Annotated in this window: 101 protein-coding genes, 3 tRNA genes and 3 pseudogenes (2 of these 107 cut by a window edge); 49 read left to right on the forward strand and 58 right to left on the reverse strand. The window is 51.3% G+C overall.

The annotated features are described in order from the left end of the window. Both ilvB and miaA read right to left on the reverse strand, forming a co-directional pair. Positions 1 to 995, reverse strand: partial view of a biosynthetic-type acetolactate synthase large subunit gene (gene ilvB, locus FKW31_RS14700; RefSeq protein WP_193562091.1) — the 5' portion only. Its footprint begins 856 nt before the window's first position; only the first 995 of its 1851 coding nucleotides appear in the window; it begins with the start codon at positions 993 to 995; its stop codon lies beyond the left edge, outside the window. A gap of 14 nt (positions 996 to 1009) precedes the next feature. Next, positions 1010 to 2002 carry a tRNA (adenosine(37)-N6)-dimethylallyltransferase MiaA gene (miaA, locus tag FKW31_RS14705; RefSeq protein WP_304466177.1) on the reverse strand — a complete coding sequence of 331 codons (993 nt, stop codon included), beginning with the start codon at positions 2000 to 2002 and terminating at the stop codon, positions 1010 to 1012. A 51-nt stretch (positions 2003 to 2053) separates the two neighbouring features. On the opposite strand from miaA, the gene serB reads away from it, so the two are divergent. Beyond that, positions 2054 to 2944, forward strand: coding sequence for a phosphoserine phosphatase SerB (gene serB / locus FKW31_RS14710; protein WP_039892069.1), 891 nt, complete (start codon positions 2054 to 2056; stop codon positions 2942 to 2944). 41 nt (positions 2945 to 2985) lie between these two features. Next, positions 2986 to 3180, forward strand: coding sequence for a hypothetical protein (locus tag FKW31_RS14715; protein ID WP_150178934.1), 195 nt, complete (start codon positions 2986 to 2988; stop codon positions 3178 to 3180). A gap of 25 nt (positions 3181 to 3205) precedes the next feature. Here the strand turns inward: FKW31_RS14715 and FKW31_RS14720 are convergent, their stop codons facing one another. Beyond that, positions 3206 to 4237, reverse strand: a complete 1032-nt coding sequence (locus FKW31_RS14720; protein ID WP_089179355.1) for a mitochondrial fission ELM1 family protein — start codon at positions 4235 to 4237, stop codon at positions 3206 to 3208. A gap of 129 nt (positions 4238 to 4366) precedes the next feature. On the opposite strand from FKW31_RS14720, the gene FKW31_RS14725 reads away from it, so the two are divergent. Further along, the gene (locus FKW31_RS14725; protein WP_150178935.1) at positions 4367 to 5569 is read left to right on the forward strand and encodes a DEAD/DEAH box helicase; all 1203 of its coding nucleotides are present in this window, start codon (positions 4367 to 4369) and stop codon (positions 5567 to 5569) included. Here FKW31_RS14725 and FKW31_RS14730 read toward each other — a convergent pair. After that, positions 5520 to 6635 carry a glycosyltransferase gene (locus FKW31_RS14730; RefSeq protein WP_150178936.1) on the reverse strand — a complete coding sequence of 372 codons (1116 nt, stop codon included), beginning with the start codon at positions 6633 to 6635 and terminating at the stop codon, positions 5520 to 5522. The two genes, FKW31_RS14725 and FKW31_RS14730, sit on opposite strands and share 50 nt — an antisense overlap. A gap of 15 nt (positions 6636 to 6650) precedes the next feature. After that, entirely contained in the window at positions 6651 to 7859 is a 1209-nt protein-coding gene (locus FKW31_RS14735; protein WP_089179358.1) for a glycosyltransferase family 4 protein, read from the reverse strand. 164 nt (positions 7860 to 8023) lie between these two features. Here FKW31_RS14735 and FKW31_RS14740 point away from each other — a divergent pair, with 164 nt between their 5' ends. Then, positions 8024 to 9082: a succinylglutamate desuccinylase/aspartoacylase family protein gene (locus FKW31_RS14740; RefSeq protein ID WP_238332870.1), complete on the forward strand. Its 1059-nt coding sequence runs from the start codon at positions 8024 to 8026 to the stop codon at positions 9080 to 9082. A gap of 39 nt (positions 9083 to 9121) precedes the next feature. On the opposite strand, the gene glyA is transcribed toward FKW31_RS14740, so the two are convergent. Next, the gene (glyA, locus tag FKW31_RS14745) at positions 9122 to 10414 is read right to left on the reverse strand and encodes a serine hydroxymethyltransferase (RefSeq protein ID WP_006117459.1); all 1293 of its coding nucleotides are present in this window, start codon (positions 10412 to 10414) and stop codon (positions 9122 to 9124) included. A gap of 180 nt (positions 10415 to 10594) precedes the next feature. Here glyA and FKW31_RS14750 point away from each other — a divergent pair, with 180 nt between their 5' ends. The 3 genes from FKW31_RS14750 to FKW31_RS14760 all read left to right on the forward strand — a co-directional run bounded on the left by FKW31_RS14750 (position 10595) and on the right by FKW31_RS14760 (position 14045). Further along, complete coding sequence (locus FKW31_RS14750; RefSeq protein WP_006117460.1) at positions 10595 to 12076, forward strand: amino acid permease; 1482 nt, start codon at positions 10595 to 10597, stop codon at positions 12074 to 12076. Positions 12077 to 12192: 116 nt separating this feature from the next. Next, on the forward strand, positions 12193 to 13197 hold the full coding sequence (gene hemB / locus FKW31_RS14755) for a porphobilinogen synthase (protein ID WP_006117461.1): 1005 nt from the start codon (positions 12193 to 12195) through the stop codon (positions 13195 to 13197). A 74-nt stretch (positions 13198 to 13271) separates the two neighbouring features. Continuing rightward, complete coding sequence (locus tag FKW31_RS14760; RefSeq protein ID WP_150178937.1) at positions 13272 to 14045, forward strand: arginyltransferase; 774 nt, start codon at positions 13272 to 13274, stop codon at positions 14043 to 14045. Between the two features lie 10 nt (positions 14046 to 14055). Here FKW31_RS14760 and parC read toward each other — a convergent pair whose 3' ends face one another. The 9 genes from parC to dnaE form a co-directional block, all read right to left on the reverse strand. Then, positions 14056 to 16263 (reverse strand): DNA topoisomerase IV subunit A, encoded by a 2208-nt coding sequence (parC, locus tag FKW31_RS14765; RefSeq protein WP_089179359.1) that lies wholly within the window; start codon positions 16261 to 16263, stop codon positions 14056 to 14058. Positions 16264 to 16341: 78 nt separating this feature from the next. Then, on the reverse strand, positions 16342 to 17130 hold the full coding sequence (gene recO, locus FKW31_RS14770; protein WP_193562094.1) for a DNA repair protein RecO: 789 nt from the start codon (positions 17128 to 17130) through the stop codon (positions 16342 to 16344). 18 nt (positions 17131 to 17148) lie between these two features. Next, positions 17149 to 18054 (reverse strand): translation elongation factor Ts, encoded by a 906-nt coding sequence (gene tsf, locus FKW31_RS14775; RefSeq protein WP_150178939.1) that lies wholly within the window; start codon positions 18052 to 18054, stop codon positions 17149 to 17151. 134 nt (positions 18055 to 18188) lie between these two features. Continuing rightward, positions 18189 to 18986: a 30S ribosomal protein S2 gene (gene rpsB, locus FKW31_RS14780; protein ID WP_006117466.1), complete on the reverse strand. Its 798-nt coding sequence runs from the start codon at positions 18984 to 18986 to the stop codon at positions 18189 to 18191. A 166-nt stretch (positions 18987 to 19152) separates the two neighbouring features. Next, on the reverse strand, positions 19153 to 20280 hold the full coding sequence (locus FKW31_RS14785) for an aromatic ring-hydroxylating dioxygenase subunit alpha (protein WP_150178940.1): 1128 nt from the start codon (positions 20278 to 20280) through the stop codon (positions 19153 to 19155). 310 nt (positions 20281 to 20590) lie between these two features. Beyond that, positions 20591 to 20986, reverse strand: coding sequence for a hypothetical protein (locus tag FKW31_RS14795; protein ID WP_150178941.1), 396 nt, complete (start codon positions 20984 to 20986; stop codon positions 20591 to 20593). 69 nt (positions 20987 to 21055) lie between these two features. Beyond that, entirely contained in the window at positions 21056 to 21856 is an 801-nt protein-coding gene (locus tag FKW31_RS14800) for an aminotransferase class IV (protein ID WP_150178942.1), read from the reverse strand. After that, positions 21853 to 23238 (reverse strand): anthranilate synthase component I family protein, encoded by a 1386-nt coding sequence (locus tag FKW31_RS14805; protein WP_150178943.1) that lies wholly within the window; start codon positions 23236 to 23238, stop codon positions 21853 to 21855. The genes FKW31_RS14800 and FKW31_RS14805 overlap by 4 nt, the downstream gene beginning before the upstream one ends. Before the next feature lie 2 nt (positions 23239 to 23240). Then, positions 23241 to 26660 (reverse strand): DNA polymerase III subunit alpha, encoded by a 3420-nt coding sequence (gene dnaE, locus FKW31_RS14810; protein ID WP_150178944.1) that lies wholly within the window; start codon positions 26658 to 26660, stop codon positions 23241 to 23243. 559 nt (positions 26661 to 27219) lie between these two features. Here dnaE and panC point away from each other — a divergent pair. Further along, on the forward strand, positions 27220 to 28059 hold the full coding sequence (panC, locus tag FKW31_RS14815; protein WP_150178945.1) for a pantoate--beta-alanine ligase: 840 nt from the start codon (positions 27220 to 27222) through the stop codon (positions 28057 to 28059). Between the two features lie 49 nt (positions 28060 to 28108). Further along, positions 28109 to 28465, forward strand: coding sequence for a RidA family protein (locus FKW31_RS14820; RefSeq protein WP_150178946.1), 357 nt, complete (start codon positions 28109 to 28111; stop codon positions 28463 to 28465). 111 nt (positions 28466 to 28576) lie between these two features. Here FKW31_RS14820 and FKW31_RS14825 read toward each other — a convergent pair. Then, positions 28577 to 28652: transfer RNA gene (locus tag FKW31_RS14825), tRNA-Asn, on the reverse strand. 121 nt (positions 28653 to 28773) lie between these two features. Here FKW31_RS14825 and FKW31_RS14830 point away from each other — a divergent pair. Beyond that, positions 28774 to 29808, forward strand: a complete 1035-nt coding sequence (locus FKW31_RS14830) for an ABC transporter substrate-binding protein (RefSeq protein WP_150178947.1) — start codon at positions 28774 to 28776, stop codon at positions 29806 to 29808. Positions 29809 to 29857: 49 nt separating this feature from the next. Here FKW31_RS14830 and FKW31_RS14835 read toward each other — a convergent pair whose 3' ends face one another. The 3 genes from FKW31_RS14835 to gluQRS all read right to left on the reverse strand — a co-directional run bounded on the left by FKW31_RS14835 (position 29858) and on the right by gluQRS (position 33345). After that, on the reverse strand, positions 29858 to 31063 hold the full coding sequence (locus FKW31_RS14835; RefSeq protein WP_150178948.1) for a pyridoxal phosphate-dependent aminotransferase: 1206 nt from the start codon (positions 31061 to 31063) through the stop codon (positions 29858 to 29860). A 3-nt stretch (positions 31064 to 31066) separates the two neighbouring features. Continuing rightward, complete coding sequence (locus tag FKW31_RS14840; RefSeq protein WP_150178949.1) at positions 31067 to 32269, reverse strand: pyridoxal phosphate-dependent aminotransferase; 1203 nt, start codon at positions 32267 to 32269, stop codon at positions 31067 to 31069. A gap of 164 nt (positions 32270 to 32433) precedes the next feature. Next, on the reverse strand, positions 32434 to 33345 hold the full coding sequence (gene gluQRS, locus FKW31_RS14845) for a tRNA glutamyl-Q(34) synthetase GluQRS (RefSeq protein ID WP_150178950.1): 912 nt from the start codon (positions 33343 to 33345) through the stop codon (positions 32434 to 32436). A 192-nt stretch (positions 33346 to 33537) separates the two neighbouring features. Between gluQRS and FKW31_RS14850 the strand changes: the two genes are divergently transcribed. After that, a complete protein-coding gene (locus FKW31_RS14850; protein ID WP_006117478.1) occupies positions 33538 to 34101 on the forward strand; it encodes an HNH endonuclease in 564 nt (187 codons plus the stop codon). Between the two features lie 15 nt (positions 34102 to 34116). Here the strand turns inward: FKW31_RS14850 and FKW31_RS14855 are convergent, their stop codons facing one another. Continuing rightward, a complete protein-coding gene (locus FKW31_RS14855; protein ID WP_006117479.1) occupies positions 34117 to 34416 on the reverse strand; it encodes a hypothetical protein in 300 nt (99 codons plus the stop codon). Positions 34417 to 34589: 173 nt separating this feature from the next. Further along, the gene (locus FKW31_RS14860; RefSeq protein ID WP_006117480.1) at positions 34590 to 34802 is read right to left on the reverse strand and encodes a heavy-metal-associated domain-containing protein; all 213 of its coding nucleotides are present in this window, start codon (positions 34800 to 34802) and stop codon (positions 34590 to 34592) included. 121 nt (positions 34803 to 34923) lie between these two features. Here FKW31_RS14860 and FKW31_RS14865 point away from each other — a divergent pair, with 121 nt between their 5' ends. Next, entirely contained in the window at positions 34924 to 35586 is a 663-nt protein-coding gene (locus tag FKW31_RS14865; protein WP_150178951.1) for a hypothetical protein, read from the forward strand. Between the two features lie 23 nt (positions 35587 to 35609). Here the strand turns inward: FKW31_RS14865 and hpnR are convergent, their stop codons facing one another. Next, on the reverse strand, positions 35610 to 37169 hold the full coding sequence (hpnR, locus tag FKW31_RS14870; protein WP_035351893.1) for a hopanoid C-3 methylase HpnR: 1560 nt from the start codon (positions 37167 to 37169) through the stop codon (positions 35610 to 35612). Between the two features lie 262 nt (positions 37170 to 37431). Continuing rightward, complete coding sequence (gene ndk, locus FKW31_RS14875; protein WP_026019373.1) at positions 37432 to 37854, reverse strand: nucleoside-diphosphate kinase; 423 nt, start codon at positions 37852 to 37854, stop codon at positions 37432 to 37434. A 135-nt stretch (positions 37855 to 37989) separates the two neighbouring features. Between ndk and abc-f the strand changes: the two genes are divergently transcribed. The 5 genes from abc-f to FKW31_RS14900 all read left to right on the forward strand — a co-directional run bounded on the left by abc-f (position 37990) and on the right by FKW31_RS14900 (position 43841). Further along, positions 37990 to 39879, forward strand: coding sequence for a ribosomal protection-like ABC-F family protein (gene abc-f / locus FKW31_RS14880; RefSeq protein ID WP_150178952.1), 1890 nt, complete (start codon positions 37990 to 37992; stop codon positions 39877 to 39879). Positions 39880 to 40063: 184 nt separating this feature from the next. Further along, the gene (locus FKW31_RS14885) at positions 40064 to 41188 is read left to right on the forward strand and encodes an AI-2E family transporter (RefSeq protein WP_006117485.1); all 1125 of its coding nucleotides are present in this window, start codon (positions 40064 to 40066) and stop codon (positions 41186 to 41188) included. A gap of 75 nt (positions 41189 to 41263) precedes the next feature. After that, entirely contained in the window at positions 41264 to 41941 is a 678-nt protein-coding gene (locus tag FKW31_RS14890) for a response regulator transcription factor (RefSeq protein WP_006117486.1), read from the forward strand. A gap of 94 nt (positions 41942 to 42035) precedes the next feature. Next, positions 42036 to 42917: a HAMP domain-containing sensor histidine kinase gene (locus tag FKW31_RS14895; RefSeq protein WP_150178953.1), complete on the forward strand. Its 882-nt coding sequence runs from the start codon at positions 42036 to 42038 to the stop codon at positions 42915 to 42917. 210 nt (positions 42918 to 43127) lie between these two features. After that, a complete protein-coding gene (locus FKW31_RS14900) occupies positions 43128 to 43841 on the forward strand; it encodes an SIMPL domain-containing protein (RefSeq protein WP_035351887.1) in 714 nt (237 codons plus the stop codon). Between the two features lie 68 nt (positions 43842 to 43909). Here the strand turns inward: FKW31_RS14900 and infC are convergent, their stop codons facing one another. The 4 genes from infC to FKW31_RS14920 all read right to left on the reverse strand — a co-directional run bounded on the left by infC (position 43910) and on the right by FKW31_RS14920 (position 48395). Beyond that, a complete protein-coding gene (gene infC / locus FKW31_RS14905) occupies positions 43910 to 44446 on the reverse strand; it encodes a translation initiation factor IF-3 (protein ID WP_035351884.1) in 537 nt (178 codons plus the stop codon). 155 nt (positions 44447 to 44601) lie between these two features. Further along, on the reverse strand, positions 44602 to 46533 hold the full coding sequence (gene thrS / locus FKW31_RS14910; RefSeq protein WP_063354455.1) for a threonine--tRNA ligase: 1932 nt from the start codon (positions 46531 to 46533) through the stop codon (positions 44602 to 44604). Positions 46534 to 46578: 45 nt separating this feature from the next. Next, positions 46579 to 47535 carry a glycosyltransferase family 9 protein gene (locus tag FKW31_RS14915; RefSeq protein ID WP_150178954.1) on the reverse strand — a complete coding sequence of 319 codons (957 nt, stop codon included), beginning with the start codon at positions 47533 to 47535 and terminating at the stop codon, positions 46579 to 46581. Then, positions 47532 to 48395, reverse strand: a complete 864-nt coding sequence (locus FKW31_RS14920; RefSeq protein ID WP_150178955.1) for a hypothetical protein — start codon at positions 48393 to 48395, stop codon at positions 47532 to 47534. Before FKW31_RS14920 ends, FKW31_RS14915 begins: the two co-directional genes overlap by 4 nt. A gap of 88 nt (positions 48396 to 48483) precedes the next feature. Here FKW31_RS14920 and FKW31_RS14925 point away from each other — a divergent pair, with 88 nt between their 5' ends. The 3 genes from FKW31_RS14925 to FKW31_RS14935 are packed head-to-tail and all read left to right on the forward strand — an operon-like array spanning position 48484 to position 51603. Then, on the forward strand, positions 48484 to 49713 hold the full coding sequence (locus FKW31_RS14925; protein ID WP_063354458.1) for a glycosyltransferase family 4 protein: 1230 nt from the start codon (positions 48484 to 48486) through the stop codon (positions 49711 to 49713). Positions 49714 to 49762: 49 nt separating this feature from the next. Continuing rightward, positions 49763 to 50578 carry an NAD kinase gene (locus FKW31_RS14930; RefSeq protein ID WP_006117493.1) on the forward strand — a complete coding sequence of 272 codons (816 nt, stop codon included), beginning with the start codon at positions 49763 to 49765 and terminating at the stop codon, positions 50576 to 50578. Further along, the gene (locus tag FKW31_RS14935; RefSeq protein ID WP_150178956.1) at positions 50575 to 51603 is read left to right on the forward strand and encodes a hypothetical protein; all 1029 of its coding nucleotides are present in this window, start codon (positions 50575 to 50577) and stop codon (positions 51601 to 51603) included. Before FKW31_RS14930 ends, FKW31_RS14935 begins: the two co-directional genes overlap by 4 nt. A 14-nt stretch (positions 51604 to 51617) precedes the next feature. On the opposite strand, the gene FKW31_RS14940 is transcribed toward FKW31_RS14935, so the two are convergent. Genes FKW31_RS14940 through ispH form a run of 4 tightly spaced genes read right to left on the reverse strand, consistent with a single transcriptional unit; the run spans position 51618 to position 55628 of the window. Further along, a complete protein-coding gene (locus FKW31_RS14940) occupies positions 51618 to 53108 on the reverse strand; it encodes a hypothetical protein (protein WP_238332873.1) in 1491 nt (496 codons plus the stop codon). 56 nt (positions 53109 to 53164) lie between these two features. Further along, the gene (gene rnhA / locus FKW31_RS14945; protein ID WP_035351875.1) at positions 53165 to 53659 is read right to left on the reverse strand and encodes a ribonuclease HI; all 495 of its coding nucleotides are present in this window, start codon (positions 53657 to 53659) and stop codon (positions 53165 to 53167) included. Then, a complete protein-coding gene (locus FKW31_RS14950) occupies positions 53643 to 54617 on the reverse strand; it encodes a homoserine kinase (RefSeq protein ID WP_006117496.1) in 975 nt (324 codons plus the stop codon). The genes rnhA and FKW31_RS14950 overlap by 17 nt, the downstream gene beginning before the upstream one ends. Positions 54618 to 54626: 9 nt before the next feature. Continuing rightward, a complete protein-coding gene (gene ispH, locus FKW31_RS14955; RefSeq protein WP_026019375.1) occupies positions 54627 to 55628 on the reverse strand; it encodes a 4-hydroxy-3-methylbut-2-enyl diphosphate reductase in 1002 nt (333 codons plus the stop codon). 221 nt (positions 55629 to 55849) lie between these two features. Between ispH and FKW31_RS14960 the strand changes: the two genes are divergently transcribed. Continuing rightward, complete coding sequence (locus tag FKW31_RS14960) at positions 55850 to 56455, forward strand: hypothetical protein (RefSeq protein WP_006117497.1); 606 nt, start codon at positions 55850 to 55852, stop codon at positions 56453 to 56455. A gap of 63 nt (positions 56456 to 56518) precedes the next feature. On the opposite strand, the gene FKW31_RS14965 is transcribed toward FKW31_RS14960, so the two are convergent. The 5 genes from FKW31_RS14965 to FKW31_RS14985 all read right to left on the reverse strand — a co-directional run bounded on the left by FKW31_RS14965 (position 56519) and on the right by FKW31_RS14985 (position 67037). Next, a complete protein-coding gene (locus FKW31_RS14965; protein ID WP_150178958.1) occupies positions 56519 to 57883 on the reverse strand; it encodes an AarF/ABC1/UbiB kinase family protein in 1365 nt (454 codons plus the stop codon). Positions 57884 to 57885: 2 nt separating this feature from the next. Then, complete coding sequence (locus tag FKW31_RS14970; RefSeq protein ID WP_063354462.1) at positions 57886 to 59823, reverse strand: M3 family oligoendopeptidase; 1938 nt, start codon at positions 59821 to 59823, stop codon at positions 57886 to 57888. A gap of 61 nt (positions 59824 to 59884) precedes the next feature. Next, positions 59885 to 64441, reverse strand: a complete 4557-nt coding sequence (gltB, locus tag FKW31_RS14975; RefSeq protein WP_150178997.1) for a glutamate synthase large subunit — start codon at positions 64439 to 64441, stop codon at positions 59885 to 59887. Continuing rightward, a complete protein-coding gene (locus tag FKW31_RS14980; protein ID WP_150178959.1) occupies positions 64441 to 65889 on the reverse strand; it encodes an NAD(P)-dependent oxidoreductase in 1449 nt (482 codons plus the stop codon). The genes gltB and FKW31_RS14980 overlap by 1 nt, the downstream gene beginning before the upstream one ends. Before the next feature lie 194 nt (positions 65890 to 66083). After that, the gene (locus tag FKW31_RS14985; protein WP_150178960.1) at positions 66084 to 67037 is read right to left on the reverse strand and encodes a complex I NDUFA9 subunit family protein; all 954 of its coding nucleotides are present in this window, start codon (positions 67035 to 67037) and stop codon (positions 66084 to 66086) included. Between the two features lie 181 nt (positions 67038 to 67218). On the opposite strand from FKW31_RS14985, the gene FKW31_RS14990 reads away from it, so the two are divergent. Together FKW31_RS14990 and FKW31_RS14995 are read left to right on the forward strand one after the other, a co-directional pair. Beyond that, positions 67219 to 67305, forward strand: a tRNA-Leu gene (locus tag FKW31_RS14990). A 141-nt stretch (positions 67306 to 67446) separates the two neighbouring features. Continuing rightward, positions 67447 to 68385 (forward strand): DMT family transporter, encoded by a 939-nt coding sequence (locus FKW31_RS14995; protein WP_006117503.1) that lies wholly within the window; start codon positions 67447 to 67449, stop codon positions 68383 to 68385. Here the strand turns inward: FKW31_RS14995 and FKW31_RS15000 are convergent. Then, entirely contained in the window at positions 68349 to 69248 is a 900-nt protein-coding gene (locus FKW31_RS15000) for an N-acetylmuramoyl-L-alanine amidase (protein ID WP_150178961.1), read from the reverse strand. The two genes, FKW31_RS14995 and FKW31_RS15000, sit on opposite strands and share 37 nt — an antisense overlap. Before the next feature lie 333 nt (positions 69249 to 69581). Here FKW31_RS15000 and FKW31_RS15005 point away from each other — a divergent pair, with 333 nt between their 5' ends. From FKW31_RS15005 to FKW31_RS15045, 9 genes are all read left to right on the forward strand, one after another. Continuing rightward, complete coding sequence (locus tag FKW31_RS15005; protein ID WP_150178962.1) at positions 69582 to 72581, forward strand: ribonuclease E/G; 3000 nt, start codon at positions 69582 to 69584, stop codon at positions 72579 to 72581. Between the two features lie 175 nt (positions 72582 to 72756). Further along, positions 72757 to 73488: an ATP phosphoribosyltransferase gene (gene hisG / locus FKW31_RS15010; protein WP_006117506.1), complete on the forward strand. Its 732-nt coding sequence runs from the start codon at positions 72757 to 72759 to the stop codon at positions 73486 to 73488. Between the two features lie 14 nt (positions 73489 to 73502). Further along, the gene (hisD, locus tag FKW31_RS15015; protein ID WP_150178963.1) at positions 73503 to 74816 is read left to right on the forward strand and encodes a histidinol dehydrogenase; all 1314 of its coding nucleotides are present in this window, start codon (positions 73503 to 73505) and stop codon (positions 74814 to 74816) included. A gap of 74 nt (positions 74817 to 74890) precedes the next feature. Next, a complete protein-coding gene (gene infA / locus FKW31_RS15020) occupies positions 74891 to 75109 on the forward strand; it encodes a translation initiation factor IF-1 (RefSeq protein WP_003623225.1) in 219 nt (72 codons plus the stop codon). Positions 75110 to 75113: 4 nt separating this feature from the next. After that, the gene (locus tag FKW31_RS15025) at positions 75114 to 75746 is read left to right on the forward strand and encodes a nucleoside triphosphate pyrophosphatase (RefSeq protein WP_150178964.1); all 633 of its coding nucleotides are present in this window, start codon (positions 75114 to 75116) and stop codon (positions 75744 to 75746) included. Next, on the forward strand, positions 75743 to 76828 hold the full coding sequence (locus tag FKW31_RS15030) for a ribonuclease E/G (RefSeq protein WP_150178965.1): 1086 nt from the start codon (positions 75743 to 75745) through the stop codon (positions 76826 to 76828). Before FKW31_RS15025 ends, FKW31_RS15030 begins: the two co-directional genes overlap by 4 nt. After that, on the forward strand, positions 76825 to 77010 hold the full coding sequence (locus FKW31_RS15035) for a DNA gyrase inhibitor YacG (RefSeq protein ID WP_006117510.1): 186 nt from the start codon (positions 76825 to 76827) through the stop codon (positions 77008 to 77010). Before FKW31_RS15030 ends, FKW31_RS15035 begins: the two co-directional genes overlap by 4 nt. Positions 77011 to 77065: 55 nt before the next feature. Next, positions 77066 to 77141, forward strand: a tRNA-Phe gene (locus tag FKW31_RS15040). A gap of 291 nt (positions 77142 to 77432) precedes the next feature. Beyond that, on the forward strand, positions 77433 to 77903 hold the full coding sequence (locus FKW31_RS15045; RefSeq protein WP_063354469.1) for a cytochrome c: 471 nt from the start codon (positions 77433 to 77435) through the stop codon (positions 77901 to 77903). A 69-nt stretch (positions 77904 to 77972) separates the two neighbouring features. Here the strand turns inward: FKW31_RS15045 and FKW31_RS15050 are convergent, their stop codons facing one another. The 3 genes from FKW31_RS15050 to FKW31_RS15060 form a co-directional block, all read right to left on the reverse strand. After that, positions 77973 to 78191: a hypothetical protein gene (locus FKW31_RS15050; RefSeq protein WP_089179391.1), complete on the reverse strand. Its 219-nt coding sequence runs from the start codon at positions 78189 to 78191 to the stop codon at positions 77973 to 77975. Between the two features lie 48 nt (positions 78192 to 78239). Next, positions 78240 to 79001, reverse strand: a complete 762-nt coding sequence (locus FKW31_RS15055; protein WP_089179392.1) for a glucose 1-dehydrogenase — start codon at positions 78999 to 79001, stop codon at positions 78240 to 78242. Between the two features lie 168 nt (positions 79002 to 79169). After that, a complete protein-coding gene (locus FKW31_RS15060) occupies positions 79170 to 80621 on the reverse strand; it encodes an aldehyde dehydrogenase family protein (RefSeq protein ID WP_150178966.1) in 1452 nt (483 codons plus the stop codon). Positions 80622 to 80876: 255 nt separating this feature from the next. Between FKW31_RS15060 and dld the strand changes: the two genes are divergently transcribed. Then, positions 80877 to 82592 carry a D-lactate dehydrogenase gene (gene dld / locus FKW31_RS15065; RefSeq protein WP_035350829.1) on the forward strand — a complete coding sequence of 572 codons (1716 nt, stop codon included), beginning with the start codon at positions 80877 to 80879 and terminating at the stop codon, positions 82590 to 82592. 112 nt (positions 82593 to 82704) lie between these two features. On the opposite strand, the gene FKW31_RS15070 is transcribed toward dld, so the two are convergent. Both FKW31_RS15070 and FKW31_RS15075 read right to left on the reverse strand, forming a co-directional pair. Then, complete coding sequence (locus FKW31_RS15070) at positions 82705 to 83781, reverse strand: putative zinc-binding metallopeptidase (RefSeq protein ID WP_150178967.1); 1077 nt, start codon at positions 83779 to 83781, stop codon at positions 82705 to 82707. Next, positions 83778 to 84614, reverse strand: coding sequence for a transglutaminase family protein (locus FKW31_RS15075; protein WP_150178968.1), 837 nt, complete (start codon positions 84612 to 84614; stop codon positions 83778 to 83780). The genes FKW31_RS15070 and FKW31_RS15075 overlap by 4 nt, the downstream gene beginning before the upstream one ends. A 247-nt stretch (positions 84615 to 84861) precedes the next feature. Here FKW31_RS15075 and FKW31_RS15080 point away from each other — a divergent pair, with 247 nt between their 5' ends. Both FKW31_RS15080 and FKW31_RS15085 read left to right on the forward strand, forming a co-directional pair. Continuing rightward, complete coding sequence (locus FKW31_RS15080; RefSeq protein ID WP_150178969.1) at positions 84862 to 86340, forward strand: circularly permuted type 2 ATP-grasp protein; 1479 nt, start codon at positions 84862 to 84864, stop codon at positions 86338 to 86340. Next, on the forward strand, positions 86340 to 87344 hold the full coding sequence (locus FKW31_RS15085) for an alpha-E domain-containing protein (protein ID WP_193562095.1): 1005 nt from the start codon (positions 86340 to 86342) through the stop codon (positions 87342 to 87344). Before FKW31_RS15080 ends, FKW31_RS15085 begins: the two co-directional genes overlap by 1 nt. 47 nt (positions 87345 to 87391) lie before the next feature. Here FKW31_RS15085 and nadC read toward each other — a convergent pair whose 3' ends face one another. From nadC to FKW31_RS15100, 3 genes are all read right to left on the reverse strand, one after another. Next, a complete protein-coding gene (nadC, locus tag FKW31_RS15090) occupies positions 87392 to 88249 on the reverse strand; it encodes a carboxylating nicotinate-nucleotide diphosphorylase (protein ID WP_150178971.1) in 858 nt (285 codons plus the stop codon). A 26-nt stretch (positions 88250 to 88275) separates the two neighbouring features. Next, positions 88276 to 89256: a quinolinate synthase NadA gene (gene nadA, locus FKW31_RS15095; RefSeq protein ID WP_006117521.1), complete on the reverse strand. Its 981-nt coding sequence runs from the start codon at positions 89254 to 89256 to the stop codon at positions 88276 to 88278. 80 nt (positions 89257 to 89336) lie between these two features. After that, positions 89337 to 90221 carry an NrtR DNA-binding winged helix domain-containing protein gene (locus FKW31_RS15100; protein ID WP_150178972.1) on the reverse strand — a complete coding sequence of 295 codons (885 nt, stop codon included), beginning with the start codon at positions 90219 to 90221 and terminating at the stop codon, positions 89337 to 89339. Between the two features lie 256 nt (positions 90222 to 90477). Here FKW31_RS15100 and FKW31_RS15105 point away from each other — a divergent pair, with 256 nt between their 5' ends. Next, the gene (locus FKW31_RS15105) at positions 90478 to 91110 is read left to right on the forward strand and encodes a TetR/AcrR family transcriptional regulator (RefSeq protein WP_006117523.1); all 633 of its coding nucleotides are present in this window, start codon (positions 90478 to 90480) and stop codon (positions 91108 to 91110) included. Here the strand turns inward: FKW31_RS15105 and FKW31_RS15110 are convergent. The 6 genes from FKW31_RS15110 to FKW31_RS15140 form a co-directional block, all read right to left on the reverse strand. Next, a complete protein-coding gene (locus tag FKW31_RS15110; protein WP_063354477.1) occupies positions 91082 to 92374 on the reverse strand; it encodes an NAD(P)/FAD-dependent oxidoreductase in 1293 nt (430 codons plus the stop codon). The genes FKW31_RS15105 and FKW31_RS15110 overlap by 29 nt on opposite strands. Before the next feature lie 177 nt (positions 92375 to 92551). Next, positions 92552 to 93943, reverse strand: a complete 1392-nt coding sequence (locus FKW31_RS15120; RefSeq protein WP_006117525.1) for an NAD-dependent succinate-semialdehyde dehydrogenase — start codon at positions 93941 to 93943, stop codon at positions 92552 to 92554. Between the two features lie 480 nt (positions 93944 to 94423). After that, a complete protein-coding gene (locus tag FKW31_RS15125; protein WP_150178973.1) occupies positions 94424 to 95659 on the reverse strand; it encodes an MFS transporter in 1236 nt (411 codons plus the stop codon). Between the two features lie 24 nt (positions 95660 to 95683). After that, positions 95684 to 96085: a heme-binding protein gene (locus tag FKW31_RS15130; RefSeq protein WP_150178974.1), complete on the reverse strand. Its 402-nt coding sequence runs from the start codon at positions 96083 to 96085 to the stop codon at positions 95684 to 95686. Positions 96086 to 96259: 174 nt separating this feature from the next. Continuing rightward, complete coding sequence (locus FKW31_RS15135; protein WP_150178975.1) at positions 96260 to 96832, reverse strand: NADPH-dependent FMN reductase; 573 nt, start codon at positions 96830 to 96832, stop codon at positions 96260 to 96262. Positions 96833 to 96929: 97 nt separating this feature from the next. Beyond that, positions 96930 to 97799, reverse strand: coding sequence for a pirin family protein (locus FKW31_RS15140; RefSeq protein ID WP_150178976.1), 870 nt, complete (start codon positions 97797 to 97799; stop codon positions 96930 to 96932). Positions 97800 to 97919: 120 nt separating this feature from the next. Between FKW31_RS15140 and FKW31_RS15145 the strand changes: the two genes are divergently transcribed. From FKW31_RS15145 to FKW31_RS15170, 5 genes and pseudogenes are all read left to right on the forward strand, one after another. Next, positions 97920 to 98849, forward strand: coding sequence for a LysR substrate-binding domain-containing protein (locus FKW31_RS15145; protein ID WP_150178977.1), 930 nt, complete (start codon positions 97920 to 97922; stop codon positions 98847 to 98849). A 202-nt stretch (positions 98850 to 99051) separates the two neighbouring features. Beyond that, positions 99052 to 99213, forward strand: coding sequence for a hypothetical protein (locus FKW31_RS16510; RefSeq protein WP_162269446.1), 162 nt, complete (start codon positions 99052 to 99054; stop codon positions 99211 to 99213). 113 nt (positions 99214 to 99326) lie between these two features. Continuing rightward, positions 99327 to 99552 (forward strand): annotated as a pseudogene (locus FKW31_RS16515) (hypothetical protein); the annotation flags it as partial. A 56-nt stretch (positions 99553 to 99608) separates the two neighbouring features. Further along, positions 99609 to 100970 (forward strand): amidase, encoded by a 1362-nt coding sequence (locus tag FKW31_RS15155; RefSeq protein WP_150178978.1) that lies wholly within the window; start codon positions 99609 to 99611, stop codon positions 100968 to 100970. Positions 100971 to 101727: 757 nt separating this feature from the next. Next, positions 101728 to 102297 (forward strand): SCO family protein, encoded by a 570-nt coding sequence (locus FKW31_RS15170; protein ID WP_238332874.1) that lies wholly within the window; start codon positions 101728 to 101730, stop codon positions 102295 to 102297. Between the two features lie 18 nt (positions 102298 to 102315). Here the strand turns inward: FKW31_RS15170 and FKW31_RS15175 are convergent, their stop codons facing one another. From FKW31_RS15175 to FKW31_RS15190, 4 genes are all read right to left on the reverse strand, one after another. Next, on the reverse strand, positions 102316 to 104670 hold the full coding sequence (locus FKW31_RS15175; protein WP_150178979.1) for a TonB-dependent receptor domain-containing protein: 2355 nt from the start codon (positions 104668 to 104670) through the stop codon (positions 102316 to 102318). 23 nt (positions 104671 to 104693) lie between these two features. Continuing rightward, on the reverse strand, positions 104694 to 105083 hold the full coding sequence (locus FKW31_RS15180; protein WP_089179409.1) for a hypothetical protein: 390 nt from the start codon (positions 105081 to 105083) through the stop codon (positions 104694 to 104696). A 406-nt stretch (positions 105084 to 105489) separates the two neighbouring features. Continuing rightward, positions 105490 to 105900: a tRNA(fMet)-specific endonuclease VapC gene (gene vapC, locus FKW31_RS15185; protein ID WP_150178980.1), complete on the reverse strand. Its 411-nt coding sequence runs from the start codon at positions 105898 to 105900 to the stop codon at positions 105490 to 105492. After that, positions 105901 to 106065: an AbrB/MazE/SpoVT family DNA-binding domain-containing protein gene (locus FKW31_RS15190; RefSeq protein WP_150178981.1), complete on the reverse strand. Its 165-nt coding sequence runs from the start codon at positions 106063 to 106065 to the stop codon at positions 105901 to 105903. It lies immediately after the preceding gene. Positions 106066 to 106657: 592 nt separating this feature from the next. Between FKW31_RS15190 and FKW31_RS16720 the strand changes: the two genes are divergently transcribed. Then, positions 106658 to 106813, forward strand: coding sequence for a flavin reductase (locus tag FKW31_RS16720; protein ID WP_370513073.1), 156 nt, complete (start codon positions 106658 to 106660; stop codon positions 106811 to 106813). 23 nt (positions 106814 to 106836) lie between these two features. Further along, the gene (locus tag FKW31_RS16725) at positions 106837 to 107112 is read left to right on the forward strand and encodes a flavin reductase (protein ID WP_370513074.1); all 276 of its coding nucleotides are present in this window, start codon (positions 106837 to 106839) and stop codon (positions 107110 to 107112) included. Here the strand turns inward: FKW31_RS16725 and FKW31_RS15205 are convergent. From FKW31_RS15205 to FKW31_RS15215, 3 genes and pseudogenes are all read right to left on the reverse strand, one after another. Continuing rightward, positions 107021 to 107302: a hypothetical protein gene (locus tag FKW31_RS15205; RefSeq protein ID WP_150178982.1), complete on the reverse strand. Its 282-nt coding sequence runs from the start codon at positions 107300 to 107302 to the stop codon at positions 107021 to 107023. The two genes, FKW31_RS16725 and FKW31_RS15205, sit on opposite strands and share 92 nt — an antisense overlap. Before the next feature lie 122 nt (positions 107303 to 107424). After that, positions 107425 to 107568: pseudogene (locus FKW31_RS15210) on the reverse strand (transposase); the annotation flags it as partial. Positions 107569 to 107695: 127 nt separating this feature from the next. Further along, the gene (locus tag FKW31_RS15215) at positions 107696 to 108589 is read right to left on the reverse strand and encodes a LysR family transcriptional regulator (protein ID WP_166443425.1); all 894 of its coding nucleotides are present in this window, start codon (positions 108587 to 108589) and stop codon (positions 107696 to 107698) included. Positions 108590 to 108839: 250 nt separating this feature from the next. Between FKW31_RS15215 and FKW31_RS15220 the strand changes: the two genes are divergently transcribed. From FKW31_RS15220 to FKW31_RS16525, 6 genes and pseudogenes are all read left to right on the forward strand, one after another. Further along, positions 108840 to 111212 carry a TonB-dependent receptor gene (locus FKW31_RS15220; protein WP_150178984.1) on the forward strand — a complete coding sequence of 791 codons (2373 nt, stop codon included), beginning with the start codon at positions 108840 to 108842 and terminating at the stop codon, positions 111210 to 111212. Positions 111213 to 111215: 3 nt separating this feature from the next. Continuing rightward, positions 111216 to 112163 (forward strand): ABC transporter substrate-binding protein, encoded by a 948-nt coding sequence (locus FKW31_RS15225; protein ID WP_150178985.1) that lies wholly within the window; start codon positions 111216 to 111218, stop codon positions 112161 to 112163. Continuing rightward, a complete protein-coding gene (locus FKW31_RS15230) occupies positions 112160 to 113323 on the forward strand; it encodes a phosphotransferase enzyme family protein (RefSeq protein ID WP_166443426.1) in 1164 nt (387 codons plus the stop codon). The genes FKW31_RS15225 and FKW31_RS15230 overlap by 4 nt, the downstream gene beginning before the upstream one ends. 5 nt (positions 113324 to 113328) lie before the next feature. Beyond that, on the forward strand, positions 113329 to 114225 hold the full coding sequence (locus FKW31_RS15235; protein WP_150178986.1) for a sulfurtransferase: 897 nt from the start codon (positions 113329 to 113331) through the stop codon (positions 114223 to 114225). 35 nt (positions 114226 to 114260) lie between these two features. Next, entirely contained in the window at positions 114261 to 114824 is a 564-nt protein-coding gene (gene pnuC, locus FKW31_RS15240) for a nicotinamide riboside transporter PnuC (protein ID WP_150178987.1), read from the forward strand. 271 nt (positions 114825 to 115095) lie between these two features. Beyond that, positions 115096 to 115343: pseudogene (locus tag FKW31_RS16525) on the forward strand (IS3 family transposase) (its annotated part continues 650 nt past the right edge of the window); the annotation flags it as partial.

Here is a 115343-nt window from a genome sequence, read left to right on the forward strand (position 1 = left end):
TCAATATCCGCATGGATTTTAAAGGATGTGGGAGAAAACGCATCCACACGCCCGGTCACGCGGTCATCAAACCGGCTGCCCAGCGCAATCAGCACATCGCAATCATGCGTCGCCAGATTGGCTTCGTAAGTACCGTGCATTCCCAACATACCCAGAAACTGGGAATCGGTGCCCGGATAAGCCCCAAGGCCCATCAGCGTAGAGGTGATGGGAAAGCCCGTCATCTTAACCAGTTTGCGCAGGGCTTCACTCGCTTGCGGGCCAGAATTGATAATGCCGCCACCCGTATAAAACAGAGGGCGCTTGGCATTTTTCATGGCCTTTACGGCGCGGGCCACAGCATCTTTATCCGGCTTGGCCTGCGTTCTTTCCGTACGTGGTGCAATTTCCTTTGCATCCATGTATGGCGCATCACCCACAGTAATGTTTTTGGGCAGATCAATCAGCACCGGGCCGGGGCGGCCAGAACGTGCAATGGCAAAAGCCTCATGCACCGTTGGCGCCAGATCTTCGGGCTTGCGCACCAGATAATTGTATTTGGTAACAGGCCGCGTAATACCTGTGGTATCTGCTTCCTGAAAAGCATCATTCCCGATCAGGCTTGTGGGCACCTGGCCAGACAGACACACCAGCGGGATAGAATCCATCATGGCATCCAGCAAGCCGGTAACGGCATTTGTAGCACCCGGACCACTGGTAACCAGCACAACACCCACCTTACCGGTAGAGCGTGCATAGGCTTCTGCCGCATGAACAGCCGCTTGCTCGTGCCTTACCAGCACGTGGCGAATCTGGTTTTGCTTAAACAGGGCATCATAAATAGGCAGAACCGCCCCGCCCGGGTACCCGAAAATAACTTCCACACCCTGCTCAGCCAGCGCGCGCATAAGGACTTCCGCACCAGAAAGGGCTGGTGTGTTCCGTGCGTCTGATGGTGCCGAAGCAGTTTTGAGTGTCATGTTATCCTCTCTTCCCGGAAATGGGACAGGCGGCATCTTTAGGCCTCGAATCAGGTAGCGTCAATCCCACGAAGAACGAAAGATACAATTTCTTCGTATTTTCTTTCCGAAAATTGCGCAAAATCAGAAAAAGATGCATCAACTGTGCATTCCAAGCCCTTTTTTGCCAAACTGTGGTGCGCAAACCACGTTGCTTGCCGCTTTGTGTAACGCCCTGTAGCCTGCACAGCCCGTTGCGTGGCTTCTTGCTCGGTTATTTCTCCACGCAGCATGGCAGAAAGTTCTGGCACGCCGTGCGCACGCATGGCTGGTAAGCTGGTATCCAACTTTCGGGCCAGTAATGTCCGCACCTCTGCCACAGCACCATTGCGCAGCATGTTCTCAAACCTTGCAGCAATGCGCGCCCGCAGTTCCGCACGCTCCGGATTGAGGCGAACAGCTACAAACCGGCAAGCAGCAGGCGGCAAGCCCGGCTGTTTGTGCCACCATGTCAGCCCGTGCCCAGTGCCACGCCACACCTCCCATGCGCGCGAAACACGCTGGGAATCTACAGGCCGCAGGCGGCAGGCTGTTTCAGGATCCACTTCCATCAGGCGGGCATGCAAGGCTGGAGCACCATACTGCGCCACACTTTGGCGGGCCTCCTGCCGGGCCTCATCCCCTGTATCTGGGATAATGGCCAAGCCATGTGTCAGGGCATGCAAGTACATCCCTGTACCACCACATAAAATGGGCAAACGGTTTTGCGCCCATGCCTGCTGCATGCAGGCCAAAGCTTGCTCTCGCCACCATGCCACACTGCCTTTTTCTTCCGCTGGCAGCACACCGTAAAGCCGGTGCGGCACAAGCTGCTCATCTTCTGCACTGGGGCGGGCCGTTAAAACATCGAGATCCTTATAAACCTGCATAGAATCGGCATTAATAATCTCGCCGTTCAATCTGCGGGCCAATGCCAACGCCAGAGCGGATTTGCCAGAGCATGTGGGCCCGGCCACAATAAGTGCTGCGGGCAGATTGGCGGAAGGCTCCGCAAGTCTGCCCATATGGTGTTCTGCTTGCCTCATGCCTGCATTCCTGCCACACACCCCTTTGCCATGACGAGCCTTGTTCTGACCCTTGTTGCCCAGCGTGAGGCAACACCCCTTGATACCGCCACCATTGCACTGGTGCGCGACATTCTGGCCACCACTGCAGAAGCCACTGTGCTTTCAGCAGGGGAAGCAGTTGATATTCCTTGCACGGAAAGTGCAGCCAGCAAGCTGCCAGCCGTGCGGGAAGCGCTGAATACCCTGCCCATAGATTCGGTGCTGACCCATACAGCCACGCGCCGCAAAAAGCTGCTGGTTTCCGATATGGACAGCACCATAGTGGCCAATGAAACATTGGATGACGTGGCAGCCCATGCCGGTATTGGTGAAAAAATAGCTGCCATTACTGCACGCTCCATGAATGGTGAGCTGGATTTTGCAGCCTCCCTGCGTGAGCGCGTGGCCCTGCTGAAGGGACTCCCCGCCTCCTTGCTGGAAAAAGCGTGGAAGGACGTCAAACTCAACTCCGGCGCGCGTGAACTGGTGCAAACCATGCACGCACACGGCGCTTACACTGCACTGGTTTCTGGCGGCTTTACCTTTTTTACCTCCAAGGTTGCCGCCCTGTGCGGGTTTGATGAAAACCACGCCAACACGTTGCTTTTTGATGCAGAAGATTGCCTGACAGGCGCAACCGGCCAACCTGTTCTGGGGCCAGATACAAAACTGAGCCTATTGGAAAAGCTAACAGCCACCCATCATCTGCCCGCAGAAGCCACGCTGGCTATTGGCGATGGTGCAAATGATCTGCCCATGTTGCGCAAGGCCGGGCTTGGTATGGCATTTTACGCCAAACCGGTTGTGCGCAAGGAGATTACAGCCCAGATCAATCATACATCCCTACGCACGGTTCTGTTTGCGCAAGGGTATCCTGCTTCTGCATTTATCAAGGACTAATCAGTTCAGTACATTTGGCATGACGGCATAAGGAAAAGATTATGCAGTTTGATCCGCGTGATATTTCAACTTATCCCATCGTCCGTGCAATCTGCGTGATTGTTGGGTGTGGGTTGATGGTTTACTGCTTTGTTTTTTACCTGAACTTGCCGCCAGACACGCCAGAGCACGTTATGCGCCATGTGGCCGCACTTATTGTGGGCACACTTATTCTACTTGAGTCTATCTGGATCTAGAACACAGCACACAATAACGGCTTGATTAAAAACCAAGCCGTTTATGCAGTTCCCTAATAATATAAGGTGTATCATCCAGCGGTAACGCCAACCACGGGGCAGGAAGGCGCGTTTCTGTTTCTTCCAGCACATGCACCCGCCCGGCAAGTTCCAGCTCTTCTATAAAATCGGTAATCCGGCGAGAACGGCCCGGCAAAGGGTAGATTGTTACTGGCGCACACCCAGCAACAGCCTCTGATATCATTGATACACTATCAATTGTGACAATCAGATTATCTGCACAGGCAATCAGGCCCTCATAGGGGTTTTCCCCTTCCCCATTCCAAACATGTCCACCCGCGCCTTCTACAATGGTTTTCAGCACCTTCATGGCTGCCGGGCTTGTGCGCCGAGAAGGAGTAACAACCAAACTGCCCCCCTCCGCCTTAAGGGTTTCGACCAGAACCTGCCCAAGACGATGGGCTTCTGCCTCTCCAAAATGGAAGCGACCATTTGAGCCCCCAACCAAGGCTGCAATAAGAGGGCGTGGCAATTCTGCAAACTGTGGCTGCCATTTTGCACGCGCCTGTTCCAGCGCTTCTGGCGTAAGGCCGTGCAGCGCTGTGCGCCCCAGCAAAACATTGGGGCCTGCAATATCATCGTGCCGACAGGCAATAACCAGATCGAACCGTGACAGATTTTTGCGCGGATTTTGAATTTGCACCACAGGCCGGTGTGAGCCGCGCAAACCAGCGCCAACTTCTCCACCCTTACCGCCAACACTCACCACAACAGAGGATTGCGCAAACGCAGGATTTTCTTCCAGTTCCGCCCCATCGCTGCCGCGCAAAAAAGGCTTACCAATCCAGCGCGGCCCACGCAGCATAACACGGGCCAGCTTACTGGGGCATATCGGATGGAAAGTGCCATTCCACCCTGCACGTGCCACAAGCCCCAAAGCCTGCGACCGCATGCCAGCAAAATCTTCCCCCACCACAAAGGCAGCAACGCCCGCCTGCGTTCCGCAAGACGACATATTTGAACCCTCTGGGGTTCCGGCGTAATCTGCACGCGCCATGATGCGTTATTCCTCTGTTGCGCAAGGGAGAGTGCTGAAAAGCGCTCCCGTGTCTTTCTCTCCTTGCCGCTGGAACGGAAAGCGTGCAAGGCGTGTTTGCGCATTCCAGATAAGGAGAAAGGCAACACAATGTCCGGCAGTTTCCATGATCTGGGCCTAGATCCAGCATTATGCGCACATGCGCAGCAGGCGGGCATGGCTGCCCCTACTCCAGTGCAACAGGCTGCTATTCCTGCCATTCTGGATGGCAAAGATGTATTGGTGCGCGCCCCCACGGGCACGGGCAAAACGGCAGCCTATGCTTTGCCGCTTAGCCAGAAGCTGCTGAAATCTCGCAAGCCACGCTTTGTACTGGTGCTTGTGCCCACGCGTGAACTGGTTTTGCAGGTAGAAAAAGTTTTTCGCACCTGTTTGGGAGAAAGCAAAAAAGGCCAGAAGCAAACTGCGGTGACCCTTGTGCCGCTGTTTGGCGGATCTGACCGGGCTGAGCAGGAACATTTTCTTGCGCAAGCAACTGGCCGACGCATTCTGATTGCAACACCGGGCCGCTTGCTGGATTTTGTTTCCAACCGGATTTGCGATCTTTCAGAATACGGATATCTGGTTCTGGATGAAGGCGACCGCCTATTCTCTCCCGAATTTCAGGAAGATACAGAAACCCTGCTCTCCTATCTGCCATCCATGCGGCAAACGTTGGTGCTTTCCGCTACCCAACCCGAAAGTCTTAAAAACACGCTTTTGAGCCTGCTGCACAAGCCGGTTGAAATCAGCATTGAACAAGCCCCCCAAAAGCGAGGGCCCATTCGTCAAGCCGCATTGTTTTTAGATCCCTCTCAGAAGCCGGACTTTATAAAAGAATTTTTTAGCCGTGCGCCTAAAATGCGCAGTATTATTTTTGTACGCACAAAGGCAGAAGCAGATCAGCTCGCCGCTATTCTTAAAAAAGCACGCCTTGCTGCGGCTCCTTTACATGGGGACATTGCGCAGGATAAACGCACCAGCACAGTTGCCAGCTTTGAATCCGGACGGCTCTTTATTCTTGTTGCCACAGATGTTGCGGCACGTGGGCTGGATGTGCCTTCTGTAAAACAGGTCATCAATTACGATGTGCCAGATCAGCCAGAAACCTATCTGCACCGTATTGGCCGCACAGGGCGCGGCGGAGAAAAAGGGTCTGCTCTTACGTTATGCACAATGGATGATCGTAAAAGCCTACGGCAGATTGAGGTTGGCGCACAGGTGAAATTACGGATTATCAGCGCCGAACAAGCTCTGCCTGTGGCTAAGCCTCCTCAACCTGTTTCACGCCGTTCAAAATCTGTTCGGCCATAATCTGCCATGCCTGCTCTGCCTTTTGCTTATCCTTTCCTTGTGCGTTTGGGGTAGCGGCAGGCTTATCTTTTATAAATTCCGTAAGCGTTACCGCAATGCTCTGGGCTTCTGGCTTGCAGAACAGCACATTAGGTTGTCCTGCAAACTGTTCTACCAGACCACTAACATCTGTTGAAATCACCCAACGTCCGGCAGCAAGGGCTGCGGCACCTACACCACTTTGCGTTGCCTCTCTATAAGGCAACACCAGCGCATCTGCCCATGCCAGAAGCTGGCTGACTTTTGTTTCCGGCACCCATCTATTTTCAATCTGCACATTAGGTAAAGATGCCAACTGCTCCAGCTCCGCACTATGTGGCCCTTTACCTGCAACACGGCAGATATAATGGGCTTGTGCATCCATGGCTGTAAGAGCTTGAGCCAGCAGATCCAAACCTTTGTAAGACAGTAATCTGCCAAAAAAGAGCAGCCTAACAGGCCCTTTATGCGCAAAAGGCGCACTTTGCTGCCCCTGCGGCGCAACAAACGCAAACGGTGGATGAAAAGCCACTAGCGCACGCCGCCCACGCATATACCATTGCCGTTCAAGCTGGGCAGCCACATGCCGACTTAATGTAACCGGAACATCAGCAAACAAAATAAGCAGACGCTGCAAAAACATCTGCCCAACAAAACCATCTCCGGGATGTGCTGCCGCATCATGCACCAGCACTACAATGGGCACGCCAGCTTTACGCAAAGCTGCAACCATAATCAGATCAAGCGGCCCCGGCATGGCACATATAGCAACATCAGGCTGAACAGTGCGTAACATACGGCCCAATGCGTGCAGCATATATGGAGCTTGCAACAAACGCATGAAAAAGCTGGAAAGGCTTTTATATGTACGCACTGGTACATCGTTATGCAGATCAGGCTCAGCCTGCAGCACTTCCGCCCCGCAGGAAAGAGAAAGAACAGCAGACGTGTTGGGTAACGTGTTCAGGGCTTTGGCAAGTTCCGCAGCAATGCGCGGGCCCGCCCCTTTGCGCCCCCACTGCCAGATAAATACCCGTATGCCACTCAAACCACTTTTCCTAATCTACTTCTGCAACGCAGCTACGGCGTTCAGTAAAGGGGTGGGGCCAAAAGCCCGCAATGCTGCCTTACCAGCGGCCTGCCCAAGCTGGCGGCGCTTATTGGCATCATTTGCAAGAGTTTGTAATGCTTCCACTGCACACCCAATATCTGCCTCTGCCCACACAGCTTGAGGCACCTGATACACGCCCCGCGTATCTGTAGCTGTTACAAGTTTGTAAGAAATTGGCCAACCACAGTCTGATGTCAGAAATTCTGCTGTGGCAGACCAATCTGTGGCTATAACAGGACGTTCCAACAGCATGGCTTCTGCGGGCACCAGCCCAAATCCTTCGCTCCGGTGCAGGGAAAGCACAATATCAACTTGCTGTGTCATGGCGTACACATCTGGCATTGGCAGCATACGGTTTTCAAAACGGATATTCTGTGCGCCACCCGTAGCGTCCTTCAGGCGTTGCATATCTGCTGCATAATGATCTGCACCAGATATTTTCATGACCAACAGGCGGTCTTTTCTGTCTCCAAATGCCTGTCGAAATGCCGCTATAGCAGCCAAAGGGTTCTTACGTTCAAAGCTGGACGCAAGACTAAAAGAAACCAGTACCACCACAGCATCCTCGGGCCACCCAAAAGCCTGACGGTCTAGTTTAGAAGGCTGCGGAGGCACACACGCCAATGGGTAAGGCACAACCTTGACCCGGCCGGGCATAAGAGGTTCCAGCGCCCGTGCGCTAAAGTGGGAAGGAGTCCAGATTTCATGCACACAAGGTACACCTGCATGCCATTCTGGGGAGGCAACCGGCAGTTCCCACACCCAATAACCCACAATGCGCCGCCCTAGCACATGTTTGCGGCCCAGACGCAAAAGAGCTGTGGGCGTTTGTGGCGCATTTACATGCAGCACCAAAGCCGCTTTTGGATCTGCAAAAACAGAATCCAGCCCTGCCTTCCCCTGCGATTGTAGAAGACCTGCTTCTACACCTTCTGCCTTTACCCCTTGAGAAAGCAGACCACGCAGAAGTAATCTGGCCCCTTCACCTAAGCCAGAACCCCGGCCAAGCTCTCCTCCAATAATCACGTTTGCATCAGCAATAGGCGTGGGGCTAACCGCTTTAGGGGCAAGCAAAGCAGTAGCCTTGGCCAATAAACGCCGCCTTTGGGCTACAGGAAACAGACGCCACAAGTGATGGAGAGGATGAAGAGAAGATGTCACTCGTACTGTCCGTCACCTGAAAATAAGAAGAAAGTTGAGACAAAGCAGGGATTGCAGCCCCGCACAACCCACCGCATACTTTTGCACATGCGGTGCTGTTCCTTTTTTCATTCCCCCATACACGCCGAAATACCTTCTCCCACTAGATATCTGGAGAGGGGGTTATGAGTTGTGCATCCAAGCGGCATGTGCGGCCCGATAGCTCATTTCGTTTTCGGGCTGTGTCTGCCTTACTCCCGCCTTCTCCCCCCGCTTTGCCTGCTGTGTGTATTGAATATCCGCCACCAGACATCAGCCCGTGGATTGCGGGAAACTGCGGTATTCAAGGTGTGCATCATTTTGAAAGCCGCCGCCCCGGCCCCCATGTGGCTGTTACAGCCCTGATGCATGGCAACGAATACGCTGGGGCCTATGCCCTGCAACAGCTTCTTATGCTGCCATTACGCCCGTTACATGGACGATTAAGCCTGATTTTTCTTAATCTGGCTGCTTATAAAACCTTTAACCCCGCACGCCCCACCTTATCCCGCTTTGTAGAAGAAGACATGAACCGGTTATGGCAGCCGGAGTTAATTGACTCGGCGCACACATCTGTCGAAATGCAACGCGTACGCGAAGTGCTGCCTGTGCTGGAAACGGTAGATATTCTTTTAGATATCCACACCATGCTCTGGCCAGCACAACCCCTTTTCCTGTGCAGCATGGCGGAAAACAGCCGAGACCTTGCCTACTGCGTATCTGGCGCGCAACCCAACCCACCTGCCGTTGTTCAGGATGGTGGACATGAGGATGGATTAAGACTGATTGATTACACCCGCTTTAATACGCCACATTCATATACGCGTGCTTGCCTATTGGAAGCGGGGCAACACTGGCAAAAAGATGCCGCACAGCAAGCGTTGCTCAGCACCCGCCTGTTTCTGGCACAAACCGGCACTCTCCCTTCCGCTCCTACATTCGCATCACCTTCAGAACCTGTATGGCAAGCTGTGGTGACAGACTGCGTACGGGCGCTGACATCTCGCTTTGTTTTTGTGCAGCCGTTTGTAAGTGGCAGCGTTATCCGTAAGGCGGGCACTGTTATTGCTTTTGATGGGCAAGATGAAATTCGTACGCCCTATAATAACTGTATCTTGGTTATGCCCAATTTACGCCCACGCCGGGGGCATACAGCCGTAAGGCTTGCCAAGCGCCTTAATAACAAAACGGACATGCAAGCCTAAGCCTACATGCCCGTTCTGATACCCTAAAAGGCGAAGTTATTATGCGCGGCTATAGATAGGAAATTTAGCGCACAGAGCCTTAACGCGTTCATGCACAGCGTTTTCAACTTCGCTGTTACCCTCACCGCCAGAAGCGGCCAGAGCTGTCAGAACCTCGTCAATCATTTCACCAATCTGGCGGAACTCTTCCTCACGGAAGCCGCGAGCCGTTGCTGCCGGGCTGCCCAAACGCACACCGGAAGTGATGGCAGGCTTTTCCGGATCAAACGGAATGGCGTTTTTGTTGGCTGTAATACCAGCGCGTTCCAGAGCCTGTTCCGCAGCTTTACCAGTTACCTTTTTGGGGCGCAGATCAACCAGAAGCAGGTGTGAATCCGTGCCACCTGTTACGATATCAAACCCACGTTCCACCAGAACTTCGGCCAGAACGGCTGCGTTTTTCTGCACCGCTTTCTGGTATTCCTTAAATTCCGGACGGAGGGCTTCACCAAACGCCACGGCCTTACCGGCAATAACGTGCATCAGCGGGCCGCCCTGCAAACCGGGAAACACAGCAGAGTTGATCTTTTTAGCCAATGCTTCGTCATTGGTCAGGATCAGACCGCCACGTGGGCCACGCAGAGTTTTATGCGTGGTGGAGGTTACAATATGCGCGTATTCTAACGGGTTCGGATACAGGCCAGCAGCCACCAAACCAGCAAAATGCGCCATATCCACCATAAGAAGTGCACCAACTTCATCCGCAATGCGGCGGAAGCGGGCAAAATCAATAATACGCGGATATGCAGAGCCACCAGCCACAATGATGGATGGTTTATGCTCACGCGCCAGCCGTTCCATTTCCTCATAGTCCAGCATGCCGTCCTGCTGACGCACGCCGTACTGCACGGAATTAAACCATTTGCCAGAATAGTTGGGGGCTGCACCGTGGGTAAGGTGGCCACCAGCGGCAAGGCTCATACCCAGCACCGTGTCACCCGGTTTGCCCATAGCCATAAAGGCCGCCTGGTTGGCGTTGGCGCCAGAATGCGGCTGCACGTTGGCAAATGCGGCACCAAACAGGGTTTTCACGCGGTCGATGGCAAGGTTTTCAACCTTATCCACTTCCACACAGCCCCCGTAATAGCGGCGGCCGGGATAACCTTCGGCATATTTGTTGGTTAGCACGCTGCCCTGAGCCTGAAGCACAGCTTCAGACGCCATGTTCTCACTGGCTATCAGTTCAATGCCTTCCTGCTGACGCTTCAGCTCGCCTTCAATGGCGGCTGCAACATCCGGATCAGTCTGGGCTAGAGACGCATGGAAAAAGCGATCCAGATCCGTGTGGCTCATTCAGGTGTTCCCTCAAAATCAGACAATATGTTCACCAGCATATTTGCCGGGCGGCAGGCGGTGTCCGTTTGTTACGTTAGAAACACATCTTGCCAGGATGTGCTGCTGGCCTGTTTATAGAAAAAAGACCGTTGGAGGCTTCTTACCGCTTTCCGTGCGGCCCGGACAGGAGAAAAATATATGGAGCAGAAGTCTGCCCCCTCTGTAACATCGGCATTTACGCGATGTTTACCGCTAGACAAGCTACAGGCAGCACCGGGGCTTAAGCGTGTTCTGGGGCCGGGAAGCCTTGTAGCGTTGGGTGTTGGCGCCACAATTGGGGCTGGACTATTTTCTCTTACCGGCATTGCCGCTTCTGAAAATGCTGGACCTGCTGTGGTTCTTTCCTTTTTTATTGCAGCCATTGCCTGTGGCTTTGCCGGGCTCTGCTACAGCGAACTGGCCAGCATGATCCCCATTGCGGGAAGTGCCTATACCTATGCGTATGTCACGCTAGGCGAAATGATGGCATGGATTATTGGTTGGGATCTGGTGCTGGAATACGCCGTGGGCGCGGCCACTGTTGCAGTTAGTTGGTCTCGGTATGTGGTGTCCTTATTGGATTCGTGGGGGATCGTGCTGCCCCCACGGCTTACGACCTCCCCCTTTGAAACCGTGCAGATGCCTGATGGCAGCATGGTTTCAGGGCTGATGAACTTGCCCGCAGTTTTTATTACCTGCCTGGTTTCATGGATCCTTATTCGCGGGATCTCGCAATCCGCTATGGTGAATGCCGTTGTGGTGGTCATCAAACTATTGGTGATTACGGCGTTCATTGGCTTTGGCATCCACTACATCAACCCGGCCAACTATCACCCCTTTATCCCACAAAATACAGGCACCTTTGGGCAGTATGGCTGGTCTGGCATCATGCGCGCTGCGGGCACCATCTTTTTTGCCTATGTGGGGTTTGATGCCGTTTCCACCACAGCGCAGGAAACCAAAAACCCGGCGCGTGATATGCCCATTGGTATTTTGGGCAGCTTGCTCATTTGCGCGTTGGCTTATGTTTGCTTCTCTTTTGTGATGACCGGTCTGGTCAATTACAAAGACATGCTGGGAGATGCCGCCCCGGTAGCCACAGCCATTAACCGCACGCCCTATACATGGCTGCAACTTGCTATCAAAATTGGCATTATTTGTGGGTTTACATCCGTGCTCATGGGTATGCTTTTAGGCCAGAGCCGCGTGTTTTTTGCCATGTCCCGCGATGGTCTGCTGCCCCCCATGTTTAGCGCCACACATCCAAAATATCAGACACCTTGGATGTCCAACGTCTTTTTCATGCTTATCATCTGCCTGCTAAGCGCGTTTTTGCCCATTTCTGAGCTGGGGCACATGACATCCATCGGCACGCTTCTGGCTTTTATTCTGGTATGCGCTGGCGTAATGATCCTACGCCGCAAGGCACCTGATCATCCACGTGCCTTTCGGGTTCCCGGCGGAGACATTATTCCCATTCTGGGTATTCTCTCCTGCGGCACGGTCATGGTCTCGCTGGATGGACTGACATGGATCCGGCTGGTCGTATGGCTGGCCATCGGGATGGTGATTTACCTTACCTATGGCCGTTACCATAGCGCATTAGCGCGACCCAGCATTCCGCCAGACAGGGTTGCATAAAGCGCACAGGCGCGCATACTTCTAGGCAGCATTCACCCGTCTGTCCCGCCCGCCGTGGTTGGGGTTCTTTTAAGCACCCCTCCACGCCCGCAGGCAGCAGCAAGGAGATCCTGCCCATGATGGCTGGCCGTTTTCCTCTGGCTCGCCCCCGGCGCAACCGGATTGATGATTTCACGCGCCGCTTGGTTGCTGAAAATACGTTGGGCATCAACAACCTCATCTGGCCTATCTTTTTTATGGAAGGCACCAACACGGTTACCGAGGTGTCCTCCATGCCCGGCGTACACCGTGTAACGCTGGATAAACTGGCCGCACATGTTGAGCCCGCTGCAAAGCTGGGCATTCCGGCTTTGGCCCTTTTCCCCATTACGCCCACAGAAGCGCGGGATGAAAAAGGCACGGAAGCCACAAACCCAGATAACCTGATGTGCCGGGCCGCCCGCCTGCTTAAAAAAGAATTTCCAAACGTCGGGCTGATTGGTGACGTAGCACTGGATCCCTACACCAGCCACGGCCACGATGGCCTGATTGAAAATGGCTACGTGGTGAATGATCCATCCGTAACCATTCTTTCCCAGCAAGCAGTAAATCAGGCTGCTGCCGGTGTAGACATTATTGCCCCATCAGACATGATGGATGGCCGTATTGAGGCTATTCGGCGTGATTTGGACGGCAACGGGCTGATTAACACCCGGATTATGTCCTACGCGGCCAAATACGCCAGCGCATTTTACGGCCCGTTCCGTGATGCTCTGGGGTCTGGCGGTATGCTGAAAGGTGATAAAAAAACCTATCAGATGGATCCTGCCAACAGCGATGAAGCCTTGCGTGAAGTAGAAATGGACATTGCTGAAGGCGCAGATATGGTGATGGTCAAACCCGGCCTACCGTATCTGGATATCATCCGCCGTGTGAAAGATGAATTCCACGTGCCCACCTTTGCCTATCAGGTATCTGGTGAATATGCGATGCTGATGGCTGCCATCCGCAACGGCTGGCTGGATCATGAACGCGCCGTTATGGAAAGCCTGCTAGCCTTCCGCCGCGCGGGTGCCAATGGCATTTTAACGTATTTTGCTATTGAAGCTGCAGAACGTATCCGGGCATCTTTCGGCCAATAAGTTGCCAGTCAATATCACGACATATGGGCCAGAGCTTTCTGGCCCATAATTTTGTTGCGGGATCATTTCTCCCCATGACGTCATCGCAAGACAGGCCGCATTTTTTCTACACCGCGCCACCCGGTGCCTGTCCGTATCTGCCCAATCGCATTGAGCGTAAAATACTGGTGGATCTTGCAACCCCGGATGCCAACTTCCTACACAGCCGCCTTTCCCATGCCGGTTTCAGGCGGAGCCATACCTTGGCTTACGCACCTATTTGCGATGGTTGCTCTGCCTGTATTCCTATTCGTTTGCCTGTCAGAAATCTGACGCCTCATCGCACACAAAAACGCGTAGTCCGGCGGAATGCTGATCTTATGCGCAGCCTCCTGCCCCCTACCGCCACAGACGAACAATACACACTCTTCCGCAGATATCTGGATAGCCGCCATTCCGATGGTGAAATGGCGGGCATGTCCATGCATGATTACCGGATTATGGTGGAAGAAACGCCTGTAGATACGCGACTTGTCGAATTTCGTACACCAGACGCCACCTTAATGGCCGCCAGCCTGATTGATGTTCTGGAAGATGGGCTTTCTGCTGTTTACAGCTTTTATGAGCCTAACTGCCCTCAGCGTTCTCTCGGCAGTTTTGCCATTCTTTCCTTGGCAGAATTAGCCATGCAGATGGAGTTGCCATACCTGTATCTGGGGTATTGGGTGCCGGGCAGCCCTAAAATGGCTTACAAAGAACGCTTTCAGCCCGCAGAAATTTTGCGCAATGGCACATGGCAGAAGTTGGATCTAAACTATCCCCCCAAAACAGAAAGGGCCCATCCGTTTCCGGAAGGCCCTCTGTTCTAAGTGGCAGTGCTTAAGGCTTTTTACCCGCCCAAGGTGGCGCAACTTTGCCAACAGCCGCGCGGCGGCTAACCCAATCTTGCAGATCAGCAAACTGGCGCACACGTGCAGTGCCCGGCCAGTGCAGCCCATCTGCGGCGGTAAACACCACAGCTTGGCGCAACCCTCCTCCATCCGAGTATTTCTGCAAAGCCACACCAAGGCCGCGCGCCATGACGGGCAACTGCTCCAATGGAAAAATCAGGAACCGCCGGTTATCCCCCACAACGGCAACATGGTCTCCTTCTGCGGGTACACATATGCGGGCAAACTCGCCTTCCTTCAGGTTCAGCACCTGTCGGCCCGATCGTTTTTCCGCCACCAAGGCTTCTTCTTCCACCAGCATGCCACGCCCAGCGCTTGAGGCCACCAAGCGGCGTTTGCCATCTTCTATCGGGAAAACAGCCAGAAGGTCTTCATCATTGGAAAGGTCAATCAACAGGCGAATAGGTTGCCCATCCCCGCGGCCTCGCGGTAGATCGGCCCCTTTTACGGTATAGGCTCGCCCATCTGTTGCAAAGAAGCAAAGCCTATCTGATGTCTGGCAAGGAATAGCCAGCTTGAGAGCATCCCCTTCCTTAAACTTCTGATTTTCCAGATCAACATTATGGCCTTTAACCGCACGCACCCATCCTTTTTGAGAAAGGATCATGGTGAGTGGTTCGCGCTCAACTTCTTCCACCACGGAAATATCAACAGGCTTGGGTGCAGAAAGGATAGTGCTTCTACGCTCACCCAAACGCCCTTTCCCGAAAGCTTTGATCATGGTCGTTAATTCGCGCTCGATCGTTTTCCAGCGCTGTTTTTCACTATCAAGCAATGCCATTAATGCTGCTTGCTCGGCAGAAAGCGCATCATGCTCCTTGCGGATTTCCATTTCCTCAAGGCGCCGCAAACTCCGCAGGCGCATGTTGAGCACGGATTCCGCTTGCAAATCTGTTAGCTTGAACGTGGCTATCAGGCTGGCCTTGGCATCATCCTCTTCCCGAATAATGCGAATAACCTCATCCAGGTTAAGATAAACAGCAAGGAAACCCGAAAGAATTTCCAGCCGCCGTTCCACCGCTGTCAATCTATGGCGGCTTCGGCGTTCCAGCACTTCATGCCGATGGTTCAACCATGCCTGAATAACCTGCTTAAGCCCCATTACACCGGGTGAACGATCCGCCCCCAGCACATTCATGTTCAGGCCAAAGCGACTTTCCAGCGGTGTGGCGCGAAACAATGTTTCCATCAGCACTTCTGGTTCTATACCGCGTGTTTTGGGCTCCAGAATCAGACGAATTTCATCCGTACTTTCATCACGGATATCCCCTAGCAGAGGCAGTTTTTTCTGATCCAGCAAATCAGCAATCTGCTCAATCAGGCGAGATTTCTGCACCTGATACGGAATTTGCGTAACCACAATATGCCACGTACTAAAACGGCCCTGTTCAACCTCCCACCGCGCACGCATTCTAAAGCTGCCACGGCCTGTTTCGTACGCCTGCAAAATAGCATCCGAATCTTCCACAATCAGGCCACCGGTGGGAAAATCCGGCCCCGGCATAAGCTCTAGCAGCTCCTGCGTAGTGGCAGAAGGTTTACGCACCAACAAAGCAGCAGCAGCGCAAACTTCTGCTGCATTATGGGGCGGAATACTGGTGGCCATACCCACAGCAATACCTGCCGCACCATTGGCAAGCAGATTGGGGAAAGCCGATGGAAGCACAACGGGTTCCTGCTCCTCACCATCATAGGTGGGGCGAAAATCTACGGCATCATCTTCAATGCCGTCCAACAGGGCCACGGCAACTTCTGTCAGGCGAGCTTCCGTGTACCGCATGGCGGCCGGGTTATCACCATCAACAGAACCAAAATTCCCCTGCCCTTCTACCAGCGGGTAACGTGCGGCAAAATCCTGCGCCAGCCGCACCAGCGCTTCATAAACAGAGGCATCACCATGAGGGTGGAACTTACCAATAACATCACCCACCACACGGGCGCATTTTTTAAAACCAGAAGCCGGATCTAGCCGGAGCTGATGCATGGCATAAACCAAGCGCCGATGCACCGGCTTAAGCCCATCCCGCACATCCGGCAAAGAGCGGGACATGATGGTGGAAAGCGCATAGGCCAGATAACGCTCACTCAGCGCCTCTGCCAGTTTTGTTTCCTCAATATGTCCTGCGGTTTCGCTCATCTGCCATCCCTGGAAAGCTGTGCATGATCCATTAAAAACAAGACATACAGCCCTCGTATCGGTTGTGCCAGTCTTACGCTACTCGGTTATAGGTGTTTGGTCTGCCAGAACACGCATTTCCAGCCGATCATAGAGCCGTTGGCGTGCTGCGGGTAAGGGTAAATGGCGCTGGCCAAAGGCATCGCGCGCCAGAAAATGGCCTGTTAGGCGTAAACCTGCCAACCAATCTGCCGCACGACCGGTTTGTTCTGTATCTCGCAAAAAAGACGGAAGTGGCAAAAGCCGATCTTTCCACTCTCCTGCACCTTCCTCACTAACTGCGCGCCCCGTACGTGGTGAGACATAATGTAGATTTTCTGTGCTGCCGGTAACCGCACAAGCGGAAAGATCCAGCCCAAAACCTAAAGTTGCCAGCAGTGCCATTTCCCACCGCACTACGTGTGGCATACCTTCCCGTTCTGCAACAACAGGATCATACCCCAAAAAGGTAAGTAAACGCACAGTTTCTGCAAAAAGGAATGGGCAAGGATCAGCTTCTGGCAACGTAACATCCGCCAACACACAAACAGATTGCACCATGCCCAGCGCTAACGGAGCATCCAGCAATCGTGCAGCACAGGCGTAAAGTAGCTCGCCAGAAATTTGTAATGGTGCTGCGGCGCTGCGTTTATGAAAGCTGGTTTTAACCACATTGCCCGGTTGCCATAGGGCGCGGCCCGCTTTACTGGCACCGCCATAGGCTATACCCCGCAGAGGGCCGTAATCTTCTGTTAGAACGTGTATGCGTGCGCTGGTTTCGCCCTGCACACCTGCAAAAAGCACAAGGGCGGGAGCCTCCTTTTCATAGGAAGTCCCGCCCTTGTCCATCACTCGGAAAGCTCGACCTTAGACGCCAGCAACCTTGGCGACTTCAGCGGCAAAGTCATCTTCTTCTTTTTCGATGCCTTCACCCAACTGGAAGCGATCAAAGCCAACCAGCTTAACGCCAGCTTTCTTCAGCACGTCTTTCACGCGGGTTTCGCCATCATGCACCCATACCTGCTCCAGAAGCACAACTTCTTCGTAGAACTTACGGATGCGGCCTTCGACCATCTTTTCGATGATAGCTTCTGGCTTGCCGGAAGCGCGGGACTGTTCAATCAGCACTGCGCGTTCACGTTCAACTTCTGCCGGATCAAGGCTGGTAACATCCAGAGCGGAAGGACGTGTGGCAGCAACGTGCATGCCAACCTGACGGCCAAGCTGTTCGATAGCTGCATCAGCGGTCGGGGCTTCAATAGCAGCCAGAACGCCAATCTTGCCCAGACCGGGGCGCAGGGCACCGTGAACATAGGTAGCAACCACGCCAGACGGCACAGTAAACACACGTGCCCGACGCAGGGTCATGTTTTCACCGATGGTTGCAACCAGATGCGTCAGTTCATCAGCAACGGTACGACCGGTTTCCAACGTGGCAGCCTTAATGGCTTCCAGATCTTCACCAACCTTAAGCGCAACTTTAGCAACGGATTCCACAAAGTTCTGGAAGGATTCGTTACGAGCCACAAAGTCGGTTTCAGCGTTTACTTCAACCATGGCAGCCACTTTGTCTGCAGAGGCAACGCCTACCAGACCTTCAGCAGCAACACGGCCAGATTTTTTTGCCGCAGCAGCAAGGCCCTTAGTACGCAGCCAATCAATAGCGGCTTCAATATCACCGTTGGCTTCGTTCAGTGCTTTTTTGCAGTCCATCATGCCTGCGCCAGTTTTTTCGCGCAGTTCCTTGACCAGTGCAGCCGTAATTGCCGCCATAATTCTATACTCCTTGAAAAACCCGAACGCGCCCTCTTAGGGGCGCGAACCGGAATATTCCATGGCCTGCCAATGCAGGCATTCATGCAGGAAAAAACAGCCCGGCATGATAACCGGGCTGTTTGTGTATTCCGTTAGCTTGCAGCCGGTGCTGGTGCCGGTGTTTCTGCTGCCGGAGCGGCTTCCAGAGCAGGCTCAACAGGCAGTTCTTCAGCAGCGCCGATATCCTGACCGGAAGCGCCCAGTTCTGCGGAAATACCGTCCAGAACAGCGGAAGAAACCAGATCGCAATACAGGCCGATAGCGCGGATAGCATCATCGTTACCCGGAATCGGGAAGGTAACACCACGCGGATCGGAGTTGCTGTCCAGAATAGCCACAACCGGGATACCCAGCTTGTTGGCTTCTTCAATGGCCAGCTTTTCCTTGTTGGTGTCGATCACGAACAGGATGTCCGGCAGGCCACCCATTTCCTTGATCCCGCCCAAGGAGCGTTCCAGCTTGTCGCGCTGGCGGGTCATGTCCAGAATTTCTTTCTTGGTCAGACCAGCGGTTGCGCCGTCCAGCGTTTCTTCAATGCCACGCAGGCGCTTGATGGAACCCTGAATGGTCTTCCAGTTTGTCAGCATACCGCCGAGCCAGCGGTGATTGACGTAGTACTGACCGCAACGACGAGCTGCTTCTGCAATCGGATCCTGCGCAGCACGCTTGGTGCCAACAAACAGAACGCGGCCACCACCAGCAACAGTGTTGCGGATAGCCTGCAGAGCACGATCAAGCAGGCCAACGGTCTGCTGCAGATCAATAATATGAACCTGGTTGCGCACACCGAACAGGTACGGCGCCATGCGCGGGTTCCAGCGACGGGTGTGGTGACCAAAGTGAACACCAGCTTCCAGAAGCTGACGAAGGGTAAAATCAGGCATCGCCATAAGCGTATTCCTACCTTTCTGGTTATTCCTCCGCGAGGCGTTACCCTGCCGGACAGGCAGAGCACCAGATGGTGTTTTCCTCGCGTGCGTTATACTCCCGGCCTTGACCGAGCGCGGCCCTTATGGCCGTTTTTTTGCGCTCGGACAAGATAAAAAAACGCTCTTTTCAGGCTGCGTCTTCTGCCTTGGAGACTGTTTCTTCTGGATGGGCGTATTTGTTAGGCACACCACTACGCGCCAGCAGAGCACGAAGCGACTTTACAACAGGGAACACTTCAACGTTGTGATCTCCGCCCAGTTCACGCCATGCGTTCTGTTCCATTTCCACAATTTCGCGGTCTTCTTCAAAGATGCGATGTGTGAAAATACCCAGCGCAGGCCATGCCAGATTGAGCAGGAAGTTCCATTTGGGTTTTTTAACAGAAAGCAGACCAAACGCCTGCGTAACCTGCTGTGTTTCACCCAGCGGCACATAGGATGTCCACAAATCCATGATCAGATCGCCATCCTTATCGTGAATCTGGAGTGTCTGATATGGATAGGTGGTACGGATGGACACAACTTCTTCAACCGGCTGCTCCCGGCCTTCGTAGTCATGATGCTTGCCAAAAATCAGGGCTTCAGCCAGCGGCTGATTACCACCTTTACGGGCAAAGCTATAGCGTGCTTCCAGGAAATCATCACCCTTATCCTGCCCCAAAAAACGCGCTGTGATGGAGCCCATCTGCCGCCGATGCAGGAACTGATGGTTCATGTCCATCAGGTTTTCATGCATAAAGGTGTAGTGGCATTTCAGCCGCGGGCTGAACATACGGGTTTTGTATTCCGGGTTCCCCACCTGCGCCACGTCTGGCACGGGCACTTTATCAGCCAAAGCCGGATCACCGGGGAAGATAAAGATCAGACCGCTTTTTTCACGGCAAGGGTAAGACTTAACCGGACGGCCCACCCCTTCCTTGTTCAGATAAGGCACGGTTACACACTTACCTGCGCGGTCAAATGCCCAACCGTGGTAGCAGCATTTTACACACCCCTTATCATCCACAACGCCCTTGCTCAGCGGCACCTGCCGATGTGCGCAACGGTCTTCCAGCGCATAAACAGGCCCATATTCAGGGCGAATAAGTGCAATGGGGTGGCCAGCATAACGCGCGGCAAATGTTTTGCCGGGGCGCACCTTGTGCGACCACGCCACAGGGTACCAGAAATTAGGATCACAATCGATCTGCCGAAGATCATAATGCGGCGTATTAGAACCGTCCGCCTGTTTTCCCTTGGCCTCTTCCACCAGCATGACGTCACCCTTTCAGAATCCAACAAGGCTGATGCAGCAGGAACAACATCACCTTAAAAACATGCCTATGCCCACGTGCCCTACAATTCCGCATCACGAAACTGCCTGAACAAACATGGGCGGGGATGACGCCTTCAAGATATTGAAGCTGCTTTTTGCTCAGCCCTGCCGCGCCATCACATGGGTGGGAAGGTTAGCCGATTTTGTACGCTGCGCCCAGATGCAAACAACCAACCAAGCTGTGCACTGGCCGCAACGGTCCTATCCTGCCAGACCACATACCTCATAGAAACAGGCACTCTTCATTGCATTATTGCGGGGCGTGATTTTCCAGAAGATGCGTAGAAGACGGCTGATTGTTACCGGGGATTGTCTCACTTGGGCTTTCCATCACCTCGGATTTCTTGCCATGCGGGGTATGGTGAGGATGGTATTCCTTAACCGGATGAGCCGGGTTCTTGCCATCGTTAGAAGGCGGTTGCGTGCCGGGTTGCTCATCTACCGTGCGTGGGTTGCTCCATAGCTTTTTAGATGGATCAACATGCTCACCATTCGGCCCTTCGGCCGCTTTTGAGGGAGCCTTCCCCTGCTGGGAAGCAGCGCCCTCGGCTGTAGGCGGCGTACCACTATTATCCTGCGCCATAGCCAATGCTGGCATCACACTTAAAGACGCGCCAAGCAGCATAGAAGTTAAGATTTTCTGCATGGGATATTCCTTTTAATCAAATGAGGTATCCCGTTTTCCAACGCCAGCAATTTGGAAGAGTTGCAAATTTTATTTTTTCAGAATTTCCCTTATTTTTCTACAAGATTCTGGATGGCATGAGAGCGCTTTTCCATCCAAATGCGTAACAGTGCGCAAGGAAAGGCTGTTTGTTAAATACACCCCTTGCGCTTTTACAATATCTTCGTAACAGACAGGCCGCTCTTGCATTACGCCCGCATCTAATAGCAGCTTACGGGCAATGCCTGGTAAAGCGCCTTCTGTAACAGGAGGCGTTATCAATCCTGCCTCTGTTTGCATAACAATATTACTAATTGTGCTTTCCGCTATATGCCCTTGCATATTTAGTAAAAGGGCATCATCACAGCCTTTTCGCTCTGCTTCCTGCCTTGCTACAATACCGGGCAAATAACTGAGCGATTTAATACGAGAAAGTGGGGAAAGCTCATCTCTGCGCACCAGCTCACTCACACACACACGAACAGACTGCTCCCTAAAAACACCGGCAGCACCTGTTATAAAAACTGTTGGCTTGCAGTGTTCTGGCGGCAGCAGGCCGCGTGGCGCCACCCCGCGCGTTACAGTCAACCGGACAGAGCCATTCTCAAAACCAGCACATGCCAAAAACTCCCGGATCGCCTGCAAAGTATTCTCTTGCTCTGGAACAGGTAACCCCAGAACTTGAGCACCATTACAAAGACGCTGATAATGCCATAAAAAATGCGACACTGTGCCGTTCTTTATACGCAAAGTTTCAAACAACCCGTCTCCCAATGTCACGCCACGATCTAGCGGGCTGATAGCAGCTTGGTCTACGGGATATATTTTGCCGTTTAACCAGATAATACTCACGCCTGCCCCCAGAACTTCTGAAATGGTGCAAATTTCAGGCGCATTTCTTCATATTCCTTTTCTGGGTCAGATAGAATGGTTACACCACCCCCAACACCAATACTCAGATGATTTTTGGAATGCTCCAAACTGCGAATAATTACGGAACTGTCCATACTGCCATCTATTCCAATACGAAACACAGTGCCGCAATACGCACCTCTGGCAGAGGCTTCCAGCTCATCTATAATCTGCATGGCCCGATATTTCGGGGCTCCTGTTACAGATCCTGGGGGCAACGTTACTTTCAAAAGATCAAAAACATCTTTATCAGGCAGCAACTTTCCACGAATTTCTGAAACCAGATGATGCACATGCGGAAACTGCTCTACCACCAGCAGGTCTGGCACATACACGCTGCCTATTTGTGCCATGCGTCCGATATCATGCCGCATGAGGTCAACAATCATCAGGTTTTCGGCACGCTCTTTTTCATCATGTAGAAGTGCATTATGCCAAAACGCATCTTCTTCTGGCGTTTGCCCTCGTGGTGCCGTGCCTTTGATTGGCCGTGATGAAACACAACCATTCGCATCCACTTTCAAAAATCTTTCTGGGGAAGAAGATAGCAGCGCAAAATCTGAACCGCATGACAAATACGCACCAAAAGGTGCTGGTATTTGCTGCCGTAACGCACGATAGACCTCAGCACTCAGCACATTTTTGGCCATTTCCGTTGTATAGCGACACGTTATATTCGCCTGAAAAATATCTCCCGCAGCAATATAATTCCGTGTTTGCGTAACGCTCTGACAATAAGCTGTATGATTTTGGTCTGGAACAAACGGCTTGGTTACATGTAGCTTATATGATGGAACACGCTCAGGAAGCATGTTCCATTCCCTTATAGACTGCGCCACATTGAGTTCATTCACAAAAAAACTTGACATTCCTGCAAGAAACACACGTTTTTCAAAGCGATCCCAAATAAAGGCATGATCATACATACCTGCCGCCAATGCGGGTGTATTCCGGTCTTTATGGCGAGATAAAACGCCTTCCAGAATCATTCCCATTTGATAACTGGCAAACCCAATAAGACCACCCCAGAATGGAATGCCTTGCGGGCATGATCTACCTGCAAATTCTTTTAATTCATCATGAAAAATACGTAGAATTTCAAAAATATCATCAGAAGAAATTATCGGTTTTTTTGTACCATCCACCTCTATTTCATGAGGCCAGGCCACCACTGTATGGCATGGGTTGTGGCAAAAAATCTGCCATCGGCTTCGATTATCTATCTTGCCGCCACTATCCAGAAAAGCACACCATGGCTGTTGCCCCCATGCCGATAAAACAACATCGGGCTCCCTCCATTGTAGCTCCTTTACCTGAACCAATGTTAGACCTGTTCTACCCGAGAAACGCCAGAAAGTGTGCGCAACCTTTGCCCTAAAACGGGTGTAACCTTGTAACGGCCTCGTAGGCGCACCTCTACATCGCAACTATCTGCAACACCCGGCAACAAAACAATCCGCCCTGCTCCGCCCTTTTGTGGTTCCAGAATAGCTTGCAAATCTGGCAAGGCATCGGGCTTTTCTAACCATACCCGCATTTCGCTTTGTCCTTGTGCCGCAGCGGCTTCCAAATCCACAATATCTGTAGCGGTAAGCCGCAGAGCTTCGCCTTCCAGCTTTAAATCGGCTGTTACAAGTATAGCGGTACCAGCTACCAGAATATCACGCACACGCGTCAGCACTTCCGAAAAAACAGTTACTTCGCAACCACCAGATGCATCGGAAAGGCGTACCCATGCCATTTTATTACCTGTGCGGGTTGGGCGTTCCTTTTTATCCACCACACAGCCAGCAATTTTAACCCGGCCACCACCCAGTTCCGCCGCTGTTAACAACTGAGAGGTACGCGTAACACCCAAACGGCGCAGTACCGAACCATAAGCATCCAACGGGTGGGCTGTCATATGGAAGCCAATAGCTTCTGCCTCCATCGCCAGACGTTCAAATTCTGGCCAATCGTGCCCTTCCACCAACCGCAGAGGCTCAACTTCACCAGGGCCACCAAACAACCCAATCTGGCCAGAAGCTGCCTCCTGCGCCTGGCTATGTGCCCGCCTTAGAATAACATCTGCTGATCTGAAAACACGGGCCCGGTTTTTATCAATACATTCAAACGCACCAGCTTTTGCCAGATTTTCCAACTGCATCCGGTTGATGTGCTTGGGATCAATACGGATTGCAAAATCTGCTAGGTTTTTGAAAGGTTTTTCTCCCCTCACCTCCACCAGAGATTCCATTGCGCCATAGCCCACCTTTTTGATGGCAGCTAGCGCATAACGGATTGCGTATGTTCCATCTGGCTGTTTTTCGACCGAAAAATCAGCTTCTGATTTATTGATATTTGGCGGCAACACTGCAATGTGCATCCGCTCTGCTTCCTGACGCAAAGCAGCAAGTTTTTCTGTACGTTCCCGCGCCAAAGACATGCAAGCAGCCAAAAAGGCCACTGGATGGTTAGCCTTCATCCATGCTGTTTGGTACGAAACAAAAGCATAAGCAGCGGCATGAGATTTATTAAAGCCGTAATCTGCAAACTTAGCCATAAGGTCAAAAACCTCAACGGCTTTATCACGGTCAATCCCGCGCTTGGTGGCGCCTTCTGTAAAAATTTCGCGCTGGTGATCCATTTCCGAACGGATCTTTTTACCCATGGCACGACGTAACAAATCTGCGCCACCCAGACTGTAGCCAGCCATTTTTTGGGCAATCTGCATAACCTGTTCCTGATAGACCATGATGCCATAGGTCTCTTCAAGAATATCGCGAATTTCCTCGTGCGGGGGTTCCCATACCTCTCCGTGTTTTCTACGGCAATAATCGGGAATATTCGCCATTGGCCCTGGGCGATACAGCGCCACAGCTGCAATCAGGTCTTCTATGCGGGTTGGGCGCATTTGTTTAAGAACATCGCGCATGCCCGCGCCTTCAAACTGGAAGACGCCAGCGGTATCACCCCGCCCCAACATTTCATACGTTTTGGGGTCATCCAGCGGAATGTGGCTGAGATCTACATCCTTGCCCATACGGCGGATGAAATCGACACCCCGTTTGAGAATAGTGAGTGTTGTTAAACCAAGAAAGTCGAACTTAACGAGACCCGCCTGCTCAACAAACTTCATGTTATATTGAGTGACGAGCGTATCACTTTTCGGGTCTCGGTACAGCGGCACAAGCTGCACAAGCGGCCTATCGCCTATCACCACCCCGGCCGCATGCGTACTGGCATGGCGGAAGAGCCCTTCCAACTGCTGGGCTATTTCCAGCAGCCTGCGCAGGGCCTCATCATTATCACGCATTTCCTGCAGCTTGGGTTCACCTGCAATGGCTTCTTTTAGGGTAACCGGTTTGGCAGGATTGTTAGGGATAAGCTCTGCCACACGGTTAACCATACCATACGGCAAACCCAGCACACGCCCAACATCGCGCACGGCAGCACGCGCTTGCAGCTTACCGAAGGTAATAATCTGCGCAACACGGTCTGATCCATATTCATGCCGCACATAGGAAATCACTTCGTCTCGCCGATCCTGACAGAAATCGATATCAAAGTCAGGCATGGAAACGCGTTCTGGATTTAGAAAACGTTCGAACAGCAAATTAAACGGAATAGGGTCAATATCCGTAATGGTAAGCGCCCATGCAGCCAAAGACCCCGCACCAGAACCACGGCCCGGCCCAACCGGTATGCCATGCGCCTTAGCCCACTGGATAAAGTCCGCCACGATCATGAAGTAACCGGGGAACCCCATTTTGGAGATAATATCCAGCTCGAAACGTAAACGTTCCTTATATTTCTCTACTGTTTCTGCATCCAGCTTCATGCCGGACATACGGTGTTCCAACCCTTCCCACGCCATAGCACGCAGGGTTTCATCTTCTGTCGCGCCTTCTCTTACCTTAGGGCAAACTGGCAAAAGCGGCTTGCGGGTTTCCACCTTAATGGCGCAGCGGCGGGCTATTTCCAAAGTGTTGTCACACGCATCTGGCAAATCGGCAAAAAGTGCGCGCATCATTTCCGGCGGCTTGAACCAATGCTCCGGCGTTACACGAAAGCGGTCTTTTTCTGCCATCGTGCGCCCTTGAGCGATGCACAACAGGGCATCCTGTGCTTCGTACATTTTTGGTGTAGGAAAAAAGCACTCATTCGTTGCCACTAATGGCAAACCAAACTGATCGGCCAACGTCAGCACGCCCGGTTCCACAGCTTTTTCAACACCTAATCCATGCCGGTGTAGTTCTACAATCAGCCTGTCACCAAAGGCTTCATGCACACGGGCCAGCCATTTTTCGGCATCTTCCGTTTGCCCTTCTGCCAGCATCTGAAAAAGTGGCCCACGTGTGCCACCTGTCAGCAGCAACAGCCCCTCTGCTTTCTCACATAGCAAATCCAGAGAAACAAAAGGGTCTGCCGGATCTGAATTTTGGAACCCGGCTGAAGAAAGAAACTGGAGATTCGCCAACCCTGCTTCATTCTGTGCCAGAAGCACTACAGGCTCGGCGGGGGCGCCGGGTTTGTCATTACGCGCAGGCAGGCCGATCTGGCTGCCAATAATAGGCTGAATACCGCTTTTGGTACAATACTGAGAAAATTCCAACGCCCCGAACAGATTGCCTGAATCTGCAATACCCACAGCAGGCATGTGCATTTCCTTCGCCAGCCCCACAATATCGGGCACACGAATGGCCCCCTGGCTAAGCGAATAGGCAGAATGAACACGAAGATGAACAAAATCAGCGTAAGACATGCGTCTTTATAGCACAGACTTGAAGCTTTTCACTCTGCCTAAAGTTTTGTTTCAAGTTAGTCCCCACGCGTGTGGGGAACACCCAACGAGCACGACCTTATTTACGGAGCCAGCCGGTTCATCCCCGCGTGTGCGGGGAACACGAGATGGGCGAGTTCAATTCTAATTACATGATCGGTTCATCCCCGCGTGTGCGGGGAACACATCTACCATTGCATCATGTGCGCCTATCAGTTCGGTTCATCCCCGCGTGTGCGGGGAACACGGTCAATTGCTCTCATTAGCCTACCAATCCGGCGGTTCATCCCCGCGTGTGCGGGGAACACCATGGCCAGCTTACGGGCATCATCACCAAACTCGGTTCATCCCCGCGTGTGCGGGGAACACTCTTTGTGGAACCATTTGATTCCATAGCATTATTTTACTGTCAAAGAATCCACCAACCATAAAAGGGCCCAGCCACTTCTGGAATAGTGGCACATTCACGGATACATTGCAGCACTTTGCAGTTTGGAACACTTATTCCGGCTGACTAAAATACTGGCGTTCAGGATTCATCATGCAGATTGTAAAAACCAAAGCAGAACTGGCAGCTCTCAGCACCAGTTGGCGGAAAGATGGCCAGACTATTGGCTTTGTGCCGACCATGGGCGCACTTCATGCAGGCCATATCTCACTTATAAATGCGCTGGATGGCAAAGCCTCCCGTCGAATTGTGTCCATTTTTGTAAATCCTATCCAATTCAACAACACCAATGATTTCCAGCATTACCCGCGCGGGCTGGAAGATGATGCTGGCCTGCTACGCAATACCGGCAAAGTGGACGTACTTTACGCCCCAGATGAAAGCCAAATGTACCCTCCCGGCTTTGCAACTCGTATAAGTGTCTCTGGGCTGGATACTATGCTGTGTGGCGGAGACAGACCCGGCCATTTTGATGGCGTTGCCACTGTGGTTACCAAACTGTTTTTACAAACACGCGCCAATATCGCGGCCTTTGGTGAAAAAGATTACCAGCAACTCTGCCTCATCAAACGCATGGTGCAGGATTTGGATCTACCTGTAGATATTTTACCCGTGCCCACTTTGCGAGAAGCAGACGGGCTTGCCCTTTCATCCCGCAACCGCAGGCTTACGCCACAACAACGCCAACAAGCCACGCTCCTGCCCCAAGCCCTAAAGGCATGCCTTGCAGCCATGCGGAACGGCACAAATGTAGAAAGCAGCTTGGCCACATGCCGTGAAGCATTAAAGAATGCAGGCTTTCACGTTCATTATCTGGAACTCCGCAATGCGGAAAATCTGGCACTTGCCCCTATTGCCAGCAAAGATGCACGTTTGTTTATAGCTGCCAGCTTAGGAGACATCCGGCTTATTGATAATATGCCGTTTGCCTAACTTTGGTTTTCCATAAAACTTTTTCCACTATAGCAGAGAACCCAAAATCATGAGCATCAAACGTCTTGCTCCCGAAGAACGCTTAACAGGCGCTGTTATCCATAATGGTCTTGTTTATCTGGCTGGCCAGATTGCCGATGATTCCACATTGGATGCAGAAGGCCAGATGGCTGATATTCTACAGCAGGTAGATGCCTTATTGGCTGAAGCTGGCACGGACAAAAGCCGCCTTATTTCCGCACAGATCTTTCTGGCCGACATGAATGATATGGCTGGCATGAATCGTGCATGGGATGCATGGCTGGACAAAAACAATAAACCCGCCCGCGCAACGGTAGAAGCCAAACTGGCAGACCCCACATGGAAGGTGGAACTCACCGGAATTGCCGCGTTGCCTCAACCATAATTGCTTTAATAGTGGACGGCTGTTTTGCCAGCCGTTCACTACAAAAAACGAGGCATAAGCAAATGCTTTAATGCATTGATACAATTTATAAATTTTAAAGAGAAACAAGGCTGGCTCCCGAAGTAGGACTCGAACCTACGACCCAGCGATTAACAGTCGCTTGCTCTACCAACTGAGCTATTCGGGACCAGCGAGGGAGCATATAGCTAACCTAAATCGCGCCGTAAACCCCCTTTTTTATTTTTTTTCATATCTCCTCCATCACTCATAAAGCGACAGACACAGCAAGACATAGTAAACCTACAAAAATGAACGCCCAAGGTCCTTCCCAAACACGTCGTAATCTCCTGCTAGCCGGTATGGGCGGTATTGCCGCCATTGGCGGAGGAACCTTTTTGGCAACACGAGGCAAGCATCACACACACAAACAGCCCGATGGTGCTTATCGGCAGATCAAAATAGGTTGGCCAAATTCTGGATCGGCACCAGTTTTGGCTGTGGCTGCACAAAAAGATTTTTTTGCGCATTACAGCTTGGATGTAGATCTGCCCTTCGCCACCATAAATGGGGAAGACACCATTAATGCGCTGGCCAGAGGGGATATTTCCTACGCCGTAGCCCCTGCCCTTACGTGGCTTAGGCACCTTTATGCAGGGCTAAATGCGCAGTTGCTTATTGGGGTGCAGCCGGGCAATTTTCGGCTGTTAGTACGCCGCAGCAGCCATATTACACGGCTAGACCAGCTTATGGGCCACACTGTAGCCGTTATGGATCAGAACGCAGCAGATAAGCTGTTTTTTGCCATTATGATGCGCCGCAAAGGGCTAGACGCCATGAACCGCATCAACTGGCTGGATCTACCTCTCCCACAAATTGATGATGCCGCACGTAGCCAAAGAATTGATGCCGTTGTCGCGCATGATTATCAGGCATGGTGGCTGCTTCAATCCTTCCCTGATCTGTTTATTGAGCTAGCAGGCAGCAATACTGGCCACTATGCTGAGCGCACAAGTATGGTGCTTGGCGCCTCCAGTTCTGCCCTACAAGATGACCCAGATGCCGCCATTGCCCTTGTGCTGGCCCTACGTGATGCAGCACGCTGGACAGATACCCACCGCGATGATGCTGCAACCCTGATTGCGCCAGATATTACGGATCTTTCTGCAGCCAGCATACGCGCCATGCTACACAGTGAACCTGCTATCCGGCCCGTTATTGGCAAATCATTGCGCGAACAACTGGCGCAGTATTGTGATGAACTGCAACTGGTCAGCCTACTGCCCGACACAGAAGACAGCACAGAACTTGCTCATCATTATGCGCGGAATGTTTTGAAAGAATAAAGAAAGTGCAGGCACATTTTTAATTGCGCCTGCACTTTACTTGAAAGCTTTACTGCAAGCCTTCTACAAACTGAGCAATACGCTGGCAGGCCTCGCGCAGTGTTTCATCTGCCGTTGCGCAGGACAAACGCAAATAAGGTGAATGCCCAAAGGCGCTTCCTGGCACAGTGGCTACAAAAGCCTCTTCCAGCAAAGCTAATGCAAAGTCATGGTCTGTTTCTAACCGCTTACCGGCAGCAGTTGTTCGGCCAAGACACCCGGCAACACCCGGATACGCATAAAACGCACCATCGGGCATAGCGCAGGTAAACCCCGGAATGGCCCGCAATGCTTCCACAACCATCCGGCGGCGGCGGCCATATGTTGCCACCATTTCCTGCACCAAATCTGCCGGGCCATCCAACGCAGCCGCTGCAGCCGCCTGCGCTATGGAGCACACGCCAGATGTGGCATTGCCCTGAACACCCCGCATGGTAGCGATAAGATCTGCCGGACCGCCCGCAAAACCTACGCGCCAGCCTGTCATAGCATAAGCTTTAGAAACGCCATTGAGGGTAATGGTGCGTTCTTTTAGATCAGGCGCTACAGCGGCAATAGATGCTGATTTTGCACCATCAAACACCAGATGTTCGTAAATCTCATCTGAAAGTATCCAGATATCTGGATACTGCCGCAACACTTCCGCAATAGCCCGCAGATCATCCGCTGAGCAGACACCACCTGTTGGATTATTAGGAAAGTTCAACACCACCCAACGTGTGCGTGGTGTCAGCACCTTTGCCAGTTCATCCGCCTTCAGGCGGAAACCATCTTCCTCCCGGCAAGGTACAAAAACAGGTGTTGCACCAAACATACGGGCAATAAGCGGATAGCTGACCCAATAAGGCGTGGGCACCACCACTTCATCACCCGCATTCAGCGTGGCCATAAAAGCGTTGAAGATAACCTGCTTGCCACCGTTGGAGACCATAATCTCCTCCGGCTTATAATCCAGCCCGTTTTCACGCGTGAACTTGCGGACAATGGCCGCCTTAAGGGCTGGCGTACCATCTACGGGTGGATATTTGGTCTGCCCAGCCAAGGCGGCCTGATGGGCGGCCTCTACCACGGCAGGCGGTGTGGCAAAATCCGGTTCCCCCAAAGCAAGGGAGATAACGGGCTTGCCCTCCGCCTTAAGTGCGCGTGCACGGCGTGCCATTTCAATAGTAGCCGGTGCAGGCAAACCTTTTAGTCTATTCGCAAAAGACCGCGCCATATTTTACAGCAGCCCTTTGCAAAAGCGCTGAATACGTGCGCAAGCTTCGCGCAAGCTATCTGTATCCGTAGCATAGGAAATACGGATATGACCGGGGAACATGAAGGCCGAACCATGCACAGCGGCAACGCCTTCTTCTTCCAACAGAGATGTTACGAAATCTTCATCCGTTTCCAGCTTTTTGCCACCCGGAGACGTTTTGCCCAAGCATTTTTCAACTGTAGGGAACACATAGAACGCACCCTGCGGTACATCACATTCCAGCCCTTCGGCTTCATTCAGCATGGAAACAACCATGTCACGCCGCCCCTGATAGGTGGCAACCATTTCCTGAATGAACTCCTGCGGGCCGGTGAGTGCTTCCACAGCCGCGGCCTGTGCGATGGAACAAGTGTTGGAGGTGGACTGCCCCTGAAGTTTGTTCATGGCTTTTGTTAGCTCTACCGGAGCACCAGAAAAACCAATGCGCCAGCCTGTCATGGCATACGCCTTGGAAACACCATTCATGGTAACGGTGCGGCTACGCAGCAGAGGTTCCACTTCCACAAATGTAGCAGGGCGGAAGCCATCGTAAACCAGCTTGGCATAGATATCGTCTGTAAAGATCCACACATGCGGGTGGCGGAGCAGAACATCACACAGCGGGCGCAGGTCTTCGGCAGAATAGGCCACACCTGTAGGGTTACAGGGTGAGTTCAGAAAAAACCATTTTGTGCGCGGCGTAATGGCGGCTTCCAACTGTTCTGCTGTAATCCGAAAACCATTTTCACGCTTGCAGGGTACAATAACGGGCTTGCCTTCTGCCAACGTAACAATATCGGGGTAGGAAACCCAGCATGGTGCCGGAATAATTGCCTCGTCACCCGGATTAAGGGTGGACATCATGGCATTGTAGATAACCTGTTTGCCACCTGTGGAAACAATAATTTCCTCCGGCGTGTAATCCAGACCACTATCCAGCTTAAAACGCTCTGCCACAGCCTTACGCAGTTCTGGCGTGCCAGCAACATCGGTATAACGGGTTTGGCCGTTTTCAATCGCCTTGGCTGCTGCGCGGGAGATGTTTTCGGGCGTGCGAAAATCTGGCTCACCAGCAGAAAGGCTGATGATGTTCCGGCCTTCAGCTTTAAGTGCACGCGCCCGTGTCGAAATGACAATCGTCTGGCTCGGGCTGATCCTGTTCATGCGGTCAGCAACAATGCTCATGGTTCTCTTACTTTCCGACACTATGTTTTTCATGCCAGTTACCAGGACACCCTACATGCCCCTGAAACAGACATTCGGTTCTGGGCCGGCACAGTAATCCTGTTCGGCCTCCGGCGGAACCGGAGATTTCTCATACGCCGCGTTTTTTGTACGCAATTCAGCGTTTATCTCTCAAAAATGTGTGGGAAACCTGCCTTGCAGCGCACATCTTCCGCTGAAAGGCCTGCCTTGCGCATAGCCCGCACAGCCAATGCACCATCCCGCTTGGCCAGCCTGCGGCCTTCTGCATTACATAATAATGGATGAAAGCTATAGTCTGGCACGTTCCAGCCCATAAGGGCTTGCAATACGCGATGCAGGTCTGTTGCTGGGCGCAGATCTTCCCCGCGTGTTACCAGTGTAACGCCTTGGGCGGCATCATCATGCGTGACGCAAAGATGGTAAGATGCGGGAATGTCTTTGCGTGCAAGCACCACATCACCGAACAATTCAGGGTAGCATAAAACTGTTCCGCGTTCTTGATCCTGATACGTCAGTGGTGCGCCATGTGTGCATTGGTTTATCCATTGCAAGGCTTTGCTCATATTCAGCCGTAACATATGGGGTTGCCCTTGGCTGATGCGCTCCTGCCGTTCCTGATCTGAGAGATGGCGACACGTTCCGGGGTAGCACAAACTGCCATCTGGAGCCGTATGTGGGGCTGAGAATATGGCGGCACTTTCACGCAGGATATCAGAGCGCGTGCAAAAACAGGGGTATAGCACCCCCATTGTATCCAACCTCGCCAACGTTGCCTGATAGGCAGGCATATTGGCCGATTGCCTTAAAACAGGCCGAGCAGAACGCAAGCCTAACCATTCCAGATCTTGCAAAATGGCGGGAATAAATTCCGGCTTGCAGCGTTGGGTATCAATATCCTCCAGCCGTACAAACCATTCCCCATCCGGCTGGGCCTTTTGCCACCCATACAAAGCCGAAGCCACATGCCCCAGATGCAGAAAACCAGTGGGGCTAGGTGCAAAACGCGTTACCCACCCGGCATGCTTTGTTTGACTATTATGTAATAAATTGTTCATGTTTTTCATGAAACTATTACTAAACTCTCAAAAGACGCATCAAACAGACAGTCGTTTTGTTGCCTCACTCCCGAACCTCTGCAATACTACATGTAGTAATTACCTCGACGACGCACCTTTTGCAGGCAATCGGCTCCGAGTTTTACGATCGCAGAAAGATGCGCCCTCGAAGATAAGCCGAGGAGACAAGTCTTGCCTGACGGTAGTGCCCTCAACTTTCCTGCATTGGTTCTAAATGCAGATTTCCGGCCACTCTCCTACTATCCCCTTTCCCTATGGGCATGGCAGGATGCCATTAAAGCTGTCTGGCTGGATCGGGTTTCTGTGCTGAGCGAGTACGAGACAGAAGTACATTCTCCGCACCATACCATCCGCCTGCCCAGTGTAATTGCCTTAAAAGACTACATTCCCGCAGCCCGCAAACCTGCTTTTACCCGTTTTAATGTTTTCCTGCGTGACAACTTTTCCTGCCAGTATTGTGGGGAACGCCATCCTACGCAGGAACTAACGTTTGACCATGTTATTCCGCGCTGCAAAGGCGGCAAAACAAGCTGGGAAAATATTGTAACCGCATGCGGGTGCTGCAATCTGCGCAAAGGCTCTCATCTTCCACATGTTATCGGCATGTTGCCACGGCATCGGCCAGAACGTCCATCTTCGTGGCAGCTACAGGAAAATGGGCGCGCCTTTCCCCCCAACTATCTGCACGAAAGCTGGCGCGATTACCTGTATTGGGACACAGAACTAGAAAACTAATCAGGCAGCCACTTTTTAGCGCGTATAGCTGTACCCGTATTCATCTGCCTGTTTCTGAAGATCCGGAGCATCTTTCAGGTTCAGCGGAATCGGTTTTGCGTTTTTCTCACCAAACATAAAGTTATGGTTGGTCATGCGCTGGCATGTATTGGCGGCCAGCGGAAAGCTAAGATACATCGGCCCGGCCATTTGCTTGCGCAGGCAGGTAATATCCGTATCAACCAATGGCAGACGCCCCACCTCGGAAGAGCAACCACCCAGCAGGGTTAGGCCTACCGCTACAAACCCAAGGCGTAATGTATTTTTCATCTGCATAACGGATCAGCCACCTTGCTTCAGCATATTTGACAGCGGCTGGAGGCCGCGCTGGCGTGTTATTCGGAAACATTCATACTGCCAGCTTCTGCCTACCTCAGCTAGACAGGGAACATCACGCCCCCTGTCTGCCTGCCGCATGGCAGAACTGGCTAAAATGAAAAATGCCGCTTTTAGCTTACTTCGTAACCTGCGCCACGGATTGCATTCTGCAAGGAAGAAACGCCAGCCCGTGTTGGATCATACGTTACTTTCACTTCGCGCGTTGCCAGATTAACATCTGTGGCTTCTACACCATCAATAGCAGCAAGGGCGCGCTTGATAGCAGACACGCAGCCATCGCACGTCATACCATCCACCATAAAGCTTGCTGTGGTTTGGGTCATTTATCTTTCCCTTTATAAAATAACATATTTAACGTGGCCCGCCTTATAGCGCAGCTCTGGCCCAGACGGAATAAGCAGATAGGCAGTCTGCCATCCTGCATTCTCATGATATGCTGCCCGGATGAGCAGCCTTTCCATGTATTCCGGCCCCGACAAGATGCACACCACCCTATCTCAGTGGCAGGATATCCCCCTCCACCGCCTGATGTTAGCGACTCTTATAGAAAAACTGGAAAACAGGCTGCTTGCCAACCCCAGCGCCACACGTGTTCTGGAACAATGGATAAGCACTTACAATCTGGCCCCAGACAACAACCTGCATGCTCATCGCCAAACAGAAGGCACTGCACCCTGCCCGCCGTTCTTGTTGCAAACGCTATTAGGTGCCTGTGATACGCAAACAGAAGATGTGCATTACAGGAAGGTGCAACTTACCGCACATGGGAAGGTTTTTTCAGAAGCAGAAAACTGGTACATTCCGGCCAGATTATCCCCGGAAATGGCCACGCAACTGGACACAACAGATAAGCCCTTTGGGCTTGTTGTGGCAGCGCTTAACTTCTCTCGCCAACTTATCAAACGGGAAGGCCTGTGGTTTCCTCTTCCAGATCAATGGGAACAACATGGAATATCGGTTGGTTCAGGCAAGCCTATTGGCCTGCCGCCCTATCTGTTCCGCCATATGGCAGTGCTACGCACGCAAACAGGGCAAGCTTTTTGCGTGGTAATTGAAACCTATACCGCAGAAGCATTAGGGTTTCCGCCGCCAGCCATGCCAGCATAAACGAAAACCCCTTTGCTTATATCTTAGGCTTCGGCGTCAGCCTCTGCGCATTCACCCATACGCGTTGTATCTACAAACTTTTCAGTATCATCATCCAGCGCACGTGTTTTACGCCCACCGGGACCATGCACGTACAGGTCTTTCTTATTCAGCTTGGAAACAGCATCAGGCTGCACAGGCATCAGATACCGTGCAGGGCGCTGATGATCCGCCAACTGAAGTTTGGGGTTAAAGACCGAATTGAACTTCCAGAGCATTTTTACAAAGTTGGTCTGGCCATTACGCAGCAGACGCGCCGCAATACCTGCGGTGTCTTTCAGTGCTTCCCAACCCATGTGCTTGGTGTTGAGCACCTGCTGGGTTTTCACCAGTTCTTCGTAAAACTCAGGCAGCGGCAACGTAGTGGGCAGCACCGCATGCTGAATATCGAACAAACGATAATCCCGCGTTGTCAGACGGCGTGCTTCCTTGTGCCAGATTTCTGTGCCCGGATACGGCGTGGTGACAGAAATATTCACAATATCCGGAATTTCCAAGCACCACTGACGCACTGTTTCAAAACGCTTCCGATCCCATGAAGGATCAGCAATGATGTTAATGGCAACAATCAGCCCCAGAGAACGTGCGTATTCCAGCGCTTCAAAGTTTTTATCCAGAGAAACACGCTTACGGAACTGCTTCAGACCTTCTTCATCCACAGCTTCCATGCCGATGAAGATGTAGGAAAGCCCGATTTCACTCCAGACCTTGAACACTTCCTTATTACGCAGCAGCACGTCTGCACGCGTTTCAAGGTAGTATTCCTTTTTAATGCCGCGCTTCTTGATTTCGTTGGCAATGGCCATGCCGTGCTCTTCATGCACGAAAGCCACGTCATCCACGATAAAGATGCCGGGTTCCTTAATTTCCTCTAACTCATCCGCAATCACCTGCGGGCTGGCTGTACGGTAGGAACGGCCATAGAATGTCCATGCAGAACAGAACGTGCAATCCCACGGGCAACCACGCGCAAATTCGATAGAAGCCGCCGGATCCAGCGTGCCAATAAAGTATTTGTTGCGGTGCCGCAGAAGATCACGCGCTGGGCGCACTTTATCCAGAGATTCTACAAAAATGGGGGGCGGCCCTTCACCATCTTTGGTGATAACGCCGGGCACTTCTAGAATATCCTTACCATTCTGCACGGCTTCCAGCAGCAGCCCAACCGTGGCATCGCCTTCACCTTTAAGAATGCAATTAATAGTACCTTCAGAAAGTTCCAGAACATCCTTTGCAATAAAGGATACAGAGTGCCCGCCTACAAACTGGAAGATATTGGGATTGCGGTAGCGGGTTTCTCGGCACAGATCCAGAATTTCTGGCACGTTTGCCAGATAGTTACCGGAGTAACACACCACATCGGGCTGAAACTCATCGAGCATTTTCCAGTAATCTTCATGCGTTTCGGCCTGAAGATCCAAAATCTGCACATCATGGCCGGCACTCCGAGCTGCGCCAGCAACCAGCTCCATGCCAAGAGGCTCCAGACGGAGAAAGACCCGCGTGTACATCAGGGCGCTGGGGTGAACCGCCAGAACTTTCATGTCATTCCTTTTCGCTCGCAAAGCCAACAGCGCGCGGAGGTTTCCTCAACACGCAGCCGGAAAAATTCTCTGGACGCTTACATATTAGAGGAATGCTTATAGAGCAAATGTTAGGCGTGACCCCATCTTTGCAGCCACACCTCCCATGCAAAAGGTGATTACCTCTTGCAGACTGCGCCTCATTAGAGGGCCACAGCAACATATTTATATCGCTCTGGCTGGCAGCAAATCCACCAGCCAGAGTGAATCCGAAAAAAACGGATCAGGGCAGGATTTCGGTTTCCGCGAAGAAGAAGCGGATTTCGTTCGCTGCGTTTTCTGCACTGTCAGAACCATGCACGGAGTTTGCTTCAATGCTTTCAGCAAACTGAGCGCGAATGGTGTTGGGTTCTGCCTTTTTGGGGTCTGTCGCACCCATTACTTCGCGGTTCTTGGCAACTGCGTTGTCGCCTTCCAAAACCTGCACCACAACCGGGCCGGAAATCATGAAGGACACCAGATCATTATAGAACGGGCGTTCTTTATGCACTTCATAGAATGCACCAGCCTGAGCTGGGGACAGCTGAATGCGCTTCTGGGCGACAATGCTCAGACCTGCGTCTTCAAACACGGCATTGATCTTGCCGGTCAGGTTGCGACGGGTTGCGTCCGGCTTGATAATGGATAGCGTACGTTCTTTAGCCATTGGGTTTCTCCTTTTTTCTGGCATACCAGCACCATAAGGGTGGCAGCCGTAGCGCTCCATCTAGAGCATATCGGCGCGGGCTGGTAGGTACCATGCCGGATGTAATGCACGATTCATAAAGAAACGAGAGTTGCGTTGAGCCTTCTTGTCATATCCGATCTTACCCTGCGTATGGCAGGCCGCACCCTTCTGGACCAAGCAAACCTGTCTATAGAGCCCGGCCGTAAGGTGGGCCTTATCGGGCGCAACGGAGCCGGAAAATCTACCCTGTTGGCCGCCATTGCGGGTGATATTTCCCAAGATGGTGGGGAAATTCGCCTGTCTGCCCGCGCCCGTATGGCACGCGTAAAGCAGGAAGCTCCAGCGGATGGCGCATCGCTTCTTGATACTGTGCTGGCTGGTGATACCGAACGCAGCGCCCTTCTGGCAGAAGCCGAAACGGCGACTGACCCTGTGCGCATTACAGAAATACATGAACGCCTGCGCGCCATACGTGCAGATAGCGCCCCGGCACGCGCGGCTTCTGTTCTGGCAGGGTTAGGGTTTAATGCCGCTGCACAGGCCCGCCCTGTTTCAGACTTTTCTGGCGGCTGGCGTATGCGCGTTTCCTTGGCAACTGCGCTGTTTCTGGAACCAGATTTGCTGCTGCTGGATGAACCCACCAACCATTTGGATCTGGAAGCCACCCTGTGGCTGGAAGATTGGCTCCGCCGATTCGCAGGGGCTGCGCTGATTGTCAGCCATGATAGAGGGCTACTGGATTCCTGCGTGGATGCCATTGCGCATCTGGACCATGGCAAGCTCAGCCTAACGCCGGGTGGATACGAAAATTTTGTGCGCATTCGCACAGAGCAAGCCTTACAGCAGGCCCGGCAAGTTGAAAAAATTGCGGCCCAGCGGGCGCATATGCAGTCCTTTGTTGATAGATTCCGGGCCAAGGCTACCAAAGCCAAGCAGGCACAAGCGCGCCTAAAGGCGTTGGAAAAACTGCCCGTTATCGAATCCGTGGTGGAAGAAACGCCCGCTCACTTCTCATTCCCAGAACCCGAGCAACTTCCTCCACCTATTTTGAGCATGAACCGTGCCAGCGTGGGGTATGAGGGCAAGCCTGTGCTCAGCAATCTTTCCCTCCGGTTAGATATGGATGATCGCATTGCCCTGCTTGGTGCCAACGGGAACGGCAAATCCACCTTTGCCAAACTTCTTGCAGGCAGGTTGGAACCACTCTCTGGCACAGTAGAGCGTAACCCCCGCCTTAAAATTGGGTATTTTGCTCAGCATCAGGCGGAAGAACTACGCCTGAACGAAACACCCATAGACCACATGGCACGCGCTCTGCCAAAAGCCACACCCCCGGTTGTGCGCGCCCAGCTTGCACGCTTTGGGCTAGATGCAGAACGAGCAGAAACAGCAGTTAAAGACCTTTCGGGCGGAGAAAAAGCACGCCTGCTGTTGGCCTTGGCAACGCGTGATGCCCCGCAACTCCTGCTGTTGGATGAACCAACCAACCATTTGGACCTAGATGCCCGCGATGCGCTTATTCGTGCACTGGCAGACTATGAAGGTGCTGTAGTTCTGATCAGCCATGATCCACATCTGGTTGAACTGGTGGCTGACCGGCTGTGGTTGGTAGGTGATGGTAAGATTACCCCATTTGAAGGCGATATGGCGGAATATCGCGCGTGGCTGATCGAACACAACCGCGCTGCAAACCGTCCAAAACAGGATAATGCCGCCCAGCCCAGCCGCAAGGATGACCGGCGTGAACGCGCAGAAGCCCGCAAAGCCTTGGCCCCTTTGCGCAAAATTATAAAAGATGCAGAAGCCCGCCTTGCCAAACTGGCGCAGGAACAGAAGAAAATTGAAGCCAGCTTGGCTGATCCTGCACTGTATAGCGAAGGAAAAACACAGGATCTCACGCGCCTGAACACACGCCTTGTCGCCCTAAAAAAAGAGCAGGAAGAAGTGGAAGAACGTTGGCTAACTGCCGAAGCTGAAATGGAAGCAGCCGCCAACGAGGCCTGATGCCTTTGCTGGCGTGAGGCATTTTTGCCAATGCGCCAGCTTTTTGTGTCTGACTTTTCAGAATTTCCTTCTCAGATCGTAAGACACATGGATAAGAATACATCTTAAACGCAGCAACACTGCTTCCACGCCTTCCCCTTCCCAATATTCCAGCTTCAAGCAGCCTTCCGAAAGACACTTGCGCATGCCTTCAGACACCCCTTCTTCTCCTGCCACCCCTCTTGCTGGCGGGCCGTATGAAGGCAAGCCACACTCTGCTGAGTGGCTGCAATCCATCTCCAGAATCCTGCGTATGACCTTCAGCGGTGCCGTTATTGCCCTGGTGGTCTGGTTGATGGGCGATGTGTTGATGGTTGTGTTTGCATCCGTGCTTTGTGCTGTGGTGCTGCATGGGCTGTCTAAAATTCTGGTGCGCCATCTGCGGCTGCCATATGGGTGGGCTCTCAGTGCCGTTATCTGCGGGTTGATTGGCAGTGCTGTCTTTTTGGTCTGGAACAGCGGCCCAGCCATGATTAGCGAAGCTTTGCGCCTGCAAGATGCCTTGCGCCAGCAGGAAACCGCACTGCGTAGCACTTTGCAAAGCACGCCCACCGGCCAGATGATCCTGAACTACCTGCCTGCTTCCTTGGGGGGACATCAGGCTGGCGGTGGAGATACCAGCAGCCTTGCCTCTCTTGGCTCTCGCATTGCCGGATCCATGACAGGCATTCTGGGATCTGCTTTTGGGGCTATCGGCACATTGTTGGTTGTGCTGATAGCCGGGCTGTATTTTGCCATGTCCCCCGCAGTTTACGCCAACGGCTTTCTACGGTTGGTGCCTGTTTCCAAACGCCCCAAAGTGCGTGATCTTCTGCTTAGGGCTGGACAGACACTTTGGGCATGGGTGGCCGGGCAATCTTTGGACATGCTGGTCGTTGGCACGCTTTCTGGCCTTGGCCTGTGGTTTATTGGCGTGCCTTTGGCGTTGGCGCTGGGTGTGCTTGCTGGGTTGTGTAACTTTATCCCCTATATTGGCGCCATTATGGGAGCCGTTCCTGCGTTGCTGCTGGCACTTTCTCTGGGCACGCGGGAAACCATTATGGTGGCTGTACTTTATAGCGTGATCCAGTTTCTAGAAGGTAATGTGCTAGCCCCGGTTATTCAGCGCCACGCCGTACAAATGCCTCCTGCTCTTACAGTTTTGTCACAGACACTTTTTGGCGCCATCTTGGGTTTTCCGGGCCTGATTTTTGCCTCTCCGCTTACGGCTGTGTTGATGGCAACATTGGATGGCCTTACCCCCAAGCTGGATGAAAAAGACCAGATTTAACCACGGACCGTGACATGAATGTATATTTATCGTAAGGTTTTGGTAATACGCTCTGGATAATGTAAGGTCTGGATCATGCGCGTTCTTCTTGTTGAAGACGATCAAACAGTTCGCAATTTTATAGCCAAGGGTCTTGCAGAAGCTGGACACTTGGTTGAACAGGCTGAAGATGGCAAAAGCGGGTTATCTCTTGCCGCCAGCGAAAAGTTTGATGTGATCATTCTAGATCGCATGCTGCCGGGGGGTGTTGAGGGCCTTCATATCCTACAAACATTGCGTAACCAAAATAATTTAACCCCTGTACTTCTTCTTTCCGCCTTAGCTGATGTGGATGAAAAAGTGGCCGGACTGAAAGCTGGAGGGGATGATTACGTTACAAAACCCTTCTCATTTTCCGAGCTTCAGGCACGTCTGGAAGCACTGGTGCGCCGTAACAGAAACGAGGCCCAACCGCAGACACGCCTTACTATTGGAGATTTGGAAATAGATCTGCTCTCGCGCAATGTGCGGCGTGCAGGCCAGAAGATTGAATTGCAACCGCGTGAATTCCGCCTATTGGAATTTTTGATGCGCCATGCCGGTCAGGTTGTTACGCGCACCATGCTGCTAGAAGGCGTGTGGGATTACCATTTTGACCCCCAGACAAACGTCATTGACGTGCATATTTCCCGTCTTCGCCAAAAAATAGACAGACCGTTTCATCATCCGCTGGTTCATACTATCCGCAATGCAGGATACATGCTGCAAGAATGAACATTTTTGCGGCCAGAGGATCAGATAAAAAACCTTTTTGCACGGTTTAAATTGGCAAGCTTATCTTTACTGTTTTGAGTGAGTAATCTGCGAAATGTTCCAACGCATTATTCATCTCATTCACAAAACTACGGCTGCCATCACTCATGGCAATCTCTCCCAGCGCATCCCACTCACCGGAAACGGAAATGAAGGGGATGAGGTTACCGCCGCCATAAATACCATGCTGGATAGTATCAGCCAGCAGATGGATAACGTGCGACAAACTTCCAACGCCATTGCGCATGATCTGCGTGCCCCTATTGCCCGTGCACGTTCCCAACTGGAAGATGGAGCCTTACACGCACACACTGAGGCTGAACTCCGCACAGCCATTGAGCATGCTATTGAGCAGCTTGACCATGTGACCAGTATTTGTGACGCACTGTTACGTATTGCGCAGATAGAAGCTGGCAGCCGCCATTCGGCCTTTAGCCAGTTTGATCTGGTGCCTGCCCTACGGGATATTCTGGAACTTTACTCCGCTGTTGCAGAAGATCGTGGAATAACGATCAAGACCATTTTCCCCGAAAAACTTCCGTTTTATGGTGATCGCACCATGTTCCAGCAGGCCATTGCCAATGTGTTGGACAACGCCATTAAATTTTCTCCGCCCAAAGGCGTCATTGCCTGCTCCGCCCAGCTTATTCTACCCTCACCTCATTCAGAAAATGATGGCATCGTAGAAATCACCATAACTGACCACGGCATAGGCATGACGCCACGAGACATAGCGCATGCCACACAACGTTTCTTTCGGGCCAAGCAGACACACCATATTTCAGGCTCTGGTCTTGGGCTTTCTCTTGTGCAGGCGATTGTGCAACGTCATGGTGGCCAACTTCATCTAGCCCACAACAATCCGGGGTTAATCGTGCGTATTGAGGTACCCTTGCCTCGCACTAAAATCAGTAAGACTATGGAAATTAATCGCTAATCTAACGTTTTCGAATACAATCATCCCTTTGCCGCAGATACATTGCCTTTCTGCCTTGAACTTGCCCTACTGATAGATTGTTATCGCAGCAGTAAGTATTCACCTGTGGTGGACAGCCTCAGAAAAAGCGCTGCTCTTTGCCAACAGGGAAACATCTAACCTCATTCATTTTTACCCAACAACTCTGACATCAAAAGGAAACACCCGCTGATGCGTTTTTATTCTCGCTCCATGTTGTTCCTGCTTTCCGCAAGTTCCTGCGCATTCATGGCAATGCTCCCCCCAGCTCATGCGGAAGATACAAATACTTTTACCAAGCTTGAGCTTTCTGCTTCTGGCACAACAGATTCCGCCCCAGACCAGCTTACCGCCACATTCCGGGCAGAAGCACGTAACAAAAATGCAGCAACAGCCCAGCAGGCTGTAAATGCGCTGGTGCAAAAAATTACCGAACAAACCAGCAAAAATGATGCCGTGCAGTTAGCGATAACAGGGTACGATGTTTCTGAAACGCGCCCAGACAAAGAGCCCGCTTTTTGGACAGCGACCCAGAGATTGAGCCTGAAAGCCCAAAATGGTAACGCGCTCCTGCCCTTAGCCGGACAGTTTCAGGCAAATGGCCTTATTCTGGAAAGTCTGGATTGGTCTATTTCTGATGACAAGCGTGAAGATCTGCTACTGGATGCTGAAAAGAACGCCATTGCCGAGCTAAAAAAGCAGGCAGACACGGTGGCTGCGTCTCTGGGCTTGCATGTCGTGCGCTTTTCAAACGTAACTATATCTGAAAACCCCATCATCCGCCCCATGCCTATGATGATGTCTATGGCGCGCAGTGCAGATGCCTCGGCAGCAGCACCATCCAGCACCGCACAAACCCAGCATGTTCACGCAAACGCGCGTGCAACTATCCTGCTTGGCCCGTAAAACAAAAAATCCCTGCTTCCTTAATAAGAAAGCAGGGGTTTTAATGGCAATCAGACTAAAAACACGGTTTAGCGCGGGGCCAGAACCATGATCATCTGGCGGTTTTCAAGGCGCGGCATCTGCTCCACCTTGGCAACCTCATCCATTTCGCCACGAATGCGTTCCAGAACCTTAATACCAAGTTCCTGATGCGCCATTTCACGACCACGGAAACGCAGCGTAACCTTTACCTTGTCACCTTCACCAATAAAGGTTTTCACAGCACGCATTTTAACCTGGTAGTCATTTTCGTCGATATTCGGACGAACCTTGACTTCCTTGATTTCAATGACCTTCTGCTTCTTTTTGGCTTCGTTGCGCTTTTTCTGCTGTTCGTATTTGAACTTGCCGTAATCAAGAATCTTCGCAACAGGCGGCTCGGCATTTGGGCTTATTTCTAGAAGATCCAACCCAACACTATACGCTTTTGCCAAAGCATCACGCACAGTCATAATACCGGCCATTTCGCCATTTTCATCAATAAGGCGAACCTGCGGCACACGGATTTCTTCATTCACTCGCGGCCCTTCTCGGCTGGGCGGCGCGGGATACGGTGATCTGGCTATGGTCGGCTCCTGTAGTACATTTCAATAATTTGCAGAGGCACCTTTTGGGCGCTTCTACCTGTTGTTAGTATGTGCGCAATTATCTGCGCTTTATCAAGCAGGGCAAGCACAAAAACATCTTCATTGCTGCCCTGCTGTGACAAGAAAACTCTGCTTCACCCTTTTTTGCGTAAGTCTGGCGGCGTTGCCTCATTTTTCAAGCGTGCAACCGCATCATTCAAGCTCAGAGTCTCCTGCGCCTGCGTGCCAAGGCGGCGCATGGCAACGGTGTGCTCTTCTGCTTCACGCCGACCAACTACCAGAATCACCGGAACACGCGCCACGCTGTGTTCACGCACTTTGGCGTTGATCTTGTCATTCCGCACATCGGCTTCCACAGCCAGCCCGGCTTCACGCAAAGCGGCAGCCACTTCCTCTGCATAAGGTGCGGCGTCACTTACAATAGAGGCGACCACCACCTGCACTGGCGCCAACCAGAGCGGGAAACGCCCTGCGTGCTGTTCGATCAGAATACCAAGGAACCGCTCAAAAGATCCCAGAATGGCACGATGCAGCATAACGGGACGATGCCGCCCAGAGTCTTCGCCAATATAACTGGCATCGAGTCGTTCAGGCAGAACCAGATCAACCTGCAAGGTGCCGCACTGCCAATCACGCCCAATGGCATCACGCAGCACAAATTCCAGTTTGGGGCCATAGAATGCGCCCTCACCGGGGTTGTGTTCGTATTCCACACCCGCCACGGTGCAGGCTTCTTTCAGCGCGTTTTCAGCCTTGTCCCATACCTCATCGCTGCCAGCACGCTGTTCTGGGCGATCTGCAAACTTTACGCGCACATGCTCAAAGCCCAGATCCTGATACACATCGTGCAGCATTTTCACGAAACGCACTGTTTCATCTGCAATCTGATCTTCGGTGCAGAAAATATGCGCATCATCCTGCGTAAAGCCGCGCACACGCATCAGGCCATGCAATGCGCCAGAAGGCTCATACCGGTGGCATGCGCCAAATTCCGCCATACGCAGCGGCAGTTCACGATAAGAGCGCAGGCCATGACGGAAAATCTGTACGTGGCAAGGACAGTTCATAGGCTTGAGGGCGAGGGTTTTGTTTTCGTCCTCAACCGTCGCAATGAACATGTGATGGCGGTATTTGTCCCAGTGGCCAGAAGCCTCCCACAGTGCCCGGTCAACAAGCTGTGGTGTGCGCACTTCCTGATAACCATGGCGTGTCTGGGCACGGCGCATGTAATCCTGCAACGCCGTATAAAGCCGCCAGCCTTTGGCGTGCCAGAACACCTGTCCCACGGCTTCTTCCTGAAAATGGAACAGGCCCATTTCCTTACCGATCCGGCGATGATCGCGCTTTTCTGCTTCTTCCAGTTGGTGCAGGTGCGCGTCCAGCTCCTTCTGATCACGCCATGCCGTGCCGTACACACGGGTTAGCATGGGGTTACGATGGTCCCCACGCCAATAGGCGCCAGCCACCTTCATCAACTTGAAAGCGTTACCAACATCCTTGGTGGTGCGCAGATGCGGGCCACGGCACAAATCCAGCCATTCACCCTGCCGATAGATAGAAATTTCTTCATCTTCCGGCAGATCGCGAATCAGTTCGGCTTTGAATTTTTCACCGCGATCTTCAAAAAACTGAATCGCATCATCGCGCTTCCAGACTTCGCGCACAAACGGTTCAGCCTTGGCGACAATTTCCCGCATTTTAGCTTCAATGGCCGCGAAATCTTCCGGGGAGAACGGTTCGGAACGATAGAAATCGTAATAGAAGCCGTTTTCAATGGACGGACCGATTGTAACCTGAGTGCCCGGGTACAGCGCCTGCACGGCTTCGGCCAGCACATGCGCGGCATCGTGCCGGATAAGCTCCAGAGATTCCGGATCTTTGCGGGTAATAAAGCGAAGGGCAGCATCTTTCTGGATGGTCTGGCGGATATCGCACAGCTTTCCATCCACTTCCATGGCCAGTGCGGCTTTAGCAAGACCGGGGCCGATAGCTTCCGCCACCGTCGTGCCTGTTACCGGCCCGTCAAAACTACGAACAGAACCGTCAGGCAAGGTAATGGCGGGCATGGTCAAAGGCTCCAGAAAAGAAAATCAGAAACTGATAGAAGATGCTTAATGACGCCACCAGAGCGCGGCTGCAACCCTTTGCACACAAAGCAATGCAAGATCACGCACACGAAGTACGCGCACCTGCCCTGCCTGCCACCCTAACGGAGCCGTAAGCGCGGGGTTACTATCAGCAGAAAACAGCACAACGCAGCGGCAGCCCATAACGGCAGCCAAATGCATTGGGCCTGTATCATTCCCCACAGCGCATTGCGCCCGCGCAGCCAGCCCTGCAAGTTCTGGCAGGGTGGTCTGACCCATTAAATTTAGGGCTTGTGGGCAATAAGATAGAATATCCTTTGCCAAAGGCTGTTCAGTTTCATGCCCCACCAATACTGGGCACAAACCACGCCGGGCAATTTCTGCCGCCAGCTCACCATACCGTCTGGCAGGCCAGCGTTTGGCAGGCCGATGCACGGCTGCCCCCGGCACAATCAGCACATAGGGGGTATCAAGCTTTGGCCCTTTATCACGCAACCATGAAACATCTGGTTGTGGTACATTTTCTATGCCAGCCATACGCAACTGATCACGCTGGCGGGCGCGCGTGTGCATCTCATCCCGCCATGGGTTTAAATGGGCAAGTCTGCCCTCTCCTACATGCCCGCACCATGAAGCGGGCCGTCCTGCCAGCACAAAATAACGCGCTGTACGGGCGGATGTCTGTAGATCATAAACCCTGTCATACCCGCGCAACATCTTACGCAGTGCGCATATTTGCGGCACATTTGCCCAATGTGGGCGTGTATCCGTAAGGACTTCATTAAACCAGGGTGAAAGCCGGGCCAGTTCAACAAACGGCGCTGTTGTAAGCAAAGTGATATATGCAGCAGGATGTACCTGCCGGATGGCCTGAAATGGGCCAAAACTTTGCACGAAATCTCCCAACGCACCCAAACGGATAACAAGAATACGTTGCGGTGGAGCCCCTTGGGGTTTTTCAGAATGTATTAAATGGCTCATGGTGTATCCGGATCTGCGGCCATAACAGCAAGATCCTGCCGAGCCAGATCTGCTTCATGACTATCTGGTGCCAGATCAAGCACGCGCTGCCAGTCTGCCTGTGCGCCGGTGGCATCCCCTTTACGTTCACGCACAATGCCGCGCTCCAGCAAAGCTGCCGGGTTTTCCGGCTCTATTTCCAAAGCATGTGCTACGTGCATGGCCGCAGCATCAAGCTGCCCTACGCGACGTTCCGCCGATGCCAGCAAAACATACCCCTCGGCTCCAATATCTGGCTTTTTAGCCACCAGCGCAGAGAGTTCTTTCACCACCACATCAGCCTGATCCTGCGCCAGCAAAGCGCGAGCACGTAACAGGTGCAGGCGGGTGTCATCCTCAAACGCCAGCCCGTAATCTACGCTGCGCAAAGCTTTTTCTGGTTGCCCGGCAGAAAGCCAGGCATCGGCTGCATCTTCCTCCAGCCCGGCCCGAAAGCTGGAAGGCGCGCGCTCTGCGTGCTCTATAGGCTGGTGGGCAAGTTCATCCAGTTCCGCTGCTGCACTTTCTTCATCCCCGGCTTCCAGCAATGCCAAAGCATGACAATGCTTGGCTTCCTGCCCTCCGTTACCGTGGCGCTCCCAGTCCAGTGCGTAATCTCTTGCGCCAAATGGATCATCCCCCACCATGGCCATACAAGCTTCTACAGACCATTTCTGCCCGCTTACTGGCCCGGATGTATCCGCAGCATAGCCGCGTGCTGTAGCCGCCGTAACTGGGGCGGAAACAAGCAACGCTGTACCTGCAACCACGCAGGGAAGATGCCGCCGTGTAGGCACAAAAGAAAACTTCATCCTGCCTCCATAACAAACAGGTTCATTCACGCACAGGCCGGGAACCTGAAAAGGAAGAACAGTTCTGCCCTACTGATCTTATGGCACAAAATGTGCAAATTATGATAACACCCTGTTCATGAGCAGTTTTCTGGCCTCTGCCTCCATCCTGCAAATCCTGCCCGCTCTGGAGCAGGGCGGAGTGGAAAGAGGCACCATAGAAATGGCGCAGGCCATTACGCAAGCTGGGGGCAAGGCGCTTGTCATCAGCGCTGGTGGGCGTATGGAACCCCTGCTGCGGCATAGTGGCGCAGAGCACATTACCCTTCCCGATTGTGGCAGCCGAAACCCCTTGAAGATTGCCAAAAACAGTCATTTCCTCAGCAACATTATTCGCCAGCACAATGTGCAACTTGTTCATGCCCGATCCCGCGCGCCTGCATGGGTGGCCAAAATGGCCTGCAAGCGCACACAAACACCCTTTGTAACAACATGGCATGGCGTGCACGCCAACACCTTTCCCGGCAAGCGGCACTACAACGCTGTTTTAGCATCTGGGGACCGCGTTATTGCCATTAGCAACCACATCGCCCAGCGCCTTGCGGAAGAATATCATGTCGGGCCAGATCGGCTACGTACTATCCCGCGCGGGGCAGATACCGATCAGTTTTCGCCACAAATGGTATCCGGCCAGCGTGTGCACCGTCTGGTAGAAGCATGGGCGCTTCCGGCTGATGCCCCGGTTATTCTTATGCCCGGCAGACTAACAGCATGGAAAGGCCAAAGCCTTGTGCTGGATGCGTTGGCCCAGCTTCTAGACCTTTTGCCAGATATAAACTGGCATTGCGTGTTTGCTGGCGGGTGCTCGCCCGAAGATAAATATGCGCAGGAACTCAGCACAAAAGCGGCGCAATTAGGCCTGACTGACCGCGTGCGCTTTGCAGGCCATTGCGATGATATGCCCGCCGCCATGATGCTTGCCAACATGGTGGTTGTGCCCTCCCTCCGCCCAGAACCTTTTGGCCGTGTAGTGGTGGAGGCGCAGGCCATGTGTTGCCCGGTTATTGTGGCGCATCATGGTGCAGCAGTAGAAACCGTTGCCCATGGCCAGACGGGCTTTAGCTTTACCCCAGAAAACGCCAACGAACTGGCACAGACCATTTATGACGTGCTGGTTGCGCCACCAGAAATTCTGGAAGCTATCGGATATGCCGCACGCCAGATGGTACTGAGCCATTACAGCACCTTTGCCATGCAACATGCCACACTGGCTGTGTATGATGAACTGCTTGATACCACTCTGGCAGAACACTTTGCTGGCATTAAAAATGATCCTGCCCTCTTTCAGGAACCAACATTTGCAGGATAAGGAAGAAAGACTTTAATTTTCCTGACCTGGAAGGAAGCAGGACACAGACATGACTGCTACTTCTCTTACAACTCCGCCCTCCATTTTTATGCGACCTCCGCAACATCTGGCTTTTATGGCGGCCCCTACAGAAACCGCCCGTGATGAGCTTGATCGGCTGGTGACCCGTTATGGCAACTGCCACCCCGGTGAGGCAGACGTAGTGATCTGTTTGGGCGGTGATGGTTTTATGCTGGAAACCCTACGCGTTATTCTGGAAGCCGGGCTGACAACCCCAGTTTATGGCATGAACTGTGGTTCCGTGGGTTTTTTGATGAACCCTACGGATGAAGAAGACCTTCCTTACAGATTGGCGCATGCACAGGCTGCAATCATTCACCCTTTACGCATGAAAGCCGTAACGGCACATGGCGAAGCACATGAAGCATTGGCGCTGAATGACGTGTATCTGTTCCGCCAGACACGACAGGCAGCCAAATTACGCATTGATGTGGATAGGCTGGTGCGCATTCCCGAGTTGATTTGTGATGGCGCTTTATTGGCCACCCCAGCCGGTTCCACCGCTTATAACCTTTCTGCCCACGGGCCTATTGTGCCACTTTCTGGCAACCTGCTTCCGCTTACCCCTATCTGCCCCTTTCGCCCACGCCGCTGGCGCGGGGCACTTCTGCCCTCCTCGGCCCATGTCGGTTTTAGTGTTCTGGAACACGACAAGCGCCCGGTTGCAGCCGTTGCCGATTCGATAGAAATTCGGGATGTTGTTTCTGTGCAGGCGTGGGAAGACCGTGAATTGGCCGTAACCTTGTTGTTTGACCCTGGGCAAACCCTTTCTGAACGTATTGCGGCGGAACAGTTTTCTGCATGATGCCGCAGTGTGGCCGCTTTCAGGCGCCAAAAGCAGCTTCCCTCTGGTCTTCTTCCTCTTTTTCTGGATTAGTCTTCCATTTAATGCAGAACATGTTTCCTTTCTCTCGCCGCCTTGCCCTTTTGTGTGCCGCAAGCTTGCTTGCCACCAGCGCGGTCTCACATGCTCAGATTGTTACCAACAGTCAGGCTCTGGACAGTTTGGGCGGGGCAGCACCCATAACCGCGCCCACAACACCTGCGGTACCTGTGCATGAAGCAGCACCTCGCCAGGCAACAACGCCTGCGCATACTGAAACGCGCCGCCGCGTAGCAGAAAAGCCGCAAGCTTCCACAGCACAGAAAAAAGAAACATCCAGCGTAAAAAACACGCAGCCAGCCGCAGCAGCGCCTAAAAGTGCACCTGCCCCCAAGCCGGTTACCAAGCCCCCGGTTGAAGCCAAAGCACCCGCACCCGCACCCGCACCCGCACCCGCACCCGCACCCGTGGCTAAAGCCGCACCTACCCCGGCGCAAGACACCAAAAGCGTAGCACCTGCCGCCCAGCCGCATAAACCGCCACCGCCGGCAACAATACCAAATGCCCCACCTCCGCTGCCGCAGCTTACCCCTGCCCCATCAGACGTGGAAACCCATCCCTTTCCGGTGCCTCCGCAGCCAACTGTGGATTTAAAAGCTCCAGGCACCGTGACACCTATTGAAGGCGGTGTGCGCATTACCTTTGCACCAGATGCGGCAACACTTAACCCAGAAACACATCAGGCCATTCTGGCATTTGGGCAGCGTTTGTCTGACAAACCGCATGAACGCGCCCTGATAGATGCCTACAGTTCCGGCGCTGTGGATGATCCATCATTGCCGCGGCGTATGGCACTGGCCCGCGGGCTGGCAGCGCGCAGCGTGCTCATGAATGGTGGCACACCCTCTACCCGCATTTACGTGCGCGTTATTGGCCTGCCCAAACAATCCGCCCCTAACACACCGCAGGATTATATTGATATTTACCAATCTGACGTTGAGCCCTAAAAACGAGCATCTTTTCAGTTTTCAGGCACCTTAAAGGGGTGTAACCATACCAGCAGCATGTTGCTGCCTATGCGTATTTCTTTTTGTGCAGGCCCAAACTGTGTTTGAGCCTGTGCGGCCTGATCCGCACTTTCACATACAATAAAATTGCCACCCGTTTCATACCATTGTCGCTTGCTGAGGGTATGAAACGCTTTGATGCCTGATGGCGTGAACTCAATAGGCGCAAGCCGTGCCTGAAATGGCAGACTATTGCGGGCAGCGCTCCAGTATGGCGCAAAACCCTGCTTTAGGCCCATTTGTTCCAGAGCATGGTTTACGGGAAAGTTCTGATTTGCTGCTGCATACCCTAAAACGGGACGCGGCAGAATTGTTGCCGCATACAAAATACAGCAGCCACCAAACAGAAAGCCATAACCACGCGGCACCTGCACATGCCGAACAACTAGCAAAACAGACAACAGGCATGGAAAAACCAGATAACGGAATGACTGCTCATCCATTGTCAGTTCGCCAAAAATAAAGGCTGCCAACATGATAAGAATAGCGAGGGCGGCTGAAAGATCAAACAGCGTCCATTGCCGGTTTTTACGCAGCACATGAAAGCAGCACCATACCGTGCCACCTGCACACATCAGATGAAACAGCTCACGCCCAGAACCTGAAAGCGTTATCGGCTTTCCAAAAAAATCAGCACCAAAATACTGTAAGAAGCCGGAAAACAGAACGCTTAGATTATACGAAACCCGACTTTGTGAACCAAAAGATGAACTCCACAACCCCGGCACATGGAACGCTCCATTATGGGCAAGCACTGTTTTAATAACGTGCTCCAGCAGCAAGGCCCCCACCATGCTGCTGGCAATTCCGCAATATCTTGGACCGCGCTGTTCAAGACTGCATCCGATAGCCGCCAGAATAATCGGCAAAGCCAGAGTATACTTAACCAGATCATCACTGCTCAGTAGTAGAGCGACAAACAGGACAGTGCCGCTCCAGCGCGTACAGATTGCGAATAAGCTTTTAGATTGTAACCATTGCGGTTTGCGTAACCACATCAACCAAAACAGTAACATGCCAACATATGCGCCGACATGATAACAAGGTGACAACACCAGATGGATGGCAAAAGCGCTAGGTGCCCCTAACAAAACCAGAAGCGGCCAGCCCGCAATACCCGTTGCCGAACGTACGATACGAAACGCCAGCAACATAGCAACGGCCCACAACATGGCTGGCACAATGTAATAAAAAGACACATGCCAACCAAATAGGCCGAACACCACAACATAAGGCAGTATTTCAGTAAAATAGAAGGACTGGGTAGAAAGATCCCACCCTTTCAGTAAAACATTACCGTGCAGAATATCTTGCGCGGCCAGCAAGGTCGAAACACTGTCTGAATTCAAAGGCTGCGTCATACCCAAAGCGGTATAAAGCAACGTTAAAACCACAAACGCCACCAAATAGCCTACTACGTTTTGGTATGTTTTGCGTTCAACCACAGTGGTTTTCCCTCGCAATGTCTCATGAAAAAACCGGCCTTTCAGCCGGTTTGTTTTTAGCTCTCTAAAAGAGACTGTTCTATTTTTTCTCGGGCTTCTGTTGCGAGTTGGTCCACCCGTTCATTTTCTGGCACGCCGGAATGTCCCTTGACCCAATGCCATGAGACCTCGTGCCGCTTGGAGACATCCAGCAGCCTGCGCCATAAATCCATATTGGCAACCGGATCACCCGATGCATTGCGCCAATTACGCCTTACCCACCCTGTATGCCACCGGGTAATGCCATTGCGCACATATTCACTATCTGTGTGTAAATTCACCACACAAGGGCGCGTAAGAGCTTCCAGCGCTTCTGCTGCGGCTGTTAGTTCCATACGGTTGTTGGTGGTTTCACGCTCACCGCCAGAGAGTTCTCGTTCCACGCCTTTGCAGCGTAGCAGAACACCCCAGCCACCTGGGCCAGGGTTTGGGCGGCATCCACCATCCGTCCAGATTTCAACCTCCAGAGCAGGTTGTTCTGTTGCACTGGTATTTTCAGAATCCGTAGGCATCAGCACTTTCCGTTTCCAGATGGAAGCGCAGGCGCTTCAGATAATCCATAGGATTTTTAGGCGTTACCAAGGCATCTGCTGGCGTGTTGATCCAATCATACAACCGGGTCAGCAAAAAGCGCATGGCCGCACCTCTGGCCAGAACAGGCATAAGTTTGCGTTCTGCTGGCTCCAATGGGCGTATTTCCTCATACCCTTGCATCATATGCCGGGCAAAGGTGATGTTAAACGCCCCATCGGCCTGAAAGCACCATGCGTTCAAACAAATGGCGATATCGTAAGCCAGAAAATCCGTGCAGGCGAAATAGAAATCAATCACACCTGAAACTGCATGATCCAGAAAGAAAACGTTATCTGGAAACATGTCTGCATGAATCTGCCCACGCGGCAGTAGCGGGTTATTCTCCCGCCCCGGCCAAAACGGCAGAATATGCTCCAGTGCATTTTGCAGTTCATCCCGCAAACCTGCACACACATTATCTGCACCTGCGCCGCAGCTTTCTAGCAGCGCAAACCACGCATCTGGCCCCAAACCATTCTGACGTTCCGGCTTATAGGAACGCCCCGCCACATGCAGTTGTGCCAAAGCTCGCCCCAATGGGCGACAATGCTCCAGCCTGACAACACGCGGCCAAACGCCGGGCAAGAATGTGGTAATGGCAGCGGGCCTGCCTGCCAGTGTTTTGAGCACGTGGCCCTGCGAATCTGCCACAGGCTGGGGGCATGTTACCCCCTCACGCGCTAGATGCTGCATAAGCCCTAAAAACCAAGGCAGATCCTGCGCATTCACCCGTTTTTCGTATAGAGTAAGAATGTAATCTCCATCTGTTGTACGCAGTTGGAAATTACTGTTCTCTACCCCTTCGGCAATACCGCGAAACGCAACCAGAGACCCTATGGCGTAATCCTGTAAAAACGCTTCTAGGGCCTCGTTCCCAACGTCCGTATAAACGGCCATGCAGCACCTTTAGCCTAACGGTGCAGGAAGGCGGAACGTTACGTTTTCTTCCTTCACAATCCGCTCTTCAATGCACAGCGTATAACGCTTGGCCATTTCTGCCAGCATTTCCTGCACCAGTGCTTCCGGCGCAGAAGCACCCGCCGTAATACCCAACGTGTTTACGCCTTCCAGCACGGACCAATCCAGAGAATCCAGACGGGGCACCAAAAGCGCACGCGGTGTGCCAGAGCGTTCCGCCACTTCACGCAGACGCTGGGAATTGGAAGAATTGGGAGAGCCGATAACAATCACCAGATCGCATTCCGGCGCGATGGTTTTAACGGCTTCCTGACGGTTGGTGGTAGCGTAGCAGATATCTTCGCGCTTTGGCCCTTCAATCAGCGGGAACCGCGCACGCAGAATATCCACAATTTCTGCCGTGTCATCCACGGAAAGCGTTGTCTGAGTGATAAAGGCCAGACGTGTTGGATCTTCCGGCTCTACCGTGCGGGCTTCTTCTGCATCGTTAATCAGCGTCATGGCGCCCGGTGGCAGTTGGCCCATTGTACCCACCACTTCTGGGTGGCCTGCATGGCCAATCATCAGGATATGGCGGCTTTCTGGCCCACCACCGGCAAAATGACGCTCAGCTTCACGATGCACCTTGGAAACCAGCGGACATGTGGCATCTAGATACAAAAGGTTACGGCGTTCGGCCTCAACAGGCACGGTTTTTGGCACGCCATGAGCAGAAAAAACAACGTGGCCATCTACGGGAACTTCATCCAGTTCCTCAACAAAAATGGCGCCTTGTGCTTCCAGCTCTTCCACCACTGTCCGGTTATGGACAATTTCATGGCGGACATAAACAGGCGCACCGTAGCGACGGATGGCTTCTTCCACCACACGGATGGCACGGTCCACCCCTGCGCAGAAACCACGTGGGCCTGCCAGCAGAACCTTAAGAGATCTGCCGTGCTGAGCATCTGCGCTCTGGGGCGGGGTAAGGGTATCAGTTTGATCGGGCATGGTGTTCCCCAAAGTTGCAGCGGACTGTATAGAAGAAAACTGGCTATGAAGAAGCATATTGAAAACAGGCTATGCCCGAAACCCATAAAGGTGACGGAAGTTGTGGCCTACGCAAAGGACGCATGGGATGCAACCCGTTTTACGGCATCAAAGCCTTGAAAAACATACCTATCCGGGTGTGATGGCTGCTATCTGCTGTGTTCAACCCGTTTTAACCGATAATGCCGGATCCATACATGTTCCTTAATCACAACCAACGGCGCAGCCTGTTCCCCCGTATTGCCGCTCCGGGTCTGGCAGCTCTTGGGCTGCTGGCCACACTTGGTGGCTGCGGTGATGGTGAAAGCAAATCCATGGATTTTGCGCCCACCTGCCCCATTACGCATATTCCATCCGAAGCCGCAGATTACTACCTCTATCAAGGCAAGGGGACGGGCTTTAAAAATATGATAGCCCGCGCCAGCATCCTGCAATTACAGGGAGATTGCCTTGCCGCTGGCCCCAAGGATCTGAAAACCCGAATCGTGTTGCGCTTTGTGATCGAACGCGGCCCAGCCGCGGCAGCCAATACGCTTACCCTACCGTGGTTTATTGCCGTGCTGCATGGAGACAGAATTGTGAACAAACATGTCTTCCACCACACCGTGTCCTTCCCGGCCAATCTCTCTACCTTTGAAGACGATACAAAGGTGATCACGGTGGATCTGCCCATTCCACCCAAAAACGTGGATTCAGATTATCGGTTTGAAGTTGGTTTTCAGCTGACCAAGGATCAGCTTGAATATAATCAGGTTCACCTTAAACGCGCGGCTTATCAGGCTTACTGAGGTAAGCCACCTTACTTTGCTGGGGCTTTTAGCACACCCCAGCAAAGCAAGCTTTGCCTTTAATCAGGAAGCCGACTGCGTTGCTGGTGGAAAATGTGCTGCCTTAACGGCAGCCTGCTGACGCTGGGCCAGAGCCTGCTCATCAAAATCCTGCACGATTTCATGGAACAATTGGTACCAGTTCATCTTAACTTTCAGCCGCATGAACACAGATCCAAGCCCAAGGGCTGAACGATCAACCAGCACAAATTCACGCGGCAGGCGCACGCCTCCGGCTTTTTGCAGCCCATCATGCACTTTGGAAAGAATTTCCCGCCCAAGGGCTGGGTTGTTGTCATCCTGAATGTAGCGTTCTTCATCCACCATCAGCGGGGCATATAACAGCCCTGCCCATTCGTTCAGAACAGCCACTTTCTCACGCGTTAGGTCACGGAAACCCCATGCTTCATAAGCATGGGCGGCCATGTCCATATCCTTGTTACGGAGCGCGTAATACAGGTCAATATTCCCCTTGATGAACGAAGGCTGGAAAATACGGATGGCCCCAAAATCCAGTAGGTTCAGGCCTGCATCTTCCCTCATGGTAAAGTTGCCCATGTGCGGGTCACCATGCACCACGCCATACTGATACAGCGGCACATACCATGCCCGGAACAGCGCACGCGCAATGCGTTTTTTCTGCTCTTCCGTAAGACCTGCTTTTATGGCTGCATTCAGATTCTGCCCCTGCACCCATTCCATCGTCAGCAACCGCTGCGTGCAGAGTTCATCTATTGGTAAGGGCACCGTAACTTCGGGGCAATCTGCCAACACGGAATGATACAGGCGCATATTCGCGGCTTCGTGCCGGTAATCCAGTTCTTCCCGCAGCCGTTCAGAAAGTTCCTCCACCACATCATCCTGCCGGATGGCGTTATCCAGCTTGTGGTAAACCCCAATAGCCATACGGAACTGGCGCAGATCGGCCTCAACAGCGGCCTTCATATCCGGGTACTGCAACTTACAGGCTACGCGGCGACCATCGGCCAGCACTGCCTGATGCACTTGCCCAAGGCTGGCAGCCGCAGCGGCTTCCCGCCCGAAGGAGCGGAAATTCTTTTCCCACCCCGGCCCAAGTTCCGCCGTCATGCGGCGGCGCACGAAGCTCCACCCCATTGGTGGCGCGTTGGACTGAAGCTGCGCAAGCTCATCGGCATATTCATCGGGCAACGCGCCGGGAATGGTGGCCAGAAGCTGCGCTGCCTTCATGAGCGGGCCTTTTAGCCCACCCAACATGGATTTAAGATCTTCTGCATGAGAAGCCCCGCCAGAGCGCAAACCTATTTTGTTGCCTGCCAGCCGGGCTGCAATGCCACCAACGGTTCCGGTTGTTTGCACCATACGGCGCAGTTCACCAAAAACGCCGGTATTATCCATATCTCGCGCCATAATCAGCCCTGCTCCAACTGGTCAATAAAGCCGGAAATAACATCCAGCCCCTTGCGCCAGAAACCCGGATCAGATGCATCCAGCCCAAAGGGGGCCAGCAGCTCCTTATGGCGCAGGGTGCCACCGGCTTCCAGCATGGCAATATATTTATCCTGGAAACCCGGCGCGCCCTCACTGAACACCTGATACAGCGCGTTCACCAAGCAATCTCCGAATGCATAGGCATACACATAGAACGGAGAATGGATGAAGTGCGGAATGTAAGCCCAGAACACATCGTATTCCGGCGTAAAATTAAAGGCCGGGCCGAGGCTTTCTGTCTGCACACCGCGCCAGATGGCACCAATTTGTTCAGGAAGCAGCTCGCCTTTTTTACGGGCATCGTGCACGCGGGTTTCAAATTCATAAAACGCAATCTGACGCACCACAGTATTGAGCATATCCTCAACCTTGGCAGCCAGCAGCAGACGGCGGCGCTGTGGGTCTTTTTCTGCATCCAGCAAAGACTGGAATGTCAGCATCTCGCCAAACACACTGGCCGTTTCTGCCAATGTCAGCGGCGTATCGGACATGAAGTAGCCCTGCTTTGCCGCCATAACCTGATGCACACCGTGGCCCAGTTCATGCGCCAGCGTCATGACATCGCGGATACGACCATGATAGTTCAGCAGAATATAAGGATGTGCTGAAGGCACAGTAGGATGTGCAAAAGCGCCGGGAGACTTACCCGGTGCTGGTGGCACATCAATCCACGGATTGGTCAGGAAGGTGTTGATAACCTTGCCCATACGTGGGTCAAACCCATCATATGCCTTTTGCACAATATTCTTGGCTTCAGACCACGGAATCAGCTTATCATCATTCCCAGGCAGTGGGGCGTTGCGGTCCCAGTGCTCCAGCTTATCCAGCCCCATCCATTTGGCTTTTAGGGCATAGTAGCGATGGGAAAGGCGCGGATAATCAGACCGCACAGCAGAAACAAGAGCATCCACCACCTCATCTTCCACCATGTTGGAAAGATTGCGGGAGGAAGTTGGCCGTGCAAAATGCCGCAGATTATCCGAGATGGATTTATCCTTGGCCAGCGTGTTTGTAATGAGCGCAAACAGGCGGACATTTTTTTCAAAAACGCCACCTACGGCTTTACCTGCCTGCTCTCTTGTTGCCCGGTTTGTATCGGACAAACGGTTAAGCGCATCCCCTACCGTAATTTCCTGCCCATCCAGTGTGACGCGCAAAGCCGCAATGGTTTCATCAAACAGACGGCACCATGCCTGCCCACCGGTTACAGATTTTTCCAGCAGAACCTTTTCCACATCATCAGAAAGCTGATGCGGACGATACATGCGGATATCACGCAGGTAAGGCTGCCAATGCGCCAGTGTGGGATCTTGTAGCTTTTCCCGAAGATCTGCTTCTTCCAGCCGGTTCAGTTCCAGCGTAAAAAACAGCAAATGGGTGGAAATGGCTGTCAGCCGTTCATTGATGGACTGGCTAAACTGGCTGATGGAAGCATCTGAAGAATCTGCGGCAAACAGCAGAGAGGCATAAGAACCTGCCTTGCCCAGCATTTCCTCAATAATTTCAAAGGTTGCTATGGCGTCTGCCAATTCCTTGCCGGAAAGGCCGCTAATTTTGCCCTGATACTGCTTGGCAAAAGCCTGAGCTTTTTTTTCTGCCTCAGCCAAATCAGCGTGCAGCTTCGGATCATCCATACCCGCGTAAAGGGCTGAAAGATCCCAACGCGGAAGAGAGGCCGCCCCCTGCCCTGCAGGTGTGTTGGCAACGGTACCGGCTTCCGTTGCAAAAACCGGAAGCGGATGTGAACGGAGGGAATGCGCTGTGTGTTCCATATCTAACACTTTACAGTGCATTTCTGCTGGAAGCGAGAGGCCGCAAACATAAGCGCGGTTCACATGCACAACAGATATGAAAAACAAATGGGCGAAAGGTTTCCCCTCCGCCCATCTGCTTCTGTCAACTTACATGCAGCCTTATGGTTCAGGCTGTTTTTTCCAGTTGCTGTTCCGGCACCGTAAAGCCGATAATCCGGGCATAATCCTTAGGCACGATATGCCAGAAGTGCGGCAGAACCTCATCCCATTTATGCAGCAACATGCTGGCATAGGCAGAACCTGTTTCTTCCACATGCCGTTCAACAAGGCTGCGCAGCATCTGTTCCCATTTCGGTTCAGTTACACGCACCCACAACAGGGATTCGGGGTTTACCCGGCTATCGAACACATTGTCCTTGTCCAGCACAAAGGCCATGCCGCCGGTAAAGCCAGCGCCAAAGTTGTCACCCACATCATCCAGCACCACCACGGTGCCGCCTGTCATGTATTCACACCCGTTGGAACCACAACCTTCTACAACAGCTATCGCACCAGAGTTACGCACGGCAAAGCGTTCCCCCGCCTGCCCTGCGGCATACAGTTCACCCGCAGTAGCCCCATACAAAACCGTGTTGCCGATAATGGCGTTCTTGTTAGACACCAGCGTAGAGGACGGAGAAGGACGCACCGTAATGGTTGCGCCAGAAAGCCCTTTGCCCACGTAATCGTTGGCATCGCCCAGCACCTCCAGTTTAAGCCCCTGCACGGCAAACGCCCCTAGAGACTGCCCCGCAGAGCCGCGCAGACGCACCGTAAGATGCCCCGGTGCCAGTGTTTTCATACCAAACTGACGCACAATCAGAGAGGAAATGCGCGTGCCAATGGCGCGCTGGGTGTTCTGCACATTGTAGTGCAACTGCATTTTCTCACCGTGGTCGAACAGCGGCTTGGCATCACCAATCATCTGCGCATCCAGCGTATCTGGCACTTCATTCCGGCCATCCAGCGTGCAGTAGCGTGCAAACGGCCCCGGATCTGCCTGGGACAGCAGAGAGTTCAGATCCAGATCATCCAGATAATCATCCCCGCGGGAAACCTGCCGCAGCAGATCCGTGCGCCCGATAACTTCATTTAGAGAACGGAAGCCCAGCGAAGCCAGAATATTCCGCACATCCTCTGCAATGAAGGAGAATAGATTGATAACCTTTTCGGGCGTACCTTCAAACTTGGCACGCATTTTGGGGTCCTGAGAACACACACCTACTGGGCAGGTGTTGGAATGGCACTGGCGCACCATAATGCAGCCCATGGCCACAAGGCTGGCTGTGCCAATACCAAATTCCTCTGCCCCAAGCATAGCGGCAATAACCACATCGCGCCCGGTTTTGATACCACCATCGGCGCGCAAACGCACCCTATGGCGCAGACGGTTAAGCATAAGCACCTGATGCGTTTCCGCCAGCCCAAGTTCCCACGGCAAGCCCGCATATTTAATAGAGCTCAGCGGGCTTGCGCCTGTGCCACCGCAATGGCCGGAAATCAGGATGGCATCAGCTTTTGCCTTGGCCACACCAGCGGCAATGGTGCCAATACCAGAACGCGCCACCAACTTAACGGTAACCGTTGCTTCCGGGTTGATCTGCTTGAGATCGTAAATCAGCTGCGCCAGATCTTCGATCGAATAGATATCATGGTGCGGGGGCGGAGAAATCAGCGTCACACCCGGCGTGGCATGGCGCAGCTTGGCAATCAGCTCCGTTACCTTAAAGCCCGGAAGCTGCCCACCTTCACCCGGTTTGGCACCTTGTGCCACCTTAATTTCCAGTTCACGGCAATCATTCAGATACTGCGCCGTTACACCAAAGCGGCCAGATGCCACCTGTTTGATAGCGGAGGATGCGTTATCCCCATTCGGGCGCGGCTTAGCACGTGCCGGATCTTCCCCACCTTCACCCGAATCAGACTTTGCGCCAATTCGGTTCATGGCGATGGAAAGCGTTTCATGCGCTTCCGGGCTTAAGGCCCCCAGGGAAATTGCCGGGGAAATCAGGCGTTTACGCAGCTGCGTAATGCTTTCCACTTCTTCCACCGGAATAGGCGTGCGCCCATCACGGAAGTCCAGCAGATCACGCAGGGCTACAGGTGGCTGCGCATGCACGGCATCTGCATAACGCTGGTAGATGGTAAAGCTGCCAGTAGCCACTGCTGTTTGCAGCATATGGATCAGACCGCCATCAAATGCGTGCTGTTCTCCACTCCGGCGCAGCTTGTAAAGGCCACCTACAGGCAAAGTGAGCGTATTGGTCGCGCCCCATGCGCTTTCGTGCAGTTGCAATACGTTGCGTGCAATGCCCGAAAGCCCAATACCAGAAATACGCGAAGGCATACCGGGAAAGAATTCTGCCGTAAGCGCACGAGAAAGGCCCACAGCCTCAAAATTGCACCCACCACGGTAAGACGCCACGATGGAAATACCCATCTTGGACATAATCTTAAGCAGGCCTTTATCTACCGCTTTACGGTAGCGTTCCATGCACTCACGCAGACTCATCTGCCCAAACAGGCCACGACGATGCCGGTCTGCAATGCTTTCCTGCGCCAGATAAGGGTTAACTGTGGTGGCGCCCACCCCAATTGTTACTGCAATAGCGTGCACATCCAGCGCCGTAGCCGTGCGCACGTTCAAAGATGTAAACGTACGCAAGGATGTACGCACCAGATGCGTGTGCACAGCCCCGGTCGCCAAGATCATTGGAATAGATGCACGCTCAGCAGACTGATCTTCATCTGTCAGGAATACGTGGGTGCAGCCACCCCGCACACCTTCTTCTGCCTCACGCCGGATACGAGCAATGGCTTCGCGCAGCCCAGCTTCCCCATCATTGGCGGGGAATGTGCAATCAATCACGCAACCAGAAGTGCCCGTAAAGTGGCGCAGCCCTTCATACTCACCAGATGTCAGCACCGGACTGGGCAGTTGAAGCATGTCACACTGTTCGGGGGACTGATCCAGAATATTGCCCAGATTCCCTAGCCGCGTTGTCAGGCTCATCACGCGGGATTCGCGCAGAGAATCGATTGGCGGATTGGTCACCTGGCTGAACATCTGCCGGAAATAGTGTGCCAACCCACGATAACGCGGAGAAAGCACAGCCAGAGGCGTATCATCACCCATGGAGCCAATGGCTTCACTGGCGGTAGAGACCATTGGGTGCAGAATGGCTTCCAGTTCTTCCAGCGTGCTGCCCACAGCCAACTGGCGGCGGCGCAGTTCTTCGCCTTCGTAATAAACTGGCTCTGTCACATCCGAACGGACGATATGGCCAATTTTCTGGGTGCGTTTGATCCAGCTAGAAAAATCTTGCCGTGCAGCAAGCAGATCAAGCAGTTCGGTATTACCATACAGCTTGGCTTCCTGAAGATCGACACCAATCATCTCACCCGGGCCAAGGCGACCGCGGCTGACAATGGCGTTTTCAGGCACGCGCACCATGCCGGTTTCAGAACCGACAATCAGCAGATTATCGGTTGTTACCGTATAACGCAGCGGGCGCAATCCTGAGCGATCCAACCCAGCCACAACCCAACGGCCATCTGTGGCGCATAGTGCTGCGGGGCCGTCCCACGGTTCCATTACCGCGTTGCAATACGTGAACATATCACGGTGCGCGGGCTTCATGGAGGAATTACCGCCAACACTTGCCGGGATCATCAGCGCCTTGGCAAAAGGTGCATCACGCCCAGCAAAAGTCAGCAGTTCGTAAACGTTATCCAGCGTTGCGGTATCGGAGCCACCAGCCTGCACCAGCGGCTTGATATCTGCCATCCACGGATCAAGATCTGGGTGAGAAAGCCGTGTTTCATGGCTTTTCATCCAGTTGATATTGCCGGAAATGGTGTTGATTTCACCATTATGCGCAAGGCGACGGAACGGCTGCGCCAATTTCCATGTAGGGAAGGTGTTGGTGGAATAGCGCTGATGATAGATGGCAAAGCGGCTGACAAAGCGTTCATCCAGCAGATCTGGGTAAAACTCTGTCAGATGTTCTGCAAGGAACATGCCTTTATAAATAACAGACCGGCATGACAGCGAGCAGATATACAGATCAACCTGCGCGGCGATGGCGGCCTTTTCTATCCGGCGGCGGATCACATACAGATCACGCTCAAACTCTTCTTCCCCTTTATTGGGAAGATTACGGATAAGGATCTGCTCAATTTCCGGGCGCGTTGCGTTGGCTTTTTCACCGATACAGGAAGTATCAATCGGCACCTGACGCCAGCCATAAATGCCGTATCCAAACGCCAGAATCTGGGTTTCGATAATCTGGCGACACTGTTCCTGTGCTGCCAGATCGGTTTTGGGCAAAAACACCTGCCCCACCGCAATCCGGCTTTCATCTGGCCGATCCCCTGTGCTGGTAATGGCATCTGCAAAAAATTCCTGCGGAATTTCTACATGAATACCCGCACCATCGCCTGTCTTGCCATCGGCATCCACTGCGCCGCGGTGCCAGATAGCTTTCAGAGCGGCGATGCCAGCTTCAACCACCTCACGCCGACGCTTGCCATCCAGTGCGGCCACAAGGCCCACACCACAGGAATCACGTTCATCAGCCGGATCATACAGCCCATCCAGCGCGGCCACGTTGGCATCCCACGCTTTCAGAAATTCCTCGCTACTTTCAGCGGAAACGGTGTTGGGAAACTGTTCCATATCCATTAACCCTGCTCCGCCTTGGCGGTAGCCATTACATTTTCCTGAATCCATGTGTGCATGCAGGCGGCTGCATCGCGCCCATCACGAATGGCCCACACAACCAAACTGGCCCCACGCACAATGTCCCCTGCGGCAAACACGCCCGGCAGGGATGTCATGAAATCTTTCTGACCAACCTTGAGCGTACCCCAACGGGATACAGCCAGATCCTTCTGCCCCCAAAGCTGCGGCAGAGGTTCTGGGTCAAACCCAAGAGCCTTGATAACCAGATCAACATCCAGCGTGAAAGAAGAGCCTTCCAGTGGCTCAACTGACTGACGGCCCGTGGCATCTGGCAAGCCCAGCTTCATCCGCACGGCCCGCACGCCAGAAACATGTCCTTCACCCAAAAAGGCTTCAGGGGCTGCCAGCCATTCAAACTGCACACCTTCTTCTTCCGCATTTTTTACTTCGCGGGCAGAACCAGGCATGTTGGCTTTATCGCGCCGGTACAGGCATTTCACGGATTTTGCACCTTGGCGAATAGCCGTGCGCACGCAGTCCATTGCGGTATCACCACCACCCAGAACCACTACGTTTTTACCTGCGGCATCCAATGCCTGCGCTTCCGGCGGCAAGGTATCCCCCAAGGAACGTCGGTTAGAAGCCGTAAGGTAATCCAGCGCCTTTTCAATACCCGCCAGCCCAACGCCGGGGCCTCCGATTTCACGCGATTTGTAAACGCCTGTTGCAATCAGAATAGCATCATGGCGGTTACGCAAATCTGCAAAAGACAGTTCGCCTTCACCATCCCCAATGCCTTGGCCGAGGTGGAAAACAACACCACCTTCTTCCAGCAGCTTATGACGGCGGGCCACAATGTGTTTTTCCAACTTAAAGCCGGGAATACCGTAAACCAGCAGACCGCCTACCCGATCATACCGATCATACACATGTACTTTATAACCTTGCGCGCGCAGCTGATCTGCCGCAGCCAAACCAGCCGGGCCAGCACCAATAATAGCAACGGACTGGCTGCGCTCCAGCACCGGGTTAACAGGTTTAACCCAGCCTTTTTCAAATGCTGTATCGGTAATGTAGCGTTCTACGGCGCCAATGGTCACGCTTTCGAAACCCGGTTCGATCACGCAGTTACCTTCACACAGCCGATCCTGCGGGCAAATACGACCGCAAATTTCCGGGAAGGTATTGGTAGCGGAGGAAACACCATAGGCTTCTTCCAGCCGCCCCTGTGCTGTGAGCATCAGCCAATCAGGAATATTGTTGCCGAGCGGGCAATGAACTGAACAGAAAGGCACACCGCACTGCGAGCACCGACTGGCCTGCTCGGTTGCTTCTGGTGTTGCGAAGTCCTCATAAATTTCATCAAAATCTGCCCGCCGCGCCGTAGCCGTGCGCTTGTCTGGCTGCTTTTGCGGCACAGAGACAAATTTAAGCATCTTGGTCGTCATGTGGCATCCCCGGAGAAAGGGCGCGCCAGACAGACTCCGCCCCTAAACTTTGCTGGAGCTAAGGTGCTTGTTCTCCGTAAATATAAAAAGACAGCAATGCTTACCTTTTTATATTTTTCCTCATGACAAAACAAAAATCTATCTAATTGGTCGGATAAAAAGGTATATTTTCGGGCCTTTTTATCCCCAACTCATTATACAGAAAAGGATATATCTTTTTGTGCCTCACCCACCCTAAACCGCGCCAAATAAGACGGCACAATAGCCGCAACGCTTTGCGGCACGATATTCAACGCTTCAAAACCGGATTTCCCTGCGGGCACAACATTGTCGGTTGCCAACATCCGCAATTGATCCTGCGTCAGAAAATGTCCCGGCAGCCGCTCCAAAACCATAGCCTGCAACTTTGCCAGTACTGATGGCACAATAAAAACAGGCTTATGGCGCTGCGTTACGCGCAATACAAACCGCGCAATATCCAGCATGGTCATTTCCTGCGGGCCACCCAACAAAAGTTCTTTCCCCGCAAACACAGAAGACTGCGCCGCCACAAATACTGCTTGCGCCACATCTCCCACATAAACAGGTTGCAAGCGCGAATGGGCACCATAAACCGGCAAACACGGCAAATACCGCGCAAGACCTGCAAACATGTTAAAGAAATGATCCTCCGGCCCAAAAATAACAGAAGGCCGTATAATCACAGCATCTGGCCGATATTGGCGCACAACCTTTTCACCCGCAGCCCGACTTCTACCATAAGCCGAAAGAGCCGTTTCTGAAGCACCAAGCGCCGACATTTGCACAAATACAGGCACATCTGTTTCTGCCGCTATACGCGCCACACGCCCTGCGCCCTCTACATTAACGGCTTGCAGTGTTTGCTGCTTGACGGAAGATAAGACAGCCACAAGGTTGATCACCACATCCGCCCCCTGCACCGCACAGGCCACAGAAGCATCATCCAGAACAGATGCATAAAAAGGCGCAATCTGTCCGACATACCCTAACGTGCGTAAACGCGCAGTTAAATCTGGTCGCCGGCTGGCAACGCGCACCTCGTACCCGGCCCGCGCCAGATTTTGCACCACATAACGCCCTACAAATCCGCCACCACCCAATACGGTTGCAATTTTACGCGCACCCATAAGTCACCCTCGTCTTCCACGTTTATCCAGTGTTTTGTGCACTGTGTGCCATTCCCTCCGCCCACGCCAGACAGGCAAATGACACAAATCTGTCAGAAAAATCATTTTCCCTGTTGACGCTCCCATCACAGAGGGGTAAACGGCTCTTCACCAGCCGGGGACACTCTTGGTTGCCATTTGAGCCCAGATGGCGGAATTGGTAGACGCGCAGGTTTCAGGTACCTGTGGCCGCAAGGTCGTGGAAGTTCGAGTCTTCTTCTGGGCACCAAATATCATATATAGTTTATATGATATTTTTCTTCTCCCTAAATGGTAAATATAAAGAGTTGAGTATTCAATTCAGCCTTCGGGCTGTTTATGACACTTCTTTATTCTTTTCACTTACGCGCCATTAGGCAGAGCACAACACATGAAACTTAGCCCGCCCACTAAGGGCCTGCTGCTGTCTTTATTGGGGTTTGCAGCTTTCTCTATAAGTGATGCTTTTTCTAAACTGCTTACTGGCAGGCTCAACCCGTTTGAGGTTGCCTTTTCTGGTGGCGTTTTTGGGCTGCTATTGGTTCCGTTTGTTAAATCGCGCGGGCAATCATGGCTGAACATTCTGCCCATTCAAAAACCGGGTATGTGGTGGATTCGGGCTGTCGCAACATTTATTGCCACAGCCGCCAGCGTAGAATCCTTCATGCTTCTGTCCATGCCAGAAGCGCTCTCGCTAATGTTCCTTATGCCCTTTATTGCCACCATTCTTTCTGTTGTCGCACTTAAGGAAAAAGTATCCCTTTGGGGATGGGTTGCTGTGGCTATCGGGTTTGCAGGCGTTCTGGTTGTGCTGCGCCCCGGCGTGCGGCCACTTCATTTTGGCCATGCCTGTGCATTAGCCGCTGCCATTGCCAGCGCTGTAAACGTTATTGCTTACCGTGTAGCTGGCACAGGCACCACAAAACTGGGGGTTCTTGGCTCTAGCCTAGCCGGGCCTCTGCTTGGGGATGGCCTTTTGGCCCTTCCCAACTTTACGTGGCCGCATACAGTTACGGATTGGAGCTTTTTGTTTGGTTACGGATTTCTGGCGGCTCTAGGCCAACTACTTATTATGTTGGCGGCCACCCTTACCCCCGCCAGCCGCGTGGCATTGCCACAATACACCCAAATGGTTTGGGCTGTGCTGTTTAGCTATTTGCTGTTCCATGAACCGCTAGATAAATGGACCATTATTGGCGTAACAATTGTTACCTTATCTGGCATGCTGGATTGGTTCCGCAAGCATCTACTCGCACTCAAACAGCGGCGCCTTGCACGCAAGCAGGCGCGCCTTCAGCCTGCAAGCCCCACTCCGGCTGATGCAAAGTAACGATTAACGGCGTCTCGCATGGCCCCGGCCACCATGGCTCGGTGGCCTGCCTGACGCAACGCAGCCTCATCCATTCGATTAGACATAAAGCCCATTTCAACCAGAACCGAGGGGATTTGGGCAGATTTCAACACCGCAAAAGCAGCATGCCTGTGCGGATGCGGCAGCAACAGCACCCGAGAATTAAAGGCCGACACCACAGCCTGCGCCATATGGGCTGAGCCTTTGCGGGTTTCTTCTGTTACCAAACTAGCAAGAATCTGCTGCACCTCTGGTGATGCACTATGCACCATTGGGCCGCCATATCTGTCTGCACTGTTTTCGGTTTTGGCCAGATCTGCGGTCTGGCTATCTGATGCGCCATGCGAATGGGTGTAAACACTGGCCCCACGCACCTGCGGACTATGCAAAGCATCTGCATGCATGGAAATAAAAAGCGATGCTCCGTGCTGCTGCGCCAGTTCCACCCTACCATCCAGCGGTACAAAATGGTCTCCAGCACGTGTCATGGCTACGCGGTAACGTCCCGTTGCCAACAATTGCCGCCTTAGCTCCTGCGCGGCAGCTTCCGCTACATGTTTTTCATACGTACCAGTGTACCCAATGGCCCCAGGATCTTTGCCTCCATGCCCTGGGTCTAGCATAATAAGCGGGGCTGCGGGCCGTGCCTTACCAACAAGAGCCGGAGCTGCCAGTTTATGCCCTGTTGCCTGCTTATTTGCGGCCCAAACATCTGCTGGCATAGCGGCAGCAACCAGTCCGCCACCGCCTAAATACAGCAGCCCGGAACGGCGTGTAACACCCTTCTGCACCGTTGCAGAAGCAACGATTTTGCCGCGCATCTTGCCTGCCTGAAAAGCCATTAAAGTGCTCCTGTTCACTTTACGCTAAAGTGTGCACTCAAAATGACAGAAAAAAGATGTATCGGCACCCTAAAACAACGTTTGTTACGAATGGCTTGCGATTTATGGTTATTTGAGCCATGTTCGCACAGTATGGCACAAGGGTAGAAATGCCCGTCATGCGCTTTATTCCGCTCCGTCCATGCCGTGAACGGGGGCCGCCGGTTACATCAACACCGCGCCCGCACGCATAAAGATCAGGGGCAGAAACACTGACTGAAGGATACATGACCATCGCCCGCCCCATCCCTTTGCTGAAAACAGCCAGACCACAGGCCGTACCGTGCCTGAAGGATGCTGATACAGGGGCAGCTATGGAAACTTTGTACGCCTTCCAATTTTTATCGCACGCCTGTTTATATCCGCCGGAAGAGCCCCTGCTCCGTCGTGCCATGCCATTTACACGGCAGCACCACACAGGCTGGCCACCGGCGCACCGGAGTTTTTCTTTTTATGTCAAAGCGTATGCTGATCGACGCGACACACGCGGAAGAAACGCGTGTTGTTGTGATGGACGGAAATCGGCTTGAAGATTACGATGTTGAATCTGCTGCAAAAAAGCAGCTTAAAGGGAACATCTACCTTGCCCGCGTTGTTCGCGTAGAGCCAAGCCTGCAAGCCGCCTTTGTAGAATATGGCGGCAACCGCCACGGCTTTCTGGCCTTTAGCGAAATCCATCCGGATTACTATCAGATCCCGGTTTCTGACCGCGAAAAGCTGCTGGCCCTTCAGGCGGAAGAAGAAGCTCTGCTGGAAAACAGCGAAAATGGTTCTGATGAAGATGATGCATCTGACAATGCAGAAACTCAGGCATCTGATACGGAACAGGATATAGAAGCATCTGACACTGCCGCTCAGAATGAAGGCGAAGGTTCTGAACGGGAAGAACGTTCTGCCAACAAGCCGGATGCTCCAGACTACGTCGGCGGCGAAACAGATACGGGTGAAGAAGCCCTTATTCAAAAACGCATTGCCCGATTCCTGCGTAACTACCGTATTCAGGAAGTTATCCGCCGTCGGCAGGTGCTGCTTGTGCAGGTGGTTAAGGAAGAACGTGGCAACAAGGGCGCAGCCCTGACCACCTATGTTTCTTTGGCTGGCCGTTACTGTGTGCTTATGCCCAATGCCCTGCGTGGTGGTGGCGTTTCACGCAAGATTACATCTGTGGCAGACCGCCGCCGTCTGCGAGATATTGTTTCCGACCTCAACCTGCCCCGCGGCATGGCCATGATTGTGCGCACTGCTGGCGCGCAACGGCCCGGCCCAGAAATTACGCGAGACTGCGAATATCTGCTCCATCTGTGGGATGATATCCGCGAACATACGCTTCAATCCGTGGCCCCCGCACTGATTTACGAAGAAGCGAGCTTGGTAAAACGCGCTATCCGCGATGTTTACACCCGCGAAATCAGCGAAATTGTAGTGGATGGAGAAAACGGCTGGAAGGCCGCGCGGGACTTCATGCGGATGCTGATGCCTCAGCACGCAGAAAAAGTCCGGCTGTGGAACAAGGAAAACCAACCTCTGTTCACCCACTACCACGTGGAAGGGCATCTGGATGCCATGTTCTCCCCCGTGGTATCTCTGCGCTCTGGCGGTTATCTGGTTATCAACCAGACAGAAGCCTTGGTTGCCATTGACGTAAACTCGGGCAAAGCCACCAGCCAACGTAACATTGAAGAAACGGCGTTCCGCACCAATCAGGAAGCTGCTGATGAAGTAGCCCGCCAGTTGCGCCTGCGCGATCTGGCTGGCCTGATTGTAATCGACTTCATTGATATGGAGTCTCGCCGCCATAACTCCATGATCGAACGCCGCCTGAAAGATGCCTTGCGGCATGATCGGGCACGTATCCAGATTGGCTCTATCTCCCATTTCGGGTTGCTGGAAATGTCGCGCCAGCGGCTACGCCCATCTGTAGCAGAAGCCGCCTTTATGCCTTGCCCGCACTGTAATGGCACAGGCATGATGCGCAGCATTGAAAGCTCTGCCCTGCATGTTCTGCGCGCAGTGGAAGAAGAAGGCGCACGCCGCCGTTCTTCCGCCATTACCGTGCATGTTGCTGCGGATATTGCTTTCTACATCCTAAACAACAAGCGGGACTGGCTGACGCAAATCGAACAGCGCCACCAGATGGAAGTGCTGTTTGCCGCAGACAATACGCTACCAGCTCCGGAAGTTCGGATCGAACGCCGCCAGCATGCACGTCCGCCACGGATTCAGCCGCCATTGCCGCCGGTTGAAAACATTGTGGCAGATGAGGTTGCCGCTGCCACGCCAGAAATTCCGGCTGCAGAACCTTCTTCTATTCAGGAAACTGCCGATACTTCCGACGAGCCACGTCGTCGGCGTCGGCGTCGGCGCCGTCGGCGGAATGATCAGGATACCAATCAGGTATCTGAAACACAGACACAGCCTGATACAGAAACACCAGAAACTGCTGAAACCGCACCCATTGCAGCGCCTGAAAACGCGGCAGAACCTGTTGCAGAAGCCGAAGCAGAAACCAATCTGGTGCCGGGCCGACGCAGAACCCGCCGCTCCCGTGTGCGCAAACCAACTGAAACACGCACGGAAATCCATGTAGATATCGAAGAAGGCCCCGCGCCACGGCCCAATATGCCAGCATGGGAAGGCCCAACACCGGCCAACCCATTTGGCGGTGCGCCGGACATTTTCGAACTTCTGGAAAACACTGCCCGCCAACAGGCTGTTGACATTGCACCAGCACCTAAAGCAGCTAACGTGCAGGAAGAAGCTGCAAGCGTGCCAGTAGAACCCGCCAAAACGGAAGAGGTTGCACCCCAACCCGTTATGGCTGCACCGGAAGAGCCTGAAAAAACGGAAGAAGCGCCTAAACCGCGTCGTCGCCGCACACGCAAGAAGGTAGAACCCGCAGCAGAAGAAAATGCCGAACAGGCAGAAACATCTGTAGCCGCACCAGAAGCAGAAGCTGCATCAACGGAAGCAGAGGCCCCCAAAAAACCTGTGCGCCGCCGTGCAACCCGCCGCAAAACAGCGGCAAAGGATGAGGCAACAGAAGCGGCTGAAGCTTCTACAGCGGACACTGCCGAGGAAAAGCCAAAGAAAACAACCCGTCGGCGCACCACTCGTAAAAAGGCAGAACCAGCCTCTACTCCAGAAGCCGCCAGCGGAAGCGAAGCAGTTGCTACTTCCGCATCTAAAGAGGCTGCATCTGAAGTTTCTGATAAAGAAGAAGCTATTGTCCAGCCTATCGTGATCGAAGATAGCCCGCCAGCAACGCGCAGGCGTACCGGCTGGTGGAAAAAGTAAATCACACCACGCTTCTACCAGATTTAAAGGGCTTTCTCCTTTAGATCTGGTAAGTGGCCATATCTGCCAGACGCAAACTGATGGCAGATGTGGCCACTACATATTTTTCTTCTGCTGCGCCTTGTGGTAGGAGTGCAGGCTTAATTTGACACGCCTTGCCTCCGCCGGAGTTTTCATGAACCATCCCCGCCCTGCCCATCAGACCGAAACATCTTTCGGCACGGAAGATAACGGGCGTATTGTTCTGGCTCTCCCTAAAGGCCGTATCCTCAAAGCTGTCTCACCCCTTATGTCTGGCACAGGTATGGCCCCTGCCCCAGAATGCTTGGGGGGAGATAGCCGCAAACTGCGCTTTCCCACGCAGGACCCACAGGTTGATGTGGTGCGCGTGCGCTCGTTTGACGTTGCAACCTTTGTGGCCAGCGGCGGTGCTCAGGTTGGCGTTTGCGGCGCTGATGTGCTGATGGAATTCGATTACCCCGAAATTTATGCCCCGCTTGATCTGGGTATTGGCGCATGCCGCATTTCTGTGGCGCAGCCTGCTCACCTTCCGCATGATCCACAGGAATGGAAGCGTTGGTCCGAAGTGCGGGTAGCCACCAAATACCCCGCTATCACACGTCGCTTTTTTGCAGCACGCGGCATTAACGCCACCATTGTGCACCTGCACGGTGCCATGGAACTGGCTCCAATGCTTGGTCTTTCCCGCCTCATTGTGGATCTGGTGGATACAGGCTCTACCCTGAAAGCCAACGGCCTGAAGGAAGTAGAAACCATCGCTCAGGTCACCAGCCGCGTTATTGTTAACCGCACGGCCCTTAAAACCCGCCCGGAACAGATTGACCGCATTCTCTCCCGCTTTCGCACGGCGCTTGCTACATCCTCGCCCGTTGCGGAAAATGTGTAAGGCAGACGCATTCCATGAAACGGCTTGATACGCGCGAACCGAATTTTGAAACCGCCTTTACCGCTCTTCTTTCCAATCGTGAGGAGCAAGGGCAGGAAGTTCATAAACCGGTTGCAGATATTCTGGCTGCTGTACGCAAAGAAGGTGATGCCGCACTTTGTGCTTTTACAGAGCGCTTTGACCGCCTGCCCCTTACCGCTCAACAGCTTGCCTTTACGGCACAGGAGATTGAGCAGGCACGCGCAAAAGTAAGCCCTGAACTTCTGGAGGCACTGGATATTGCCGCGCAGCGTATCGAGTCCTTCCATAAAAACCAGCTACCTTCTGATATCCGTTACACAGATGATGTAGGCATGACATTGGGCATGCGTTGGATTCCGCTAGATGCAGTCGGCCTGTACGTGCCCGGTGGCAAAGCAGCATATCCATCTTCCGTGTTGATGAACGCCATCCCCGCCAAAGTTGCTGGAGTGCAGCGTTTGGCCATGTGTGTGCCAACTCCTGATGGGGTGATTAACCCGTTGGTGCTGGCCGCAGCGCACCGAGCTGGTGTAACAGAAATCTACCGTGTTGGCGGTGCGCAGGCTGTGGGCGCTATGGCCTATGGCACGCAAACCATCCGCCCGGTGGACCGCATTGTTGGCCCGGGCAACGCATACGTGGCCGAAGCCAAACGTCAGGTTTTTGGATATGTAGGCATAGACAGTATTGCTGGCCCATCTGATGTGGTGGTGATTGCCGATTCGAATACGAATCCACGCTTGATTGCGCTGGATCTGCTGGCACAGGCCGAGCATGATGAATGCGCGCAAGCCACACTTATTACCCCTGATGCAGCATTTGCAGATACCGTTATTCAGGCTGTGGACGCTGAGCTGCGCGTACTGTCCCGCTCAGCTATTGCGGGGGAAAGCTGGGCACGTAATGGTGCAGTGCTGATTAGCCGCAATATGAAGGAAGCCGTAGAACTGGCCAACCGTCTGGCACCCGAACATCTTGAACTGATGGTGGATGATCCGGAAAGCTTGTTTACCCATGTACGCCATGCCGGGGCTGCCTTTCTGGGCCGTTTCTGCCCCGAAGCCATAGGGGATTACGTAGGCGGCCCCAACCATGTGCTACCTACATCCCGCACCGCGCGTTTTGCTTCTGGCCTGTCTGTTTTTGACTTCATGAAGCGCACAACGTTTTTATCTGGCGGCCCGGATGCCCTCCGCCAGATCGGGCCCGCTGCTGTGGCGCTGGCTCAGGCCGAAGGGCTGGAAGCCCACGCACTTAGCGTTTCCGCCAGATTGGATGTTCTGGCAGCCTCAACACCTAATGCTTGACCATAGGCTGTCACTCACCCATATCTGCTCACCAAGATTGACCTTTAACGGCTCTGAAACATACGAAGGATGCAATGTCTAAAGAAGACATGATTGAATTTAGCGGCACGGTAACTGAACTGCTGCCTAATGCCATGTTCCGCGTAAAGCTGGACAATGAACACGTTATTCTGGCGCATACCAGCGGCAAAATGCGTAAGAACCGTATTCGCGTTCTGGCGGGTGACCGCGTGAATGTTGAAATGACACCTTACGACCTTTCCAAGGGTCGCATTACGTTCCGCTTCAAATAAAGCCGTGACAGTTTCCGGCCAGCAGAACTCCGTTAAAGGAGAGGCACCTCTCCTTATACTGGCATCTGCTTCGCCCCGGCGGATAGAGCTGCTGCGCCAGATTGGCGTAGTGCCTGACCGCATCATTCCGGCTGATATTGACGAAACACCCGCAAAAACAGAACGTCCCCGTGCTTATGCGCGCCGTATGGCGTTGGAAAAAGCACGCGCGGTAGCTGCCACCGTTACTGAACCGGCCTTAATTCTAGCTGCAGATACAGTGGTTACGCTGGGGCGGCGTATTCTACCAAAAGCAGAAAAGCGGGAAACTGCGCAATTCTGTCTGGAACGCCTTTCTGGCAGACGGCATACAGTCATAACATCGGTTGCGGTTATGCCTAGCTCCGCGTGGCCAAAAGGTAAAACAGCAGAGCGACTGGTAGAAACAGCGGTTACGTTTAATCGTCTTACACCGCATCAGATCAATGCGCTATTAGATGCGGGAGACTGGGCAGGCAAAGCAGGCGGATATGCCCTGCAAGGCCATGCTGCAGGCTTTATTCGTTTTCTATCTGGTAGCAGCTCTGCTGTTATTGGTTTGCCACTATTTGAAACAGCCCAGCTTTTACGCGGGCAACCCGGACACTGGCTGGCGTGATGCATTATTTGCGCGTTGCCACCTTTCCGGGTGAAATGCGCCTTGCTGTTACCAAAGATGATACGCTGCTGGATTACGCACTTTGGCGGCCAGCCACCCCCGATCTTGTTGGCAATATCTATGTTGGGCGTGTAGCGGCACAAGCTGCCTTTATGGGGGGAGCATTTGTAGATCTGGGGCATGGCCTGCAAGGTTTTCTATCCGACCAGAAAGCAGTCTCTCACCTTACCGAAGGCCAGAGCATAACGGTTTGCGTTTCCCGCGCAGCGCAAGGCGGCAAAGGCGTGCGTGTGCGCATGCTGGAACCTTCTGCTCAGGGTAAGGATGTTGGCCTCGTAGCCACCGGTCCAACCCCTCTGGAACGTCTGGCGGCCCAATGGCCAAATGCAATCATTACCGTAGATACCCCGCAGGCGGCCGCCCTTGTGCCCCCGCTCCTACGCGCAAAAAGAGAAGCCGGATTTATGCCTATGCCGCCAGAAATTATGGCAGCATGTCATGCTCTGGAAGAGAGCAGTGTAGATCTACCAGGCAACATGCAGGCAACCATTACGCCAACCCCCGCGCTTATTGCCATTGATATGGACGCACCGCCTGTTTCGGGCTCCCGCCCCAAGCAGACTGCACAGTTTGCAGCAAATCGTGATGCGTTGCCTGAACTTTTACACCAAATCCGCCTGCGCAATCTTTCTGGAGCAATTGTCATTGATCCAGCAGGTATGGCCATACGCAAGCGTCAGGCTTTGCAAGATGTCGTGCAAGAGGCTTTGCGGGCAGATCCACTTCGCCCACGCTGCCTTGGCGTAAGCGCTTTAGGGTTGATTGAGATTGTGCGCCCGCGCATTCACCCCTCCCTTCCAGAGCTTCTCAACTCTCCTCATGGGCATGCGCTTAAGGCACTCCGAACCATCTTGGCACAAGCCCCTACGGCAACCATCTTACGTGGTAGTATCCCCCTTATTCAGGCACTGGAGCAAGACCCGCAAGCCGTGGCAGACTGTGTACAACTCCGCGGCAAACCTTTGGCCCTAAAGGCCGATCCTGCTTTGCCTGATTTTTTCTGGACGGTTCAGGACGCATGACTTCTAAACCAGCTAAATGCCCCGTATGCGGCAAGCCTGCACAGGCAGAATTCCGCCCTTTTTGCTCAAAACGCTGCGCAGATATTGATTTAGGCCGCTGGTTTTCTGGCGATTATCGCATTCCGGGTGCACCTGTCCTGATCGAAAATGATGAAAAAGCTGAAAGAAATGACGAAAGGTGACTTGATCTCCTGCAAAGAGTGAGATACATGCTCTCTCACGCCGCAAGGCTGCGGTGCCCAAGTAGCTCAGTTGGTAGAGCATGCGACTGAAAATCGCAGTGTCGGTGGTTCGATCCCGCCCTTGGGCACCATTAAACGGCAGTGAACTGCCCCCCCTCCCAAAAAATAGTTTGGTATAATTTGGTGTAATCGCCTTTAGTGGTTTTAGCTCCACGCTCTCTTATTTACAGCCGCGATCGGCTCTGCTCTCTCTTTTTGCGCAGCCATCTCATCAGTTCATCCCTTCTGTGCAGCCATAAAGCCTTTCTTCCGCCCTGATTGTTCGAAATAAAGAAAGCATATTCTTTCAGCTCCCTTAGGTTGAGAAGATAGGCTATCTGTGTATAGTCGTTTCATTATCGAACAGTTTTCAGGAGTATTTTATGAAAAAGACCGTTCTCGCTCTGCTAGCAGCTCTTACCGGAGGCGTAGGCTTTTCTGGTGCAGCGCATGCAGCGGCGGATGGCGCGCAGCTTTATGCAACGCACTGCGCCATGTGCCACCAGAGCAGCGGCGATGGCGTTCCAGGGCAATTTCCACCCCTGAAAGGACGCATTGACAAAATTGCGGCTTCTCCTGAAGGCAAAACCTACGTGACACACGTACTGCTGAATGGTCTTGCTGGCAGCCTGAAGGCCGCTGGTGGTTCCTACATGGGTTACATGCCTTCCATGTCATCCATGTCTGATGAAGAAATTGCTGCTCTGCTAACCTACGTTTCCTCCCTGAGTGGCGCGGCTTCTACGCCAACCTTCACAGCGGATGATATTAAAAAGGAACGTGCTACACCCTTGCAGCCGGGTGTTGTGCTGGAAGAGCGTGAAAAGCTGAACGCTGCTCACCCTCTGCCATAAATAAACCAAGAGCCAGCCATTCTTACAAATGGCTGGCTCTTTTAAATACGCTTTAATTTCTAAAAATATTTAACCACTAACGTCTGGATTATTTTCAGCAACTTCTGCCTTGCTAGTTTTTGTCCTGCGTCCGTCTACAGCTTCTGCAATTTCAGATACGAGATCCAGATATTTATCCTGATCTGTTTCTACAGAAGAACCAAACTGGTTAAGCAAGCCAAGGATCAGATCCTCACGTGTTGCATGTTTTTTCTCCCTTCTTGGAGAAAAATGCTTTTTACCAGACATGAAATTTCATCCCTTTACACCTGCATGCTTCTACCATTTGCGCCTTGTTTATTGCGCGGTGTATCCACCATCAATCACCAGCTCGCTTCCTGTAACAAACTTGGATTCATCAGAAGCAAGATACAGAATACCGTAAGCAATATCGTTGGGCTCCCCCAGATGGCCAATGGGGTGCAGATCAACCAGTTTTTGACGGGCTGCGGCATCTTCCTTTGTTAAACCGGCCACCATGGGTGTCCAGATATAGCCAGGATGCACTGAATTCACCCGAATTTTGTATCCAGATTTGGCACAATGTAGGGCCGCAGATTTTGTAAACAGCCTTACTCCGCCTTTACTGGCGTTATAGGCTGCCAACATTGGATCCCCTATCAATCCTTCAATAGAAGACAGATTGACAATGGAACCGCCACCAGACTTCTTCATGGCCTCAATAGCTGTCTGTGTGCCCAGAAATACGCCATCCAGATTGATGGACTGAACACGCCGCCAATCTTCCAGAGATGTGCTTTCTACACTACCAGAATACGCGATACCTGCATTATTCACGGCAATATCCAGCCGCCCATAAAGCTTGAGCGTCTGCTCAATAGCGGCTTTCCATGCCGCCTCATCCGTTACATTCAATTTGACAAATGCAGCTTCACCACCTGCATTTTTAATTTCTGTAACGGCTTTCTGACCGTCTTCTTCTTTTAAGTCACCAATAACAACCTTTGCGCCTTCTTTGGCCAAAAGCTGTGCTGTAGCCTTGCCTATTCCATTAGCGGCTCCAGAAACAATGGCAACCTTGCCTGCTACACGTGCCATAATACTTCCCCTACCTACGCCTTACGTTGCATTGCGTGCTGATCCCAGCCTGAATCAGATATCTCAACCATGACCTGCATCAATTCTTGCAAATGATGGAAAGATTTAAACAGACTTATACTCAGAGCATAATGCCTCTGGGCTATAAGAGTTCCTTTCTAAGAAGTTTTACTGCTTTGTTGAATCTGCTCCATATCCAACAATTGCTTTGGTTTCCAGAAACTCTGCAATTCCAAAATGGCTGCATTCACGGCCATTGCCAGACAGACCATACCCACCAAATGGTGCCTTTACCGTCCATGCTGCGCCATTAAGGGTAACGGTACCAGCCCGAAGTTTACGAGCAACCCTACGAGCACGCTCCATGCTGCCAGACTGCACATAGGCTGCCAAACCATATGGAGTACTATTCGCCAGCCTGATGGCATCATCTTCATCCGCATACCCCATAATGGACAAAACCGGGCCAAAGATTTCTTCCTGCGCAATCACCATATCCGCAGTTACATGCCCAAACACAGTTGGCCGCACGTAATAGCCTTGCGTCAGCCCTTCTGGGCGCCCTACGCCACCAGCAGCCAAGACAGCCCCTTGCGCCGTGCCTTTTTCAATCAATGCCTGAATACGGTTGAATTGAGGAGCACTTACAACAGGACCAAGCTCTGTTACATTATCTGTTGGGTCCCCCACACGCAGGCTATCTGCAACTTTAGCTGCAATATTCATAGCCTTTTCCATCAGATCATGCGGCACCAGCATACGTGTTGGTGCATCACAGGATTGGCCAGAATTTCCAAAACACTCCTGAGCGCCCCGCTCTACTGCATCTGCAAAATCTGTATCAGCGAAAATGATATTGGCAGATTTACCACCCAGTTCCTGCAAAACACGTTTAACAGTAGGCGCTGCAGCCTGAGCCACGGCAATACCCGCCTGCGTTGACCCAGTAAAAGACACCACATTCACCAGCGGATGACTGGCCAAGGCTTCTCCGGCTACGGGGCCATCACCATTCACCATATTATATACACCAGTTGGCACACCTGCTTCATGCAGGATTTCTGTAAATATGATGGCAGATAAAGGTGCAATTTCACTGGGTTTGAGCACAACAGTGCACCCAGCCGCCAAGGCAGGCATAACTTTGCAGGCTACCTGGTTCATGGGCCAGTTCCATGGCGTAATCAGCCCCGCAACGCCTATGGGTTCATGAGTGATGAGAATATCATTCTCACATTCTTCAAACTGGTAATGGAGCAAGGCATCTAAGGTTTCTTCTATATGCGCCAAGCCTGCTGGTGTCTGGCTTTCCCGCGCGAGGGAAATGGGCGCACCCATTTCCAAAGAGATTGCCTGCGCCATCTCTTCTGCCCTGCGCTGATAGATAGATGGAATACGGCCCAGAATCTGTAACCGCTCTGCACGTGTTGTGACGCTCCATGCCCCGAATGCCGCATAAGCGGCCTCAACAGCTCGATTCACGTCCTGCGCGTGTGCCAATGCAATACGGCCACATGGCTGTTCTGTCGCTGGGTTGATAATGTCTTTTTGAGCTTGCGCAGAAGGCAAAACCCACTGCCCGTTGATAAAAAATCTTTCTGAGTTTCCCAAACAATTCATTTGATCACCCTCCCAATAACTGCCAGATCCGTGGGTGTTTCAAGATAATACGACAAACACGCCCCAACATGTTATAACAGCCATGCGTTACCAGAAACGACGGTAACTAAAGACTTTCTTGCTTGTCTATGACATGTTTCTTGCCATTTGTTATTCACAGCGCAATATCAGGTGCACTCGTGAAAACAACCTTACGTTATACTCTTGCCGGTATCTGAAAATAGAACCTCCGGCTGCCGTAGAAAGGATTTATGCGTGACAACCGCCGCAGAAAACAACAAGCAACTGCTTGAACAGTTGAAGAATATAGCTGGCCAGCACCATGTCCTGACCGGAGAAGACAGCACATACCGCTTTACCCATGGCTTTCGCTTTGGTGCGGGTAAGGTGCTTGCTGTTGTTCAGCCGGGCTCACTTATCGAGCTTTGGCGCGTTGCGCAGGCCTGCGTAAATGCTGGCAAAATTATTATCATGCAGGCCGCCAATACTGGTCTGACAGGCGGCTCTACCCCTGATGGCAATAATTATGACCGCGATATCGTACTTATTAGCACGCTACGGCTAGATAAATCCCACCTGATCGGTAACGGCAAGCAGGTTGTATGCCTACCCGGCGCCACACTTTACGAACTGGAAAGCAAACTGGCGGCCATTGGGCGGGAACCGCATTCTGTTATTGGTTCCTCCTGTATTGGTGCCTCCGTTCTGGGCGGCGTGAGCAACAACTCTGGTGGCGCATTGGTGCAACGTGGCCCTGCTTATACGGAAATGGCCGTGTTTGGTCAGATCGGGCCGGATGGCAAACTACAGCTCGTAAACCATCTGGGTATCCAGTTGGGGAATGACCCGGAAGCGATATTGCAGAAGCTGGAAGCCGGCACCTTTACAGAAGCAGATATTGATTGGAACGCCGGCAAAGGGCACGATGGTAACTATATCAATCATGTGCGCGAAATTGATGCTGATACCCCTGCCCGCTACAATGCAGACCCGGCACGCTGGTATGAAGCCGCAGGCTGTGCTGGCAAGCTGGTTGTCTTTGCTGTGCGCCTTGATACCTTTCCCGCCAACAAAGATACGTCTGTTTTCTATATTGGCACCAACAATACCGACGAACTGGAAAACCTGCGCCGCCATGTGCTGACAGCATTTAATGAACTGCCAATTTGCGGTGAGTATATCCACCGTGATGCGTTTAATATTGCTGAAAAATACGGCAAGGATACCTTTGCAGTTATCCGCTATTTTGGTACCAAGTTTTTGCCAAAAATGTTCGCCATGAAATCAAAGTTTGACATTTTTTCCAAAAAACTTGGTTTCCTGCCCGATCATCTAAGTGACCGAATCATGCAGGCTCTCAGCTACCTGCTGCCACGTCAGCTACCTAAGCGGATGCTGGATTATCGGGACAAGTTTGAACATCATCTCATGCTTAAAGTCTCGCACGATTTGGCTGGGCCTATGCGCCAATATTTGCAAACATATTTTGGCAGCGTAACTGGCGAATATTTTGAATGCACGCCAGAAGAAGGCAAGCTTGCCTTCCTGCATCGTTTTGCTGCGGCTGGTGCGGCTGTTAGATACCGCGCTGTGCACCATAAGGAAGCAGAAGATATTGTAGCGCTAGACGTTGCCCTCCGCCGGAATGACCGCGAATGGTTTGAAAAACTGCCGCAGGACATTGAAAACAAACTGATTGTTAAGCTCTATTACGGCCACTTCCTCTGCCATGTCATGCATCAGGATTACGTGGTGAAGAAAGGTTATAATGCCATAGCGGTTGAACATGAAATGCTTCCCGGCTTGGATGCTCGTGGGGCACGCTATCCGGCAGAACATAATGTGGGCCACCTATATAAGGCTCCGCAAAACATGCTGGACCACTATCAGCAGCTTGATCCATGCAACTGCATGAACCCCGGCATTGGCCAAGCTACAAAACGCAAAAACTGGCTGGCAGAAAGCGTATAATCGTAAACTTCTGTTAGCCTAGCATATTACAATACTAAAAGCCCGATGTAGCACTTTTGGCTACATCGGGTTTTATTTTGCATACACATCAAATATTCTAAAAAATAAGAGTCTATGATTTATCCTGCACATTTCGAATAAGATTATGAATAAAATGTAGTTTGTGCACAACGCCATGCGTTAACGTAAAGGGGTAAAAATCTGGCAATCCCATGGAACGATTCAAATTATTGACCGCATAAGTTAATGGAACCCATGCGTTAATAATTTCTTCAAAAGGCATGGATGTATAAGGGTTTCCATGGGGGGAAAGAAGCGCATCTCCCCCTACTGTGTCGCTTACTGTCATATCGTAAGCCAAAGCCGTTTCCAGTGTAGAAATAATATGGAAGTAATGCGCCCATGTTTCTGCAAAATCTTCCCATGGGTGAGATGTCGCATAAAAGCTTACAAAATTCTCGCGCCAGTTCTGTGGGGGAGATTGCGCATAATAGATTTGTAATGCAGCCTGATAATCTGCACTATCATCCCCAAATACAGCGCGGCAGGCTTCTAGTTTTCCGCCGTCTCTTACTAAAATATTCCAGTAATAATGCCCAATTTCATGGCGAAAATGCCCTAGGAGAGTGCGATAATACTCTCCCATTTCAATACGCATTTTCTCACGGTAAGCATCATCTGCTTCCTTGGTTGCAATTGTGATAATACCATTGTTATGGCCTGTCATTATAGCAACTGAACCATCTGCCGCATCATCCAGAAAATCAAATGCCAATCCGTTTTCCGGGTCCTGCCGCCGGTTTTTAAACGGAAGTTTCAACCGCAGAATTGTGTAAAACATTCTGTGTTTTGCAACTTCCAATTTGTACCAACGGTTTTTATTTTCCGGAACATTCAGGTTGGGGATCATACGGTTAAATTGGCAGGCAACACAAAACCCAGAATTTGCACCATTATCGGCTGCCAATGTCAGCCAGTTACACATCCCATAGGCGTGATTGATACAAAAAGCCCGCGCTTGCCCTCTAGCTTTTTTTTCCAAAGGTAACCATGTGCCATCTGCCTGTGGTTCCAGCGCAGTCATGGTTGCAAACTCTGGTAAATACCCTACGGTAACACCGCAATAATGACATTGCGTTGCTTCAAACCCCACCAGATGATTGCAGGATTGGCAGGAAAACCGTTTCATTGTCGGGGTAAGTGCTGCACTTGCATGAACACATCAAACACGGCCTTACAACAATCCAGCACGCCAGAAACTGGTGCGGCATCCTGCGGCGTATTTGCAACTGCTAACGGAATATGCCCAGCCCCTGCCAGAAAGCCAGATGTGGTATCAAACCCAATCCAGCCCTTTTGCGGTATAAGAACTTGCGCCCAAGCGTGCAAATCACCATTCAGCGTTGTAAGCTTACCCTCCTTGCATTCTTCCTGAATAAGATAACCTGAAACAAAACGCGCCGAAAACCCAAGTTGACGCGCAGCACTTACCAGCAACCATGCGCTATCTCGGCAAGAACCGCTTGCGCGCTGCAATGTTTCCTCTGCTGTCCAAACTCCCGGCTCCATACGCCGTTGGTATTGGATCCGCTGTGCAACAACTTGATTAAGTGCCTTGATCTTATCCAGCGGATCTTGCGCAATCGTTACTTGGCGTACTCTGATGAATGACCGCATATTCTCACTCATGCACTGCGATGTTACCGCTTCTTCCTCACCCAAAAGTTCAGGGCATGTTGCCGCATCAGCAAGAGGGTCATACGGCGTAAGATCAAGCATGAGCGCAACTTCAATATCAAAGTGCGTCACCTGATCTGCACATTCAACGCACGCAATCTGATTACCCAATGCATCCTGTGTCCATTTTACCAAGCACTCAGTTGGTTGCACATGCAAGTTATAGGAGAGCACAGGTGTACGAGAATGCAACGTAGGGCGTAACCGAATTGTTTGTGGCCCCATGCTGACAGGCCTATCATACCGATAACAGGTTCGATGTGTCAGCATAACTTGAGAACTCATCAAACCCTAACCTTGTCTTTTATCTTATTCATGGCAAGCAGTGTTACCTCGTTTAACAAGAACACGTGCTTGTAGCGTAAAACCATAGCAGCATGGCACGCACATGCAATACATATCCAACACAATCAAAAACTTGCTTAAGTAGCTGCTATTTTAGACTTGGCAAACCTCTGGAAACCTGTTCAGTTAATTCGGTAGTGAAACAAGTTGAGGCCGCACTGGCCGCCAGCCTGACGGGAGAGAAACCATGATACCAACAGCCCTGCATGCTCCCCCTCAGGCTGCTTCCTTAGGGCTTCTGGACAACTACCATATCCCAGATTTTTTTTGTGAGTTGATGAATCGGCGTGACCCAACGCCCCCCGCCCTACAGTGCGTAAAAGACCGGCTTGCAGCACTTAGCCTGCCAGAATTACGCCGTAGAACCCAAGCTGCTGAGGCTCAACTCTATCGTATGGGCATTACCTTTACTGTGTATTCAGATAAGGAAGCCATTGATCGTATTTTGCCGTTTGATGCCATCCCTCGTGTTATTACCGCGCAGGAATGGGATCACGTAGAGCGAGGTGTGCAACAGCGTATTCAGGCTATCAATCTGTTTCTGCATGATATTTACCATGATCGAAATATCCTGCGTGATGGCATATTGCCTGCCGAACTGGTGCTGAATAACCCCAATTACTGTGATGCCATGGTGGGTGTAGATGTTCCCGGCGGCGTTTATGTGCATATCAACGGCACAGACCTGATACGGGATGATAACGGCCAGTTTCTGATTCTGGAAGATAATGCCCGCACGCCTTCTGGCGTGTCCTACGTTATTGAAAACAGACACATGATGCTGCGCCTTATGCCAGATCTGGCCTCTGGTCTGCCCATTCGCTCGGTAGAAGAATATGGCCTGCGCTTACATCAAACCCTCTGTGAAGTGGCACCAGAAGGAATTGCTGATCCACAAGTCGTTCTTCTTTCACCCGGCATTTATAATTCTGCTTATTTTGAGCATGTTTTTCTCTCCCGCGAGATGGGCGTACCCCTTGTGGAAGGGAAAGATCTGTTTGTTGAAAATCATCGGGTATTTATGCGCACAGTCAACGGCCCCCGTGCTGTGCATGCTATTTACCGTCGCTTGAATGATGATTTTTTGGACCCGCTGGCCTTTAACCCAAACAGCCTTCTTGGGGTTCCCGGGCTAGTAGAAGCGTATCGGCGCGGCAACGTTACACTTGCCAATGCCTTGGGCACAGGTGTTGCCGATGATAAAGCCGTATATGCTTATATGCCGCGCATTATTCGTTACTATTTAGGGCAGGATCCTATTCTGCAAAGTGTGGAAACCCATATCTGTGCAGAACCAGACGGCCTTGCTTATACGTTAGCGCATATGAACAAGCTTGTTATCAAACCTGTTGGAGAATCAGGGGGTTATGGCCTGTTGATTGGCCCACACGCCAGCCAGAAAGAACTGGCTGATTTTAGAGAAAAATTACTGGCTGATCCTGCAAACTATATCAGCCAGCCCGTTATCAATCTGTCTGTTACCCCAACACTCTGCCCAGATGGTGTGGAAGCCCGGCATGTGGATCTCCGTCCTTTTGCCTTAACAGGCCGTTCTGTGTGGGTTTTGCCCGGAGGTCTCGCTCGTGTGGCGCTCCGCAAGGGGTCTCTGGTGGTCAATTCATCTCAGGGTGGCGGCTCTAAAGATACGTGGGTAATGGCATCATGATGAACGAAACACAGGGTCACCTGCTCTCTCGCTATGCAGAATGCATGATGTGGCTGGCGCGTTATATGGAACGCACAGAAAATCTAGCTCGCCTACTAGAAGTGACAGAAACATTTGTGCGCGATGCCAATGGGCAAATTGCATGGCATTCTATTGTACAAATTAACTCGGATGAACAGACCTTCCTTGCCTTACATCCATCAGGCGATGCAGATGCCGTAGCCAATTTTTATCTGACTGAACAGGCAAATCCGGCATCTATCTGTGCAACCGCCCATGCCATACGTGAAAATGCGCGTGCTGTTCGGCCCCTTGTTTCTATTGAAATGTGGGCACAGCTCAATGTCTTCACACGCTGGGTTCTGGATCTGAAAGAAAAGGATATTTATCAAAACAGTCTTTCAAATCTGTGCACTCGTATCAAGCAGGACTGCCAAGCCCATTTTGGCGTTACGGAAGGTACGCTTTACCGTGATCAGGCATGGCTCTTTTATAAGTTGGGCAAAACGCTTGAACGATGTGACCAGATTACGCGTTTGGTAGATATTCGCTACCATATGCTGCTGCCCCAAGGAGAAGCTCCCGGTTCTGAAATTGACATTACGCAATGGACAGCCGTATTACGCTCTGCAGCGGCTTACCATGCCTTCCGCCGTTTACGCCCAGTTACAGTTACGCCTGCAAATATTGTAGGATTTTTGCTAAAAAATGAGGGGTTCTGCCGCTCCTTAGCCGCTAATTTACGCTTAATGGATGAAACACTCGCACTTTTAGCCTCTTATCCCGGCTTGCGTTCACGTTGCAGCGCACTACAAGAATGTGTTGCAGAGCTACGCGTTACTCTTGCAGAACAAACTGCGGAAGACATTATTATTCGTGGCCTGCATGATTATATGAGCTGGATACAACAGCAGCTTTCTCAATTGCAGGAACAAATTGCATCTGAATTCTGGCCTCCTGTTTCCGCGGTGGCGATTCAGGCAGGTTGTCAGATGCAAGCGTGAATCTGTTTGCGTATAGTATAAAAGCTTTTGGATATGTTTTGAAAAAACTAGATGTAATCCAGACCAATATCCAAAGCTTTTACGCTATGCGTCAGCCAACCTGCGGAAATAACATCCACTCCAGTTTCAGCAACAGCACGCACTGTTTCTTGCGTAATTCCACCTGATGCCTCGGCTATGGCCATGCCATTAATCATGCCAACAGCTTTGCGCAGAGTATCCGTATCCATATTATCCAACAAATACGCATCAGCACCGCCACAAGCCAATGCGGCTTCCAACTGCTCCAACGTATCTACTTCCAGTTCAATTTTCATAAGGTGGCCTGCACGCGCACGAGCTCTTTGTAAGGCCACGTCAACTTGCCCACCACACAAAGCCAGATGATTATCCTTGATCAAAATAGCATCATCTAACCGAAAACGATGGTTGCCACCTCCGCCTGCCTTTACGGCATATTTTTGCAACGCTCTTAACCCCGGAAGCGTTTTGCGTGTGCAGCAAATAACAGCTTTTGTGCCAGATACAGCATCCACCATCTGGCGCGTTTGGCTGGCAATACCGCTAAGATGAGAGAGAATATTCAAGGCTGTCCGCTCTCCTGCCAAAACAGTTAGAGCATCACCTTCTACTTCAGCCAGCACATCACCAATCGCCAGCATATCCCCATCTTGCTTAAAGGCACGAAAATGCACCTGTTCATCTAAAAGCGCAAAAGCCTGCTGTGCGCCCGCAAGCCCTGCAACAACCCCCTGTTGGCGGGCGCAGAATACGGCGCGCATTTTCTGCCCAGGCATTGCTAATGCTTGTGTAGTTACATCTCCGCCTTGCCCCAAATCTTCAAACAATGCTGCTTGAATAACAGGTTTCCATAACAATCTGGGAAAATGACATGCGTAAGACATATGTATAAGCGCTCCTACCCTATCCCTTAAACCAGCAACATGCGCTCAACAGATAGACGCGCACGCTCTTGCAAGGCTTCAGGAATAACAACTTCTGCTTCAAAATTTTCCAGAGACTTACGGATGGCGGGTAATGTAATGCGCTTCATATGCGGGCACAAATTACATGGGCGCACAAAAGTGGTATTTGGATACTGCGCTGCCAAATTATCGCTCATGGAACATTCAGTTACCAAAAGAACTTTTTCGGGACTTTCTTCTGCAATATATGCAATCATCTGGGCTGTGGAGCCTGAATAATCCGCAGCTTCCACCACTTCTGGCGGACATTCAGGATGCGCCACAACTTTTACACCCGGATGCATACGCCGATATTGCCGAATTTCCTGCGGGGTAAACCGTTCATGAACCTCACAATGCGCAGGCCATGTTATCATTTCAATTCCGGTTTCGGCCTGAATATTGCGGGCCAAAAATTCATCTGGAATCATGATAACACGTGGAACATTCAGGCTTTCCACCACTTTGCGCGCATTGCCTGAAGTGCAACAAATATCGCTTTCGGCCTTAACCGCGGCTGTGCTGTTCACATAGGTTACAACAGGCACCCCGGGATACGTCTGTTTCAGATAACGCACATTCTCGGCTGTAATGCCTTCTGCCAAAGAACAGCCCGCAGCTACATCCGGAATCAGAACTTTCTTTTCTGCGTTTAATAGTTTGGCAGTTTCTGCCATAAAATGTACACCAGCCATAAGAATAATATCGGCATCTATATTCTGTGCAGCACGTGCAAGAGCAAGGCTATCGCCCCGGATATCAGCCACACAATGAAATATTTCTGGCGTTTGATAGTTATGTGCAAGAATAACGGCGTTATGCTGCTTTTTAAGGCGTATAATGGCCTCAATATCAGCAGCATAACGCTCTTCCCACAAATCTCGCGCCATGATGCCAGCCACAGGCTGATACAGAGTATCCCTGTCTGGAATATTGAACGCCAACATGAATACCCTCCCTTGCGGTACATATGCTCAATTTGAGTATATGTACCGCAAGGGAAAAACAAGCGCTTTTAACCTACTTTTTATAACAATGGCGTTAGCGGCAATTTGGCGCCAGCCAGATAGCAATTTTGCCCTGCTTCTGGCCGAAAGCGGTACAGCTTTGCAGGCCGCCCTTGCTGAGGCGTATCAAAAGCACCTGTTTCTTCCACCAGCTTTTGTTGCAAAACCAAACGCCTGAAATTTTGCTTGTGCATCCAACACCCTGCCAAGGCTTCCATGGCCTGCTGAAGCTGCAGCAATGTAAATGTTTCTGGCAACAAATCGAACACAACTGATGTATAACGAATTTTCGCCCGCACGCGTGAAAGGGCTGTCGCCAAAACACGCCGGTAATCTGCCTGCATTTGCAAACCTAGCTGGCTTTGTCCTTTAAAATGTTTGGCTTCGCGCACCAAGCCAGCTTCCCACAAAAGCTCATAACGATCCAAAGCCAGCTCATCGTTCCATGGGTGAGGAGAAAGGCCAAACAGTCTGGCGCATCTTTGCTGTTTAGCAATGCTTTTTCCAACCCAATTTTTCAGTAATCCAATAATATGCTGCAACAGAGCATGAGCCGCTGGATATCTGCGATCTTCCCACGGAAAATAATCATATATAGAACGTTCTGCTATTGTTTGGTCTGCATTAGAACTGATTAATGCCATGTAGGAAATACGCACCAACCGGCTTTTATCGGCCACCTGTGTATCTGCAAATGTATAAAGCTGTTCTGTATGCCCCAATACCACGCCTGTTTGCTGCTCTACCCAGCGGCATAGTTCCTTTTGTAAGGAATGGCCGCCCATGGTTAACGGGCCTGAAGGCAAAGCCTGACCGTTTTCCAGCGTAAGCACGCAGGGCGTATCTTTTCTGATATTCAAAAGAACGGCTACAAGCTCTGCCCTGCAAAACGCTGTCTGTTTCATGAAGCCTCAGTAATGAACCAAAAATAAAATATCATAGGTGAAATCTGCATACTCATTTTTTATATGGGCGTGAAGATTCTACAGCCCAGAACAGATATTCCTGAGAATGTTTCCAATACAATGTTTTCCAAATGAACATGTCTCATGATATTATACAGCTACATCATTCATGCCTGGCATCAGCAGGGCTATATTTATGTCCGTTTAAAAAAGACATATAAACTTTTTTGAAAGAAATCAGGATATTTCCGCGCCCATGAATACGCCTACAAAACATGATATCGCAAAAAAGAAAATTGTAGATTCTGCACGCGCGCTTATTGCTGAGCGCGGATTTTCGGCTGTCGGGCTTTCGCAAATTCTGGAAGTTGCGGGCATCCCCAAAGGCTCATTTTACCATTATTTTGCATCTAAAGAGGCATTTGGAGAGGAACTTCTGCGCTCTTATATGCATGATTATTTAATAAATATTCATGCACTCTTTTCCACACCAGATAAAAACGGCGCACAGAAGTTATTTTCTTATCTGGATTTCTGGCGCCGCTCCCATATCAAGGGGCTGGTTGGAGATAAATGCCTCATCGTTAAACTTGCTGCAGAAGTATCTGATATATCAGAACGCATGCGCCGTATTATGGAAACCGGCACTGCTTCTGTTATTTCTCATCTCTCTCAGGTCATTAAAACTGGGCTGCAGGACGGATCTCTACAATCCTCCCTGCCCGCCCACAAACTCGCATCATCGCTCTATCAACTCTGGCTGGGTGCAACCTTGATGACGAAAATTACGCATTCATCCCATCCTTTGGATGAAGCATGGCAAACTTCGCACACTCTTCTTGGTTGTACAGCAGATCAACTTAATCCAAGCGCACAGAAGGGCGAATAACGGTTTCTACCATATCAGCAAAGATAGACGCCAAACCGCGCACCCAGCCAAACAGCTCTATCTGGTGCTGACGATACAGCATAATATGCCCCATACGTGCAGAAAGCCCGTGCAACATACCACCACCCATAACCCGGCCACCCGGTAGTGCTGCCCAGCCATTGTAATTACCCAGTGCCACAATAGCGCCTTTGTTATGGAAAATGCAGGAAGGCACTTCCTTACCACTTTCCAGCCATGCAGGCAGATGTTGCGCCAGATGATGCGCCTGCTGACGGGCAACCTGTGCCGTAGCGGGTAGCGGATCATCTACAATATAGGAGCAATCCCCCATTGCAAAAATACGGTCATCATCAACAGAGCACAGATTGGGTTTTACGTTGATCTGGCCAGAGCGGCTTAGAGAAAGACCACCATAGGTTTTTGTTACCGCCGGAGCCTTAACACCAGCAGCCCATACCCGCAGTGTTGCTGGTACGTGTGTGCCATCTTTAAGCGTAAAGCCCGTAGCATCTGCTGCAGCAACGCGGGCAGATGTGCGCACATTTACACCAATCCGCTCCAGTTCCTGTTGCGCAGCCATTGAAACAGATTCCGGAAAAGCAGGCAGGATACGGGCGCCAGACTGCAACAGCGTAATGCTGAGTTTTGGCGGTGCCTTACCGAAAGCATGCAAGCTTACTGGGTCAACAATTTCGAGAGATTTATGAAGTTCAGCGGCAAGCTGGGTGCCTGTGGCCCCGCCCCCAACAATAGCAATATCCAGTTCAGAATTATCAGCAAACGACTTCAGAATTTCCATTCTGAACTTTTCATTAAAAGCATTTGCTTCAACAAGGTTATCAATAAACAGACAGTTTTCCAGCACACCGGGCGTGCCAAAATCATTGGCGCGGCTTCCGATAGACAGGACAATGGCATCATATGTCATGGTTCGGCTATCCAGAACCTTGCTGCCATCTGATGCATGTAAGGGGCTTAAAACAACTTCCCGCTTATCTCTATCAATAGAGACAACTTCACCCGGCCAGAATTCAAAATTATGGCTGCTGGCCTGAGCCATAAAACTGATGCGGTCGTTTTCATTCTGCACTGTGCCAGCAGCAAAGCAATGCAGCATAGGCTTCCATACGTGTGAAAAGCTTTTATCAATAAGTGTGATACGTGCTTTTCCGTGCCGGCCAAGTGTTTTACCCAGACGCGTTGCAAGGGCAAGTCCTGCCACTCCGCCACCGACAATAAGAATTTCAGACTTGGACGACATCAGGTTTACATGCCTCTTTCAGGAAGTAAGCGGGAGATAACGTTATGTTTTTGAATGAATATTTTATTAAAAAGAATTATTTTATTACTACACTATATAATTCTATTTACTTATATTTTTATACTATGCGTATTCTGTGCAAGCGGGCACCTTTACAGGCGCCCGCTAACAGTATGATCAGAACGGTGCGTCAATATCGACCGTGTTGATCAGCTTGTGGTTCACAAACTCTTTGATACCAAGACCAATCAGTTCACGCCCATAACCGGAGTTTTTAATGCCACCGAAGGGCAGATCTGCCTTAGGCACCAGCGGATGGTTGATGAACACCATGCCTGTGCGAATTTTTGCGGCCACACGTGCGCCACGTGCTTCGTCTTTGGTGAAGACAGCACCACCCAGACCATAAGGTGAATCATTGGCGATACGGATTGCATCGTTTTCGTCTTTTGCACGATACAACTGCGTTACCGGGCCAAAAAATTCCCAATGGCGGGCTTCGTTGTTGCCATCCAAACCAGTCATCAGCAGCGGACGGAAGAAAGCGCCTTTACCGGGCACTTCTGGCCCAATCACTTCAACCTTTGCACCGTGCTTGATGGCTTCCGTCACCTGGCGGTGCAGATCATCCATAGCGCCTTTGGAGCACACCGGTGCCAGCGTTGTGGAAGGATCCATCGGGTCACCAGCTTTCAGCTCGGAAACACCCTTTTTGTACAGTTCCAGAAAGCGATCATAAACTGCATCAGCAACAATCAGACGCTTGGCAGATACACACACCTGACCAGCATTCCAATGGCGGCCAATAACAGCCCATTTAGCTGCTTTTTCTACGTCAGCATCATCCAGAACAATAAAGGCGTCTGCGCCGCCCAGTTCCATGGTAGCCTTTTTCAGGGCTTTACCTGCAACACCAGCAATAATGGTGCCTGCGCCTTCAGAACCTGTCAGAGCCACACCGCAAACGCGGGGATCGTTCAGGATAACTTCCGTATGGCGACGTGCTGTATAAAGGTTACGGAACAGACCTTTTGGCAGGCCAGCTTCGTTCATCAGCTCTTCACAAGCAGCAGCGCACTGCGGCAGGTTGGAAGCGTGCTTAAGCAGAACAGCGTTACCAGCAGAAAGCTGCGGCGCAATAATGCGGACAACCTGATAGAATGGGAAGTTCCATGGCTCAATTGCCAGCACGATACCAAGAGGTTCATGCACCAGAACAGCCTTACCTTCTGCCGGATCAGCAACCGGCAGAGATTCCGGCTTCAGAAGTTCTTCTGCATATTTTGCATAGTATTCGAAAATTTCAGCAGAAAGAATAACTTCTGCTTTGGACTCTGCAAACAGCTTGCCCATTTCCAGCGTGCCCAGACGAGCATACTTATCAACATCACGACGCAGAATGGCAGCTGCGGCATTCATAATACGAGCGCGTTCAGCAAAGGAGGTATCACGCCATTTTTCAAAAGCGGCATGAGCTTCGGACAGTGCGGTCTGGACTTCCTGATCTGTAGCTTCAGGAAAATTAGCAAGAACTTCCCCGGTGTAGGGATTGGTTGTCGCGTACGCCATTTTTACCTCGTGAACAGTGAAATGGAAAAAGCAGAACGAGCCCGCAAATGCGGCATGCACCCGGCAGAGCAGAATGCTCCAATGTGTGGCATCGTTTCCCTCATCCAAAAAATAGACCGGTCAACTTTTATCGGGCAGGAAAACTCCTGATGGCAAAAATCCATATACAAACTGGAAATATTCCTACCGAATCTGTATGGCCTGTTCTGGTTATCTGTATATGAATGGATATAGATGAAGTCAATTTATAATTAGACCAGTCGTCTTATAACTCTTATCCTATTTATGGTGGGTTCGTATAAATCCAGCTTAAGCAGGCTCTCTCCCCTGCCCCACTCCATGCCTGTTGGCACACAATAGATACAAAAAAGCTGGAAGACATATGAGCCTTCCAGCTTAAAGCGTTCGTGCAGAACTCAATGTAGAACAAGAGTATAAAGCGTTAAAACCTTATTTGTTATAACACTCTAACATTCCTATTCAGGAAATAGGTTGCCTGATTTCCTTCTGCCCGCTCCGGCGCAACACCAGAATTGCCAGCAAATACACAACCAGGCCACCTGCTGAAAGAATAGCCCCACCAATGCCTAGCGCAGAATATCCAAACTGATGCGCCAGCAGCATACTGCCCAATGCTGCCCCTAATGCATTAGCAATATTAAATGCAGAGTGGTTGAGGGAAGCCGCCAAAGTTTGGGCATCTCCTGCAAAATCCATCAAACGTGTTTGCAAGGCTGGCCCCAAGCCATTTACAAATGTAGGGATAAGAAAGACAGCAAGCGCCAAAAGCAACGGCTGATGTAACACCGTAGAAAAACCCAGCATAACAACAGCACTGCCACCAAGCGCCAGAATTGCAGCCAGATCCAATTTACGATCTACAAGCCACGCACCTGCATTTGCTCCAACCAGCATGCCCATGCCCCAAATAACCATGTAAAGCATGACAGACCATTCCGGCACATGGGTTACATTCTGCAAGATACTGGTAAGATAGGTATAAATGGCAAACATGCCGCCAAAGCCAATAGCGGCTGCCAGCAACGTAAGCAAAACCTGAGTGTTACCCATAGCAGCAACTTCTTTAAGTGGTGAGTTTTTGCGGTTGGGCTGGTCTGCTGGAATATAGCGCCATACCCCCAAAAAGGTAATACAACCAAACAGACCAATAATAAGGTACGCCACACGCCAGCCGAAATGATCCGCTGCAAATGTAGAAAACGGTGCGCCTACCAGAGTAGAAATGGCAATGCCAGACAGAACCCGCCCCACAGCCCACCCACGGCGAGAGCGCTCTACCATTGAAGCCGCAACAAGCGCAGAAATACCAAACAATGCCCCATGCGGCAGGCCGGTAATAAACCGTGCAACTTCAACCAACTCTGGCGTGGGCATGCAAATGCTTAGGAAATTCCCGAAACAAAACAACACCAATAAAGAAAGAAGCAGTTCCCGACGGGAAAGGCGCGCGCCCAGAATGGTAATAAGCGGTGCGCCAATTACCACGCCCAAAGCATATGCCGTAATGGCATATCCTGCATATGCCGCAGACAGATGTAAGGAACGAGCAAATTCTGGCAGCATGCCCATAATGGCAAATTCACCTGTTCCAACAACAAAAGTGCCGAAAGTAAGAATGAATAAAGCGGCAGCACGCCCATGAGGCGGCTCAATAAACGAGGTCGGTACGGGAGGAGGCTGAGGAGCAGTTGTCATTTAAAAACTCAAAAATAAGAAATTTCAGTTCTTTACGGCCTGTTTCATTGCAACACGGGCAATTGCAATATCATCTTCCGTTTTGGCACCAGAAACACCTATGGCACCTAAAAAAGAGCCATCTGCGGCTTTAATCACCAGCCCACCGCCAAAGCTGGTTAAACCGCCGTTTGTATTCTCCAGCGTATAGGCCTCACCATCCGGGCGGCCTTTTGCGGCAAAGTCCGCACTGTCCATCTGGAACAAAGCTGCTGTGCGCGCCTTTTTTTGGCTCACATCAACCACACCTAAAGGTGCTTCATCCATCCGAGCAAAAACCACTGGCCATGCTGCGGCATCCACAATGGACACACATACGCTTACTTCAAGCCGACGCGCCTCTGCCAAGGCAGCATCTAGCATAGATAAAGCCAAAGAAAGCTTCATGAAACAAAACTCCTGCACGAAGAAAAGCGCGCAGACTACTCATCTCGCTCTTAAATGAAAGAGAAATTATACACAAAACACATTTATTTAACGATAAGGAACATATTCTTATTATAAATGAAGCGTGAGGCTCTTATTAATTTTTATCTTTAGCCTCACAAATCCCCAGATAGTCTATTTTTGTTCTCTGTGTACCATATCTGCCAAGGCCTGTATCTGGCGCGTGAGAAAAGCGCGTGTTTTCTCGTCTGTTAGTTCCAGCTTGTCTGTATCAAATTTATCCGCTGCCTGGCTGATCATCACTTCCGGCCTATTCAACACAAGGGCATCCATAAACACCATGCTCTGGCGTATGTGATACTGCGCACGGGCACCACCAATCATGCCCGGTGAGACCGTTTGCAGCGCGACGGGTTTGCGCGCAAACGGTTGCGGCGTAAGGCGAGAAAGCCAATCAAGCGCATTTTTAAGCACACCCGGCACGGAATAATTATATTCTGGCGTTACAATAATAACGCCATCTGCTACCCTGATCTGCTCCCCCATTGTTAGCACAGAAGCAGGAAAACCCTGCTCCTGCACATCCTGATTATAATGCGGAAAATCAGCGATAGAACCAAGCGCTGAAATAGTTATTCCATCTGGAGCCAATGCAGGTAACGTGCGCGCCACAATACCATTATAAGATGCCTTACGCAGGCTCCCCAATACAGTTACAAAATGTAGATGTTCTTTTTCCTGTGTCATGCTTCTGTCCTGCCTTGAAGTGTTTATTGAAAAATAGCCTGTCATGGATGACATGACGTGCAAGCAGCATGATCGTTGCGATACATGCCACGATGTATCAGTCTGAAATGTTGCCAAAACGCCCACTGTTAAAATCTTCAATTGCCTGACGGATTTCCTCCCGCGTGTTCATGACAAAAGGCCCATATCCGGCAATAGGTTCATTCAAAGGCGCACCAGTTAAAATAAGAAAGCTGGAGACTTTGGTAGCTTGTAATGTTACCTCTGTGCCTTCCTGATCCAACAGCACAAATTGTGCGTTTCCTACTTCCTCCGCGCCATTTACAATCAACTTTCCTTCAAGCGAAACAATAGCGGCATTATGCCCCGCAGGGAGAGAAAGCGTGACGTGCGCGCCCTCTTCCAGCTTTCCATCCCACACGTTAAGTGGAGAGAAAATGCGCGCAGGCCCATGCTCACCTTCATAGTCTCCCGCGATAATCCGCAGGCTGCCCGTATTATCCGGCAATGCAATGGTTGGAATTTCCGCAGCCTGTAGGGTTTGATAGCCTGCTGGCGCGCCTTTATCTTGAGCTGGCAAATTGACCCATAACTGCACCATCCGGAAATCTCCCCCAGCTTTTGCATAAGCTGGAGAATGAAATTCCTCGTGCTGGATACCGTTGCCTGCTGTCATCCACTGCACATCACCAGGGCCAATAATGCCACCACCGCCAGATGAATCACGGTGCTCCACTTCACCATCATAAACAATGGTAACGGTTTCAAACCCTTTATGTGGATGCTGGCCTACACCGCGCCGTGTATCTGTTGGCGCAAACTTATGCGGGCCTGCATAGTCTAACAGCAGAAACGGGCTGAGGTGCTCACCAAAATCCGTATAGGAAAACAGAGAGCGTACAGGAAAACCATCACCTACCCAGTGTCCACGCTCATTTCCATAACGACCAAGAATTTTCTTCTGCATGACTTTTGTCCTGTCTGAAGCAAGAGCGCTTTATGCGCCTTTTGTTGACACGAAACATGCGCTCTTCTTATCGTCGCATAAAGATTCCTAAATAAAACATTGCGTTTCATAGGTAGGACAATGAGAGACCTGAATGACTTTGGATATTTTGTACAGGTTGTAAAATATGGTGGATTTTCAGCGGCGGCTCGTGCAACTGGCCTACAGAAATCTCTCCTCAGCCGCCGTATCCGCCTTCTTGAAGAGCGCCTGCATACGCGCCTGATCCAACGCTCCTCACGCCATTTTAGCGTTACGGAAACAGGACACCGATTTTATGAACACTGTATTGCCATGTTGGAAAAAGCAGATACGGCAGAGCGATCTGTAGCCCAGCTTCAAACCGAACCCTGTGGGCTTGTGCGCTTAAGCTGCCCTGTAGCTTTGCTGAACTTTCAGTTTGGTGCCTTACTTGCCCGCTTTATCATGCTGTATCCAGCCGTAACGCTACAACTTGAAAGCACCAACCGGCGCGTAGATGTCCTGAAAGAAGGTATGGACCTTGCAATACGCGTGCGGTTTCCGCCCATTGCTTCATCAGATCTTGTTATGCGCACGCTTGATACCAGTACGCAGTGTTTGATTGCAGCACCAACCCTTGTGCAGCACCCACTATCTTCCCCGGCAGATTTAAACGCCTTTCCCAGCTTGGATTTTCATACCACACCGGGTTCACACTCATGGTTACTGGAAAATCAGGAAGGACAAACAGCCACCATTTTTCATGAACCACGATTGGCAACAGACGATATGGCTGTGCTGCGCGAAGCTGCCCTTGTAGGTGCTGGTATCGTGCAAATGCCCACCATGATGGTTTGGCAAGATATTGAGGCAGGTCACCTGATACGCGTTCTTCCAGACTGGCATCCGCAAGCTGGTATTATTCACGCTGTGTTTCCATCTCGTCGCGGGCTTGTTCCCGCTGTTCGCGCTTTGCTAGATTTTCTGGCGAAAGAATGCCGTGCCCAACGTAACTTGGCCACAGAAATTTTTAAAATACCCTCTGCATAAAAAAGTATATCTACAAAACAGACCTCTCAGTTCTTATAATCTGATTAGCAGAAAACAAAATCATTTTTCAGATGCTCAAAAACGGAAACCTTACTTGCCGGGAACGTTGTATCTAAACGCCCTACACCAATCAGGCAGACACTCAAAAATTCTGTCATTTTTGGTGCGGCTTGTTTCCACAGTCATATGTATGAGGTTTGTTATGGCCGAAAAGAAAAACAAAGACAGCAAAAAACAAGCTCAAGATAAAAAACTTGATGAAGCTTTAGATGAAAGCTTTCCTGCAAGTGACCCACCGTCCAGAAGTGGTTTTACCGGAGATAGAGAACCACCTGAAAAACCCACTAAAAAACCCAAAAAATAAATATGTTTGTTTTTAACGCGCCTTGTAAAACGGCACTCTCTTTAAGTGAAAAATCTTAAAGAGAGTGTTTCTCATCTCCTATCTTTTACCGTTTGTGAACTATTCCTGCCCGACTTCTAACACTTCAGGATACTGTTGCTACTGGCATTGGTTTTACTATTCTGCCTTGGTCTGTTGCCAGCAAAGTGATTGTTCTAGGCAAATCCCGCGTGTATGAACTCTGTTGCTGTTAGAAATATTCTTATTGAATTGGCCAAAAGCATGGTGATGTCGCAAAAGCAGATATTCACATTAAGCTTGCATTGCCTGTCTTTTGCTTTGGCTATAGGCCAACCATGATACACTTAAATCTATTCCTGTCATGGATCGACAGCCAATAAACACGGAACTGCCCGATGCCCTCTTCCTTCTCTTCCATGTTTCATGCAGCGCAGGCACTTGCTGATAACCGCACAACAGCCCGCAAACTGGTAGAAAATGCTTTAGACAACATTGCAGAACCTCATGGAGAAGGAGCGCGCACCTTCGTATCTGTGCATGCTACGGCTGCGCGCAGGCAAGCCGATGCCATAGATAGATTGCGGTGTCAGGGACAAGCGCCATCTCCTTTAGCTGGGCTCCCCATCTCTGTTAAAGATCTCTTTGATGAAGCTGGTTCCATTACCAGAGCTGGCTCCATGGTGTTAGCAGATGCCCCGCCTGCAAGCATGGACGCGCCTGCTATTGAACGCCTGAAGCAAGCAGGACTTATTAGTATTGGCAGAACGACCATGACCGAATTTGCTTTCTCGGGCATTGGCATCAATCCGCATTTTGGCACTCCGGCCAATCCATGGCACAGGCATGAAAAACACATTCCCGGAGGATCTTCTTCTGGAGCTGCCATTTCGGTCTCGGACAACATGGCATTTGTAGGCATTGGCAGCGATACAGGCGGCTCCTGTCGTATTCCAGCAGCACTTACCGGCCTTGTTGGCTTTAAGCCCACTGCACGCCGCATTTCTACCAAAGGTACGGTTCCTCTTTCTTCTACTTTGGATTCCATTGGAAGTATTGGCCGCACCGTAAAGTGCTGTTGGGCTACAGATAGCCTGATGGCAACCGGAACACTTCGTATACAGGATGCTCCAACCGGACGAGAAGGCAGCACACTTCGCCTAGGTATTCTTAGCACTTCTGTTATGGAAGATATGGACGACACAGTTGCCCATACATGGGAAAATTGTTTACGCAGACTTTCCAAAAACGGCGTTATGCTGGAAACATTTACCTGCCCACCCCTTAAAGAAATTCCTCAAGCCAACAGCAAGGGAGGGTTTCCCGCTGCTGAATCTCTTGCTTGGCATCAACCTTTGCTAGAAAGGCACCGTAGCGTTTACGATCCTTTTGTATTGCAACGTATTCTACGAGGTTACGAGCAGAACGCTGTGGATTACATTTCTTTACGGCAAAGCAGAACCAAATTGATCCAACAGGCAGCAGATATCATGAACCATTATGATGCTGTTATTTTGCCAACCGTGCCCATTATCGCTCCCAAAATTAGCGATATGCATGATAACACTCGTTATGTGGCAACCAACCTGCTCTTATTGCGCAATACCACTATCGCCAATTTTCTTGATTTATGCGCCATCAGCTTGCCGTGTCATCAGATGGGTGAAGCACCGGTAGGGCTCATGATTATGGGCCGTCATGCGGAAGATCATATTCTTTTCCGTATCGCTGCACAGATCGAACATATTCTGGCCTCCTAAGAACTACTGATACAATAATTAGGAAGCCAAATGGGCAGACAGTCTGCCTGCTTTTTGTAAAGCAGCTACCGAAGAATTATTCATAAAATTCTGAGAACTGTATCAGGCCGGAGTTCCCGGCCTGATATCGTAAGCTTTCTGCACAAGAGCCGCGCGCTCACCAAGCCCATCGGTAACTTTCTAATTCCATGCAGCCTTTTGCAGCCAATCAAATTACAACTTCATGACCAAATCCTGTGCTTGCACCTATTATAAGTATTGTTGTCATCACTTTTATCTCTTTGCAATTCAGATATAGATCAGACAACAATCACTCCTGCAATTACGGTATTAAGGGCCCTATACATGATGAAGGCATTAATACTCTACCATGGCGGCAATGATGAAATATGCTGGCAACCCTTCTGTTCTCTCAATGCACTTCCATGCTGCTGGCCGGAGATGGATTTAGCCTTACACAGAATGGAAACAACAATGCTTATGGGAAGAGTGTACAAAACGTTATCATCCCCGTTAACAAAGTCCATCAGTTCTGTTTCGCGCTAAATGGACAAAGCCTGTTCCTATCCTTCCCCAAAATATACGGCCCCTTACAAGAAAAGGTTCTTCCATAATGCAGTGATAATGCTTTGCTGCACATATATCCGCTATTTGCTATAATATGGTTATGACCCAGAAAAGCCCACGCAAAACCATATCTGACAGGAGAAAGCCTCCCTCTCCACGCCAACAAAATTGGAAAACAATTTTGCCTGTTATGGGAATTATCTTTGCTTTGCTTATCGCAGCAACAGGGCTGCGGGCAGTCCTAACATCACATTCCCATACCCAAATTGGTGGGCCTTATGCCCTGACTGATGAAAACGGGCACGTAGTCTCACAAACTGATTTTCAAGGCCGTTATACGCTCATCTACTTTGGTTACACACATTGCGTAGATGTTTGTCCCCTGACACTTGCAACCGTATCGGCTGCACTGGAGGAGTTCGGGCCGCTCGGGCAGAATATTACACCCGTTTTCATCTCGGTTGACCCCGCACGAGATACACCGGCTGTTGTAAAAGAATATATACAACGTTTTTCACCACGTATTGTGGGTCTAACCGGAACCGAAGCACAACTTCAGCCTATAATGGCTGCATTTCATGTCTCCGCACGGTATCGTACAAGTAATGGGGCTGGTTATCTTATGGATCATAGTTCGCTCTTGTATCTGATGGACGGCCAGAACCACCTAGCTGGTATGATACCGGTAGATTCCAGCGCCCATCACATTGCACTTGAACTTAAACAGCTTTTGCCACCACCCAAAAACCATCCATCATAAAAGTTTATCAGCCCTTCATCAAAACCGGATACGCACACCACCAAAATACGCCCTGGGTGAGCCTGCATAAATAGAACCAGTACTATTCATGAGCATACGCGCCGTTGCCTGCTGTCCGTTGCTCTGCAAACTGTCACTGATGTTGGTCGCCCCTGCAATATAGGTTTGGTTTGCAACATTCTGCACTTCGAAATACCAGTGTAACCGATGTGCCCACCCAAGCCGTGTTGGCGGATTATAATGCACTTCCAGATTCAACAATGCGTAACCGGGAGCTTTCAAACGATTGGCGTTATCCAGCCAGTAGGAATCCCGCCAAGTCACCTCAGCGTAACCACCAAGCCCTTCCAAGGCACCATCAGGCTGATCGTACAAAAAACGTGCATTAAGAAAATTGGGAATCACGCCCGGAATATAATTTCCTTTACGACTGAAACTGCGTGAGACGGTACTATTTGAAAGAACCTCAGTGTAATTTGTATAAACCTGATTATCATAAGTATAACTAAGCTTTATACGTCCTCCCGGTAGCATTGTAGGAAGCGGCTTCCACTCCACCCCCAAAACAATCCCCCGATGCTGGGATGCTGGCGCATTAAACGTATAGGAACCCACGGTATTCACACCGGCAGACTGGCTAACAAGTTCATTATTATAAAATTCGTAAAAACCCGTTGCTTGAATAGTCATGTTGGAAGATGGATGCCAATCGGCACCAAGATCAATACCAACACTTGTCTGGCTTTTCAGTTGTGTATTGTTACCATATTGCCCCTGCGGCGTAATGAATAGATTTGAAGATGACGGTGTTCCATAGGCAGTGCCAACACGGGTATGAAACGTCCATTTTTTTGATGGTGTGTAAATCAATGCTCCTTCGGGAGCTAAATTGAAGTAGAAGCGATTGGCCGTAATATAGCGCTGATCCCGGCCTGTGGCAGAATAACTGTAAAGCGTCTCGGTAGCCCCAATATCCGAGTATGTTCCCCCAAGCCCCACCACTACGTGCCAGTTGGGGGCAAAATGCCAGTCCTCCTGAAACCGCGCACCTAAATTCCACTGGTGCCCATAGGATTCCGAACTCATTGCACCACGAGTAGCCCCACCAAGCGGCATGATATTGTAGGTCTGAGAGCCAAAGTCGAGATAATCAAAACTGATCCCGCCAAAAGTTTCCAGTGATTTACCACCAAGACGTGCATGGTTCGTTATATCGCTGCTGGCATTGTAGGAATTGTACGGGCCAACATACGCTACTGGCGATGTCGGCTGATCAATATGGCGTTGATCATAGGTAAACTGGTTACGCCAGATTGTGCGCGCATTGAAATCATGTTCCCAACGCAAGCCAACAACTGTGCGGCGGTCAAAACGGCCCAAACCAGCAGCTTCTGGGCTCATGGCTTCCTTTGTTCCGTAACGACCATTCACCAACAGATTAACGGATGCACATCCTGTTGCTGCATTTACAGCATTATAACATCCCTGCTGGTAGGGATTGGCCCGATACTGGTTAAGCGATAGCCGCACGGGTAAAAAAGCATCCGTAACGTTGTTTACAAATTTCAAGATAAGCCGATCTGATGATGTGAGGTTAACACGCAACCGCACATTTTCTGTTGAAGTGTTGTAACGGCTATTGGCAATAAACCCATTTCCCCGCACGTCACTCCCAAAGATCATGAGATCATAATGTTTATTACCAAGCCCCAACGTTGCGTAATTATTGAACATTCCGAAGCTACCAAAATCCGAACCCACCTCAAGACCATGAATATCGGCTCCTTTTCGGGTACGAAAATTGATCGCACCGTTAATGGCATAATTGCCGTAGAGAGTTGATGCCGGGCCTTCAAAAACATCCACACCCGCATAAGCATGTGGATCGATGAGATCGGCACGAGCGGTTCCATCAGGCTGTGTCATCGGGAAGCCGTCTTCCAGCACCTGTAGGTTTTTTAACCCGTAAGACTGACGGTCTCCCGAACCTCTTACAGAAACCACTGTATCCCGTGGGCCATTCCCTTGCGTGAAGCTCACGCCGGGAATGGTCACAACCATATCCGCAACACTTTGCCCGACCTGATTACCAAAGTTGCCGCGATCAGAATGGTACGTTGTTTGCCCTGCGGGATGCGTTGTTGCGGAAACGCAGCTATTTCCCTTTACCGTAACCTGTTCAGTTTTTGCCTGCTTCCCCATCGGGGATACGAGCTTACCATGCTGTATTTGAGAACGTGCATGGGCCATCTGAGCTGCGGAAAAAAGAGTGACAGCCACCATCACTCCGGAAAACCGAAGAGGGGTGCCATAAACATGAAACATGATTCTGAACCTGAATAAACAACACGAAAAGCCCGCGTGCCAAAACACGCGAGCAACCCTGTAATTTCAGGTCAGACGGGAGGTCCTTGCGGACAGAGAGACGTACGTTTTGGCGTAGGCGGCCCACGGATAGGTGCAAACATCCATGTTCGGCACACACATTCAGCAATCAACCCAGCAAAAATACAGAACGCAACACTGAGTAAAAAAAGCTCAAGCACTTCAGAAAGAAGAAAACTATCGTCCTGCGAATCTGTCGTGTGGTGATGCTGTCCATCAGGATCAGAAAGCGGTTTCTGATCATCGCAAAGAATACTCAGTTTTATGAGATCTTTGAGTGGATCTTCAACCAAAGCGACCGGGGAAACAACTCCACCAAATGTCAGCCGTGCGACCAGAGCAAGCAGCACCAGTGGCCAAAAGACCACTGACTGAAGCAAGCTGTGAGAGCGAGTTAACATCCATAATGACTACCGTAGATTACTCTGATTCACCAGATCAGATTTACCAACGCTTTTGTCTCGGTGGTATGAATCCTGGGGCCGTGGGTTCGAATCCCGCCGCGGACACCATTATGTATTATTCTAGTGATTTAGACGCCTGTTGAGGCGGGTCATTACGCAAAACCCCGCCAAGCCTAAGAACCTAGCTGGGCTTGCATTGCAAGTTGGCGTTGAAGAAACGCCAAAGGCCGCCCACGACCCTGTATAAGCATTTGATAATAAACAAAAAATCTTGTTACGGGGGCCTGCAACCAAAGAAAACTGCTGCTTGTCAGTGGGTTCGTAGAGAGGTTCGCTGCATGGCATAGTCGATTGATAAACAATCGTTTTGATCAATATTCTATCTCACTGAGACCTCTTTCGGTCAGACCGTGTCAGTCAGCCAGTCCTCAGTTCGAAGACCCTCCACCCGCTGGAATTCCCGAAAGTTCCCCGTCACCACAATCAGCCCTCTGCTCCGGGCATGTCCGGCAATCATGAGATCATACGGACCTATGATACGGCCATTCCGTTCAAGTTCGGCCCGAATGTCCGCCGTATGGGCGGTCGCTTCACTGTCGAATGGCAGCACCGCCAGCCTTGCCGCGAAGTGCTCGACCTCACGCCTTGTGCGCACGGGATCTGACGAGCGTTCCGCGCCATAAAGCAGCTCATAAAAAACCACGTCCGAAATGCAGAGTTCCTCCGCATAACTGTTGAACCTCGGACGCAACCTCTGCGGCCGATCCCGCGATACCCGGATACAGAGGTTCGTATCCAGCAGGTAACGCAGCATTCAAAGTACCTCACGTTCCTGCATGGCCGGCTGGTTCCGCTCCCCCAGATCCACGCCGGGAGCCGCAAAGAAATCATCCCACGCTGCGTCAGCGGGAGCGATGATCCGTCGTGAATCTTCGGACACAATGACGACGTCACGCACCCGCTCCCCGAAGGCAACCATCTTCGGCAGACGCAACCTGCGAACGGTTGGATAGAAAGAGTGTCGTACGGGTCAGCGTCCGCTATTTCTCCTCATGGATATGCATCATGTATATCCCGTTTGAACGAAGCTGTCCCGTAATTTCGGGCCCCTCCTCACCACATACCTACAATCCGGACAGGTGATGCAGTGGCTCTTCCATCTGCCCACGGAAAATAGTGCTTATATCCCAATGAAAGTCCGGCCAGTCTTGATGCTGATAAATGTATCGCGCCACATGCTCTACACTCTCCGTGGAGAAAATGGTACATAATCACCGCAAGTTGCAAGGTTACGGGAGCAGCTTATACAAACACACAGAATGATTATGTTCAGAATGATGCATCACGCCATCAAGGGGCTGAGTGTCAATGGGGCTTCAATTACGTATCCCGTAGCTGGCTTGATGCAGCTAATACAGTCCATCTACCTTCCTATCATAGTAGGTGAGATTGAGACTGACTATATAACGCATGTCGATACCCATACACTAAAGTAGAAAGATTACATGATGAAAGCAAAGTCACCAAAAAAACAATCAGACCAGGTTTCTTCAGAAGCATTCCGAAATGCAATGAGCTTGCTGAATGCACCCGTTTTTCTTGTAGCTACCGATGGGCAATTTGGTCGACATGGGCTTACAGTATCAGAAATTTGTAGTGTCAGTCTGTCCTCACCCACGCTATTATTCTATATTAACCGAGATAATATATCTTATGAAGCTTTTTAGAAAACCGTAAATTAAGTATCAGAATTCTTAAACCTGACCATGGAACTCTTGCATTCCGTTTTGCATCTGGATCACCTGCACAGGAAGAAAAATTCAAAGATAACGAATGGATTGTTGATCAAGAAGCATCCCCAGTTATTGCTGATGATTCAGTGACTTTGGTAAAACGTATTATCGAAACCTTACCGTCTGTTTCTCATGATATTATTATATCTCATATTCAGGATATTGTTTTTCATGAGGAAAATCATCAAGCTTTATCCTGGTTTGGTAAAAGTTTTCATCATATATGCTCTTGAAGTAATTTTTCCGATGTTGAAATTCTAGGTTACTTTTTAAAATATCACTCAAAGAGCAATCATATCCTCGACCACCATATGCATCCATTAGATGATCATCATCTGATGGATGCCATGCTTTGACGCTAGTTCCATCTGTGTCCGCTTGTCCCGAATCGTTATCGTTGCATTTTGTGTCGTGAGCGAGCACGGATAGCACTAGCCTAATGTGTTCGTCGAAAGGCAGACCATCTAAAGATATGGACAACGATTATCGTGTTCTGTGCTGTGCTTTTTCGGTTTCAATGAGCTTGCTTGATCTCAGACACTTACCATGCCACCGTATTTTGAGCGCTCGGTATAGAACGTCGCATCGCTGATCCCGTGCTTGTTGCACAGATCGGCCACAGATACGTCCGCCTAATGTTCTCTCAGTATCCCAATGATCCGATCCTGCGTGAAACGCACTTTCTTCATCATCTGTCTCCAGTGGACAGGCCTTGCTTCAAGTCGAAGGGTAACGTAAATACTATTCTTTATTTAAACGCGTATTATTCTAATATTACTTCCAATCTTAAACGTTAACACTAAATAACTTAAGAAATTATACAAACTTCTCTAAATTGTAATAAGAAAAAATTTTCTGACGAAATATATCCCGTGCTGGATTAATTCCGACATCGTACGTAGCCATACCCACTTCCCACCGAGCAGACGGATGTCTTATCTCATGAACGGTAAAGTTTTTTTCTGTTTCAGACAGTATAGATAAACTGGAGCGATGGATTATTGCACATGCCAAGCCTGAGCACACAACCTGAATGACACTGAGACTCTCATTAAACCATAAGGTATAAGCAGGCTGTACTAAACTCGCATTTAATATCTGCTCCGTCCGATCATAGATTCCGTATGAAAATGTTTTTTTAAATCGTACTAATGGTAAATTTGAACTGGATATATCTGCAAGTCCTACAATATCATGACGATTACGAGGCACCAACAACACCAAATTATCATGCGTCAAGGAAAGAAAGTTCAACTCCTCATTGCGTCCGTGACGCATAAACCCCACATCTATTTGACCTGTTTTAAGTGCATGTTCCTGCTCCCCGGATGACATGTCTTCCAGCACAATATCAAACCTGCCGTCATTTTCGCTAAATTGTGGCAAAATAGTCGTTAGCAGATCCATGACTGAAAAAGTAAACCCGATCCGTATTGTTCCCGCACGCCCTCGGGCTAACTTTTGCCCTCGTTCCATGACACGGTTTGAATGGTCGAGCAGATTACGGGCTTCATCCAAAAAATTTCGTCCGAAAGCACTTAAGCTTGTCTGATGCGTAGTACGCATAAAAAGATCAGCCCCCAGCACGTCTTCTAGCCGACGGATTTTTTTGCTTAATGACGGTTGTGACATGCCCATGTCACGAGCAGCATCCGAGAAATTTCCCCTTTCTGCCAAAAAAAGAAAGGCACGAAGGTGTTCCATATTCATATTACCCACCATAAACCGGTATATATTTAATCCACTATTCCATAGTTGAATAACAGAGCGAAACACAAATATCTATTTTTAGTTGGTATTTTTATATATCACACAAAAATAAAGTGAATATACCCGTGAGAATCTTATGCCAAAACCCCGCATGAACAATGCCCACACCGTATTGTTGGCACTTCATCCTCTTGCCAAAAGACGCAAATCTTTTTTGTGCGCCGGGGTCTCTGCTTGTAGCCTGCTTATTATGTCTGCATCCGTTCAGGCTGCAAACAGCGCCTCTGCGCCACAACCACTCGCAACAGCACATAATGTTGCGCCCAGAAAACCTGCCAGAGTAGCGCCCGCTACCCCCATCAAGCCAAGCCGCACGACAGAAAATATTGTCATCACAGGCCTAGCCAACACTGTACATGGCTACCAGCCCGGTGGAGGACTTATTCACAAACAGGATGGGGTAAAAGCCGTTAGCACGGTTGACCGCGATTTTATGGACAAGCAAGCGCCCATGGCGACAGCTTTTCAGCTCGCCTCCCTCCTGCCCGGCGCAAACGTTGCGACATCTGATCCCTTTGGTTTTTCGCCTAGCACGGACATCAGTGTGCGTGGCCTTGGTGGGGATTCCATCGGATATGTGCTCGAAGGTATGCCACTGAACGATGTGGCATACTCCAGCGGCTACCCCGGTCAATTTGCTGATAGCGAAAATTATCAGCAAATTGCTCTAGCCCAAGGTTCATCCAATCTAGACAGTCCGGTGCTTAACGCTGCGGGCGGGCTTATGCAGCTCAGTTTTCGTAATCCGACTAAAAAAGCCGGGGGTTTTGCCAGTGTCTCTTACGGCTCCTACAACACCAACCGTGAATTCATACGGATGGATACAGGAGATATTGCCCACACGGGCTTACGGGGTTTTGTCTCATACTCCCACGGCGCGACGGACAACTGGCGCGGCCCAGGACGTGACGAAAAACAACACGTTGATTTTAAATTTCTTAAGGAATGGGGGCAAGGCAACCATGCCAGCTTTCTCGGTTCCTTTAACAGCACTATTACCAGCTATTACCCTCAGGCCAGTATGGAAAGCTGGAAAAGCGATGGCATTGGAGGCGCTAACAATCTGCTAGCTCGTTACGATGCTTCCAACCAGAACAACGGAGCCAATTACTGGCGCCTATGGCGCCAGCCGGAACGAACACTTTATGCAGGGGCACCTGTCCATTTGCGTCTGACTGACCGCCTGACACTTGATAGCACACCCTACGCCCAGTTTGCTTATGGCAATGCTCCCGGAGGCACTATTCTGAGCGAGAGTGGCCTTTATCAGGGCACACAGACTTTGCCAGATACGCTGAATCTGCCTGGCGCACAGAATGAAGAAGCAGTTGTGCGAGCAAACTACACGCAACGCAGCTACCGCTCCGGGTTTACTGTTGCCTTGCACTATAAAAAGGCATGGAACGACTTTGTCTTCGGCTATTGGTACGACTACGGCGACGATAACGAACAGCAGCCTTTTACCACCGTGCAAACCAATGGCTCCTCAGCTGACATCTGGGCAAAAAACTCGAACAGCCAGATTCATCTTGCTAACGGTCAAAAGTTGCTAGGAGGCAGTTTTCATACCATTTCCCAAAGTAATGCACTGTTTGCAGGGGACCATATCTCACTCCTACATGACCGACTGCTCATAGATCTGGGCTTCAAAATTGTCATGCTCAACCGCTCTGGCACCAATAACGTGCCCGGCCCACAATATCGAGTTGGGTCCAATAGCATGGAACCACTGCCCAGACTGGGCCTGCGCTGGCATATTGATGATCATAACCAGATATTTTTCAATGCTACCACAAACTTCAGAGCGCCCGATCAAACTGCACTCTATAACGCTTATGATCCTTCTTCAGGCGGTCTTGTCACTGCGGGAAGCCATAATCTGCGTGACGAATACTCCATCTCGGAAGAGTTAGGCTACCGCCTATCCAATCGCTGGCTTGTAGGAAGCCTGACGCTCTTTAATTACAATTTTACAAATCGTCAGATTTCTACTCTTGCAGTCCAAAATGGCTCCATCATTACGACAACCATGAATGCAGGTGGACAGACATCGCGCGGGGTGGATGTAGAGGTCGGTTTAAAGCCGTGGCATCACTTTAGCCCCTATGTGTCGGGCGAGTACCTACATGCGACCATCGACAATAACATTAGCGCAGAAGGTGATATTCTGCCGACTAAGGGCCACACTGCTGTCCGCAGCCCATCACTGCAAGCCGCCATCGGCCTGAGTTATGATGATGGTCATCTCTTTGGTGTCGCAACAGTACACTATACCGGACACCAATATGCAACATTCATGAACGATGAGCGCATGCCAGACCACACGACTGGCGATCTGGCCATTGGGTATCGCTTTTCAGATCATTATCACCTGCACCAGCCCACAATACGCATGAACTTCATCAACATCACCAACGAGCATTATCTTTCCGGGGTAGCCAGCCCAACGCTGAACGCGCGGGATACCACAGGCATCCACGGCAACACCATCTCCGGCAGCGCCCCCAGCTACTACATTGGCAGCGGTTTTGCAGCACTTGCCACTATTTCCACAGGTTTTTAAGACATGTCACAGTCACATAATCTTTATTCAACATGCCTTGTACTGGAATATTTCCATCCATGGCCAAACTCGGCAGGCTTCTACCTTGCCCGACAGCAAAAATGGTATGAACAAAATGGACTGGACCTGCATATCACTGTGCCAGACCCGTGGCACGGTGATTCCCTTGAACACCTGCTACAGGCCCGTGCTGACTTTGCCGTTGCACCAGTCAACAGGCTTTTAGTCCGGCGTGATGGTGGGGAACCACTGCGGGCCATTGCCGCCATAAACCATAGTGCGCTGGAAACCATACAGACTCTTAAAAGTAAAAACATTAACCGCCCACGTGATCTGGCGGGACGGAAACTCGCCATGAACCCCACGCCTCGGGGGCTTGCCATGATCCGGCACCTTGTCTCTTCCGATGGTGGAGACCCTGATGCCGTCAAAATTGTAAACTCTCAATTCCGAGAGTTTCATCCTGAAGATTTACAAAATGACCTAGCAGACGCCAGCTTTGGAGGATACTGGGCATGGGAAGCACTGATGGACAGTTCCATTCCGCAGGAGGAGCGTCTTGTCTGGCCGTTGGCGCAACTGGGGGCACCTGCCTACCACAGCTATGTTCTATGCACCCGTGATGAGATAATCGAGACAACACCTGACAAAGTCCGATCATTTCTCAAGGCATCTGAAAAAGGGTTTCTGGCAGCAGCACAAAACCCGCTTTCTGCTCTTTCCGCCTATGAACTGGCAACACCATATTTTCCTACTGAACTACTCAGCCAGTCCCTTACAGCCATTGCACCAACATGGCTGCACAACGGAAAATGGGGAGAACTGCGCCCGGACGTTATGGAGGAATACACACATTGGCTGGCAAAAAACGCTATTGTGTCTGACAGGAATATCTGGCGTTCAGCGGTTATTGAACAAGATTTCCGTCACTCCGTGCAGGAACATTCATGAGCGGATATGCAATGGCAGCCCCATATACACATGGCATGGGTACCACCCGCAAAGAATCAGACTGGCCTGATATAAAAGACACAGAACTTGAGGAGGTTCTGCACCATTTTCCACGCGCGGGCACACTGCAAGCCATTCTGTGGCGCAGCCCACGCCCTTTTTCTGCGGCCGCCACAATAAGAACCGACCGTGGTATGCTTTTTGTCAAACGCCATGGGCATGCCCTGCGTACACCGCGCAATCTGGAAGAGGAACATGCCCTTATCGGGCACCTGAAGCAGCAGGATATTCCCGTTGCTTCTTTGCTAGAAACAACAAGCGGGAAAACAATGGTCCTCCACAATGGATGGACCTATGAAGTGCATGACATCGCCATCGGGCTGGACCTCTATCAGGACCGCACGTCATGGACCCCGTTTTTTAATACAGGTCACGCCTATGCTGCGGGCACCATGCTGGCACGGGTGCATAAAGCACTCAAGCATTACAACGCGCCCCCCCGCAGCACACATCTGCTTGTCTCCGACGACAGGCTGATCCGCCAGCCAGACCCCTTGCAGGCTCTTGGCGCAGATTTGCACCTTCGACCCGGACTGGCCAGCTTTCTGCACGAACGGAACTGGAAACACGATATTCAGACACACCTGCTTGCACCATACCATGCTAACGCGCATGCCATTTTGCACGCAGCCCCTCGGCTTTGGACACACGGAGACTGGCATGCCTCCAATCTGCTCTGGTCTGCTGCCGGATCAAACGGGACAGTCTCCTCAGTTCTAGACTTTGGTCTGGCGAGCAAAAGTTCCGCATTATTCGACCTCGCAACCGCCATAGAGCGTAATCTGATCTCCTGGCTGGATATGGAAAATGGCGTTGCCCCCACTGCAAATTTGGATCAACTGGAAGCATTACTTGCTGGTTATTCCAGCATAACGCCACTCAGCACTACAGATATACAAGCCTTGGCCGGTATACTCCCCATTGTGCACACTGACTTTGCACTCAGCGAAATAGACTATTTTGCCGGCCTTCTGAACGACAGACAAAATGCCGCTTTGGCTTACAATACCTACCTTCTGGGGCATGCCGACTGGTTTGCCTCACCGCAAGGACAACGCCTTATCAGGCACCTTCATACACTTGGCAGCAAGGCCGCATAACCAACATGGCACATTCCGTATCTCCCCTTATCAGCGTTGCTGAACTGTCCGAGCGCAGACAAGACCCTACGTTGGCTCTTTTTGATACCAGCGTAGTACTCCCCTCCCCCCGGTTTGACGGAGATTACCGGGTTGAATCTGGTCGAGCGCAATGGTGTGAAGGCCATATTCCCCGCGCGCAACATCTGGATCTGACGCACGACCTTGCCGATACATCCCAATCTTTCAGCTTTGCCCTTCCTCCCCTGGAAGAGCTGGCCATACGCTTTGCTGCACAGGGCATTACCCCACAGATCACACCCGTTTTATACGATAAAACCGATGGTTTCTGGGCTGCACGCCTCTGGTGGATGCTTCGCAGCGTTGGTGTTAACGCACGTATTCTGGATGGCGGATACAGAGCATGGCAAAATGCGGGGCAACCAATCGCCACAAAAAATAGCTTACCTCAACTGGACAATATCAACAGAAGGGTAAGGCCGCATGCCACTTTTACCCTCCAGCCCCAGCTTTGGTGCGACCGTCAACGCGTGCTACGTATTGCCGACGGAACGGAAAAGGGCACGCTTGTCTGCGCCTTATCCAAAAGCGTGTTCGATGGTACAACTCCAACCCGCTACAGCAGGCGCGGACATATTCCCCACAGTCTGAATTTACCTGCACGCAGCCTATTAAACGAGCAGGGTTTGTACAAAAGCGTTCCAGAGTTGCGGAGCATTCTTCAACCCTTGCTCACACACAAGGCCCTTCCTCTTGTTCTGTATTGCGGGGGCGGTATTTCTGCTGCCGTTGTCGCGGTCGCTCTCACACTTGTCGGGCATTTTGATACCACTCTTTATGATGGGTCATTACAGGAATGGTCGGCAAACCCTGAACTGCCACTGGTGACAAATCCAGCGTGAATTTACGCCCTCATCATCAAACGTGAGAAAAAAACGTGCCTTCTTTGGAAGCCGCAGCAGTTGCTATCAATATCACAGGGGTCTGGCTTACGGCCCGACGGAACATGATGTGCTGGCCGGTTGGCATGGTTGGGGTCATCCTCTACCTGCGCCAATTTTATCTCTGGCACCTTTATGGCGACATGCTGTTGCAAGCTATCTATTGCATCATTCTTGGATATGGTTGGTACTCATGGAGAACTCCCAAAAAAGCTCCAAAAAAACAAAACCATTTCCACTCACTCATACCCAGAAATCTCAGAACTCAGGTAGTGTTAACCGCGTGTATTGGTCTTCCCGTTGGATGGGGTTTTTCTCATTTCACGAATGATCCACAACCTTATATTGACTCAGTCTTGATGTGCTTAAGTCTTTTGGCTTCTTTATGGACAACACGAAAATATATGGAAAACTGGTATTTATGGATTTTTGTCGACTTTATATATGCGTGGCTTTTTTTATACCGCACAGATTTTTTAACAGCTAGTCTATATACTGTATTTTCCTTACTTGCGATGTACGGTGTCTTTACATGGAAGCGAGATATCAATACCCACTAAGTTTTCTGGCCAACATGAATATTCAAAACCTACCATTTTTAAATATCATAAGTTGAATCTCTCCTTTTTAGCATATTTATGCCCTTTCTTATTGAGAAAGTTACGCTTAGAAAGCCTGAATATCTCCCTACGTGGCTATTTAGACGTAAAAAAGCCATCCATGAAGGTGGCTTTTACCGTTTGGTATCAAAACTTGTACGTAGTTACGAGGGTAATCCCCCCACAAAAAGAGCGGTTTTTGAATGAGAATTTTCTCAGCGTATAGAATGAGGAGATTCTGAAGGAGGCTTTGGGGAACAAATGAAGCAGCCAGCCCAGCGCCAGAAACTGGCCGCACAGGCTGTGGCACATCACGGGGCAGCATTGCACTGACCAGTCGGATTTTTGAGATATCCGAGACCTGCTTTCGCTATCGTCCAAGACTGGCAGAGGAGAATGACAGGATTGCCGATCTGCTGACGGGACTGACACAGGCTCATAGGAGATGGGGATTTGGTCTGTGTTTCCTGTATCTGCACA

The organism is Acetobacter sp. DmW_136, from assembly GCF_008690365.1.
In the GTDB taxonomy this organism is placed as follows: Bacteria; Pseudomonadota; Alphaproteobacteria; order Acetobacterales; family Acetobacteraceae; genus Acetobacter; species Acetobacter oryzifermentans.

What these genes read in the sequence shown, in the direction of transcription:
- FKW31_RS14930 (WP_006117493.1), top strand. Translation starts at nt 49,763, where the DNA reads ATGACTGCTACTTCTCTTACAACTCCGCCCTCCATTTTTATGCGACCT.
- FKW31_RS15170 (WP_238332874.1), top strand. Translation starts at nt 101,728, where the DNA reads ATGGGAATTATCTTTGCTTTGCTTATCGCAGCAACAGGGCTGCGGGCA.
- FKW31_RS14900 (WP_035351887.1), top strand. Translation starts at nt 43,128, where the DNA reads ATGCGTTTTTATTCTCGCTCCATGTTGTTCCTGCTTTCCGCAAGTTCC.
- vapC (WP_150178980.1), bottom strand. Translation starts at nt 105,900, where the DNA reads ATGCTGCGTTACCTGCTGGATACGAACCTCTGTATCCGGGTATCGCGG.
- FKW31_RS14840 (WP_150178949.1), bottom strand. Translation starts at nt 32,269, where the DNA reads ATGAGCATTGTTGCTGACCGCATGAACAGGATCAGCCCGAGCCAGACG.
- FKW31_RS14720 (WP_089179355.1), bottom strand. Translation starts at nt 4,237, where the DNA reads ATGGCGCGTGCAGATTACGCCGGAACCCCAGAGGGTTCAAATATGTCG.
- dnaE (WP_150178944.1), bottom strand. Translation starts at nt 26,660, where the DNA reads ATGTCTTACGCTGATTTTGTTCATCTTCGTGTTCATTCTGCCTATTCG.
- FKW31_RS15100 (WP_150178972.1), bottom strand. Translation starts at nt 90,221, where the DNA reads ATGAAACAGACAGCGTTTTGCAGGGCAGAGCTTGTAGCCGTTCTTTTG.
- tsf (WP_150178939.1), bottom strand. Translation starts at nt 18,054, where the DNA reads ATGGCGGCAATTACGGCTGCACTGGTCAAGGAACTGCGCGAAAAAACT.
- FKW31_RS14950 (WP_006117496.1), bottom strand. Translation starts at nt 54,617, where the DNA reads ATGGCCGTTTATACGGACGTTGGGAACGAGGCCCTAGAAGCGTTTTTA.
- FKW31_RS14925 (WP_063354458.1), top strand. Translation starts at nt 48,484, where the DNA reads ATGAGCAGTTTTCTGGCCTCTGCCTCCATCCTGCAAATCCTGCCCGCT.
- FKW31_RS15075 (WP_150178968.1), bottom strand. Translation starts at nt 84,614, where the DNA reads ATGAGTTCTCAAGTTATGCTGACACATCGAACCTGTTATCGGTATGAT.
- FKW31_RS14960 (WP_006117497.1), top strand. Translation starts at nt 55,850, where the DNA reads ATGCCGGATCCATACATGTTCCTTAATCACAACCAACGGCGCAGCCTG.
- FKW31_RS14715 (WP_150178934.1), top strand. Translation starts at nt 2,986, where the DNA reads ATGCAGTTTGATCCGCGTGATATTTCAACTTATCCCATCGTCCGTGCA.
- ndk (WP_026019373.1), bottom strand. Translation starts at nt 37,854, where the DNA reads ATGGCTAAAGAACGTACGCTATCCATTATCAAGCCGGACGCAACCCGT.
- FKW31_RS15215 (WP_166443425.1), bottom strand. Translation starts at nt 108,589, where the DNA reads ATGAATATGGAACACCTTCGTGCCTTTCTTTTTTTGGCAGAAAGGGGA.
- FKW31_RS15180 (WP_089179409.1), bottom strand. Translation starts at nt 105,083, where the DNA reads ATGTTAACTCGCTCTCACAGCTTGCTTCAGTCAGTGGTCTTTTGGCCA.
- FKW31_RS16510 (WP_162269446.1), top strand. Translation starts at nt 99,052, where the DNA reads ATGGCCGAAAAGAAAAACAAAGACAGCAAAAAACAAGCTCAAGATAAA.
- hisG (WP_006117506.1), top strand. Translation starts at nt 72,757, where the DNA reads ATGAACCATCCCCGCCCTGCCCATCAGACCGAAACATCTTTCGGCACG.
- gluQRS (WP_150178950.1), bottom strand. Translation starts at nt 33,345, where the DNA reads ATGAACAATTTATTACATAATAGTCAAACAAAGCATGCCGGGTGGGTA.
- FKW31_RS14835 (WP_150178948.1), bottom strand. Translation starts at nt 31,063, where the DNA reads ATGGCGCGGTCTTTTGCGAATAGACTAAAAGGTTTGCCTGCACCGGCT.
- FKW31_RS15070 (WP_150178967.1), bottom strand. Translation starts at nt 83,781, where the DNA reads ATGAAACGGTTTTCCTGCCAATCCTGCAATCATCTGGTGGGGTTTGAA.
- FKW31_RS14725 (WP_150178935.1), top strand. Translation starts at nt 4,367, where the DNA reads ATGTCCGGCAGTTTCCATGATCTGGGCCTAGATCCAGCATTATGCGCA.
- FKW31_RS14935 (WP_150178956.1), top strand. Translation starts at nt 50,575, where the DNA reads ATGATGCCGCAGTGTGGCCGCTTTCAGGCGCCAAAAGCAGCTTCCCTC.
- FKW31_RS15055 (WP_089179392.1), bottom strand. Translation starts at nt 79,001, where the DNA reads ATGGCACGTGTAGCAGGCAAGGTTGCCATTGTTTCTGGAGCCGCTAAT.
- panC (WP_150178945.1), top strand. Translation starts at nt 27,220, where the DNA reads ATGCAGATTGTAAAAACCAAAGCAGAACTGGCAGCTCTCAGCACCAGT.
- FKW31_RS14830 (WP_150178947.1), top strand. Translation starts at nt 28,774, where the DNA reads ATGAACGCCCAAGGTCCTTCCCAAACACGTCGTAATCTCCTGCTAGCC.
- FKW31_RS15235 (WP_150178986.1), top strand. Translation starts at nt 113,329, where the DNA reads ATGGCACATTCCGTATCTCCCCTTATCAGCGTTGCTGAACTGTCCGAG.
- FKW31_RS14760 (WP_150178937.1), top strand. Translation starts at nt 13,272, where the DNA reads ATGACGTCATCGCAAGACAGGCCGCATTTTTTCTACACCGCGCCACCC.
- nadC (WP_150178971.1), bottom strand. Translation starts at nt 88,249, where the DNA reads ATGTCTTACGCATGTCATTTTCCCAGATTGTTATGGAAACCTGTTATT.
- gltB (WP_150178997.1), bottom strand. Translation starts at nt 64,441, where the DNA reads ATGGATATGGAACAGTTTCCCAACACCGTTTCCGCTGAAAGTAGCGAG.
- FKW31_RS15000 (WP_150178961.1), bottom strand. Translation starts at nt 69,248, where the DNA reads ATGGCTTTTCAGGCAGGCAAGATGCGCGGCAAAATCGTTGCTTCTGCA.
- FKW31_RS14895 (WP_150178953.1), top strand. Translation starts at nt 42,036, where the DNA reads ATGTTCCAACGCATTATTCATCTCATTCACAAAACTACGGCTGCCATC.
- FKW31_RS15140 (WP_150178976.1), bottom strand. Translation starts at nt 97,799, where the DNA reads ATGCAGAAGAAAATTCTTGGTCGTTATGGAAATGAGCGTGGACACTGG.
- FKW31_RS15110 (WP_063354477.1), bottom strand. Translation starts at nt 92,374, where the DNA reads ATGTCGTCCAAGTCTGAAATTCTTATTGTCGGTGGCGGAGTGGCAGGA.
- FKW31_RS15190 (WP_150178981.1), bottom strand. Translation starts at nt 106,065, where the DNA reads ATGGTTGCCTTCGGGGAGCGGGTGCGTGACGTCGTCATTGTGTCCGAA.
- FKW31_RS15060 (WP_150178966.1), bottom strand. Translation starts at nt 80,621, where the DNA reads ATGAATTGTTTGGGAAACTCAGAAAGATTTTTTATCAACGGGCAGTGG.
- FKW31_RS15155 (WP_150178978.1), top strand. Translation starts at nt 99,609, where the DNA reads ATGCCCTCTTCCTTCTCTTCCATGTTTCATGCAGCGCAGGCACTTGCT.
- FKW31_RS14820 (WP_150178946.1), top strand. Translation starts at nt 28,109, where the DNA reads ATGAGCATCAAACGTCTTGCTCCCGAAGAACGCTTAACAGGCGCTGTT.
- FKW31_RS15045 (WP_063354469.1), top strand. Translation starts at nt 77,433, where the DNA reads ATGAAAAAGACCGTTCTCGCTCTGCTAGCAGCTCTTACCGGAGGCGTA.
- FKW31_RS14795 (WP_150178941.1), bottom strand. Translation starts at nt 20,986, where the DNA reads ATGCAGAAAATCTTAACTTCTATGCTGCTTGGCGCGTCTTTAAGTGTG.
- FKW31_RS14915 (WP_150178954.1), bottom strand. Translation starts at nt 47,535, where the DNA reads ATGAGCCATTTAATACATTCTGAAAAACCCCAAGGGGCTCCACCGCAA.
- FKW31_RS14860 (WP_006117480.1), bottom strand. Translation starts at nt 34,802, where the DNA reads ATGACCCAAACCACAGCAAGCTTTATGGTGGATGGTATGACGTGCGAT.
- FKW31_RS15135 (WP_150178975.1), bottom strand. Translation starts at nt 96,832, where the DNA reads ATGACACAGGAAAAAGAACATCTACATTTTGTAACTGTATTGGGGAGC.
- FKW31_RS15125 (WP_150178973.1), bottom strand. Translation starts at nt 95,659, where the DNA reads ATGACAACTGCTCCTCAGCCTCCTCCCGTACCGACCTCGTTTATTGAG.
- FKW31_RS15105 (WP_006117523.1), top strand. Translation starts at nt 90,478, where the DNA reads ATGAATACGCCTACAAAACATGATATCGCAAAAAAGAAAATTGTAGAT.
- FKW31_RS14785 (WP_150178940.1), bottom strand. Translation starts at nt 20,280, where the DNA reads ATGCTGGTGGAAGAGGCCAAGGGAAAACAGGCGGACGGTTCTAATACG.
- FKW31_RS15220 (WP_150178984.1), top strand. Translation starts at nt 108,840, where the DNA reads ATGTCTGCATCCGTTCAGGCTGCAAACAGCGCCTCTGCGCCACAACCA.
- FKW31_RS14885 (WP_006117485.1), top strand. Translation starts at nt 40,064, where the DNA reads ATGCCTTCAGACACCCCTTCTTCTCCTGCCACCCCTCTTGCTGGCGGG.
- FKW31_RS15080 (WP_150178969.1), top strand. Translation starts at nt 84,862, where the DNA reads ATGATACCAACAGCCCTGCATGCTCCCCCTCAGGCTGCTTCCTTAGGG.
- glyA (WP_006117459.1), bottom strand. Translation starts at nt 10,414, where the DNA reads ATGAGCCACACGGATCTGGATCGCTTTTTCCATGCGTCTCTAGCCCAG.
- serB (WP_039892069.1), top strand. Translation starts at nt 2,054, where the DNA reads ATGACGAGCCTTGTTCTGACCCTTGTTGCCCAGCGTGAGGCAACACCC.
- FKW31_RS14865 (WP_150178951.1), top strand. Translation starts at nt 34,924, where the DNA reads ATGAGCAGCCTTTCCATGTATTCCGGCCCCGACAAGATGCACACCACC.
- FKW31_RS14965 (WP_150178958.1), bottom strand. Translation starts at nt 57,883, where the DNA reads ATGGCGCGAGATATGGATAATACCGGCGTTTTTGGTGAACTGCGCCGT.
- thrS (WP_063354455.1), bottom strand. Translation starts at nt 46,533, where the DNA reads ATGCCCGCCATTACCTTGCCTGACGGTTCTGTTCGTAGTTTTGACGGG.
- recO (WP_193562094.1), bottom strand. Translation starts at nt 17,130, where the DNA reads ATGGACAAGGGCGGGACTTCCTATGAAAAGGAGGCTCCCGCCCTTGTG.
- FKW31_RS15230 (WP_166443426.1), top strand. Translation starts at nt 112,160, where the DNA reads ATGAGCGGATATGCAATGGCAGCCCCATATACACATGGCATGGGTACC.
- FKW31_RS15130 (WP_150178974.1), bottom strand. Translation starts at nt 96,085, where the DNA reads ATGAAGCTTTCTTTGGCTTTATCTATGCTAGATGCTGCCTTGGCAGAG.
- parC (WP_089179359.1), bottom strand. Translation starts at nt 16,263, where the DNA reads ATGAGCGAAACCGCAGGACATATTGAGGAAACAAAACTGGCAGAGGCG.
- miaA (WP_304466177.1), bottom strand. Translation starts at nt 2,002, where the DNA reads ATGGGCAGACTTGCGGAGCCTTCCGCCAATCTGCCCGCAGCACTTATT.
- FKW31_RS15225 (WP_150178985.1), top strand. Translation starts at nt 111,216, where the DNA reads ATGTCACAGTCACATAATCTTTATTCAACATGCCTTGTACTGGAATAT.
- FKW31_RS14890 (WP_006117486.1), top strand. Translation starts at nt 41,264, where the DNA reads ATGCGCGTTCTTCTTGTTGAAGACGATCAAACAGTTCGCAATTTTATA.
- hpnR (WP_035351893.1), bottom strand. Translation starts at nt 37,169, where the DNA reads ATGAAAGTTCTGGCGGTTCACCCCAGCGCCCTGATGTACACGCGGGTC.
- FKW31_RS15050 (WP_089179391.1), bottom strand. Translation starts at nt 78,191, where the DNA reads ATGTCTGGTAAAAAGCATTTTTCTCCAAGAAGGGAGAAAAAACATGCA.
- FKW31_RS15145 (WP_150178977.1), top strand. Translation starts at nt 97,920, where the DNA reads ATGAGAGACCTGAATGACTTTGGATATTTTGTACAGGTTGTAAAATAT.
- FKW31_RS15005 (WP_150178962.1), top strand. Translation starts at nt 69,582, where the DNA reads ATGCTGATACAGGGGCAGCTATGGAAACTTTGTACGCCTTCCAATTTT.
- hemB (WP_006117461.1), top strand. Translation starts at nt 12,193, where the DNA reads ATGATGGCTGGCCGTTTTCCTCTGGCTCGCCCCCGGCGCAACCGGATT.
- FKW31_RS15085 (WP_193562095.1), top strand. Translation starts at nt 86,340, where the DNA reads ATGAACGAAACACAGGGTCACCTGCTCTCTCGCTATGCAGAATGCATG.
- FKW31_RS15120 (WP_006117525.1), bottom strand. Translation starts at nt 93,943, where the DNA reads ATGGCGTACGCGACAACCAATCCCTACACCGGGGAAGTTCTTGCTAAT.
- hisD (WP_150178963.1), top strand. Translation starts at nt 73,503, where the DNA reads ATGAAACGGCTTGATACGCGCGAACCGAATTTTGAAACCGCCTTTACC.
- nadA (WP_006117521.1), bottom strand. Translation starts at nt 89,256, where the DNA reads ATGTTGGCGTTCAATATTCCAGACAGGGATACTCTGTATCAGCCTGTG.
- FKW31_RS14740 (WP_238332870.1), top strand. Translation starts at nt 8,024, where the DNA reads ATGAGTTGTGCATCCAAGCGGCATGTGCGGCCCGATAGCTCATTTCGT.
- FKW31_RS14980 (WP_150178959.1), bottom strand. Translation starts at nt 65,889, where the DNA reads ATGACGACCAAGATGCTTAAATTTGTCTCTGTGCCGCAAAAGCAGCCA.
- FKW31_RS14855 (WP_006117479.1), bottom strand. Translation starts at nt 34,416, where the DNA reads ATGCAGATGAAAAATACATTACGCCTTGGGTTTGTAGCGGTAGGCCTA.
- FKW31_RS14985 (WP_150178960.1), bottom strand. Translation starts at nt 67,037, where the DNA reads ATGGGTGCGCGTAAAATTGCAACCGTATTGGGTGGTGGCGGATTTGTA.
- FKW31_RS15035 (WP_006117510.1), top strand. Translation starts at nt 76,825, where the DNA reads ATGACTTCTAAACCAGCTAAATGCCCCGTATGCGGCAAGCCTGCACAG.
- FKW31_RS16720 (WP_370513073.1), top strand. Translation starts at nt 106,658, where the DNA reads ATGAGCTTGCTGAATGCACCCGTTTTTCTTGTAGCTACCGATGGGCAA.
- rpsB (WP_006117466.1), bottom strand. Translation starts at nt 18,986, where the DNA reads ATGGCGATGCCTGATTTTACCCTTCGTCAGCTTCTGGAAGCTGGTGTT.
- ispH (WP_026019375.1), bottom strand. Translation starts at nt 55,628, where the DNA reads ATGCCCGATCAAACTGATACCCTTACCCCGCCCCAGAGCGCAGATGCT.
- FKW31_RS14750 (WP_006117460.1), top strand. Translation starts at nt 10,595, where the DNA reads ATGGAGCAGAAGTCTGCCCCCTCTGTAACATCGGCATTTACGCGATGT.
- rnhA (WP_035351875.1), bottom strand. Translation starts at nt 53,659, where the DNA reads ATGCCTACGGATTCTGAAAATACCAGTGCAACAGAACAACCTGCTCTG.
- infA (WP_003623225.1), top strand. Translation starts at nt 74,891, where the DNA reads ATGTCTAAAGAAGACATGATTGAATTTAGCGGCACGGTAACTGAACTG.
- FKW31_RS14995 (WP_006117503.1), top strand. Translation starts at nt 67,447, where the DNA reads ATGAAACTTAGCCCGCCCACTAAGGGCCTGCTGCTGTCTTTATTGGGG.